We start from the raw sequence: 110,518 nt of genomic DNA on the forward strand, positions 1-110,518 counted from the left end.
GCGCTGAACATGGCGCTGGATAAAGACATCATCGCTGAGAAGGTGATGGGGCAGGGGCAGCGCCCGGCGTGGCTGATTAGCCAGCCGGACATCGGCGGGGTCAAGCTGCAGAATCCGGATTACGCCAGCTGGCCGCTGGACAAGCGTATTGCTGAGGCGAAAAAACTGCTCAACGAGGCCGGGTATAACGAAAGCCATCCTCTGAGCTTCAACCTGCTCTATAACACCTCTGAATCGCACCAGCGCATCGCGATTGCGGCCAGCTCTATGTGGAAGAAAAACCTCGGCGTAGACGCGAAGCTGCAAAATCAGGAGTGGAAAACCATGCTGGATACCATGCACACCCACAACTTTGACGCGGTGCGCTACGCCTGGATTGCCGACTACGACGACGCGGCGACCTTCCTGAACAACTTCCGTACCGGCGACAGTGAAAACACCAGCCAGTACAGCAACCCGGACTACGATCAAGCCTTGATCAACGCCGCAAAGGCCAAAACGCCGGCAGAGCGGGGTAAATTCTACCAGCAGGCAGAGGATCTGCTTGGGCGTGATGTGCCTGCCATTCCGGTTTATCACTACGTCCGTACGCACCTGGTGAAACCGTGGGTGGGCGGCTTTACGCCGGATAAGCTGGGGTACTATTTCACAAAAGATATGTACATCAAAAAGCACTAAGCGAGAGGGCTGGATTTTATGCTGAGAAAATCGCCGATGTGTTGTCTGTTCAACCGATTAAGCACATTTTGGCTAATTTTAAAGCGAACGATTGCAGCCACTCTTTACAGCATGCGGTGAGGTGTTTATAGTTCGCCTCACTCAGGAAGTGTGGCCGAGCGGTTGAAGGCACCGGTCTTGAAAACCGGCGACCCGAAAGGGTTCCAGAGTTCGAATCTCTGCGCTTCCGCCAGATATAAACCCCAGCTTACTCGTTAAGCTGGGGTTTTTCTTTTTGCGCGTATCTGTAAACCTGACGTCTATGAGCGGATAAAGGCCAGAATATCCGCGTTAATGGTATCCGCGTGGGTGGTATGCATCCCGTGCGGGAAGCCCGGATAGATTTTCAGCACGCTATTCGCCAGCAGCTGGTCCTGCAGAAGGGCGGCATTCTTATAAGGCACGACCTGATCGTCATCCCCCTGCATCACCAGAACGGGAACCGTGATGGTTTTTAAATCTTCCGTCTGGTCGGTTTCTGAAAACGCCTTAATTCCCTCATAGTGGGCCCTGGCGCTGCCGATCATGCCCTGACGCCACCAGTTCTGAATGGTGCCCTCTGAAACCTCAGCCCCCGCCCGGTTAAACCCATAAAAAGGACCGCTGGCGACGTCGAGGTAAAACTGGGCGCGATTCGCGGCCAGCGCTTTACGAAAGCCGTCGAAAACCTCTACAGGTGTCCCGCCAGGATTGTTTTCTGTTTTCACCATCAACGGTGGAACGGCGCTCACGAGCACCGCTTTGGCAACGCGCCCCTGCGGCTGGCCGTACTTCGCAACATAGCGGGCCACCTGGCCACCGCCGGTTGAGTGGCCGACGTGCACCGCATTGTGCAGATCCAGGCTTTCAACCACGGCCGACGCGTCAGCCGCATAATGATCCATATCGTGCCCTTCGCTGACCTGGTCCGAACGCCCGTGACCACGGCGGTCGATTGCGATAACGCGATAGCCTTCCGCAAGGAAGAAGAGCATCTGGTTATCCCAGTCATCGGCACTCAATGGCCAGCCGTGATGGAAAACAATGGGCTGAGCCTCTTTCGGACCCCAGTCTTTGTAGTAAATATTGACGCCGTCTTTCGTTGTTACGAATGCCATACCGCAGACTCCTCTGTTAAAGACGCAACGATCGCTGGCTGAGCGCAGAGCGAACCATTATTGTCTTCATGATGTTGGCTTGTTTTGTTTCCCGTACCGACAGTACCCCTAAAGTGTAGGAGAAATAGTAAAACCGGTGGGTTTCATTCGTGTGAATGGTATCCAGAAGGGGAAAGCGAATGATGGGCTCTGGAGTGAGTCCCAGAGCCATCAGAGGAGGGGGCGTTAACGGTTCTCTTCAATATAACGGGCGAGATCGGCCGGGGTTTTCAGCACCGTCGCCACGTCGGTAGGCGGGATCATACAGCCGTAAACGTCCTGCACCTCCAGCACCATGTCGACTGCCAGAATGGAGTCGAGAATGTCGGATTCAATCAGCTCATCGTGAAAGCCAACCTTGCGGGATAACACTTTTTCAAACAGGGCGAGAATATCGTGTTCCATCATTTTTCCTGGGATAATTAATGTGTGCGGGCGTAAGCGTCCAGCAGCTTGCGGTCAATTTTGCCGTTAGGATTCAGCGGCAAAGCGTCTTTTACGATAATTTGTGAAGGCACCATGTAGTGGGGCACCACGTTTGCCAGCGAGGTTTTGATTGCATCCGGTGCCAGCTCCGTCACGCAGAACGCGGCGATGCGCAGCACGCTGCCGCAGGGTTTCATCAGCGGCATCACCACCGCTTCGCTGATGCCGGACATGGCCAGCAGGCGGTTTTCAATCTCGCCGATCTCGATGCGGTAGCCATTCAGCTTGACCTGGCTGTCGTTGCGGCCCTGGCAGTAGATGAGCCCGTCTTCATAACCCAGATCGCCGGTCCGGTAGCCGCGGAACGCATCATTTTCCCGACGCAGCAGTTTTGCCGCGTTCTCCTGCGGCAGGCCTAAATAGCCGCGCATGACGTTTTTGCCCCAGATAATCAGCTCGCCCTCGGCGGAAATTTCCATTCTGCTGTCCGGCATCATCACGCCCACCGGCAGCACCGCGCTGTCGCTGTTAAGGATCTCATCCGTGATCTCAACCACGGTTGTCGCAATGGTCGCTTCCGTTGGGCCATAGGAGTTGATGATTTTGGCCTGCGGGAAACGGCGGCGGAGTTGTTTCACCAGCGCTTTATTGAGCACTTCACCAATGAAGATAAAGACGCTGAGTGCAGGCAAATACTCGCTGTTAAAGTGCGGAGAAAGCAGTTGCTGGTAGGCAAAAGAGGGGGTGGAAACCCAGGCGGAGACCGCGTTGCTTTGCAGTCGCTCGAGCCAGTTCTCTTTCTGGATATCCTCTTTGGCATTCAGCACGATGTGGCCTCCCATCGCCAGGTTCGCCAGCAGAGGGATCAGGGAGAGGTCAAAGCTGAACACCGCGTGGTTCATCAGCACCGGTTTTTCCGGCAGCGAAAAGTCCTGGCTGACCCACTTCATGAAGTGCCATACGCTTTCACGTCCAATCTGCACGCCTTTCGGTTTTCCGGTGCTGCCTGAGGTAAACATGATATAGGCCAGATCCTGCTCCTCCAGCACCTTGCCCGCCTCGCCGGTGGCGATGAACTGCCGCGTCGCCACGTCGTAGTAGTAAGGGGCGCCGGTCAGGTTGCAGATCTCGCGAAGCCGCTCCTGAGGGTAGATGCAGTCCACCGGGATGTACGGAATGTTGTGCAGCAGGCAGCTATATATGGCCACGGCGAACTCGGCCTGCTGATGGCCGTACAGCACGATCGGCGTACCGTCTGCGGGCTGGCAGCGTCGATAACGCTCTGCCCAGTTCGTCACGGCAGAGGAAAGCTGGAGCCAGCTTAAGGTTTCGTCGCTGCCGCTGATGGCCAGCTGCTGCGGGGAGGCGGGATCGCGCAGTGCCGCACGCAAGAAATCCTGCAGTTCCTGAAGATCGGAGTGATTTTTCATAGAGATGACATTCCACTGAAGATGTAAAGGGATCCTGCGGCGCTTCCCAGCGTCAGAATTCGTCCCAAAAACGCAACGGCCGGATACTGCAATCCGCGGTGTAACGTTGGGTTGCGTTTGGCTGACCACAGCAGCATGTTGTGCGCGACGGAAATCGCGCCAAACAGCGCGCCGCTGATGACGTAATGGCGTTCCAGGCCATTCCACGCCCCCATGCAGAACAGGGTGCAAAAAATACCGATATTTTGCGCCAGCGTTTTGTTCTGGCGGAAAAAGTTAAACTTCATCAGGTTCATATAGACGGGCATAAAGACCACGTCGCGCAGCCATTCGGACAGGCTGATGTGGAAGCGGCGCCAGAAATCCTGCGGGTTCTTCGCAAGAAGCGGCATGTTGAAGTTTGCCGGAATATTCAGCCCAAACAGCCGGCCCGCGCCGATGGCCATATTGCTGTAGCCCGCAAAATCGAAGTACAGATAGGCGCTGTAGGCAATCGACATCACCACGCCCACGGTCAGGGTAAACGGCTTATGGCTCCAGGGCTGCACGACGAGCGAATCGATCAGCATGGCAAACAGGAACTTCTGAATGATGCCGGTAATAATTTGCTCAAGCGCCGTTAAAAACTGTTCGCGGTTAAGGACAAATGCCGGCTTATTCACATCGCTCATCCATGTCCGCCAGCGATACATCGGGCCGGCCAGAATAATAAAGGGCATAAAGAGATAGCAGAAATAGTGAAGGAAATTCTGGCCCTCTTTTTTACTGCGATACAGCAGTACATCCACAGCGCGGAAGGTCATAAAAGAGAGACCGATTGTGCCGAGGTGATAATTAAAATGTAATTTCACCAGAACCAGAGGCAGCAGCGTTAAAACGACCGCCTGCCAGGTTTTTAATCTGCCTTTTTCTTTTAACGTGGCGACAAGATAAAACCAGCAAAAGACGGCCACGGGAACACTGTAATTGCCCTGAAAAATATAACCCCAGCCTAATGCTGTCACCACGGATAAGGAAACTAGCCAGGTCAGACGGTGGCGTAAAACACGATTAACCATCGCAAACACCAGCGCGGATGAAAATAAACAGACAAAAAACATTCCTGAGCTGTACATCATTTCGCCTCAGAATTTTTGATATTCAAAATGCAGCTGCATACTCATGCTGTCATCGACAGCGGTCCATGCAACGACGGTGATCGCCAGCAGTAAATAAAGGCAAAAAAGACGGATCGCGATTTTCATTATTTAAAACTCTGTGCAATAAAGCGAAGCATTGGCACCCAGGCCAGTTCGGTAGGGTGCAGACGATCCCAGTTCCAGCCGTTCTGATACGGCATGGCGTACATATCCAAATACGGGATCTGGTTCTCTTTCAGAATGGTTTGAATCTGCTTATCGAACGGGCGGAAGGTGTCGGTATTGTAAAGCGCCCAGGGGTTAACCGGGTCGACGATAGCAATCACCTGCACGTGATGCGCTTTCAAAAGCTGAACGGTTTTCCTGAACGCGGCGAACTGCCCCGGCACCACCGGCGTGTCATCCCACTGCTGCGGCTTACCGTCCTCGTCGTAAATCGTTTTGTCCATCCACAGCGTGGCCGCGCTCTGATGGCGCTTTTTATTCAACTCGCGGGCATTCGCCAGCGCTTTATCCCAGTCAGGGGAAAGACGGGCGGTTGGCTGCTGAGGCCAGGGCTGCGCCGTCTGTGGCCTGATGTTGAGCAGCGACAGCCAGTCGTTTTTAATCAGGGTGCAGAAGTTTGCAAACTGAAAACTCAGCTCGTTCCACATCAGCGCCGGATGCCAGCCATACACACGCATTTGCCCGAAGGTTAAATGGCTTATCTCTTTCGCATCAATATGCTTCAGGTAATTAACCAGGAACGGGCGCGCCTGCGGATCCTTCATCAGGGGATTAAAAATCGAGCCCGGAAAATTATCCGCATAGATAGCGGGCGGCAGGCCTTTTGAATAAAAGCCGTCAGGCGCCAGAAGCAGCACCACTTTGCTGTTTGCGTTAAGGCTATCTTTAAAACGCGAGAGAAGTAAAAATTGCGTTTCGTCATCGACAAACGCATCGCCATAGGCCACGACGGGCTGGTGCAATTGCTTATTAAAATAATTAAATACGGCGTAATGTTCCTCTTCTGAGGTGGCGACCTCAGACGCACCAAGGAAGAAAATAGCATTCCCTTCTAAAGCATGGGAAATTGTGGCTATTTTTTCCGCCTGTTCTTTTGTCGTCCCTGCCATGGACTTGATCAGCGGCTGGAATTTAAGCGGCGGATCAAAGCTTGTCACCAGCGGGTGAAAACTCAGGACTAAAATGGCCAAAACGGCCATCAGGATATGTAAGCAAAACGTATTTTTGATTTTCATCATCAACCAGTAAGGCGCTATGACAGTAATGCGTTAAAACCCGCATTACCCGGATTTATTACCATTACAAAACACATGGCCGTCTATTTTTTTTGGCATTCTATACCACGGTGATTTAAAAGGATGAGCGTTGCTGTGTAACGGTATGTACAAGGGGGGAAGGGGGGAGGGCAGGAAAGCGTCCGGGTGACTTTTTGCGCAGTCAAACGCCTGCAGGCAAAAATAGAAAAATTCCTGCTTTACAAGGCGCTAATAGATGTTTATAGTGCGCCTCACTTTGGAAGCGTGGCCGAGCGGTTGAAGGCACCGGTCTTGAAAACCGGCGACCCGAAAGGGTTCTAGAGTTCGAATCTCTACGCTTCCGCCAAATTCGAAAACCCTGCGATAGCAATATCGCAGGGTTTTTTCGTTTTACAGCGCAATTACCAGCTCCCCGGAGTGACTCCGCGAACAGCAGAGCGCCACCTGCTGGTCAGCCGCGCTTTTTTCTGCCTCCGACTGCACGCTATCCCTGTGGTCCACCACGCCGTCAATCACCGGCGTCAGGCAGGCGCCGCAGATCCCCATTTCGCAGGACAGCGGCACGTCCACGCCGTTTTCCTGTAATACCTGAGCGATGGTCTTATCCGCAGGCACCGGCCAGCGCTCGCCGGTAGAGGCAAGCTTGACCGTAAAGATCTCGCCTGCGACGCCGCTTGTGACAGGGGGAGCGGGCTGAAACGCCTCGCTGTGGATATGGGCGTCATTCCATCCCTTCGCCGCCGCCACATCGCGCGCTTTCTCCATAAACCCCGCAGGTCCGCACACCCACGCGTGCAGCCCCGCTTCAGGTGCGGGGAAATGCTCCGCCAGCGTGGTTCGTGGGGTGGTGGTATGGATATTGCAGTTACCGCACTGCGAGAGCTCGCGCGCAAACGCCGCGCTTTCCCGGTTTCTGACGTAATAGTGCAGCGTAAACGGCGTTCCGGTCGCTTTCAGCTGCAATGCCATCGCATACAGCGGCGTAATGCCAATCCCTGCTGCCAGCAGCAATACCCGCTCAGCCTGATGCAGCGGAAACAGATTGCGCGGGGCCGAGATTGAAAGCCTCTGGCCCGGACGCAGCGTTTCGTGAACGTAGCGCGACCCGCCGCGCGAGGCGGCTTCTCGCCCCACGCAGATAAGATAGCTCTCGTCGCCACATGCCCCGGTCAGAGAGTACTGGCGGACCACGCCGCAGGGCAGGTGGACATCAATGTGCGCGCCGGGTTGCCACGCCGGTAGCGCGTCGCCGTTTTCGGCCACCAGCCTGACGGCGAGGCTTTTATCCCCCTCGCGCCACAGCCCGTCAACGATCACGTTCAGCATATTGGCCTCCGTCATACCAGGAAAAATTCGCCAAAGCCCATTTTTTTCAGTCCACGGCGGTAGGCAATCGAACTCTTATCTGCCGGAATATGGGCTTCCAGAGTGAGATCCAGCGGCAGACTTTCCGGGCGCTGGGTTTCGACCATCAGGCGATCCTCTTCAAAAATGCGCAGGTTAAAGGCATGCACGTCCTCCACCGGAATATGCAGATCAAAGTTGCGCGCGATGGGCGCGAACATGCGGGTCACCCGTGACGAGACGGGCGAGGCGGCGTTCATAATCACCAGCCGCGATTCACCCGGAAAATGAATCGTCAGGGTGGCGGTAAACGGCAGATGCATTTCAAAATGGCGCAGCCACTGGAACCCTTCTGGCGCCTGCACGGGTGAACTGGCGGGATAGTTGCTCACGGAACTCCAGTAATCGGCCACGAAACCGAAGGGTGTCTCCTGCGGCTGATAGCTAGGGACAAGCTGATTATTGGGATCGGCAAAGGTATCGGTATGGATCCACGCAAAGTGGGCAACATCCAGAAACCCTTCCACCTGGCGCCCGGCGAAGCCGTTCACCTCAAACGCCGGGCAGTTGATCTGCTGAAATCCGTCGTCGCTCCAGTGCGGCATGGTGGGCAGCGGCACGGGATTGTCCGGGTCAAACGCCAGGCAGGTCCAGATCAGGCCGAAGCGCTCTTCCACCGCGTAGTTAATCAGGTTCAGCTTCGCCGGAACGGGCTGGTCGGGGCTGGACGGAATGCGGTTGCAGCGGCCGTCTTCACCAAAGCGTAAGCCGTGGTAGGGGCAGATAATCCCGTGCTCGTCGTGAAAGCCGAGCGTCAGCGGCACGCCGCGGTGCGGACACACGTCCCGGGCAACCACGACCTGGTCGTTAATTCGGTAAATCACCAGCTGTTCATCCAGCAGGGTGGCCTTGACGGGGGCCGGGCCGACGTCGCAGGCGCGCGCAACCGGATGCCAGCATTTCGCCAGGCGCAGCCAGTCCTCTGGCTCAAACGTGCAGTGGGCGGGTGGTGTCGGTTCTCTTTTCATCGTTGTCCCTCTTGTTCAGCCTAACGGGCCGCCCTGAATGGTCTCGCACAGACCGTTGATAATGCGTTCCCCGGTCTCCTCTTTGAGTTCCTGATACCAGGCCTGCGTCAACGCCATATCTTTCCCGTGGGTGACGTCGCAGCGTTTACGCGCTTTCAGCACCAGGTCACGCACCCGGTCGCAGCGCAGGGCTTCGTACTGCCGCAGCGCCAGCGTAATGTTGTGGTTTTCACGCAGGCATTCGCCCAGCACCACGGCGTCCTCCATGGCCGCGCAGCCGCCCTGGCCGATATCCGGCGTGGTGCTGTGCCCGGCATCGCCGAGCAGCGCGACGTTGCCGCGTACCAGGCTGTCGAACGGCTCGATGTCATGGATTTCAATGCGGTTGGTGGTATCGGGATCCAGCGCGGCGATAAGCTTCTGTACCGGCGCCGCCCAGCCGCGGAAGTAGCCCGTGAGATCGGCGCGCAGGGTGGTGCGATCCTCCGCCAGGCCCGCGGGCAGCGGCACGTCAAAAAAGAAGTAGAAACGACCGCCGGAGACGGGCATCAGCGACACGCGTTTACCCTCGCCAACGAAGGTGGTCCACTGGTGCGCCGGGGCAATCTCTTCATCAATCTTCACCAGCCCGTTCCAGTTCACGTATCCGGCGTAGCGGCGCTCCGGGGTATAGCCCAGCACGTACGGACGAACCGCCGAGTGGCTGCCGTCGGCGGCAATCAGAAAATCGCCTGTTGCCGTGGTGCCATCGGTAAAGGTCACGCTTACGCCCGCGTCGTCTTCGTGGACGTGTTCCACGCGCTTGCCGAACTGCACCTTGTCGCGCCCCCAGAAGTCCAGCATTTCGCGCTGGAGTTCAGCGCGCGAGACGGGGCAGGGGCGCCCGCCGGTACGCTCAACCAGCGGGGCGAGGCTGAAGCGGGTCAGGGTGTCGCCGCGCCGGTAATCCTTGTAGGCCATAAAACGCATCGGACCGCCGTAGGTTTCGATAATGTCGCCCATGCCGAGGTGCTGCATACACTTCACGCCGTTAGGCCAGATGGAGATGGCCGCCCCGACGGGCCGGATCTCTTTTACGGCTTCGAACACGGTACAGTCGATGCCCGCTTTCTTTAGCGCGACGGCAGCGCTCAGGCCGCCAATACCCGCGCCAATGACGATTGCTTTCATGCTTCTCTCCTTTTGCAGGGTGTAAAAACATTCAGCAATTTGCGTACCAGGCTGCAGAGTGGCGAAAACGGCGTTGTGGGTGGTGAGTTTGCACTGCTAAGGTGCGCAAACACGGTGAATATGCCTTTTTATGAATCAATAATTTCCTGTCCAGCCATACAGAATCGACTGTTTCACATCGGCGACAAGAGTGGCGTGGTTTGTGCAACAACCCGGAGGAGGACAATAAAGGAGACACTATGATCGCACTGCACGACTTCAATCATCTTCCTGAGAAAGAGGCTCTCGCGCTGCTCACCCCCTGCGTGGCGCTACCCGGCTGGGCTGAGGCGCTGGTTTGTGGACGGCCTTACCCGAGCCGGAGTGAATTGACGATCGCGGCGCAGGCGCTGATGCAGCGCTGGGACGAAGCGGCGTTAGCGCAAGCCCTGAGCGCGCACCCGCGCATCGGGGAAAAGCCCGCGGGTGCACAGGTGGAGGCGGCGCTGTCGCGTCAGGAGCAGGGCGCGGTGAATGACCGTGACGCGGCGCTTGCGCAGGCGCTGCGCGAGGGTAACGCCCGCTACGAGGCCCGCTTCGGCCGGGTGTTTCTGATCCGCGCGAAGGGCCGGAGCGGCGAGGACATTTTACAGATACTGAATGCGCGGCTGAAGAACAGCGACGCGCAGGAAGTTCAGGCGGCGCTGGAACAGCTGCGGGAAATTACGCTGCTGCGGCTGGAAGGAGTGATTAGCGAATGAGCACGCTCAGCACCCATATTCTCGATATTTCAACGGGCAAACCCGCCGCGGGCGTGACGGTCCATCTCGAACGGGAGGGCGAAATCATGGCGACGGGCGTGACCAACGTTAATGGTCGCATCACCGAATTTGTCCCTTTCCTGCCCGCAGGCCGCTATCGGCTGGTGGCGGAGATAGGCGGGTGGTTTCGCGCAACCGGCCGGGAGACGATCTACCCCTGCGCGCAAATTGATTTTGTGACGGGAGAAGCGGCAGACGAGCACTTCCATCTGCCGTTTGTGATTGCGCCAGGCGGGTGGTCAACCTACCGGGGCAGTTGACCACACCCGCTCGCCGTTGACCCAGGTCTCACTGATGTTGCGCTCGTCGCCCAGGGTCATCAGCACAAATAGCTGCTCGTAGATATCCTGACAGCGGCGATTGCGCAGGCGCTGCAGCGGCGTCTCGTCAGGATCGATAACCACGAAATCCGCCTCTTTGCCGGGGGCGAAGTTGCCAATCTTATCGTCCAGCCTGAGGGCGTGCGCGCCGCCCAGCGTGGCGTGATAAAACGCCTCGCTGGCGCGCAGGCGGTAGCTCTGAAGCTGGCCGACCTTGTAGGCTTCTCCCAGGGTGCGCAGCATACTGAAGGTGGTGCCCGCGCCGACGTCGGTGCCGATGCCCATCCGCACCTTGTGCTGCCAGCAGGCGGGCAGGCGAAACAGCCCGCTGCCGAGAAACAGGTTCGAGGTGGGGCAAAACGCCACCGCCGAACCGGTGTCGTGCAGGCACTGCCACTCGCTGTGGTGCAGATGAATCGCGTGGGCAAACACGCTGCGCTCGCCGGTCAGGCCGTAGTGGTGATATACGTCCAGATAGCGCTCGTGCTCCGGCCAGAGATCGTTCACCCAGGCCACTTCGTTGGGGTTTTCGCTGAGATGGGTCTGCAGCCAGGTATCCGGGAACTCCTCTCTGAGCAGGCTGACCGCGGCGAGCAGCTCGGGTGAGGACGTTGGGGCAAAGCGCGGCGTAATGGCATACCCCAGCCGCCCCCGGTGGTGCCAGCGCTGGATCAGCTCCCGCGTCTGCCGGTAGCTCTGCTTTGCATCTTCGCTCAGGTAGTCCGGCGCGTGCCGGTCCATCATCACCTTTCCGGCGATAAGGCGCATGTTCAGGCGCAGGGCTTCGGTAAACAGCGCTTCGACCGATTGCGGATGCAGCGTGCAAAACACCAGCGCGGTGGTGGTGCCGTTGCTCACCAGTTGGTTAATGAAAAATTCGGCGATCTCTTTCGCGTAGGCTTCATCGGCAAACTGGCTCTCCACCGGGAAGGTGTAGGTGGTTAGCCACTCCAGCAGCTGTTCGCCAAAGGCGCCGATCATCTCCGTTTGTGGATAATGAACGTGGGTGTCGACAAAACCGGGCAGCAGCAGCCTGCCGCGCAGGTCCGTGTAGCCTTTGTGGGGGGCGAGATACTGCTCGCCCTCCTGCCACGCCATGTGCGCCAGAATTTTTCCGTTCTGGATAAACAGCAGCCCGTCCTCAAGGTAGCGGGCGTGTTGGGCAATCGCGTCTGCGCTGTCGCAGACCTGGGCGATATCGAAAAATGCACCGCGTATCGCAGTCTGGTATTCCATCGTGGGTCCTGCCTTAGTGTTTGCGTAGCGGGGTGAAAAAGCTCAGCAAGAACGATGCCAGAATGAACGGGCCGCAGATAAACTGCGGCCGGAGGGAGGGGTTACTCTTTTTGCGTCGCCACGCGGGAGCTGAACGAGGCCGCGCCTGCCGTCTCGCGCTCTTCCCGCGCCAGCCAGCGGTAGGTCACGCCGCCGAGGAAGACGCCGATAAACCAGCTGAAGTTTGCCACTTCATGCAGGGCCGGGATAAAGCCAATCACCAGACCTACAGCAACGGATGGGATCAGCGCGCCAATGGCCTTCGGGTTAAAGCCGTTGCGGTACCAGTATTTGCCCTTTGGCGTGTCGTCGAACAGATCGTCTACCGACACCTTGCCGCGCTTAATCAGGTAGAAATCGGCAATCAGAATGCCGAACAGCGGGCCGATAAACGCCCCGAGCACGTCCAGGGTGTAATGGATGAGCTCCGGCGAGTTGAACAGGTTCCACGGGGTGAGCAGGATCGAGCCGACGGCGGCAATCATCCCCCCGGTGCGGAAGCTGATCTTCTGCGGCGAGCAGTTAGAGAAATCAAACGCCGGTGAGACAAAGTTCGCGACGATGTTGATCCCGATGGTGGCGGTGATCATCGTCAGCAGGCCAATTGCCACGGCCAGATCGTTACCTACGCGACTGACGGTTTCGATCGGGTCGGTGATCATGCGGCCAAACAGCGACTGGGTGCCGGAGACAATCACCACAGTGACGATGGAGAACAGCAGGAAGTTAAACGGTAGCCCCCAGCGGTTGCCGCGGCGGATCTCACCCATGCTTTTGCCGTAGCGGGAGAAGTCGCCAAAGTTAAGCAGCGGGCCGGAGAAGTAGGAGACCACCAGCGCGGTCGCGGTGATCATCTGCCAGGTCTGCTCGCCCGCGCTCAGGGATTTGCTGGCGAGGGTGAAAGAGATCCCGTCAAAACCGGTCTTGTATACAATCCAGCCCGCGAGGGCCAGCATCACCACATAGACCGCCGGACCGGCGATATCAATAAAGCGCTTAATGGCGCTCATGCCGTGCCAGAAGACCATCGCCTGGAGAACCCACATGATGGCAAAGCAGATCCAGCCCAGCGGCGACAGGCCCAGGAAGGCACCGGTGGTAAGGCTCGCCAGAGAAGGCCAGAACTTCAGCACCACCAGCATCAGCGCGTTGGCGGCAAGCCAGGTCTGGATGCCGTACCACGCAAAGGCGATAAGCCCGCGGATCACCGCCGGAATATTGGCCCCGAAGACGCCAAACGCCTGACGGCTGATCACCGCATAGGGCACGCCCGCCATCTGGCTCGGTTTGGCTACAAGGTTGGCGCACAGCTGCACAATGCAGATCCCCACCAGCAGGCAGAGCAGTACCTGCCAGCTTGCCAGCCCGAGCGTAAAGAAGCTCGCGGCAACAACGTAACCCCCCATGCTGTGAACGTCGGACATCCAGAAAGAAAAGATGTTGTACCAGCTCCAGTTCTGGTCACGCGTCGGTGCCAGATCCTCATTGCAAAGACGTGGGCTGTAAACCGCACCGGAATCAGCGGCCGTACTCTGCTGTGCGTTTTGACTGTTTGGCATGAAACCTGCTCCTGTGAATGAAAACCCGTTGAGTGGGAGTGCAAACGGTGTTGCAGGATTCAGGCCAAAATAATAAATCTTGTATGCAATATTTTATTTTTATGTATACGATTCGATAACGGAAAGTAAAATTCGGAGTGGTGAATGAACAATATAAACGCCCTGCAGACCGCGCCAGACCTGCATGACAAAGACGAAACCATCTTCCAGGCGCTGATGACTGCGATTGTGGAACATCAGCTGCTGCCGGGGAGCAAATTGCCGGAAGAGGCGCTGGCCGAGGTGTTTGGCGTGAGCCGCACGGGCATCCGCAAGGTGCTTCAACGACTCGCCGCTGTGCAAATGGTCACCCTGACGCCCAAACGTGGTGCACACGTCGCCAGCCCGACGGTGGAAGAGGCGCGGCACATCTTCCGCACCCGCGCGCTGCTGGAGGTCGCTAACCTGCCGGACGTGCTGGCGCACTGTCAGCCGCCGCACCTTGCCGCGCTGGAGGCCATTATTCGTCAGGAACAGCAGGCGCACGAGGCGTACGACGGCCCGGCGGCAATCCGACATTCCGCCAGTTTCCACATACAACTGCAGGCCATCTCCGGTAACCAGGTGCTGACGGAGATGGTGACAAGCCTGAGCCAGCGCTCCTCGCTGGTGATTGCTACCTGGGGCGCGCCGTGGCGCCAGGGCTGTCGCTGCAACGACCACGAACAGCTGGTGGATCTGTTGCGTCAGAAGGCGCTGCAGCCGCTAAGCGATGCCCTCATGCACCATTTTGAACACATCGTTGCCAGCCTTTGCTTTGAGCGGGCGGGCGAGTGCCTGCCTGATTTTGCCCGGCTATTTGCCGGCCACAAGGAGTCGTAATGTCATCTGTCTGTATACAAGTGATCAACCCCAACACCAGCCTCGCGATGACGGAAACCATCGGCGCGGCGGCCCGAGCGGTGGCGGCGCCGGGAACGGAGATCCTCGCGGTCTGTCCGGGCGCGGGCGTGCCGTCTATCGAGGGCCACTTTGATGAGGCCATCGCCGCCGTTGGTGTCCTGGAACAGATCAAAAAAGGCAGGGAGCAGGGCGTGGACGGTCACGTGATTGCCTGCTTTGGCGATCCGGGACTGCTGGCGGCGCGCGAGCTGGCGCAGGGGCCGGTTATCGGCATTGCCGAAGCCGCTATGCATATGGCGACGCTGGTGGCGACGCGCTTTTCGGTGGTTACCACGCTGCCGCGCACGCTGATTATTGCCCGCCATCTGTTGCACCAGTATGGCTTTCAGGACCACTGCGCAGCGCTGCACGCCATCGACCTTCCGGTGCTGGCGCTGGAGGACGGCAGCGGTCTGGCGCAGGAGAAGGTGCGCGCGCGCTGTATACAGGCGCTGAAAGAGGATGGCTGCGGCGCCATCGTGCTGGGCTGCGGCGGCATGGCGACCCTTGCGCAGGAGCTGACCCGCGAGCTGCGCGTGCCGGTGATAGACGGCGTCAGCGCGGCGGTGAAGTTGGTGGAATCGCTGGTGGCGCTGGGGCTCTCGACCAGCAAGCATGGGGATCTGGCCTTCCCGGAGAACAAACCGTTAAGCGGGCATTTTCAGGCATTGAATCCATTTTAACTTTTGGGGGTGGTATGGGGCTTTTCGAACAGGATTATCCGCGGGATCTGCGCGGCTACGCGGGCAACCTGCCGCACGCGCGGTGGCCGAATGAGGCGCGCATCGCGGTGCAGTTTGTGCTCAATTATGAAGAAGGGGCGGAAAACCACGTTCTGCACGGCGATGCCGGGTCCGAGCAGTTCCTGTCGGACATCATCGGCGCGGCCAGCTACCCGGACAAACACATGTCGATGGACTCCCTCTACGAATACGGCAGCCGCGCCGGGTTCTGGCGGATCCACAATGAATTTCAAAAACGCGGCCTGCCGCTGACGGTCTTTGGCGTGGCGATGGCGCTGGCGCGTCACCCGGAGATTGTTGAGGCGATCAAAGCCGCGGATTACGACGTGGTCAGCCACGGCTGGCGCTGGATCCACTATCAGAACATGGACATCAGCCAGGAGCGCGACCACCTGCATAAGGCGGTGCAGGTTCTTACCGACCTGTTCGGCAAGCCGCCAACCGGCTGGTACACCGGGCGCGACAGCCCCAACACCCGCCAGCTGGTGGTGGAGCACGGCGGCTTCGACTACGACAGCGACTACTACGGCGACGACCTGCCCTTCTGGACGGAAGTGGCCTGCGGCGACGGCACCCAAAAACCGCACCTGATTGTGCCGTATACGCTGGATGCGAACGACATGCGCTTTGCGACCGCGCAGGGGTTTAACACCGCCGAGCAGTTTTATACGTATCTGAAGGACAGTTTTGACGTGCTGTATGAAGAGGGGGAAAGCGCGCCGAAGATGATGTCTATCGGCATGCACTGCCGCCTGCTGGGGCGGCCGGGGCGCTTCCGCGCGCTGCAGCGGTTCCTGGATTACGTTCAGCAGCACGATCGGGTGTGGGTCTGTACCCGCCAGCAGATTGCTGACCACTGGCGGGAAGTGCATCCGTTTCAGAAGTAATTGTGCGATGTTTTGCCGGGTGGCGGTTGCGCCTTACCCGGCCTACGGCTACGACATCAAACTCACCTGCGCCGCCACGATCCGCCACCCGCAGGCAAACCTTGCCCACGTCTGCTGCTGGCGGCCAATCCGCTCCGTACCTTCACGGGTAAACTCGGTGCTGCACACGGCATAATCCTCCCCGAAGGTGGTAATCACGGTGTGGCGCAGCGTCCGCTGAAGCCCAGCAGACGGGCGCGCCGCCCTAAAGGCGCGGATTTCATCGATCCCGTACAGGTTTTCACCCGCCCCCAGACGCACCGTGTTTTTGTCGTGCCAGAACAGCTCGTCCAGCACGGCAATGTTGTTACTCACCAGCGCGTCTTCATAGCGATAAAACGCGGCGGTCACCTCGGCAACCACCCACGGCAGGTTAATGTCATCGTGATTGATCATGCTGCAACCTCCGCCGGGCGGGCATCGGTGATGCCGCTCTCTTCCAGCACGCGAGCGACGCGCAGGCAGGCCTGCTCGTTAAACGGCGCGGCAATCAGCTGCAGGCCAATCGGCGCGCCATGTGCGGTGCGCAGCGGAACGGTGGTCACGGGCAAGCCCAAAAATGAAATCGGCTGGGTCAGCATCCCCATGCTGGCGCGGATGGGGAGCGGCTGACCGTTAATCTCCATGGTTTGCTCGCCGATCCGCGTGGCGCTGCGTGGCGTCGCGGGGGCGATCAGCACGTCGGCCTGGGCAAACAGCGCGTGAAACGCCTGCCGCGCCTGCGCACGGAACCGCTGGGCCTGAATATACCAGGCGGAGGGGATCATCGCGCCTGCCAGCAGTCGCTCCCGGGAGTGCGGCTCAAAGCGCTCGGGCTCGCGGCGAAGCGCGGGCAGGTACTGATTTCCCCCTTCGGCGGCGCTGATGATAAACGCCGCGGAGCGCGCCAGCTCGGCGTCCGGAAACTGCAGCTCATCCTGCACGTCGAGCGCCTTCGCCACCCGCGCCACGGCGTCTCTGGCCTGTGCGTCGCACCAGGTGGTGAAGTAGCCGCCGAGCACCGCGCAGCGCAGGCCGTCAAGCCCGCGGTCTAGCAGGGGGCGCGTCTGCTCGCGCGAGCTCTCTGCCTGAAAACGGTCGCTGCTGTCCCGGCCCTGCAGCGCGTCGTACACGGACGCCAGGTCGCACACGCGGCGGGCGAAGGGGCCGATATGATCCAGGCTCGCGACAAACGGATGGCTGCCGGATCGTGACAGGCGGCCAAAGGTGGGCTTGAGACCATAGATGCCGCACAGCGAGGCCGGAACGCGAATCGACCCGTTGGTGTCGGTGCCGAGCGAAAAGTGCACCAGCCCGGCGGCTACGGTGGCGGCTGAACCGCCAGAGGACCCGCCCGCAATGCGCGTCAGGTCGTGCGGGTTACGCGTCGCGCCGTAGTGGCTGTTCTCGGTGGTAAAGCCGTAGGCGTAGGCGTCCATATTCACCATCCCGGACAGCAGCCCGCCCGCGCTGCGCAGCTGGCGCACGGCGAAGCTGTCAGCGGCCGCAGCGGGGCGCTGGCTGAACAGCTCGGCGCCCGCGAGGGTGGTGTGTCCGGCAACGTCGAACAGGTTTTTCACCGCGTAGGGCACGCCCGCCAGCGGCGGCAGGGGGCGCTTTTCGCGGCGCAGGGTGTCGATGTTCTCGGCCTCGGCGAGCATGCGTGCTTCCGTCACGGTGGTCCAGGCATTGATCTGCGGATTAACGCGCCCAATCGCCTCCAGCGTCTGGCGGGCAATCTCATGGGCGCTCAGCTCGCCCGCGCTCAGCGCCTGTTGAATGTCGCTGATACTCATCTCGTGTAGCGTCATGCTTTATACACTCCTGCGATCTCCAGACGGTCGTCGAGCGGCAGCGCCATCAGCGGGGCGGCCATGCTGGCAATGCGGCTGAACTGCAACTGCAGCTCGGCGCGGCGGGCATCGTCCAGCGTCACGCCGAGCACGGACTCCATTTGCGCAAGATACGCCTGCCAGTCGGGTTGTTGTGTCGTCATTGTTTTCTCCTCAGTATCCGGCGGCCGCGCCGTTGCTGCGCGGGTCAAACGCCCCTTCATACAGCCCGTTGGGGTGGCGGACAATCGCGCCCGCGTGGCCCATCGCTTCACTGAAGTCAGGGAATATTTCTACCTCATGTCCGAGTACCTGAAGCCGTGAGACCGTCTCTGCGGTAAAGCGTCCTTCCAGCTTTAACGTGTCTGAGGTTTGTCCCCAGGTGCGCCCCAGCAGCCAGCGCGGGCGGGAAATGCTTTCCTGCAAGGGCACGCCCTGAACCACGTAGCGGGTAAAGAGCGCGGCCTGGGTTTGCGGCTGTCCGTCACCGCCCATCGATCCGTAGACCATTACGCGCCCGTCCTTAAGACGCGCCGCCGCCGGGTTCAGGGTATGGAAAGGCTGTTTGCCCGGCGCGAGGGCCAGAAGATGAGCGGGGTCGAGGCTGAACGACGCCCCCCGGTTCTGCCAGACGATGCCGGTATCGGGCAGCACCACGCCGCTGCCGAACTCGTGATAAATACTCTGGATAAACGACACGGCAAGCCCGCTGTTATCCATCACCCCCATCCACACCGTATCGCCGGGCCCTTTTCCGGTTCCCCACGGCGCAGCGTGGCCGTCGTCAACCCTGTCGGCAAGCACCTGCAGGGCGGCGGGATCCAGTAGTTCCTGAATCTCGGTTTTCAGTTCACGCGGGTCGGTAATGTGGGCATCGCGCAGGCCAAAGGCCAGCTTGGTGGCTTCAACGATGCGGTGAATGGTGTCCGCGTCGTCGGCCTCCGCCATTTTCAGGCGGTCGGTGATGCCGAGTATCGCCAGCGAGACCAGCCCCTGCGTCGGCGGGGCGTGGTTAAAGATCTCCCCCTGCTGATGCTGCAGCTTCAGCGGCGCGGTGCGCCGGGCAACGTGCGCGTTAAGATCGGCCAGCGTCACGGGCATGCCCAGCGTCTCCATACCGTGCGCCAGCACGTCCGCCAGCGGGCCGCGATAAAAGCTGTCCAGACCGTCCTCTACGAGGCGCGTCAGGGTTGAGGCCATGGCGGGCTGGTAAAAACGGCTCCCGACCTGGGGCGGCTTACCGTTCACCAGCCACGTTTCCGCGAAGCCGGGGATGGCCTTCAGTTCGTCGAATTTACTGGCCGTGGCATGGGCCTGTGAGGCCGTGACCGGGGTGCCGTTCTGCGCATAGTCAATGGCGTCGGCCAGCAGGCGGGCCAGCGGCAGCGACTTGCCGGTCATCTCGCGGGAAACTTTCAGCGCCTCGTCCCAGCCGCTCACCGTGCCGGCGACGGTCAGCGCCGCCTGCGGTCCGCGATGAGGAATGTGCGTGTGCCCGTCGTAGGCGGCAAGCGTCGCGCGCGATCCCGCCGCGCCGCTGGCATCAATGGCGATGGGGTCGCCTTCTGGCGGCACGATAAGCCAGAAGCCATCGCCGCCCAGCCCGTTCATGTGGGGGTAAACCACGGCGATGGTGGCCGCCGCCGCGACCATCGCTTCAATCGCGCTGCCGCCTTCGCGCAACACCGCCAGCGCGCTCTGGCTGGCAAGATGGTGGGGCGCAACGGCCATGCCGTGCGTGGAGACGTTGCTTTGCATGAGAAGTCCTCGTAACACTGAAAGTCACAAGGCGCTGCAAAAGCTGTTCCAGTTCTGAAAGAAAAGTTTCAGTAAGCTGGCACGTATAATGAATACGTATAAAGAAAGGTATAATGTGATGAAACAAAAGTTACAGAGGTGCTATGGAACAACTGGATGAACGTCTGAAAGCACAATACCCGTCGCTGTCGCCGCAGGAGCAGCGGGTGGCAGACTTTATATTCGACCATTTTGACGACCTGATCAGCTACAACAGCGCCGAGCTGGCGCAGCTGAGCGGGGTGTCGAAAGCCACGGTCAGCCGCCTGTTTAAGCGTCTGGGCTATGAGAAATATAAGGATATGCGCGACGAGCTGCGCACCCTGCGCCAGAGCGGGATGCCGCTCACCGATAACCGCGATGCGGTGCAGGGCAACACGCTGCTGGCGCGCCACTACAAGCAGGAGATGGCGAACCTGACCCAGTGGGTCAATGCCCTTGACGCGCAGCAGTTTGCCGACGCCATGGCCTGCATGGTCAAGGCGCGGCGCATTGTGATTATCGGCATGCGTAACGCCTATCCGGCGGCGCTGCACCTGCGCCAGCAGCTGCTGCAGGCGCGCGGTCAGGTGCTGGTCCTGCCGCAGCCGGGGCAGAGCCTGAGCGAGGAACTGGTGGACCTAACGCCGGACGATCTGGTGGTGGTGATGGCTTTCCGCCGCCGCCCGCGCATCATTCGTCCGCTGATGCAGCAGCTTCAGAGTAGCGGTATTCCGGTGCTGCTGATGTGCGAGCCGCAGGCCCACAGCCTGTTTCCACTGGCGAGCTGGCAGCTCTGCGCCCCGCTGGACAGCGTCTCCGCCTATGACAGCTACTCCTCCGTCAACAGCCTGATCAACCTGCTGGCGAACGCCTTCCTGCATGACATTCTCGATAAAGGCCGTCCGCGCATTCACGAGATTGCCTCCCTCTACCAGCAGCTGGACGAACTCGAACAACGATAATGGGGCATCAGACTGGTGCTTTGCATTGAAATGGTGCAAATGAACGGGGCGAAAATAGAGAGTATTTTCGCCCCGCCCGCGTTTTATAAGGGTTTAAGAGAAAATTCCCCGCTTCGCCTTATCTGGCACATTAGTTGCAAAATCACATTCAAAGAATCTTTTGTTTCATGTTAACGTTACGGGGAAGCACCATGAAAAAACTGTTTATTGCACTGGCCGGGGCCGCATGTCTCTTCACTCAGCTGCCCGCAAAGGCTGACCAGCTTCAGGATATCGAGAAGCGCGGCACCATTCGCATTGCCGTTCCGCAGGATTTCCCGCCGTTTGGCTCGGTAGGGACCGATCTGCAGCCGCAGGGCTACGACATAGACATGGCGCGCTATCTGGCGAAACAGATGAAGCTCAAGCTGCAGCTGGTGCCGGTGACCAGCGCCAACCGCGTGCCGTACCTGCAAACCGATAAGGTGGACCTGGTCATTTCCAGCCTCGGTAAAAACCCGGAACGCGAGAAGGTGATCGACTTCAGCCGCGCCTACGCGCCGTTCTTCCTCGGCGTGTTTGGCCCGAAAGGGGCCGAGCTAAAGGACGCCGCCGCGCTGAGCGGAAAAACCATCGGCGTGACGCGCGGGGCGGTGGAGGATATGGTGCTGACCGGCCTGGCACCGAAAGACGCCAACGTGAAACGCTACGAAGACAACAACACCACGCTTTCGGCCTACCTCTCCGGCCAGGTGCAGTACGTGGCGACCGGCAACCTCGTGGTGGCGGCCATTTCGCGGCAGAACGCGGAGAAAGCCCCGGTGCCGAGTTTTATGCTGAAAGACTCACCGTGCTTTATCGGCCTGAAGAAGAACGAACCGGCCCTGAAGGCAAAAGTGGATGCGCTGATTGAGCAGGGCATCAAGGACGGCACGCTGAACGGCCTGTCCGAGCAATGGCTGAAGGCCCCGCTGCCGGCAAACCTTGGCGCCTGAGCCGATGACGGAGCAACTTGATTTTTCAGCCCTCTGGCCGCACTGGCCGGAGCTGCTGGCGGGGCTGTGGGTCACCATTCAGCTGACGGTAATGGCAACCGTCGGTGGGCTGGCAATCGGGATTTTCGGCGCGGCGATCCGCAGCGGACGCACCACCTGGTACAGCCGGATCTGGGGCGGCTACGTGGAGATCATCCGCAACACGCCGTTTGTGGTGCAGCTGTTTTTCATCGTCTTCGGCCTGCCGAATCTTGGCCTGAAGATGACGGCGGGGGAGGCGGCGCTGCTGGCAATGGTGGTGAACCTGGGCGCGTACAGCACCGAAATTATCCGCGCGGGCATTCAGGTCACGCCGAAAGGACAGTGGGAGGCCGGGCGCGTGCTGGGGCTAACCCGTCTGCAGACGTTTATTCGCGTGGTGCTGCCGCCCGCGCTGCAGCGCATTTATCCGGCGCTGGTGAGCCAGTGCATCATCGTGATGCTCGGCTCGTCGGTGGTGTCGCAGGTCTCGTATGAAGAGCTGACCTTCGCCGCTAACCTCATCCAGTCCAGAACGTTTTTGAGCTTTGAGGTCTATCTGGTGACAACCGGGATTTACTTAGCGCTGTCGATTACCCTGCGCCAGCTGATGATGGCGGCAGGACGCAAATGGCTGGGGGTGCAGGCATGATGACCACCTTTACCGACTGGGACATTATTCGCAACCTGCTGCTGGCCGGACGCTGGACGGTACTGCTGTCGCTGGTGGCGTTTGTTGGCGGGGCAGTGGTAACGCTGCCGCTCCTGCTGCTGCGCCTGACGGGCGGGCGCACGGTGAAGCGCATTATCCGCGGCTATATCGAGCTGTTTCAGGGCACCCCGCTGCTGATGCAGCTGTTCCTGGCCTTCTTCGGCGTGGCGCTGTTCGGCATCGACGTCTCGCCGTGGACCGCCGCCTCGCTGGCGTTAACCTTCTACACCAGCGCATTTCTGCTCGATATCTGGTACGGCAGCATTCGCGCCCTGCCGAAGGGGCAGTGGGAAGCCTCGCGCTGCCTGGGCCTGACCTTCGGCCAGACCCTGTTTCGCGTGGTCGCTCCGCAGGCGCTGCGCATCGGCATCGCCCCGACGGTGGGCTTTGCGGTGCAGGTGATCAAAGGCACCGCGCTGGCGTCGATTATCGGCTTCATCGAGCTGACCAAGGCCGGGACCATGCTGACCAACGTGACCTATCAGCCATTTAAGGTCTTTGCGCTGGTGGCGCTGGGCTACTTTATTCTGTGTTATCCGCTGTCGCGCTACAGCCGCTATCTGGAGACCAAATTCAATGCCTCTCATCACCATTAATCAGGTGCAGAAGTACTACGGCGATAACCACGTGCTCAAGGGCGTCGATCTGGATATCGATATGGGCCAGGTGATCTCCATTATCGGGCGCAGCGGATCGGGCAAAAGCACGCTGCTGCGCTGCATCAACGGCCTGGAAGGGTATCAGGACGGAAGCATCAAGCTGGGCGGCATGACCATTACCGACCGGGATTCTCAGGCGCGTGAAATCAGCCGCTCGGTCGGGATGGTGTTCCAGAGCTTTAACCTGTTCCCGCACATGACGGCGCTGGAGAACGTGATGCTCGCCCCGCGTCGGGTGCTGAAGAAAAGCGCCGCCGAATGCCGCGAACTGGCCCAGCGCATGCTGGAGAAAGTGGGGCTTGGCGATCGTCTGGATTACTACCCGTCGAGCCTCTCCGGCGGCCAGCAGCAGCGCGTGGCGATTGCCCGCGCGCTGGCGATGTCGCCTAAAGTTTTACTCTGCGACGAGATCACCTCCGCGCTCGACCCGGAGCTGGTGGGCGAAGTGCTCAAGGTGCTGGAGCAGCTTGCGGCCGAGGGGATGACCCTGATTCTCGTGACCCATGAAATGAATTTTGCCCGCGAAGTGGGCGACCGCGTGGTGTTTATGCACCAGGGGAAAGTCTGGGAGCAGGGCGACAGCAAAACGCTGTTCGCCAACCCGCAGACCACGGAACTGAAGCAGTTCATCTCCTCCGTGCGCGGCCTCAACTGATAAGGACTTAACAATGGATATCGCACACTTTCCGCAAATCAACCCGCCCCAGCGCCTGCTGATGGGGCCGGGGCCGATCAACGCCGACCCGCGCGTGCTGCGCGCCATGTCGAGCCAGCTGATTGGCCAGTACGATCCGGCCATGACCCACTACATGAACGAGGTGATGGCGCTCTATCGCGGTGTGTTTCGCACCGAGAACCGCTGGACGATGCTGGTGGACGGCACCTCCCGGGCGGGGATTGAAGCCATTCTGGTCTCCGCCATCCGCCCCGGAGATAAAGTGCTGGTGCCGGTCTTTGGCCGCTTTGGCCACCTGCTGTGCGAAATTGCCCGCCGCTGCCGCGCGGAGGTGCATACCATCGAGGTGCCGTGGGGCGAGGTGTTCACCCCGGACCAGGTGGAGGATGCGATTAAGCGTATTCGTCCGCGCCTGCTGCTAACCGTGCAGGGCGACACCTCCACCACCATGCTGCAGCCGCTCGCGGAGCTCGGCGCCATCTGCCGCCGCTACGACGTGCTGTTTTACACCGATGCCACCGCGTCGCTCGGCGGCAACGCGCTGGAGACCGACGCATGGGGGCTGGACGCCGTCTCGGCCGGGATGCAGAAGTGCCTCGGCGGCCCGTCGGGCACGTCGCCGATTACCCTGAGCGCGCGCATGGAGGAGGCGATCCGCCGCCGCAAATGCGTTGAGGAGGGCATTCGCACCGACGCCCACCGAGACGGCGATGAGGAGATGATCTACTCCAACTATTTCGATCTCGGCATGGTGATGGACTACTGGGGGCCGGAGCGCCTCAACCACCACACCGAAGCGACCACCGCGCTGTTTGGCGCCCGTGAGTGCGCGCGTTTGATCCTGCAGGAAGGGCTGGATAACGGCATCGCCCGCCACAGGCTGCACGGCGATGCGCTGCTGAAGGGCATTCAGGCGATGGGGCTGGAGACCTTTGGCGATCTGAAGCACAAGATGAACAACGTGCTGGGCGTGGTTATTCCACAGGGCATCAACGGCGACCAGGTGCGTAAGCTGATGCTGGAGGATTTCGGGATTGAAATCGGCACCTCGTTTGGCCCGCTGCACGGCAAGGTGTGGCGCATCGGCACCATGGGCTACAACGCGCGCAAGGACTGCGTGATGACCACCCTGAGCGCGCTGGAGTCGGTGCTGAACTACCTGAAATTCACCACCACGCAGGGCGCGGCGATGCAGGCCGCGTGGGACCACTATCGCCGCGAGACGCCGCAATGAGCCCGGCGGCAGAACGGGTGATGGCCCGCGCCGACGCGCTGGCCGCCATCAGCGAAACCCCGGATGCGCTGACACGGGTCTATCTCTCGGTGCAGCATCTGCAGGCCAACCAGCTGGTGGGGCAGTGGATGAGCCAGGCGGGCATGACCGTCTGGCAGGACAGCGTGGGCAACATCTGTGGACGCTATGAGGGGGCGCAGGAAGGGGCGCAGGCGGTGCTGCTTGGATCGCATCTGGATACCGTGCGCAACGCGGGACGCTACGACGGCATGCTCGGGGTGCTCACGGCCATTGAAGTGGTGGACAGCCTGCATCAGCAGGGTGTGCATCTGGCGCAGGCCATCGAGATTGTCGGCTTTTGCGATGAAGAGGGCACCCGCTTCGGTATTACGCTGTTAGGCAGCCGGGGGCTGACGGGCACCTGGCCGCAGGGCTGGCTGGAAAAAACTGACGCCAGCGGCATCAGCGTGGCGCAGGCGATGACCCAGACGGGGCTCGATCCTGCCAGCGTGTCGCATGCCGCAAGGCGTCAGGAAGATTTCAGCGCCTATCTCGAGCTGCATATTGAGCAGGGGCCGTGCCTTGAGCAGGAGGCGCTCGCGCTTGGCGTGGTGGAAGCCATTAACGGCGCCCGTCGCCTGAACTGTCGCTTCACCGGCGAGGCCGGACATGCGGGAACCGTGCCGATGCTCCACCGCAGAGACGCGCTGGCCGCCGCCGCCGAGTGGATGGTTATTATTGAAAACGCTACCCGACAGCAGGGCGGCAATCTGGTGGCGACGGTCGGGGAATTGCGCTGTCTGCCGGGAGCGGTGAACGTGATCCCCGGTGAGGTTCAGCTCTCGCTCGATATTCGCGGCCCGCAGGATGCACCGCTGGACAGGTTGCTCAACGAGCTGCTGGAACATGCCCGGGCGATCGCATCGCGCCGCGGGCTGGCATTTAGCGCCGAGGAGTTTTACCGCATTGCCGCCACGCCGTGCGATCTGCACCTGCAGAACGTGCTGGGGGAGACCGTCAAATCGGTACAGGGACGCTCGCTGTCGCTGCCCAGCGGCGCGGGCCACGATGCGATTGCCATCGCGGAACGCTGGCCGGTGGGCATGCTGTTCGTGCGCTGCAGGGGCGGAGTCAGCCACCACCCGGCGGAATCGGTGATGGCTGAGGATGTTGCGCTGGCGATTGAGGCGTTTTCGCGTGCGGTGATTCAGCTGGCGGATCGCGTTACTCCAGCCCCAGCGTATACTGCGCGATCTTAAAGTAGATAATCAGCCCGGTACCGTCGATAAGCGTCGCGATAAACGGCGCGGAGACGACCGCCGGGTCAATGCCGCAGCGCTTGAGCACCATCGGGATCACTGACGACACAATCGCGCTCCAGAGCGTAATGCATACCAGCGTCAGGCTGACGATAAGCGTGATTTCCAGCCCGATACCCATCATCCAGGCGCGGATGCACCCGGCAATACCGAGCGTCACGGCAATCATCAGCGAGGTGGTCATCTCTTTGCGCAGCACGCGGCCTACGTCGCGCAGATGCACTTCACCCAGCGCCATGGCGCGCACCAGCGTGGAGGTGATCTGCGTTCCGCTGTTGCCACCCGTGCCGATCAGCAGCGGAATAAAGAACGCCAGCGCGATGGCAGACTCCAGCGCCTCTTCGAAGTGCTGGATCACCGAGCTGGTGTAGGCTTCCGCGACAAACAGCAGCAGCAGCCATACGGAGCGTTTCTTCCACAGGCTGAAGGCGCTGGTTTCCAGATAGGGCTTCTCCAGCGGCAGCGTCGCCCCCTGAAGCTGGGCGTCTTCGGTGACGTCATCTTCCAGCAGATGGGCGATTTCGCGCTCGGTCAGGCAGCCGACGAGCTTGCCGTGGGTCACCACCGGCACGACGTCCGCGTCGCCGTGGGCCAGAAGTCCGGCGACATCGGCTCGTTCATCTTCCGGTTTGACCTGCAAAAACTGTGAAATCATCAGGCTTTTAATTGGCTGCACGGTATCCGTGACCTGCAATAATTTGCGTACCGCAATCATGCCCGCCAGGCGTCCATGGTCTTCAATAAAAATATGCGACGGAATATCGTCGTCTTTTAATTTTTCGAAGAATTGCTCGCGCGCCAGCGCCACGCATAATGAAACGTCGAGGACAATAAAATCGGTATTCATATATTGCGCGACCGCGCTGTCATTGAATGCCAGGTTGTGGTTGTGAATAGCGTAAGACATAGTGAATTCCCTTTGAATAATAAAATCTCTCAGGGGCGAGCAAGACAGGGCATGTCGGAAAGGAGATCCCCACGTCCTGGGTTCAGCACTGTACACCGTATCCCGCAAGGGAAGTTATACTGACAAAGCCTTGATTCGACAGTGCCTGTTTTACCCTGTGCCGGTTCTCTCGAACCCACCAGAGCGATAACGTGTATTTGTACAGGAGCCTCGCCATAACGAGATCGTTGTAAAGCGTGAGGAATAATACGCTTGTTTAAATTTATCGCTCAGGAAATTAAATAATGTTTAAGGAAGGTTTAGGTAAATCTTATTAATAAAATGTTGAGGGTTTATTTAAGGTTATTCCTTTTAAATGGAGGATTAATTAACGGGGGAAGGAAAATGGCGTGGTTTGATAATCTGCTGAATCATTTTGCGCTTTATCCGGCACATCTGTTCGCGCTGTTATTCATAATGGCGCTGAGCAAGTCCACGGTGCTGATCTCCTCCGTGCTGCCGCCCGCCTCGGTGATGCTGCTGGCGGGCATCGGCGTCAGCCAGGGGAGCATGCACCCGGCGCTGGCGTGGCTCGCCGTGGTGCTGGGGGCAACGGCGGGATCGGTGCTGAACTACCATATCGGCCAGCTGATGGGGCACACCCGGCTTGTCGCGCGCTTTACGGCGAAGCATGCCGCTACGTTTTTACGGGTTCAGCATCAGCTGCAAAAAAACGGTGTCATCGTACTGTTTACGTCGCGCTTTCTGGCGGTGTTGCGTTATGTCGTGCCGCTGGCGGCAGGGATGCTCAGGCTGAACGCCGTCAAATTTTACGCCGTCAGCCTGCTTTCCGCCTGTGCATGGGCGGCGCTGTATGTCGGCGCGGTCACCGGCATCAGCGCCTTTTGAGTTACAGACTCCCCATTCCGCCGTCCACCAGCAGCTCCGTTCCTACCGTGTAGCTCGACTCGTCGGACGCCAGATAGAGCGCGGCTTTTGCCAGCTCCGTCGTCGAGCCCATTCTGCCGAGCGGCACCAGCTTGATGATCTCCGCCATCATCGCGTTAAGCGTCTCTTCGCTTAAGCCCGTCTTCGTAAATGCCGGCGTTTCCACCGGACCGGGGCTCAACCCGTTGACGCGGATCCCGCGCGGCAGCAGCTCCGCCGACAGCGTACGCGCCAGCGACAGGAGGGCGGCCTTGCTTGCGGCATACACGCTGCTGGTGGGCAGGCCGATGCGTGCGCTCACGGAGCCGCAGAGGATCACCGACGACGGGTTATTCAGCAGCGGCAGCAGCGCCTGAATTAAAAAGAACGGTCCCTTCAGGTTGATGCCCATCAGGCGGTCCCACGCATCCTCCTGCCAGGCTTCCAGCGGCGCGTGCGTTACGTCGCCAGCGTTGAGAAACACCGCGTCCAGGCGTGGCCAGCGAGCGGCGAGAGTTTCCGCCAGCGCTTTTTGCGACGCGATATCGCCTGCGTCGGTTGGGATCACCCAGGCCTTATCGCCCAGAATGCGCTCTGCTTCGGCGAGGGTGTCCGGGTTGCGTCCGGTCACGGCGACGCGCGCCCCTTCGGCGATAAACGCCTGCGCGGTGGCAAGACCAATGCCGCTGGTGCCGCCGGTAATCAGCGTATATTTATCGGTTAAACGACCCATGTTCTTCTCCTGAAATGTCACTGGAGAAAGCACTATAGAAACGTTAGTATCGAAAGGAAACCAGGTACCAAATGGATACTAACGAGGCAAGAGGTGTGCTATGGCAGAAATGCTGGAGGTGTGCTGCGAAAAAAAATCTGAGGCGTATACCTGCCCGATGACGCAGTTTGTCAACCTGATATCCGGTAAGTGGGCGATCCCCATTCTCTATCGCCTGATTGTGTTCAACACGCCCGTACGCTTTGGCGATCTGCTGCGTGCCGCTGCCCCCATCACGCAGAAAGAGCTGACGAAGCAGCTCCGCCTGTTTGAGCAGCGCGGGCTGGTGACGCGGACGGTCTACCCGGAGATCCCCCCGCGCGTGGAGTATCAAATTACCGAGCTGGGGTTAACCCTGCAGGACGCACTTTCGCCGCTGGCCGCCTGGATGAGCGAGTACGGCGACCAGCTTGAGCGTTAGGCTACTGTTTCACGTAGCGCGGTGCCGGAACCCCGGTGCGCGCGCTGTTAAACAGCTCAAGGCGCGCCGCTTCGTAGCGATCCCACAGGGCGGCGTCATGCATCGGCGGAATAGTGATCTGTTCGCCCTGATCCAGACCCGCCAGTGACGCATCGACCATATCGTCGGTGGTCATCACCGACCCTTCCGGCAGATCGTTCACCGTAACCCCTGAATGGCTCCAGATCTCCGTCGCCGTCGCGGCGGGCAGCACGGCCTGAATGCGCACGCTGCTATCGGCAAATTCTTCCTGCAGTCCGCGGGTAAAGCTCAGTACCCAGGCTTTGGTGGCGCTGTACAGCGCGCTGCCCGCACGGACATGGAGCGATAACACCGAGGCGATATTGATCAGCGTCCCGCGATTGTTCTGCGCCAGGCGGGGCAGGATAGCGTAGGTCAGACGCATCAGCGCCGTGGTGTTGAGGGTGTTGATGGCCTGATGCTGCGCCACATCGCCCGCGAGGAACGGGGCCATCTGCGCGGTGCCCGCGTTGTTTACCAGCGTATCGATGGCGGTATTGTGGCGCAGTTCATTTTCCACGGCGCGGATCCCGGCTTCATCGCTGAGATCGGCCACCAGTATAGCGACGGCCACGCCATAGCGCGCGCGCAGGTCGGCGGCGAGGGTTTTTAGGCGATCCTCGCGGCGGGCGACCAGGACCAGGTTAGCGCCGCGCGCGGCCAGGCGATCGGCATAGACGGCCCCGATCCCGGAAGAGGCGCCGGTAATTAAGGCGGTGGTGATTTGCGTAGTCATTGTGTGTTACCTCAAAGCAAAGTGGGTTATCTGGTTTCAATATGAAACTGAATTAACTCTCTGCTATTTGGTTTTATAATGCAACCATTTTGCCGGGCATTTTGTGCTTTTGCCGTTGGGAACGATCAGGAGGGGAGTTTAGCCACGATCTCTTCTGGCGTCAGCTCGCGCCCATCGTCGGCGATAAGCGCCAGTTTACGCAGGGGTTTGCGCTGTTCGCTATCGACGAGAACGGTGCCGCATTCGTTTTCCGCGAACAAAAATTCATTGCCCCACTGGGAGAGAGCAACCAGCACCGTCTGGAGCGCGCGTCCCTTGTCGGTCAGAACGTATTCCTGCCAGGCGCTGCCGTCGGAGGCGGGCTGAAGCCGGAGGATGCCTTCATCGACCAGCAGCTTCAGCCGCGAGGTGAGCATGTTTTTCGCGATACCGAGGCTTTTCTGAAACTCACCGAAGCGTTTAATCCCGCGCAGCGCGTCGCGAACGATCAGCAGCGACCACCAGTCGCCAATGATATCCAGCGAACGGGCGACGGGGCAGGTGCTCTCTTCAAGGCGGGTGCGTTTCACGGTCAGGTCTCCGGTGGGGTATGGTTTTATTATAAAACTAATTAGCGCCCACCGTAAGCACGTTAATCATCAGTTTGAGAAATGCTTCCCGAAAAAACTGTCACGAATCTGTCACACTCACTGGAATATTAAAAAAACGTGAGGAACGAGGGATGAGAAAAGCACTACTCGCAGTGGCCGTGGCAGGTACCCTTTCAATGACCTTTGGCGCACAGGCGCAGGAGACGCCGAAAGGCTATCAGCTGGAGCAGGTGTTAATCATGAGCCGTCACAACCTGCGCGCGCCGCTCGCCAACAACGGCAGCGTGCTGGAGCAGTCCACGCCGAAGCAGTGGCCGGAGTGGGACGTGCCGGGCGGTCAGCTCACCACCAAAGGCGGCGTGCTGGAAGTCTATATGGGCCATTACATGCGCGAGTGGCTGGCGCAGCAGGGGATGGTGAAGACGGGAGAGTGCCCGCCAGCAGATAGCGTGTATGCTTACGCCAACAGCCTGCAGCGTACCGTCGCGACCGCGCAGTTCTTCATTACCGGTGCGTTCCCGGGCTGCGACGTCCCCGTGCATCATCAGGAAAAAATGGGCACTATGGACCCGACCTTTAATCCGGTGATTACCGACAACTCGCCGGAATTCCGCGAAAAAGCGCTGAAGGCGATGGAGACCGAGCGGCAGAAAATGCAGCTTGGCGAAAGCTATAAGCTGCTGGAGCAGATGACAAATTACGCCGATTCCCCGTCCTGCAAAGAGAAAAAAGTCTGCTCGCTGGCAGACGCGAAAGATACCTTCAGCGCCGACTATGAAAAAGAGCCTGGCGTATCCGGGCCGCTGAAGGTGGGTAACTCGCTGGTGGACGCGTTCACGCTGCAGTATTACGAAGGTTTCCCGGCCGACCAGGTGGCCTGGGGTGAAATCAAGACCGACCAGCAGTGGCGCGTGCTGTCGAAGCTGAAGAACGGCTATCAGGACTCGCTGTTTACCTCCACCGAGGTGGCGCAAAACGTGGCGAAGCCGCTGGTGAAATATATCGATAAAACGCTGGTCACCGAACAGGCGAAAGCGCCTAAGATTACTCTGCTGGTAGGGCACGATTCGAACATCGCTTCACTGCTCACCGCGCTGGATTTCAAGCCGTATCAGCTGCATGACCAGCAGGAACGGACCCCGATTGGCGGCAAGATTGTCTTCCAGCGTTGGCACGACAAAAACAGCAATCAGGAGCTGATGAAAATTGAGTATGTCTACCAGAGCGCGGAGCAGCTGCGCAACGCCAGCGTGCTGTCATTGCAGTCACCCGCGCAGCGCGTGACGCTGGAGCTGAAGGGCTGTCCGGTGGACGCGAACGGCTTCTGTCCGGTTGATAAATTCAATGCGGTCATGAATAACGCGGCGAAGTAAAAGAGAACCCCCCGCTGCGGCGGGGGGAAACGCTTAGACGTTTTTACGTTCGATGGTTTGCTCGCCCCAGAAGAGCGAGTCTTTGTCCGTTTTTTCGAAGGCGCGAATCAGCACTTCATCGTTGCCTTCTTCCCAAATCTGCTCGGCCAGCTTTTCGTCGTAGTTCGCGACTTCAAAGATGGCTTCGGCAATCTCCGGAGAGGTGTTGCGTAAACTTGCCCATTCGCCCACGTGGTGAGCTTTGGATTCCTGTGTTGGCATACTTTTCCTCCTGTTGGGTTAGCCGTTCAGTTTTTTAGCGAGACCCGCGACGTATTCACCCTGATAGCGGGCGATAGAGAGTTCTTCATTGCTTGGCTGACGTGAGCCATCCCCACCGGCAATGGTGGTTGCGCCGTACGGCGTCCCGCCGCGCACCTGAGAAACGTCAAACAGCTCCTGCGCGCCGTAGCCAATTGGCACAATCACCATTCCATGATGAGCAAGGGTAGTCCAGGTTGAGGTAATCGTCTGCTCCTGTCCGCCGCCGGTGCCGGTAGAGCTGAATACGCTGGCGAGTTTGCCGTACAGCGCCCCGGATGCCCAGAGCCCGCCGGTTTGATCGAGGAAGGTACGCATCTGGCCTGACATATTGCCGAAGCGGGTCGGGGTGCCGAAGATAATGGCATCATACTCCGCCAGCTCCTGCGGGGTGGCGACCGGGGCATTTTGTGTTTTTCCCCCGGCTTTGGCGAACGCTTCCGCCTGCATGGTTTCCGGTACGCGTTTTACCACAACCTCAACGCCGTCCACTCTGTTTGCACCTTCTGCTACCGCGTGAGCCATGGTTTCAATGTGTCCATACATGGAATAATAGAGCACCAGAACTTTTGCCATTTTGCATCACTCCTCGTTGGTTTTTCTGACAGCGGATCGCTGCGTTCATATAAAGATATGACATCACGGCCAGACTGCAAAAATGAACGGCATTTCTTTGATTTATAACAACATGGTTACAATAAGGGGCTGTAGCAAAATGAAACAACTTTCTGGTCGTCGAATTTTAAAATGATAAGAAAGGCTTATAGATTTCCGTCGCGTTATCTGACCCGAAAGGCGGATATCATGTTGCAGAATATTACCCGTGGCTTGCCGGATAGCCTCAGTCCACTAAGCTTAGTTTCACGCGGCACAGATAAAGGCCCTGTCCTTTAGCCGCGAGGTGAAAGAATCCTCTTTTACTGAATGCAATATGATGTCTAATGTTTCACACTCTGGAGGTTAGAGATGGCAAACCATCGTGGTGGTTCAGGTAATTTCGCTGAAGACCGTGAAAGAGCATCAGAAGCAGGTCGTAAAGGTGGCCAGTCTAGCGGGGGTAACTTCAAGAACGACCCTCAGCGCGCATCAGAGGCTGGTAAAAAAGGGGGTAAAAATAGCCACGGCAGCAATAAGTAGTACGCCGGGTTGACTCCCTGCCGCCGGGTTTCCCGGCGGTTTTTTTATGTCTGCAACATTGAACTGTAACCAAAGGCAACGCACACTACAGAATTGATCTCACTTGTTGGTGTCGCATGTCCGTCTCACGCTTTAAATTCTCCATAAAACCGCAGGAAGCCATCCTTATTCTCATCACCATGTTCTGGGGCGGGACCTTTCTTGCCGTCCAGTACGCGGTGACCCTCAGCGATCCGTTCTTTTTTGTCGGCCTGCGCTTTGCGACGGCGGCGATAGCCGTGGGGCTGATCTCCCTTAAAACGCTGCGGGGTCTGACGCTGAAGGAACTCAAGGCCGGCGTGGCGATTGGGGTTGCGATAGCGATGGGCTACAGCCTGCAGACGTGGGGATTGCAGACCATCTCCAGCAGCAAATCCGCTTTTATTACCGCCATGTACGTGCCGCTGGTGCCGCTGCTGCAATGGTTATGCCTCGGGCGGCTACCGGGGCTGATGTCCTGCATTGGCATCGTGCTGGCGTTTATCGGCCTGATTTTATTAGCCGGGCCGGAAAATAACCTGCTGGCGCTGGGGCCGGGCGAGATCATTACCCTCGTCGGGGCCATTGCCATCGCGGCGGAAATTATTCTGATCAGCGCCTGGGCTGGGAAAGTGGACGTCAAGCGCGTGACGGTGGTGCAGCTCGCGACGGCGTCGCTGGTGGCCTTCGCGACGATGGTGCCAGCCGGGGAATCCGTGCCGCCGATGTCCACGGGGCTGGTGGTGGTCGCGCTGGGGCTTGGCATCTTCAGCGCCATTATCCAGGTGACCATGAACTGGGCGCAGCGCAGCGTATCGCCAACGCGGGCGACGGTGATCTACACCGGTGAACCGGTCTGGGCGGGGATTTTCGGACGACTGGCCGGCGAGCGTTTACCGCTGCTGGCGCTGGTGGGCGCGGCGTTTATTGTCGCCGGGGTGCTGGTGAGCGAACTAAAGTTCAGAAAGCGGGGGCGTGAAGCGAGTCATTTGACTGCTGAAAAAGGTTTAGATTGAAAAAAAGCGCAACGTTACTTAGGATATGTACGGATTAAAACCGTACACGGTGATGTAAACCATGCCAGCACTTAAAAAACAGCGTATCGATCTTCGCTTAACGGACGAAGACAAAACAATGATTGAAGAAGCGGCGGCGATGACGAATCAAACGATCACCCAGTTTATGGTGAACAGTGCGTCAGAGCGTGCTGCAGAGGTCATCGAGCAGCACCGTCGTCTCGTGTTAAACGAAGCCTCCTGGAATGCGGTGATGGATGCTATCGACAATCCGCCAGAGCCAAATGAACGCCTCAAGCGAGCGGCAAAACGTCTTCGAAACATGGAGTGAAGCGTCTTGGCAAATCTCACGATTGAAATGTTTTCAGAGGGAACCGACTATGATTTCGGGGATTTTGATTGTGGTGAACCCTCGCTAAATGCCTTCCTGAGAGAACACCTGGTACGCCAGCACAATGGACGTATTCTACGAGCCTACCTGCTTAAAGAGCGCGACCATCCGCGCGTGCTGGGCTATTACACGCTATCGGGAAGTTGCTTTGAGAGAGCGATGCTTCCTTCTAAGACTCAGCAGCGTCGGATCCCTTATCTCAACGTACCCAGCGTGACGCTGGGACGTCTGGCTATTCATAAAGAACTACAGGGAAACGAGTGGGGAACAACGCTTGTTGCACACGCTATGCGGGTGGTTTACCTGGCGTCGCAGGCTGTGGGAGTACACGGAATATTTGTTGATGCCCTTAGCGAGCAGGCTAAACGATTTTATCTGAAGCTGGGGTTCATCCCGCTGGCAGGCGAAAACAGCCATTCTTTGTTCTTCCCGACAAAAGCTATCGAACGACTGTTTGAGCAGGCGTGATCGCTCTTAAGGAGCATGCAGGTCGGGTAAGGCGTAGCCGTCACCCGACATATCGATTTCACGAATCCTGATGCGCCGCGGCGGCCTGCGGCGCGGCAACCATCCGGCGGCTCAGCAGGGCGTTAAGCAGGATCGCGCCGAAGGTCGCCGTACCAATCCCACCGATCGTAAACCCGCCCAGCGTCAGGGCAAAATCGCCCGCGCCCAGCACCAGCGTGACGGCCACCATGATCAGGTTGCTGTTCTGGCTGAGGTCAACCCGATGCTGCACCCAAATGCGTGCCCCGGCCACGGCGATCAGCCCGAACACCACAATCGACGCGCCGCCGATGACCGGTGACGGAATGGTGTGGATCAGCGCGCCGAACTTTGGTGAGAAACCAAGAAGGATCGCCATTACCGCCGCCGCCACGAAGACCAGCGTTGAGTAGACCTTGGTCACCGCCATCACGCCGATGTTTTCCGCATAGGTGGTCACGCCGCTGCCGCCCACGGAGCCTGAGAGCATGGTCGCCAGCCCGTCGCCGACGAACGCGCGGCCCATGTACGGATCCATGCTGCGCCCGGTCATTCCCGCCACCGCCTTCAGGTGCCCTAAGTTTTCCGCCACCAGGATCACCGCCACCGGGGCGATAAGCATCATCGCCTGCGTGTTAAAGGTGGGCGAGGTCACCTGCGGCAGACCGAACCAGGCGGCCTGATGAAGCAGGGTAAAATCGACCGGCTTGCCCATGCCGAACACGTTCGCCAGCAGGGCGTAGATCAGACAGGCGACAATCAGCCCGACCAGGATCAGCAGACGCTGGATCATCCCGCGCGTAAAGACTGCCACCAGGCCGATGCACAGCACCGTGATCACCGCCATCCAGCTTTCAAACGGCGAAGCGGAGACGCTTTTCACCGCAATCGGCGCGAGGTTCAGGCCTATCGCCATCACCACCGCGCCGGTGACGACGGGGGGCATCATCCGTTCGATCCAGCGCGTGCCGATCTTCATCACAACGAGACCAATCAGGGTATAGACCAGCCCGCAGGCGATGATGCCGCCGAGGGCCACGCTCAGGTTGGGGTTGATCCCCTGGCCGTTAAAACCGGTAGTGGCGATCACCACGCCGACAAAGGCGGCGCTGGAGCCCAGGTAACTGGGCACGCGCCCGCCGGTAACAAAAAAGAACAACAGGGTGCCGATTCCCGACATCAGAATAGACAGGTTGGGATCGAGCCCCATCAGCATCGGCATCAATACCGTCGCGCCAAACATCGCGACTGCATGCTGGACGCCCATCACCATGGTTTGCCCGAGCGGGAGGCGTTCATCCGGCGCGACCACGCCTGCTTCAGTGGAGGTCGATTTCAACTGCCAGTGGGGAAATCCGAACATGGTCTGTCTCCTTAAAGCGCCTTAGCAGGCGGGTCGCATAAGCGCGTGGTAGCTGCGGTCAAACCACACCAGACCTTGCGGTGCGGGGTGGCGAATAATCGATACGATGTCGCAAAACAGAATGTCGTGAGTACCGACGCTGACCACCTGGCTGATGCGGCAGTCAAACGAGGCCAGCGCATCCTCCAGACGCGGGCAGCCCGTGTCGCCCGTCTGCCAGCGGGCGGCGGTAAAGCGTTCCGCCATCGGCGTTTTGCCGCCAAACAGATTGGATAAAGGCTCCTGTCCGGCGCTCAGGGTATTCACACACAGGGTGCGGTTTTCGCTGAACGTGGGCCAGACCGACGCGCCGCGGTTCAGGCACACCAGCAGGGTGGGAGGGGAATCCGTGACGCTGCATACCGCGCTGGCGGTAAAGCCCGCCATCCCCGCCGGGCCGTCGGTGGTGATGATGTTGACCGCCGCGCCAACGCAGGCCATGGCGTCGCGAAAGGTCTGTTTATCGGGTGTCATCACGATCGCTCCTTACGCCAGTCCGCAGGCATCGTCGAAGGTCAGGCGCGGCAGGCGCCCGTAAAGTTTGCGCGTATCGCCATAGCCAATGTTGATCAGCAGGTTGCTTTTAAGCGTTGTGCCGGTGAAAAAGGCCTCGTCGACCTTTTGTCGGTCAAAGCCCGACATCGGGCCGGTGTCCAGGCCGAGTGCGCGGCAGGCGAAAATCAGATACGCGGCCTGCATTGAGCTGTTGCGAAAGGCCGTCTCTTCCGCCAGCGCGGGGCTTGCGGTAAACCAGCTTCTGGCATCGCCGTGCGGGAACAGCTCGGGCAGGCGCTCGTAGAATTCCCCGTCCCAGGCGACAATCGCTGTCACCGGGGCGGTAAGCGTTTTCTCGAGGTTGCCGCTGGAGAGCGCCGGGCGCAGCTTCTCTTTTCCCTCTGCGCTTCGCACAAAGACAATGCGCGCCGGTGAGCAGTTGGCAGACGTTGGGCCCCATTTCATCAGGTCGTACATCTCGCGCAGCGTCTCGTCGCTGACCGGCATATCCAGCCAGCCGTTGTGGGTGCGGGCACTGGTGAACAGCGTTTCCAGCGCGGCGGGGGTAATGGCTTCGCTCATTAAAGCTCCTTATAAAGCGGGTTCAGGGCTGTGCAGCAGGCTGGCAAGCCCGTTCAGCAGCAGGGTGTTAAAGGTGTCCGGTTCGGTGACGTTGCAGGCATGTCCGCCCTGGCGCATGACCGTTTTGTGGGCGTGCGGGAGGGCGGCGTGCAGTTCAGCGGAACAGACGGACGGCACCAGCACGTCGTCGGCGGAACAGATAATGTGCACCGGGCAGCGAATGCGTGCGGACTGGCGGCGGAAGTCGGCTTTTTTCAGGGCGCTGAGCCTGCGCAGCAGGTTGGTTTTACCCTGGAAATGGGCCAGCGCCAGCGCTTCTTCGGCCTCCAGACGCGGCGCGCGGGCGGCCATCCAGTCTGCCGGGTAGAGAAACAGCGGCTGCGCCTCGACCCACGCCTGCGCGCCGCCGGAATGCAGCAGCCGCTCGCGAACGTCAAAACAGCGGCGGGTGTGGGCATTGAGGGTCAGCCAGCCGTTGACGCACACCAGCGCGGTGAGGGCGTCGGGCTTGTCGAGGGCCAGTTGCAGGCCGACCAGCGCGCCGAGCGCGTGCCCGACGACGCTGTAGCGCGCAATGCCTGCGTCAGCCAGCGCCTGGGCGAGCTCGTCTGCCATCTGCGCAAGGCTGTAACCCTCCGGCAGGGTGTCGGGGTTATTGCCCGTTCCCCGCTGGTCATAGCACACCACCTGATACTCCGGCTCCAGCGCGGCCTGCTGGGGCAGCCAGTAGCTGCCGCTGCCGCCGAGACCGGAAATAAAGACCACCACGGGCGCACCCTCGTACGGCGGCGGCGAGACGGAAAGTTTCATGCCTGCCTCACTTCGCGATGTGCGCAACGGTGGCGATCTCAACCAGCGCGTCCGGTTTTACCAGCCCGCACTGAATGCAGAACCGCGCCGGTTTATCGCCGGGGAAGAACTCGGCGTAGATTTCGTTAATCGCGGCGTAGTTTTTCCAGTCGGTGATAAAGATGCTGTTGAAGGTCACGTCCTCCATGGTGCCACCCGCCGTTTCGATCACGGTTTTGATCGTCTCCAGCACGTGGCGGGTTTGCGCCTTTGGGTCGTTGATAAACACCACGTTGTTGTCTTTATCAAACGGCAGCGTGCCCGAGACATACACCACGCTGTCGGCGAGGGTGCCGGGGACGAACGGGGCGATGGGCGTGCTGGTGCCCGGCGGGATGATTACGGATTTCGGCATCGTGTGTCTCCTCAGGCGATACGGGCGAGCGGAGGATTCAGGGCGTCGCAGAAATCTGCAACGTTACTGACCCAGCCAAAAAAGGTTTCGATATTGAACAAAGCTGCCTTTTGGGCGAATTCCGGCCCGGCCTGATGGGTCGCGTCTTCCAGCACCACGCCGAAATACTCGAGGAAAAAGCCGTCGCGCAGGGTCGATTCCACGCACACGTTGGTGGCAATGCCGGTGAACACCAGGTGGCGAATGCCCCGGCTGCGCAGCAGGCTGTCGAGCGGGGTGTTGAAAAAGCCGCTGTAGCGCGGTTTCGGCAGGACGATATCGCCCGCCTGCGGGACCAGCTCGTCCACCAGCTGATAATCCCAGCCGCCTTTGGCCAGCAGCTTGCCCTGCAGTTCGGGCCGCTTGCGCATGGTTTTCAGGGCGTTCGACTTGTGGAAGTTGGGCGAGCCGGGGCCGCCGGCCTCGACGTACTGGTCATCCCAGCCGTTCAGGAACCAGATGATGAGCATTCCCGCCGCGCGCGCGGCGGCGACGGCGGTTTTGATGTTCTCGATCACAGGCCTTGTGGCGGAGACGTCGAACCCCGCCAGATCCAGATAACCGCCCTGGCTGGCATAGGCGTTTTGCATGTCCACCACGATCAGCGCGCTCTGCTGCGGCGCAAAGGTGATGGCTTCCGGGCGAGCGTTTAAGGTCGTCATTACGCCACCTCCTTCGTGACGGCAGGGATATGGGCGCGGCACTGCATCAGCGGCTGGATGCGCTCGCCGAAGGTTTCCACGCCGGTGAGGAAATCATCGAAGGTCAGCAGGACACCCTCCGCGCCGGGTACGGCCGCCACTTCGTCGAGCATCCTGGCAACGCTGGCATACGAGCCGACCAGCGTGCCCATGTTGATATTGACGGCGGAGGTTGGGTCGGCCATCTGACGCACGTTGGTGTCTGCGCCGGAGCGGGTGTCTTTCTGGCTCTGCTCGGTAAGCCAGCTCAGGGCTTCGTCGTCAGCGCCGTCCTTATACCGTTCCCATTTGGCGCGCGCGGCGTCGTCGGTTTCGTCGGCAATGACCATGAACAGCACGTACGAGCCCACGTCGCGCCCGGTTTTGTCGGCGGCCTCCTTCATGCGCGCGGCGGTCGGGGCAAAGGCGGCAGGGGTGTTAACGCCTTTGCCGAAGCAGAAGTTAAAGTCGGCGTATTTCGCGGAGAATTCCATCCCCGCGTCGCTCTGCCCGGCGCAAATCACCTTCATCGGCACCGACGGCTGCGGGCTGACGCGGCAGTCGTTCATGGTAAAGAAGTCGCCTTTGAAGTCGCTTTTGCCGGTGCCCCACAGGTCGCGCAGCACCTGCACGTATTCGGTCAGGTAGTCGTAGCGACGGGAGAAGTAATCGTCGCCCGGCCAGAGTCCCATCTGCTCGTACTCCGGTTTTTGCCAGCCGGTGACCAGGTTAACGCCAAAGCGCCCGCCGGAGATGGAGTCGATGGTGGAGGCCATGCGTGCCACGATCGCGGGCGGAAGGGTGAGGGTGGCCGCGGTGGCGTAGATCTGGATCCGCGAGGTAACCGCTGCCAGCCCGGCCATCAGAGTGAAGGACTCCAGGTTGTGATCCCAGAATTCCGTTTTGCCGCCAAAGCCGCGCAGCTTGATCATCGAAAGCGCAAAGTCGAAATGGTAGTGCTCCGCTTTCTGCACGATGGCTTTGTTCAGCTCAAAGGTCGGCATGTACTGCGGTGCAGTGGTCGAGATAAGCCAGCCGTTGTTGCCGATGGGTACAAATACGCCAATTTTCATCACGAACCTCTCTTCATTACGTCGCAGGTGTAACGGTGGTTTTGCAAAGGCAATGCCAGTTTTGAAAACGCTTGTGTTATTAATGTGTTAATGGGAGGTTGGGGAATTGATGCCGCTAAATGTGGACTAAATGGTCAAAAACATTGCACAGAAAACAGGCACTCATGCGCGATGGGAGTGCAGAAGGTCGTGGCGAGGCGGGGGTTTTGCTATGCTGAGCGCAGGAAAGAAAATGGAGAGCGGAAATGACACAAGGCGCAGTGAAAACACCCGGAAAACGTTCGCAGGCGGTGAGCGCCAAAAAGCAGGCGATCCTCAGCGCCGCGCTGGAGACCTTTTCACAGTTTGGCATTCACGGCACGCGCCTGGAGCAGGTGGCGGAGCAGTCCGGGGTGTCTAAAACCAATCTGCTCTACTATTACCCGTCGAAAGAGGCGCTGTATGTGGCGGTGATGCAGCAGATCCTCGATATCTGGCTGGCGCCGCTCAAGGCATTTCGCGAAGAGCTGGCCCCGCTGGTGGCTATCGAGGAGTACATTCGCCTGAAGCTCGAGGTGTCGCGCGATTACCCGCAGGCGTCAAGGCTGTTTTGTCTTGAGATGCTGCAGGGCGCGCCGCTGCTGCAGGCGGAGCTGACGGGGGATTTAAAGCAGCTGGTGGACGATAAGTCGGCGATTATCGCCGGATGGGTTGCCAGCGGAAAGCTGGCCCCGGTCGACCCGCAGCACCTGATCTTTATGATCTGGGCCGCTACCCAGCACTACGCTGACTTTGCGGCCCAGGTTGAGGCGGTGACCGGTAAAACGCTCCAGGACGAGGCGTTTTTCCAGAGCACCCTCGAAAACGTGCAGCGGATGATTATCGAAGGGATCCGCGTGCGTTAATTGCCCGGCGGGAGAGGGCAGCTTAAGTCGCCCTCTTCACACTGCATCAGCGAGGCCAGAAACGCCTCGCGCTCCACGGTTTTTTCCGCCAGGCACTGGTTAACAATCATTGGCTGGACGCTCCCGCCTTCCGTCCCCGAACCGATAAACGCGCAGTCCGCGTCGCGTAGGGTAATCCACGCCTGTTGCGCTTTTTTCAGCAGGTCGCGCTGGGGGGCCGCCGCGCGTTTGATGGCGGCCTGATAGGTCTGGTTGAGTTTTTTATCGGCTGCCTGGTACTGCTGCGCGCTACAGGTATTCAGTTCAAGCTGCGTAGTGGCGTTGTCGCACTCGTTGGCCAGCGCGCTGGTGCTGAGCAGCAGTGCTGCGCCTGCGATAAGATATCGTTTCATATACTCCCCAATAAAATAAGGCTCCGTCTTCGGAGCCTTATTAGCACAGCGTTAGCCGATTGTCATCAGGCTGGCGTTACCGCCCGCCGCTGCGGTGTTGACGCTGAGCGAGCGCTCCACGTACAGACGCTCCAGCAGCAGGTTGGTTTCCCCGCGGGCGAAGCCCTGCACGGAAACAATCGCCCCGCTGCGGGCCGCCACCTGCTCGCACAGCTCGCGCAGCTGGTCGGAATCACCGTGGTAGATCACCGCGTCAAACGGCTGGGTCAGCAGGGCATCGGCCTTCGCAAAGCGAATGCGGGCCGAGACCGCTTTCGGCAGTTGTTTGGCGAGATCGCGATGCAGCGCATCGTCCGGCCACAGCACTTCACACCCGGTGGCCATCGCGGCTGCCAGCTGTACCAGCGCGTCCTGCTCGTTATCCGCCACGCACAGTACGCGCTCGCGCGGCATCAGCGTCCAGGTGTTGCGCTCGCCGGTTGGCCCCGGCAGCAGACGCTGGGTACCGGCCTGCGCCAGCTCGCCGTACTGCTGCGCAATCGCACGCAGTTCAGGACGGTTATCAGCCCACTTAATCAGCGCCTCCAGCGGCTGGGTCAGCACGGCTTTCACCTGCGCGTCCACCGGATATTCAGCGTCCTGACGCGCCAGCGTCACGCCCAGCGCATTTTCCGGACGGTTCGCCAGCAGACGGTACAGGTAGAGCGGGCCGCCCGCTTTCGGACCCGTACCGGAGAGGCCTTCGCCGCCGAACGGCTGCACGCCCACGACCGCGCCAACCATGTTGCGGTTGACGTACAGGTTGCCGACTTTGGCCGTGCCGGTGACCTGCGCAATGGTCTCGTCGATACGGGTATGCACGCCGAGCGTCAGGCCGTAGCCGGAGGCGTTGATCTGGTCGATAAGCGCGTTGAGGTTGTTACGGTTGTAACGCACCACGTGCAGCACCGGGCCGAAGACCTCTTTTTTCAGCTCGTCGAAGCTTGCCAGCTCAATCAGCGTAGGCGGCACGAAGGTGCCAGTCTGCCACTCGCGGGCATCTTCGCTGTTCTCGCGCACCGCCTGGAACACCGGACGGCCTTTGGCGCGCATGGCCTGAATATGGTTTTCAATGTTGGCTTTGGCTTCCGCGTCGATCACCGGCCCGATGTCGGTGGTGAGACGGCCCGGGTTGCCCATGCGGCATTCCGCCATCGCGCCGCGCAGCATCTTCAGCGTGTGGTCAGCCACGTCATCCTGTAAGCACAGCACGCGCAGGGCGGAGCAGCGCTGACCGGCGCTGTCGAAGGCGGAGGCCAGCACGTCAACCACCACCTGCTCGGTGAGGGCGGAGGAGTCAACAATCATGGCGTTCATGCCGCCAGTTTCGGCGATAAGCGGGGTAGGACGACCCTGCGCATCCAGACGGGTGGCGATGTTGCGTTGCAGCAGGGAGGCCACTTCGGTCGAACCGGTAAACATCACGCCGCGCACGCGGTTATCGGAGGTGAGTTTGGCGCCCACCGTTTCACCGCGCCCTGGCAGCAGTTGCACCACGCCCGCCGGAACGCCTGCTTCCAGAAGAATGTTGATGCCCTGGGCGGCAATCAGCGGGGTTTGCTCTGCCGGTTTCGCCAGCACGCTGTTGCCTGCGGCAAGGGCGGCGGCAATCTGGCCGGTGAAGATCGCCAGCGGGAAGTTCCACGGGCTGATACAGACCACCGGACCGAGCGGACGGTGCGTCTCGTTGTCGAAATCATCACGCACCTGACCGGCGTAGTAGTGCAGGAAGTCGACCGCCTCACGCACTTCGGCGATGGCGTTGCTGAAGGTTTTCCCCGCCTCACGCACCAGAATGCCGATGAGCGACTGCATCTGATCTTCCATCAGCACCGCGGCGCGTTCCAGAATGGCGGCACGCTCCTGCGGCGGGGTGGCGAACCAGATTGGCGCGTTGTTCACCGCGCTCTCCAGCGCCTGTTCCACTTCCGCTTCGGTTGCTTCACGCGCGTAGCCGACGATGTCCTTCGGCTCTGCCGGGTTGATCACCGGCTGCATTTCACCGTCCTCGACGGCCTGCTCAAGGATCGGTTTGGCCTGCCATTTCTGCAATGCGCTGTTGAGCAGAGCAGAGGAGAGCGACGCCAGACGGTGTTCGTTCGCCAGATCCAGGCCCGCTGAGTTGACGCGGCCCGCGCCGTACAGCTCGCGCGGCAGGGCAATTTTCGGATGCGGCAGACCAATCTGGCCTTCCTGCGCCGCCAGCTTCTCAACGGCCTGCACCGGATCGGCCACCAGCTCGTCAAGCGGCAGGGTGGTGTCGGCGATGCGGTTAACGAAGGAGGTGTTCGCCCCGTTCTCCAGCAGACGACGCACCAGGTACGCCAGCAGGGTTTCATGGGTGCCCACCGGGGCATAGATGCGGCACGGGCGGTTCAGCTTGCCGTCCGCCACTTTACCGGTGACCTGCTCGTACAGCGGTTCGCCCATGCCGTGCAGGCACTGGAACTCGTACTGGCCCGGATAGTAGTTCTGCCCGGCCAGGCTATAGATCGCCGCCAGGGTATGGGCATTGTGGGTCGCGAACTGCGGATAAATCAGGTTCGGCACGCCGAGCAGTTTTTTCGCGCACGCGAGGTAAGAGACATCGGTGTAGACTTTGCGGGTATAGACCGGATAGCCTTCCAGACCTTCCATCTGGGCGCGTTTGATTTCGCTGTCCCAGTAGGCGCCTTTCACCAGGCGGATCATCAGGCGGCGACGGCTGCGGCTGGCCAGGTCAATCAGGTAATCAATGACGAACGGACAGCGTTTCTGGTAGGCCTGAATAACGAAACCAATCCCGTTCCAGCCCGCCAGCTCCGGTTCGAAGCACAATTTTTCCAGCAGATCGAGGGAGATCTCCAGACGGTCAGCCTCTTCGGCGTCGATGTTGATGCCGATGTCATACTGGCGCGCCAGCAGGGTCAGGGACTTCAGGCGCGGATAGAGCTCTTCCATCACCCGGTCATACTGCGCGCGGCTGTAGCGCGGGTGCAGGGCAGAGAGCTTAATAGAGATGCCCGGACCTTCATAAATACCGCGACCGTTGGACGCTTTACCGATGGCGTGGATCGCCTGCTGGTAAGAGACCATGTAGGCCTGCGCGTCGGCGGCGGTGAGCGCCGCTTCACCCAGCATGTCGTAGGAGTAGCGGAAACCTTTATCTTCCAGCTTGCGGGCATTCGCCAGCGCTTCGGCAATGGTTTCCCCGGTGACGAACTGCTCGCCCATCAGGCGCATCGCCATGTCCACGCCTTTGCGGATCAGCGGCTCGCCGCTCTTGCCGATAATGCGGTTCAGAGAGCGTGACAGGTTGGCTTCGTTATGGGTGGAGACCAGCTTGCCGGTAAACAGCAGACCCCAGGTGGCGGCGTTGACGAACAGCGACGGGCTGCGGCCAATGTGGGAGTGCCAGTTGCCGTTGCTGATCTTGTCGCGGATCAGCGCGTCGCGGGTAGCTTTATCCGGAATACGCAGCAGCGCTTCCGCCAGGCACATCAGCGCCACGCCTTCCTGTGAGGAGAGTGAGAACTCCTGCAACAGGCCCTGCACCATCCCGGCGCGGCCGGTGGCGGTTTTCTGGTTGCGCAGCTTGTCGGCTAACTGATACGCCAGGCTGTGCGCCTGGGCGGCAATGGCTTCCGGCAGGCGGGCCTGCTCCAGCAGCATTGGCACGGCGTCGGTTTCGGCGCGGCGGTAAGCCCCGGTAATGGCGGCGCGGCTGACGGACTGCGGCAGGATCTGCTCGGCAAATTCGAGGAACGGCTGGTGGTTTTCTTCCACCGCCGTCGCGGCGTCTTCGCTTTCGTTCGCTGCGCCCGCCAGCAGGGCAGGCAGCTCAGGCAGGCCGTCTTCACTCTCCAGCCTTTCCAGATAGTTAAAAATCGCCTGCTTGATTAACCAGTGCGGTGTGCGATCAATGCGGGTTGCTGCGGTCTTAATCCGTTCGCGGGTCGCGTCATCCAGCTTAACCCCCATGGTGGTCATCCCCATGCCAAAACTCCTGTTGTTCTGTAATAGCGTTCTGTTGATAGCGTGAAATATCCACCATGTTGCAACTTTGTGCAACCGTGTTAAATGTGACCTGGTTTGCAAGCTGGAAAATGAATGGATTGTTAACGAATAGTTAGCTGGAAAAAAGCGCTAGCTTCTGCATGCGAAGCCTGTTTTTATGCGGTGCTTAACACTTTTCAAAGGTGCAACCCGTATAAATGTGAGCGAGTGCAACCTATAGGAAAGACGTATAAAACCAGGGATGAAATTCATGTAAATGCAGTGTTAAATCGTTTGTCAGTGGGAAGCGTATACGGCAGGATAGCGCGCCCAACGGAAACACATACACACATCACTACGTTCCGGTGATGACATAACAAGGCAACCCGGACGGTTGTCGCTCGACATTTTGGAGAATTTGAATGGCTATTAGCACACCGATGCTGGTGACATTTCTCGTTTATATTTTTGGCATGATCCTGATAGGGTTTTTGGCATGGCGTTCCACTAAAAACTTTGACGACTACATCCTTGGCGGGCGCAGCTTAGGCCCAATGGTCACCGCGCTCTCTGCGGGCGCATCCGACATGAGCGGCTGGCTGCTGATGGGGCTGCCGGGCGCGATTTTCATCTCTGGTATTTCCGAAAGCTGGATCGCCATCGGCCTGACCGTCGGCGCGTGGATCAACTGGAAGCTGGTGGCAGGCCGTCTGCGCGTGCATACCGAAGCCAACAATAACGCCCTGACGCTGCCGGATTACTTCACCGGACGTTTTGAAGATAACAGCCGCATTCTGCGCATTATCTCCGCGGTGGTGATCCTGCTGTTCTTCACCATCTACTGCGCCTCCGGCATCGTGGCGGGTGCGCGACTGTTCGAAAGCACCTTCGGCATGAGCTATGAAACCGCCCTGTGGGCCGGTGCCGCGGCAACCATCCTCTATACCTTCGTGGGCGGGTTCCTGGCAGTAAGCTGGACCGACACCGTGCAGGCGAGCCTGATGATCTTCGCCCTGATCCTGACCCCGGTGATTGTGATTTTCACCGTCGGCGGCTTTGGCGAATCGCTGGAAGTGATCAAGCAGAAGAGCATTGAAAACGTCGATATGCTGAAAGGGCTGAACTTCGTTGCCATCGTTTCCCTGATGGGCTGGGGCCTGGGCTACTTCGGTCAGCCGCACATTCTGGCGCGCTTTATGGCGGCGGATTCTCACCACACCATCGTTCACGCGCGTCGCATCAGTATGACGTGGATGATTCTGTGTCTGGCGGGCGCGTGTGCGGTCGGCTTCTTCGGTATCGCCTACTTCAGCAATAACCCGGCGCAGGCGGGTGCGGTGAACCAGAACGCCGAGCGCGTGTTCATCGAGCTGGCGCAGATTCTGTTTAACCCGTGGATTGCCGGTATTCTGCTCTCCGCGATCCTGGCGGCGGTGATGTCCACCCTGAGCTGTCAGCTGCTGGTTTGCTCCAGTGCAATCACCGAAGACCTCTACAAGGCCTTCCTGCGTAAAAATGCGAGCCAGAAAGAGCTGGTGTGGGTAGGGCGCTTTATGGTGCTGGTGGTGGCGCTGGTAGCCATTGCGCTGGCAGCCAACCCGGAAAACCGCGTGCTGGGTCTCGTGAGCTACGCGTGGGCGGGCTTCGGTGCCGCGTTTGGGCCGGTGGTGCTGTTCTCCGTCATGTGGTCACGCATGACCCGCAACGGCGCGCTGGCGGGGATGATCATCGGTGCGGTGACCGTCATCGTCTGGAAGCAGTTCGCGTGGCTGGGCCTGTACGAAATCATTCCGGGCTTCATCTTCGGCAGCATCGGTATTGTGGTGTTCAGCCTGCTGGGTAAAGCGCCGTCTGCCTCTATGCAGAAGCGCTTTGCGGAAGCGGATGCGCACTACCACACTGCGCCGCCGACTAAGCTTCAGGCAGAATAATTTTCCCCTCACCCTAACCCTCTCCCAAAATGGGAGAGGGGACAGACCGTTCACCAGTTCGAGATGATAAATGATGATTAAAACAGGGTTAATGGTGGCAGCATTTATGCTGCTGGCGGGTTGTAACGCACCCTCGCAGCGTGCGGCGGTGGAGACCTGCAAAGCGGATAACCAGATGCAGCAGACCACGCTCTATTTTGGCTTGAATCGCCCGGCAGGGGCGCAGATTACCGGCAGCGAATGGCAGCAGTTTGTTGATCAGGACGTGACGCCGCGTTTTCGCGATGGCTTAACGGTGTTTGATGCGCGCGGGCAGTGGCTGGGGAACGACGGGAAAGTGGCGCGTGAATCCAGCAAAGCGTTAATGCTTATCCACGGTAAAGATGCGCAGAGCGAGAAGAACATCGAAGCATTGCGCGGGATCTATAAGTCTCGTTTCGCGCAGGAATCGGTGATGCGGGTCGACCAGCCGGTGTGCGTACAGTTTTAATAAAAAACGGCGGGATAACCCGCCGTTGTTGTTTTGTAGCAAAGCTATTTACAGCACTAATCCCGCAAAGCTCGCCGACAGCAGGCTCACCAGCGTCGCACCGTATACCAGGCGCAGACCAAACCGCGACACCACGTTGCCCTGCTGCTCGTTCAGCCCCTTAATCGCCCCGGCGACGATGCCGATGGAGGCGAAGTTGGCAAACGACACCAGGAAGACGGACAAAATACCCAGCCCGCGCGGTGACATTTCATGAGCAATTTTTTGCAGCTCAATCATCGCTACAAATTCATTCGCCACCAGCTTGGTTGCCATAATGCTGCCCGCGTTTAACGCATCGCTGAGCGGAATCCCGATAAGCCACGCCAGCGGATAAAACACATAGCCCAGGATCTGCTGGAAGCTCATGCCGAATACGCTGGAGAAGAGGGCGTTAACGGCGCTGATGAGGGCGATAAACCCAATCAGCATCGCCAGAATAATCATCGCCACCTTAAAACCGGCCAGAATATACTCGCCCAGCATTTCAAAGAAGCTCTGGGATTCGTGCAGTTTTTCCAGCTTGATATCCGGCTCGGCTTCCGGACGTACCGGGTTAATGACCGAGAGAATAATAAAGGTGCTGAACATATTCAGGATCAGCGCGGCAACGACAAATTTGGCGTCGAGCATGGTCATATAGGCACCGACAATCGACAGGGAGACCGTCGACATGGCCGTGGCCGCCATGGTGAACAGACGACGCGAGGAAAGATCCCCCAGCACGCCTTTATAGGCAATGAAGTTTTCCGACTGGCCGAGGATCAGCGAGCTCACCGCGTTGAACGATTCCAGCTTGCCCATGCCGTTCAGCTTTGACAGCAGCGTCCCGATGATTCGAATAAAAATCGGCAGGATCCGCCAGTGCTGGAGAATACCAATCAGTGCGGAAATAAAAATAATCGGACACAGCACGCCGAGGAAAATAAACGCCAGCCCTTTTTCTCCCATTCCGCCAAAGACGAAATTCGTCCCTTCCGAGGCAAATTTAAGCAGTGACTCAAAGAAGCCGGAAACGTATTTAATCAGGAATAGCCCGCTTTCGGCGTGCAGGAAAAAGAACGCCAGGGCAATTTCAATAACAATCAGCTGGAAAACATAACGAATGCGAATTTTTCGGCGGTCGAAACTCACCAGCCAGGCAAGCGCAAGAATAATCACCAGCGCCAACAGGAAATGGACAATCTTAAACATGGGATATTTTCGGTTGGTTTTTGAGGCGGATATTTAGCCACAGCACTGGTTAACCGTAAATGGGCATTTTTATTATAACTTATAAACTTAACGGTAACGGCGGCAACTATTAACAGGCTTTGCGTTTACAACTCGTCATCAAATCACCACACATTTCGCTTGTGTTTCTTTTCGCCGTAATGATAATCACTATCACAAGAATTTACCTTTCTTTGCATCAGTTGACCGCGATAAACATTTAAGGTGTCGGCATGTTTGTTCCATTTCTCATTATGTTACGTGAAGGCCTTGAAGCGGCCCTGATTGTCAGCCTTATCGCCAGCTATCTGAAGCGCACCCAGCGTGGGCGCTGGATTGGCGTGATGTGGGTTGGCGTATTCCTTGCCGCGGCGCTCTGCCTGGGCTTAGGTATCCTCATCAATGAAACCACCGGCGAATTCCCGCAGAAAGAGCAGGAGCTGTTTGAAGGTATCGTCGCCGTGATTGCGGTGTTTATCCTGACGTGGATGGTCTTCTGGATGCGCAAAGTTTCCCGCAACGTGAAGGTGCAGCTTGAGCAGGCGGTGGATAACGCCCTGCAGAAGGGGAATCACCATGGCTGGGCGCTGATTATGATGGTCTTTTTCGCCGTGGCGCGCGAGGGTCTGGAATCGGTTTTCTTCCTGCTGGCGGCATTCCAGCAGGATGTGGGCATTTGGCCGCCGCTGGGCGCCATGCTCGGTCTGGCAACGGCGGTGGTGCTGGGCTTTCTGCTCTACTGGGGCGGCATTCGCCTCAACCTGGGCGCCTTCTTTAAGTGGACCAGCCTGTTCATTCTGCTGGTGGCCGCGGGGCTGGCGGCAGGGGCGATCCGCGCCTTCCACGAGGCGGGCCTGTGGAACCACTTCCAGGACGTAGCGTTCGATCTTAGCAACGTTCTCTCCACCCATTCACTGACCGGCACCCTGCTCGAAGGCATCTTCGGCTACCAGGAAACGCCGAGCGTCAGCGAAGTGGCGATGTACTTTATCTATCTGGTTCCGGCGCTGGTGCTGTTCGCGATGCCGCCGCGTACCGGTTCGCAGGCGTCGCGCGTTGCGCCGTAATTATTGTTTTAGTTACAACATACTTTTTAAGGGAAGAGTCATGGCAATTCAGTTTCGTCGTAGTGCATTGTGCGCAGGCATTGCCGCGCTGTTCGCTTCTGCATTCGCTGCGCAGGCTGCGGATATTCCGCAGGTAAAAGTCACCGTTAACGATAAGCAGTGCGAGCCGATGACCATCACGGTTAACAGCGGTAAAACCCAGTTTATCATTCAGAACCACAGCCAGAAGGCGCTGGAGTGGGAGATCCTCAAAGGCGTGATGGTGGTGGAAGAGCGCGAGAACATCGCGCCGGGCTTCAGCCAGAAGATGACCGCCAACCTGCAGCCGGGTGAATACGACATGACCTGCGGCCTGCTGACCAACCCTAAAGGCAAGCTGATCGTCAAAGGTGCAGCGACGGCGGACGCGGCCAAAGGCACGGCCCTGCTGAGCCTGGGCGACGCCATCACCGCCTATAAAGCCTACGTCACCAAAGAGACGGCGGACCTGGTCACGGGTACCAAAGCCTTCACCGACGCCGTGAAAGCGGGCGATATCGAAAAAGCGAAATCCCTGTACGCGCCAACCCGTCAGCACTACGAGCGCATCGAGCCGATTGCCGAGCTGTTCTCTGACCTCGACGGCAGCATTGATGCCCGCGAAGATGACTACGAGCAGAAGGCCGCCGATCCGAAATTCACCGGCTTCCACCGTCTGGAAAAAGCCCTGTTTGGCGATAACTCCACCAAAGGAATGGAGAAATACGCCGGGCAGCTGAACACCGACGTGCTGGAGCTGCAAAAGCGCATCAGCGAGCTGGCCTTCCCGCCGTCGAAGGTGGTGGGCGGCGCGGCCGGTCTGATTGAAGAAGTGGCCGCGAGCAAAATCAGCGGTGAAGAAGATCGCTACAGCCACACCGACCTGTGGGACTTCCAGGCCAACGTCGACGGTGCGCAGAAGATTGTCGAGCTGCTGCGTCCTCAGCTGCAGAAAGAGAACGGCGAACTGCTGGCGAAAGTAGATGCCAACTTCAAAAAGGTCGATACCATCCTGGCGAAGTACCGTACCAAAGACGGGTTCGAAACCTACGACAAGCTGACCGACGCCGACCGTAACGCGCTGAAAGGCCCGATTACGACGCTGGCGGAAGATCTCTCCCTGCTGCGCGGCGTACTGGGTCTGGACTAAGCACGATGAACAAGCACGAAGAATTCGACGTGGCGGAACCTTCACGGCGTCGTTTGTTAAAAGGGGTAGGGGCGCTGGGCGGTGCGTTTGCCCTGGCGGGAGGTTGCCCGGTGGCGCATGCGGCGAAATCGCAAAGCGCGCCCGGTACGCTCTCGCCGGATGCCCGCATGGAGACCCAGCCGTTTTATGGCGCGCACCAGGCGGGTATTCTCACGCCGCAGCAGGCTTCCATGATGCTGGTGGCCTTTGATTCGCTGGCCAGCGATAAGGCGGATCTGGAGCGTCTGTTCCGCCTGCTGACGGCGCGCATCGCGTTTCTTACCGCGGGCGGGCCGGCACCGGATACGCCGAACCCGCGCCTGCCGCCGATGGATTCCGGTATCCTCGGGGCGTTTATCGCGCCGGATAACCTGACCATTACCGTGTCGGTAGGGGAGTCGCTGTTTGACGGCCGCTACGGCCTGGCAAAACAGAAGCCTAACGCGCTGCAGAAGATGACGCGCTTCCCGAATGACTCCCTCGACGCGGCGCTGTGCCACGGCGATCTGCTCCTGCAGATTTGTGCCAATACCCAGGACACGGTGATCCACGCCCTGCGCGATATCATCAAGCACACGCCGGATCTGCTGAGCGTGCGCTGGAAGCGGGAAGGGTTTATCTCTGACCACGCCGCCCGCAGCAAAGGCAAAGAGACGCCGGTAAACCTGCTGGGCTTTAAGGACGGCACGGCCAACCCGGACAGCAGCGATGCGGCGCTGATGAAAGACGTGGTGTGGGTGACGGCAGATCAGGGGGAACCCGCATGGGCGGTGGGCGGCAGCTACCAGGCTGTGCGTATTATTCAGTTCCACGTGGAGTTCTGGGACCGCACGCCGTTAAAAGAGCAGCAGACGATTTTTGGCCGCGACAAGCAGAGCGGGGCGCCGCTGGGCATGAAGCACGAGCATGATGTGCCGGACTACGCGAACGACCCGGATGGCGACGTTATCGCGCTCGACAGCCATATTCGCCTTGCCAACCCGCGCACCAAAGAGACGCAGTCCAGCCTGATGATGCGCCGTGGCTACAGCTATTCGCTGGGCGTGACCAATTCCGGCCAGCTTGATATGGGGCTGCTGTTCGTCTGCTATCAGCACGATCTGGAGAAAGGCTTCCTGACCGTGCAGAAGCGGTTAAACGGCGAAGCGCTGGAAGAGTACATTAAGCCCATCGGCGGCGGCTATTTCTTTGCCCTGCCCGGCGCGCGCGATGCTGGCGCGTATCTCGCACAAGGTCTGATGGAAGCCTGATAATTGTCCCTGCGATAGTTCGCGGGGACATTATTTTTTCATATGACTATCTTATTGTTATATTTCTGTAATATTCATATATAAGACTGATTCCGCTGCAGGAACAGTCTTAAAAGTTGCATTCAGGTAAAATAAATGTTGCATTTATGATAACTCCTGATGTACTTAAGATAAGACAGCGGTAGTTCCCGGCAGTGATGCTGAATCACTATGGAGATCGCGAATGGTTGCGTCCTGTACTGGACAAGGTAAACATAACAACCGCAGCACCCGGCGCGGAGGCTCAGACTCCGGCAGCGATTTCCTCACCACTAAATTCTCCCCCACACCTCAAGAATCTGATTCGACCGACGTGCAGACCGGTGCGCGTAGCCGCTCTGTATCGTCATCTGATAAAGCAAGCAATGGCTTACAAGGAAGCCAACCCTCTGATGTTCGTGCGCATAATCGTGCCGAAGCTGGCGCGTGTGATGAATACCAACAACTCAAGGTGCTATCCATGGGAAGACAAAAAGCAGTGATCAAAGCTCGTCGCGAAGCAAAACGTGTGCTGAGACGGGACTCACGTAGCCATAAACAGCGTGAAGAAGAATCGGTCACCTCGCTTGTGCAGATGAGTGGCGTAGAAGCAATTGGCATGGCCAGAGACAGCCGTGATAATTCTCCAATTGTGGCGCGCAATGAGGCTCAGGCGCACTACCTGAATGCTATCGAGAGTAAACAGCTCATCTTTGCAACCGGTGAAGCCGGATGCGGGAAAACCTGGATCAGTGCAGCCAAAGCAGCGGAAGCGCTGATCCATAAGGACGTGGAGCGCATTATTGTTACCCGTCCTGTACTGCAAGCTGATGAAGATCTCGGCTTCCTGCCCGGCGATATTTCGGAGAAGTTTGCTCCGTACTTCAGGCCCGTCTATGACGTGCTGGTGAAGCGACTGGGTGCATCCTTTATGCAGTACTGCCTGCGACCAGAGATTGGCAAGGTGGAAATCGCGCCGTTCGCCTATATGCGCGGACGTACATTTGAAAATGCGGTCGTTATTCTCGACGAGGCTCAGAACGTGACCGCTGCGCAAATGAAGATGTTTTTAACGCGCCTCGGGGAGAACGTGACGGTTATCGTCAACGGCGATATTACCCAGTGTGACCTGCCGTCGGGCGTGAAGTCCGGCCTCAGCGACGCCATGTCACGTTTTGAGGAAGATGAGATGATTGGGGTGGTACGCTTCACCAAAGAGGACTGCGTGCGCTCGGCGCTCTGTCAGCGCACGCTGCAAGCGTATTACTGAGTTTGCTGTTGCGTTCAAGGCCCGGGAAACCGGGCTTTGTTTTATGTGCATTTTATTCCCTCTCCCCTGGGGAGAGGGTTAGGGTGAGGGTCTCAGGCCGCACCGAGCTGAATATAGCTACGGGGGGGATTGACTCGCTTCGCTCGCCCTGCGGGCAGCCTGTTCGCTTTGCTCACAGTCTGTCCAACTGGCTGCGCCAGTTGTCGAACCCCGGTCGGGGGTTCTCATCCCCCCACAGGCGTGCAATATGCGAAAAAAAAAGCCCGCATTTTCATGCGAGCTCTTCTTAAAATATGGCGGTGAGGGGGGGATTGACTCGCTTCGCTCGCCCTTCGGGCAGCCTGTTCGCTTCGCTCTCAGTCTGTCCAACTGGCTGCGCCAGTTGTCGAACCCCGGTCGGGGGGTCTCATCCCCCCCACAGGCGTGCAATATGCGAAAAAAAAAGCCCGCATTTTCATGCGAGCTCTTCTTCAAATATGGCGGTGAGGGGGGGATTCGAACCCCCGATACGTTGCCGTATACACACTTTCCAGGCGTGCTCCTTCAGCCACTCGGACACCTCACCATATTGTTTTGCTGCCTGACCGCTTGGGGGGCAACGGGGCGCTACTATAGGGAGTTGCGCGAAAGCGGTCAAGCAGATTTTCTGCATTCGTGCTTGTTCGGTTAAGCCTTAATCAGCTTATGACGCACAGCGCAGAATTAACGCTGCGAATCGAGCACTTCGCTGTTTTTCACCACCTCCTGCGCTTTGCCGTAGCTTTCGATCAGCAGCTGGTAGGCCGGGAAGATGTGGGTGTATACCTCAGCCCATTCAGCCGCATCTTCACGGTTCCAGGTTCGCTGGATCTCAGAGGCCACAGCGGCGGTATCCATCGGCACCACGCCTGCCTGGACCACGCGGGCCAGGGTGATCTCCTGCGCCATTTTGCTGTAGGTGCCGGAGGCATCAATCACCGCAAACACTTTATATCCGTCCGCCACCGCGCTGATGGACGGGAAGGCCATGCAGACGCTGGTGATCGTGCCTGCAATAATTAACGTCTTGCGACCGGTAGCTTTTACCGCCGCCACGAATTCCGGGTTATCCCAGGCGTTGATCTCACCTTTGCGGGCCACATACTGCGCATGCGGCGCGTTGGCGTGGATCTCCGGGATAAGCGGGCCGTTCGGTCCCTGTGGAACGGAGGCGGTGGTGATCACCGGGATCTTCGCCAGCGTGGCGATCTTTGCCAGCGCCGCCGCACGGGCGCGCAGCTCCGGCATGGGCATGTCGCCGACGGTCTGGAACAGCCCGCTCTGGTGGTCGATAAGCAGCATGACGGCATCATTTACGTCAATGACGGGACGTGCACCGTTGAAGTTTGCAGGGGTAGACATATTGCGCTCCTTAATTACGTTCAGATCTGGCCAAAGCGGCCGGAGTTGAAATCACGAATGGCTTCCGCGATCTCGGTTTTACTGTTCATCACAAACGGGCCGTAGCCCACAATCGGTTCATTCAGCGGCTCACCGGCCATCAGCAGCAATTTCGCGTCGCTGTTCGCTTCCAGATGCAGCTTTTCACCGCTCTGACTTAGCACAATCAGCTGCGCTTCACCCGCTGGCGTGGTGCCGTTCACCGTTACGCTGCCCTCAAGTACCACCAGCGCCGTGCTCCAGCCTTCGGGCTGGTTGAGCGTCAGATGGCTGCCCTGGTTAAGCGCGATGTCCCAGACGTTCAGCGGTGAGAAGGTATGGGCCGGGCCCGTCACGTCCTCATGGCGACCGGCGATGACCCGCAGCGTGCCGCTGTTATCCGGCAGCGTGACCACCGGGATATCCGCTTTGGTGATGCTCTGGTAGCCGGGCGTCGCCATTTTGTCTTTGGCGGGCAGGTTGACCCATAGCTGCATCATTTTTAGTTCACCGCCTTTCTGCGCGAAGGCGCTGGAGTGGAACTCCTCGTGCAGGATGCCTGCGCCCGCCGTCATCCACTGCACGTCGCCGGGGCCAATAACGCCGCCTCTGCCGGTGGAGTCGCGATGCTCCACTTCGCCGGCGTAAACGATGGTCACCGTTTCAAAGCCGCGATGAGGATGCTCGCCCACGCCGCGTTTCGCGCCGTCCGCCGGGAAGGTGTACGGTCCGGCATAGTCCAGCAGCAGAAACGGGCTCAGCGGCTCGCCGTGCGTCTGGTAAGAAAACATTGAACGAACCGGGAAACCGTCACCGACCCAGTGCGGACGAGGTGCGGTATAAACGCCTGTTACGTTTTTCATGATGTACTCCTGATGTGCTATTGATGTAATTAGCTTATATTCAGGGTTAATATCCCGGTAGATAGTGAAAATGACATTCACTGTTCTGAATATGGAACGATGAGGGCGTATGCAGGATCTCAATGATTTCGCGTGGTTTGTGAAGGTGGTGGACCATGGTGGATTTGCGGCGGCGGGTCGGGCGCTCGATCAGCCCAAGTCAAAACTGAGCCGCCGGATTGCCCAGCTGGAAGAGCGCCTTGGCGTGCGGTTGATCCAGCGCACCACCCGGCAGTTTACGGTGACGGAAGTGGGGCAGACGTTCTATCAGCACTGTAAAGCCATGCTGGTAGAGGCCGAAGCTGCGGAAGAGGCGGTGGCGGCGTTGCAGGCCGAGCCACGCGGCGTGGTCAGGATCACCTGTCCGGTCACCTTGCTGCACGTGCATGTGGGTCCCATGCTGGCACGGTTTATGGCGCGCTATCCGGGGATCAATCTTCAGCTTGAGGCCACCAACCGACGGGTCGATCTGGTGGGCGAGGGTATTGACGTGGCGATCCGCGTTCGTCCACGTCCGTTTGATGACAGCGACCTGGTGTTAAGAGTGCTGGCAGACAGGGGACACTGCCTGGTGGCGAGCCCTGCGCTGATTGAGCGGATGGGTCACCCTGCCGTGCCCTCTGAGCTGAGCGAGTGGCCGGGTTTGAGCATGGGGGTGGGAAAGCAGCTGCACAGATGGGAGCTGAGCGGGCCGGAGGGAGCGAAAGCCGCGATTCATTACACGCCGCGCTTTATTACCACCGACATGCTGGCGCTGCGTGAAGCGGCGATGGCGGGGGTGGGCGTGGTGCAGCTGCCGATTTTGATGGTCAAGGATCAGCTGGCATCCGGGGAACTGGTAAGGGTGCTGGACGCATGGGAACCCCGACGGGAAGTGATTCACGCTGTTTATCCTTCCAGGCGAGGTTTGCTGCCGTCCGTCAGAACGCTGGTGGATTTTCTTACTGAAGAGTATGCGCGGATGGTGGAGGAGTAACGATCCCCCCGCCCTTCGGGCAGATTCCTCGCAGGTTCGTCATCTGTCCAACTGGCTGCGCCAGTTGTCGAGCCCCGGTCGGGGGTTCTCATCCCCCCCTTACGGAGAATATAAAAGAAAAAAGCCCGTACTTTCGTACGAGCTCTCATCTTGAATATGGCGGTGAGGGGGGGATTCGAACCCCCGATACGTTGCCGTATACACACTTTCCAGGCGTGCTCCTTCAGCCACTCGGACACCTCACCATATTGTCATCCCGTTGTTGCTGGGACGGGCGCTAATGTAAGGAAAAGCCGAACTGCCGTCAACCCACTTTTTCAGTAATTTAGCGCGTTTAGACAAACTTCAGGCAACATGATTCTTAAATGTGCTGAAAGCGTCTTTTTTATCAACAACACGATCACGCAATAAATTTGCTATGCTGACCGTCCAGTTAAAAAGCAAAATAAATCAGCGCAATAAAAGGCAGGATTGACTATGGATATACTCTTCTATCACCCCACTTTTGATACGGCTTACTGGATTAAGGCACTTTCTGCGGCACTGCCGGGCGCTCGCGTTCGTGAGTGGAAGCGGGGCGATAACGAACATGCTGACTACGCGCTGGTCTGGCATCCGCCGGTAGAAATGCTCCAGGGCCGTAAGCTAAAGGCCGTGTTCGCGCTCGGAGCCGGCGTGGATTCCATTCTGAGCAAGCTGAAAGCACACCCTGAAATGTTGCCGGAAGATATTCCTCTGTTCCGCCTGGAAGATACCGGTATGGGCCAGCAAATGCAGGAATATGCCGTCAGCCAGGTGCTGCACTGGTTCCGCCGCTTTGATGACTATCAGGCGCTTAAGCAGCAATCCCGCTGGGAGCCGCTGCCTGAATATCCGCGCGAAGCGTTTACCGTTGGTATCCTCGGCGCGGGCGTGCTGGGTTCGAAAGTGGCTGAAGCGCTCGCGCCGTGGGGCTTCCCGCTGCGCTGCTGGAGCCGCAGCCGTAAAGACTATCCGGGCGTTGAGAGCTTTGCCGGAACGGATGAGCTTCCGGCCTTCCTGAACGGCACGCGTGTGCTGATTAACCTGCTGCCCAATACGGCGGAAACGGTGGGGATTATCAATGAAGGCCTGCTCAACCAGCTGGACGACCAGAGCTACCTGATGAACCTGGCGCGCGGCGTGCATCTGGTCGAGCCGGATCTGCTGAAGGCGCTGGATAGCGGGAAGCTTAAAGGCGCCATGCTGGATGTCTACAGCCGTGAGCCGCTGCCGGAGGAAAGCCCGCTGTGGCGACACCCGCGCGTGGCAATGACTCCGCACGTTGCCGCCGTGACGCGACCTGCCGAGGCAGTGGCCTATATCTCGCACACGATCGGTGAAATAGAGAAGGGTAACCCGGTCACCGGACAGGTCGACCGACAGCGCGGCTACTGAGAGAAACCCGGCGTTCGCCGGGTTTTTGCTAATATTCGCCGCTGATAACTGCTATCCTTTGGAAAAAACGCAGAGGAGAGAAAGATGTATCCCGTTGACCTGCATATGCACACCGTCGCCAGCACCCACGCGTATAGCAACCTCCATGATTATATTGCCCAGGCGAAGCTTAAGAGCATCAAGCTGTTCGCGATAACCGATCACGGCCCGGATATGGCGGATGCGCCGCACTACTGGCATTTTGTGAATATGCGTATCTGGCCACGTCTGGTGGACGGCATTGGGATACTGCGCGGCATTGAGGCGAACATCAAAAACACCGACGGTGAAATTGACTGTACCGGCCCGATGCTGACCTCCTTAGATCTGATCCTTGCCGGCTTCCATGAGCCGGTTTTCCCGCCGCAGGATAAAGAGACCAATACCGCGGCGATGATTGCCACTATTGCCAGCGGCAATGTGCACATCATCAGCCATCCAGGCAATCCGAAATACCCGATTGATATTCAGGCCGTGGCGCAGGCCGCGGCGAAACACCGCGTGGCGCTGGAGATTAATAACTCCTCGTTCGTGCACTCGCGTAAAGGCAGTGAAGCCAACTGTCGCGAAGTGGCTGCCGCCGTGCGTGATGCGGGTGGCATGGTGGCGCTGGGCTCTGATTCGCACACGGCCTTCACGCTGGGGGATTTTAGCGAGTGCCTGAAAATATTGCAGGATGTGGATTTCCCGGAAGAACGCATCCTGAACGTCACGCCGCGTCGTATGCTTGATTTCCTCGAGTCGCGCGGCATGGCGCCGATTGATGAATTTGCCGATCTTTAATTGAATAACGGAATAAAACAATGAATGAATTTTCCATCCTTTGCCGCGTGCTGGGCTCCCTGTATTACCGCCAGCCGCAGGACCCGCTGCTGGTGCCGCTGTTTACGCTGATTCGCGAAGGTAAACTGGCGCAGAACTGGCCGCTGGAACAGGATGAGTTACTGGAGCGCCTGCAGAAAAGCTGCGATATGCAGCAGATCTCAACGGACTACAATGCTCTGTTCGTGGGCGAAGAGTGCCGCGTGTCGCCGTATCGTTCCGCCTGGCAGGAAGGAGCGACCGAAGCGGAAGTGCGGGCATTCCTTTCAGAACGCGGGATGCCGCTGAGCGATACCCCAGCCGATCATATCGGTACGCTGCTGCTGGCCGCGTCCTGGATCGAAGACAACGCTGGCGACGATGAAAATGAAGCCATCGGGATCCTTTTCGAAACGTATCTGCTGCCGTGGGTGGGGACCTTCCTGGGTAAAGTGGAAGCCCATGCCACCTCTCCGTTCTGGCGAACGCTGGCCCCGCTGACGCGTGACGCGATTGCAGCAATGTGGGACGAGCTGGAAGAAGAGAGCGAGGAGTGATGTAAATCACAAAAATTCTGCAACGATACATTTCAACTTGCACGTAATGTGCTTCTGATCTCATTTCTATGGCGCGCTTCTGCTAAGATGCGCGCCATGAACATATTACTGTGTATTGCAATCACGACGGGTATCCTCTCCGGTATTTGGGGATGGGTAGCGGTGTCTCTCGGTCTGTTAAGCTGGGCTGGCTTCCTGGGCTGCACGGCCTATTTCGCCTGTCCTCAGGGCGGGCTGAAAGGGCTCTTTATCTCAGGCTGCACGCTGATGAGCGGCGTTATCTGGGCGCTGGTCATCATGAAAGGCAGCGCGCTGGCGCCGCATCTGGAGATGCTGGGGTACGTCATGACGGGTGTCGTCGCCTTCCTGATGTGCATCCAGGCGAAGCATCTGCTGCTGTCGTTTGTGCCGGGAACCTTTATGGGGGCCTGCGCAACCTTTGCCGGGCAGGGGGACTGGAAGCTGGTGGTTCCTTCCCTGGCGCTGGGGCTGCTGTTTGGCTACGCCATGAAGAACAGCGGTCTTTGGCTGGCGGCGCGACGGGAAAAAACGCAAAACATCACCGCGGTGAGTGAATAAAAAAAAGGCGAGATAATCATCTCGCCTTTTTTATGCGCTGCCCGTCAGGATTCCGGAGGCACCGACATATCACGGTATTTCACCAGGATCGGGTTCTGCACCTCCGCTTTGTTTTGCAGATCCCACAGCCCGCGATCGATACCATCGTTGATTAAGAAGATCACACCGGTTTCAATGGCTGACATCAGACACATCATGACCGGTTCGTTAGAGGTGTAGCCAATTTCTCCCTCCAGCAGGCGCTGGTAATCAATAAAGCGGAATACCCCAGCCTGAACTTCATAAGACAATATCGTTTTGCTGGTGTTGACCGAAGAGAGCACTTCACCGGTACTGACGTTCACGACGCGCAGGTTAACCGCAATTTGGTCGAGCTGGTACTGGGTATCTGCGCCGATACCGAAGTAGCGCGCGCCCACGCCACCCGATTTCACGTTGCTCTCGTAACCGATAATCGACCCTTCAATCATCACGTTTGCGGCGGCCAGAGACTGCAGAGGCATCCGGTTATTGTCCGCAACGGTGCCATTCTCCTGCGCGGCACGAATGATTTTTCGTTCATTTAACAGGTTCTGAAGCCCCTGGCGTTCCAACGGAATAAACCAGTGCGAATCTTTAAGTGCAGTCACCAGCATGGCGGTGGCGCTTTGCGGCACCGCGGTGGAGAAGTTACTTGCCGGATAAGGCTTAAATTGTCCGGTTTCATCCTGAATGTTGTATACCGAGACAAATATCTTGCCCGTAGGTGAAGGCAAATGGGTTAAATCACGGTAACTTTGGGCCCGCGGCATTAATGTGGGTTTTGCAGCTTCTTTAGGCGGAGCAGTTAAACAACCGCTCAATAAGCACACTGCAACAAATATCAGGAAGCGCTGCATGGTCGTTGTCCTTATTTAGCTATTGTTTAAAAGTCAGTTGAATTATTTTGCAGGCCGGAAACCTCTATGGTGGAAGTTTTTCCGGTTTTACGATCGGTCACATTCAACTGGAGCTGTCCGTCCCTGTTGGCGATGTCGACGATAAAGTCGTTGGTCATCATTCGGCCGGGTTTGCCGGTATTAATGTTGGTCAGCAATCCCCCTAAAATCTGCGACTGGATAGCCTGGGTGAAGTTATCCAGTGCGGAAGGGGTATCAACGGTAAAATCCTGAAAGCTCGGATCTTTATAGGAGTTTTGTGCCTGAGCTTGATTCAGCAGAAAGGCACCGTTGTTGGGGTTACCGCCAAAGTTAGGGTTACGGAACTGGAAGGTCATATTTCCGGCCCAGCTCAGGGGAGCAATAAGCATGATCGAAACAACTGCATATGCAATACGCATGACAGCCTCCGCATATCGGTTCGCTAGAACTCATCTTTTGCTAAATCGCTGGTGCTTAATAGGGCTTTATCTATTTGCAGGCGATTAATAGCGTCTTCAGTTTGAGCCAGTGCTAAGGCTACGTTTTTTTCGAAGTCTGTTTTCGAGGGGAATAAAAACGTTTGATAAATAACGTCCTGATTGGCCGTTATGGTTATCCAGCTTCCCCATCGTGCACTGGGCCGCTCGTTGATTGTTAAATTACCCGTGTAGGGACTGTCCCATTTATCGCTGAAGGCCCGGTAAAAACTGTGCCCGATCGATGAGACAGTGTGGTCAGTTAACAATCCGGGAACTTCGACCTCAACGGCCTGCAGGTTCCCTGCAGCGAGCAGGAGACTCGCTGCGGCGATCCAACTCAACGTGCGCTTCATGTGATTAACGCCTGAGGTTATCGTTTGCCCATGAAACCGCCTGAGTTCGGTTTTTAACAGCTATCTTCTTGAAAAGATTATAAAGGTGCGTCTTTACCGTATTTTCGCTGATAAATAACGAACGGGCGATTTCAATATTTGAAGCACCAATGCGTAATTTGTTCAGGATCTCTTTCTCACGGTGGGTGAGCAGCGCTGATTCCGAACTGTTATAGCGGTAATTTCCGGAGTGCGTGATGAGGTAGCTGGCCAGCTTTTGCGAGAAATAGCATTCGCCGCGCAATATGCCTTGCAGACCATCTACCACCCGAACCTCTTCTTCAGTGACGTAGAACACGCCATTGATATGCGGCCAGCTTTCAATATCTCTGAAAGGATATTCATCAGGCGTATTCAATAATAACACGCGGATATTATTGTTTTTCCTGCTTAAGTTATCTTGCCAGTAATGGATAAGCTTTTTATCGGCTTCCATCATATCAAACAGAATGATGCTGCCAGGCGCAATATCATCAAAAGAACGTTGAATATTATGCAATTTCCCGTTCAGTGATAGAGATTGCTTTAAATGTTGTAATAAAGCTGTCGCTTGCAGAGAAGGTTTTGTGATCAACAGTAATGTATGACCATGTAAACTATGGACTTCATTATACATGATGAAACCCCACTTATTTTTGGCACCTGACAGCCGCCCTCTCTGTAAAGAAGAGGGCACCAGAAGTACTGACAGATGTTGCACTGCTGTGTGTAGAATCAGAACATAACCTCCACAGGGAGGTAAATATAAAACCAATTTCGTACATCTAATTTCAATCTAGCTTTTACGAATTTTAAAGCAAGTGTTAATCATGTAACAAGATGTAAAAATCAATATTAATTTGTGAAAATTGCAGATTTTGAATGTTGCTATTTGATATGAAAGTTGTACATGGAAATAGTAGTGCATAGATTTTAAAAATCATACAAATATAATTAACCAGTTAATATTTATAAGTATTTATTATTTTGTTTAGTTTGTACCCAGGTATGAGTAACTGATACTTTCTAAGTCATGCCGTTCTGGTTTTTCTGGCTTAAGAAAGCTCGCCTTGTGTCACGCCCTGAAGAAAATGTCATCCTGGCGTTACGCTTAAACAACGCGGGAAGGGGCATGGACGGCTCTCTCGCCGTTGTACAACATGTCGCGCATAAATATTTCATAAAAAATAAAAACGGCCTGTGTCATGCTTTTTATGGTGCAAATTACAACTTTGTGGTGACCTGAAAAATAAAAATAAGCCGCGCGGGTGAGATATTTAAAATGTTTCAGCGGACATACTCTTCACCGTAACGACGCGTTAACAAAAACGAGTCGTTTAATACGAAATACGATCAGGGTGTTTTCAGGTAGCCGGGTCCAGGGTGACAACATGAAAAACACATCGTTATTTTTGATGTTTACATTACTGGGTGCGCCTGGATTTGTAACCGCCGCGAATTCAGATTTAGCAAATGCTGAATATAATTTTGCGGTTAATGAATTAAGTTATTCATCATTAAATCAGGCAGCCATTATTGGTCAACAGGGCGTATTTAATGACGCTCAGCTTCGCCAGGAAGGATCGAAACTCTTGTCCGTCATTTCTCAGGATGGGGCAGGCAACAGAGCGAGAGTTGATCAATCAGGGACTTACAATATTGCCTGGATCGATCAGAGCGGTAACGGGAACGATGCAGGTATTACGCAGGATGGATATGGTAATAGTGCGAAAATTATCCAGAAAGGGTCGGGTAATAGAGCAAATATTACGCAGTACGGTACGCAGAAAACCGCAGTTGTAGTGCAGAAACAGTCGCAGATGGCAATTCGCGTTATTCAGCGCTAGCTATTTCGCGACGACGTTAATCAATCCGATGGGGGTTTACCATGAAATTTATCAAAGTGGCAGCACTTGCAGCAATCGTCGTTTCTGGTAGTGCTATGGCTGGTATGATTAATCAGGGCGGATGGGGTCATGGACACGGTCATGGCGGAAACAGTGGTCCAAATTCAACCCTGAATATTTATCAGAACGGTGGCGGTAACTCCGCGCTGGCGTTGCAGACAGATGCCAGAAATTCCGTTCTTAATATTAGCCAGACCGGTGGCGGTAACGGGGCTGATGTCGGTCAGGGTTCTGACGACAGCAAAATCAACCTGACCCAGAACGGCTTTGGCAACAGTGCGACACTCGATCAGTGGAACAGCAAAAAATCCGTTATGAATGTTAGCCAGTACGGCGGCCTTAACGGTGCGCTCGTAGACCAGACGGCGTCTAACTCCACCGTCAACGTTACCCAGATCGGCTTTGGTAACCACGCGACAGCGCATCAGTACTGATACTGAAATCTGTACTACAAAAAAACAGGGCCGATGCCCTGTTTTTTTTCGGGAGTTCCTCATGAATACCTTCATTCTCCTTGCCGCGCTTTCCGGGCAGATAACCTTTCAAACGTCACAGCAGGGAAATATGACGACCATTATTCCGCAGGTCATTTTGACGGAACCGTGTGATTGTCAGGTTCAGATCCTCTCTTTGAAGGAAGGGCAGAGTGGGCAAAGTGCTTCGCGACAGCAAAATACCCTTTTTATTCCCGCTAATCAGCCGATTGATTTAACGCGGTTGAGTTTAACTATTTCTGCGGAAGACACGATCAACATCGTTGTCACCGTCACGGATGGAAAAGCGCTTCATTTATCACAGCAGTGGTCGCCAGCCGGGGGTGCGCTGTAAATATTCATGAAATCAATGCATTGTGAATATTTGCCGTTGAACTAAGCTGTTATCAGGAACTGCGTTGTTAGGTTCCGTAACGTCAGCCTTCGTTTGCATAATGAAGCGCGTTTGCCCCTCATGGACGATTTTCATTGAGGAGTACATATCGTGACCCACTCTTTTGCACATCTTATTTCAGGTCTGGGCCTGCTTGTTTCGGCATTTATCGCTCCAGCTTATTCGGCCACGCTCGCGCAGGGCGGCGTTATTCACTTTCGCGGCGCAATCGTTGCTGACCCTTGCGAAGTTACCCAGCAGCAGCGGCAGCTGGCGGTGTCGTGTCCGGAAAAAAATCGTATGCAAACGCGTATGGTGAGTTACGGCGACGCGCTGAACGGCAAGGCGACGGCTTCCGGCCTGGCGACAGTGAATATGACGTACCTGAATCCTGAAAAAACGCTCGCGGTTGTTCAGATCCAGTACCGTTAATACCCGTGCGCGCCCGTCGGCGGGGGCGGTTTTACGCCTATCGTTTTTCTCAATAACCCCTCTGCGATACACTTATAAAAAAGGCGGGCAGCAGAGGGGCTTTATGAAACCGCAAATTGAAATTATTCATGGCGATATTACGACAGTTCATGTCGACGTCATCGTCAATGCGGCCAATCCTTCCCTGATGGGGGGAGGAGGCGTAGACGGCGCTATTCACCGGGCTGCCGGACCGCAGTTACTGGAAGCCTGTAAAATGGTGCGTCAGCAACAGGGTGAATGCCCACCGGGCCATGCGGTGATTACGCTGGCGGGCAACCTTCCTGCCAAAGCGGTGATTCATGCTGTCGGGCCCGTGTGGCACGGCGGAGACCAGCATGAAGCGAGCCTTCTGGAGGAGGCATACCGAAACTGTCTGCGGCTTGCCGCCGACAACGGCTATAAAACGATGGCGTTCCCGGCCATCAGCACCGGCGTTTATGGATATCCTAAGGCGGCAGCGGCGACCATCGCCGTCGAAACGGTTTACCGCTATTTGTCGCTTAAACCGCTGCCAGAGAAGGTGATTTTTGTCTGCTTCGATGAAGACACCACGCATCTTTATCAGCGGCTTCTGACTCAGCGCAGACAAGAGCTGGAGAGCTGAAGCGAAGGCGGCGCACCGTGAGTGCGCCGCGCTGCTCAGGCGGCTTTCGGCTGAGGTTTTCCTGAAAACAGGAAGCGCAGAAGAGGGATCCGCAGATGGATCTCGTAGAGTACGACGGCAATCCCCACCACAAACACCAGCCCGGTAAAGAAGCCCAGCGTGTTGGATGCGATATGCGGCGTGATGTATGCCCCGAAGAACAGCGTCAACGGGTGGTGCACCAGATAGATAAACAGTGAGGCATTGACGAAGTAGGTCACGCGGCTGGACTTAAAATTCAGCAAACGGTGGCCGAGCGCGAACACCACGTTCACCATCCACAAGCCCAACAGCATGGTGATCACGCTTTCCGTTTCATACATCCAGGCGTCGCCGCTCCCGTAGCGCTGGTTCAGCAGGTAGGCCACGAAGGCAATGGCCGCACCCACTGCGCACCACGGTGACGGGGTGGTAAACAGCGCTTTAAGCCTCGGATGAATAAAGGCCAGCGCGCCAATTAAAAAGAACGGAATGTAGAACAGCGACTGCATCACCACAAAATTGAACAGGCCGTCGCTCAGTATTGGTGGATAGACGATAAACAACGTGCGTCTCACCGCGGCATAAGCGATCCCCAGCAGTAAAAAGAGCACCGACAGTTTGCCCAGCGTGATGTTGGCGAAGAAAGAGTCTGCTGTCGTGCTGAGATGACGGCGCAGGCGGCTGAAAATCACCAGACTGACCGTGGTCAGCACCACCAGAACCAGCAGGAACCAGAGGTGAGACACCAGCTCCCAGACCAGCGTGTTGTACTTTTCATACAGCGAGAGATTAGGCCAGTTCTCCGCCTTGCCTTTAACGTATTGCAGCATAATGAACTGCGGCAGCGTCAGCAGCGGTATGGCGGTTAACATGGGAATACCTACGCGCTCCACGCGTACTTTCCACCAGCGCTTAAGCGGATAGCGTAAAAAAAGCATGTACGAGAAATAGCCGGAGATGACAAAAAACACCTGCATGCGGAAGGCGTGAATAAAGTCATTAAACAGCGTCAGCCACCAGGAGGGCATCTGGCTATTAACATGCCACGTGTGGCTGGAGTAAATCAGTGAAATATGAAAGGGGATCCCCAATAGCATCAGCCATGCCCGGATCGAGTCGAGGAAATATTCCCGTTGTATCGGTGTTGTGCTCATATAACGTTGTGCATTCTCAGACTTTTCGCCTTATCCCTAAGGCTCATAATGGTTACATTCGACGCCAACCCTACACCAAGACCGACACACTGTCTCCAGGATAAGCACGCAAAGTGAATAACGGGTTCTTTCATTTGCTTAATCCATGAGCCAGCAGCTGAACAAAGCAGTGATTATGTTGTCGGATTGCCTGAGTTTCCATTAAAATGGATCGGATCGATATAAGCACACAAAGGGGGAAGTGCTTACTTATTATGAAACATAAACCACAGATGATGAAAATGCGTTGGTTGGGTGTTGCGGTGGTGTTATCACTGTATACCTCATCGGCACTGGCCTTTAACATCGACGATGTCGCAAAACAGGCAAAATCGATGGCAGGCAAGAGCTACGAAGCGCCGAAAAGTAACCTGCCCTCCGTTTTCCGCGACATGAAGTATGCGGACTATCAGCAGATCCAGTTCAACCACGATAAAGCGTACTGGAACAACGTTAAAACCCCGTTCAAGCTTGAATTTTATCATCAGGGTATGTACTTCGACACGCCTGTTGCCATCAATGAAGTGACGGCGACCGCGGTACGTAAGATCAAGTACAGCCCGGATTACTTCAATTTTGGCAATGTGCAGCACGACAAAGATACGGTGAAAGACCTGGGCTTCGCAGGCTTCAAGGTGCTTTACCCGATCAACAGCAAAGATAAAAACGACGAAATCGTTAGCATGCTTGGCGCCAGCTACTTCCGCGTGATTGGCGCGGGGCAGGTGTACGGGCTTTCTGCGCGCGGTCTGGCTATTGATACCGCGCTGCCATCAGGTGAAGAGTTCCCGCGTTTCCGCGAGTTCTGGATTGAGCGTCCAAAACCAACGGACAAACGTCTGACTATTTATGCGCTGCTGGATTCCCCACGCGCAACCGGTGCCTATCGCTTTGTGATTATGCCAGGTCGTGACACGGTCGTTGACGTGCAATCTAAGGTTTACCTGCGTGACAAAGTGGGCAAACTGGGCGTTGCTCCGCTGACCAGTATGTTCCTGTTTGGGCCGAACCAGCCGTCACCGGCAACCAACTTCCGCCCGGAACTGCATGACTCCAACGGTCTGTCTATTCATGCTGGTAACGGTGAGTGGATCTGGCGTCCGCTGAATAACCCGAAACATCTGGCGGTCAGCAGCTTTGCGATGGAAAACCCGCAGGGCTTTGGCCTGCTGCAACGTGGCCGTCAGTTCTCTCGCTTTGAAGATCTCGACGACCGCTATGACCTGCGTCCAAGCGCCTGGGTTACGCCGAAAGGCGACTGGGGTAAAGGCAAGGTAGAGCTGGTTGAAATCCCAACCAACGACGAAACCAACGACAACATCGTCGCATACTGGACGCCGGATCAGCTGCCGGAAGCCGGTAAAGAGATGAACTTCAAGTACACCATTACCTTCAGCCGCGACGAAGATAAGCTGCATGCGCCGGATAACGCGTATGTGACGCAGACTCGCCGCTCTACGGGTGACGTGAAGCAGTCTAACCTGATCCGTCAGCCTGACGGTACGGTAGCGTTTGTTGTGGACTTCACCGGCCAGGATATGAAGAAACTGTCTCCTGATACTGCGGTGTCGGCCCAGGCCAGCATCGGTGACAACGGTGAAATCGTAGAGAACACCGTGCGTTACAACCCGGTAACCAAAGGCTGGCGTCTGACCCTGCGCGTGAAAGTGAAAGATCCGAAACAGACCACTGAAATGCGTGCTGCGCTGGTCAGTGAAGATCAGCCGCTGAGTGAAACCTGGAGCTACCAGCTACCTGCCAATGAATAATACATCTGAATATATTGATGCCATGCCGCTGACGGATATCGAAAAAGCGGCGCTGCCTAAGAGCGACATCCGCGCGGTTCATACCGCGCTGGATGGCGAACATCGTCAGTTTTCCCGTGATGATGATACGCCGCTGGGGTCAGTCAAGGCGCGTCTGGAGCAGGCCTGGCCGGACTCGCTGGCAGAAGGGCAGTTGATTAAAGACGACGAAGGACGCGATCAGCTTCAGGCGATGCCGAAAGCGACGCGTTCCTCAATGTTCCCCGATCCATGGCGCACCAACCCGGTTGGCCGCTTCTGGGATCGCCTGCGCGGGCGTGACGTCACGCCGCGCTATCTGTCGCGCCTGACGAAAGAAGAGCAGGCCTCCGAACAGAAATGGCGTACCGTGGGGACAATTCGCCGTTATATCCTGCTGCTTCTGACGCTGGCGCAGACGGTTGTCGCGACCTGGTATATGAAAACCATTCTGCCTTACCAGGGCTGGGCGTTTATCAACCCGACGGACATGATGGGCCAGGATCTCTGGGTCTCCTTCATGCAGCTGCTACCGTATATCCTGCAGAGCGGCATTCTCCTGCTGTTCGCGGTCCTCTTCTGCTGGGTCTCGGCCGGTTTCTGGACCGCGCTGATGGGCTTCCTGCAGCTGCTGATGGGACGGGACAAGTACAGCATTTCGGCGTCAACGGTCGGGGATGAACCCCTCAATCCCGAGCACCGTACCGCACTGATTATGCCTATCTGTAACGAAGACGTTGACCGCGTATTTGCGGGGCTGCGTGCAACCTGGGAGTCCGTAAAGGCAACCGGTAATGCGGCGCATTTTGACGTTTACATCCTGAGTGACAGTTACAACCCGGATATCTGCGTTGCAGAACAAAAAGCCTGGATGGAGCTGATTGCAGAAGTGCAGGGCGAAGGACAGATCTTCTACCGCCGCCGCCGCCGTCGCGTGAAGCGTAAAAGCGGCAACATCGATGACTTCTGCCGCCGCTGGGGTAACCAGTACAGCTACATGGTCGTGCTGGATGCTGACTCCGTCATGAGCGGTGACTGCCTGAGCGGTCTGGTGCGTCTGATGGAAGCCAACCCGAACGCGGGGATCATTCAGTCTTCGCCAAAAGCATCCGGCATGGACACCCTGTACGCGCGCTGCCAGCAGTTCGCCACCCGTGTTTACGGCCCGCTGTTTACCGCCGGTCTGCACTTCTGGCAGTTGGGTGAGTCGCACTACTGGGGCCACAACGCCATTATCCGCGTGAAGCCGTTCATCGAACACTGTGCGCTGGCGCCGCTGCCGGGCGAGGGTTCGTTTGCCGGTTCGATTCTGTCGCATGACTTCGTGGAAGCGGCGCTGATGCGTCGTGCGGGCTGGGGCGTCTGGATTGCCTACGACCTGCCGGGATCGTACGAAGAGCTGCCGCCGAACCTGCTGGACGAGCTCAAGCGCGACCGCCGCTGGTGTCACGGTAACCTGATGAACTTCCGCCTGTTCCTCGTAAAAGGGATGCACCCGGTTCACCGTGCGGTGTTCCTGACGGGCGTAATGTCTTATCTTTCCGCACCGCTGTGGTTTATGTTCCTCGCGCTCTCCACTGCGCTGCAGGTCGTCCATGCCCTGACGGAGCCGCAATACTTCCTGCAACCGCGCCAGCTGTTCCCGGTGTGGCCGCAGTGGCGTCCGGAGCTGGCGATTGCGCTGTTTGCTTCCACCATGGTGCTACTGTTCCTGCCTAAGCTGCTCAGTATCATCCTGATCTGGTGCAAAGGCTCGAAAGAGTACGGCGGATTCTTCCGCGTCACCCTTTCGCTGCTGCTGGAAGTGCTGTTCTCCGTGCTGCTTGCGCCGGTGCGTATGCTGTTCCACACCGTGTTTGTGGTCAGCGCGTTCCTGGGCTGGGAAGTGGTCTGGAACTCACCGCAGCGTGATGACGACTCCACGCCGTGGAGTGAAGCCTTCATGCGTCACGGGTCTCAGCTGCTGCTGGGCCTGGTGTGGGCGGCCGGGATGGCCTGGCTGGATCTGCGCTTCCTGTTCTGGCTGGCGCCGATTGTCTTCTCGCTGATCCTGTCGCCGTTTGTGTCCGTGATCTCCAGCCGTTCAACGGTAGGGCTGCGTACCAAACGCTGGAAACTGTTCCTGATCCCGGAAGAGTATTCCCCGCCGCAGGTGCTGGTGGATACCGATACCTATCTGGAGCAGAACCGCAACCGCACGCTGGACGATGGTTTTATGCACGCCGTGTTTAATCCGTCATTCAACGCTCTGGCGACGGCAATGGCCACCGCGCGCCACCGCGCAAGCCAGGTGCTGGAGATTGCCCGCGATCGTCACGTTGAGCAGGCGCTTAACGAGACTCCGGAAAAACTCAATCGCGACCGTCGTCTGGTGCTGCTGAGCGATCCGGTCACGATGGCAAGACTTCACTATCGCGTATGGTCCGCTCCGGAGAAGTACTCTTCGTGGGTGAACTACTACAAAGAGCTGAAGCTGAACCCGCTGGCGCTGAAGGCGAAGTAAGCGGTTAAGCAAGGCGGGTAAGCAAAGCGCCACCCGTCAGATAAAATACCGGCTGTGAGGCCGGTATTTTTTTAGAGGTTACTGATGAAAATAATCATCGTCGTCATGATGGCATGCCTGCTGAGCGGCTGCGGCAGCATCATCAGCCGCACTATTCCAGGTCAGGGCCATGGCAACCAGTACTACCCGGGCGTAAAATGGGATGTCCGTGATTCCGCATGGCGTTACCTGACGGTGCTCGATCTGCCGTTCTCGCTGATTTTCGACACGCTGTTGCTGCCCATCGATGCCAGCCACGGCCCGTACGAGTAGCGTAAATTAACGCTCGTCCCATTCATCGGCTGCGGTTTGACCTTCTTCCGTATCCAGCGGTGGCTCGAGCTGAAATTCGCCCTCATCCCACTCGTGCAGCGTATTCTCCTCCAGCCATTCCTGGCGTAACTCGATTTCATCATAGTCGCCATCAAACACGGCCTGCGCACCTGCACCGCTCAGGACCGGCAAACATTCTCCTTCTTCGCCTTCATCGGCAAAGAATTCGGCCTGCCACATAATATCCCCATCCTGCAGAACATATTTTTGGATATTAAGTTGTTGCACGTCAGCATCTTCTTCCTCAACGCCGGGATTATCGGCAAGGAACTCTTCACGAGCGGCATCAATAGCTTCTTCCAGCGTGGCGTACATGGTCATTGGTGTCTCCCTGTTTTCCAGAAGGTTTCAGGGAAAGAATAGCTGAATATCAGATTCTGCAAGTATGAATGCGAAAATAAGCCGTCAGGCGTTCTTCTTATTCCGTCACCGGCCGTAACGCGCGGGATAAACTGAACCACGAGTAAATCGCGTTGAACAGCACCACGCCTGCCGTCACGATAAAGACGGCGCGAAAACCGAAGCTGGCGGAAATACCCGCCCCGAGAAGCGGCCCGGTGACGTTACCGATATCGCGAAACGACTGGTTATAGCTAAAGATACGCCCGGCAATCTGGTTCGTGGAGTTGTAGACCAGCAGAGTCTGTACGGCGGGCAGCAACGCCCCGTCGGCGGCGCCCAGCAAAAAGCGAAGCACACCCAGCTGCCACGGAGAGTGCACCATCGACATGGGGATAAGCAGCAGAACGGAAATGATCAGTGCGCAGATCAGGATCTTTTCCGGGCCGACCCGGTCACCCAATTTCCCCAGTCTCGGTGCGCTAACCAGCGCCGCTACGCCGGGCACAGAGGCAATCAGTCCGCTGATAAACGCAATATTGCTGACGTTACCCGCCAGGTCGCGAACGTATAGGGTGAGAATAGGAGCGATCGATCCGGTTGCCACCTGAATGATCAATGTCGTTACGAACAGACTCAGCACCAGTCTGGGATTTTTAAGCGAGGTCAGCACGTCTCTGGCGTGAAGCATCTCTTTTTTGGCGACGGGCGTAAATTTTTCACGGATGCAGACCAGGGTGACGATAAAGCACAGGAACAACACGCTGGCGGTGATGAAAAAGACCGGGCGCAGGCCGTAGTTATCCGCCAGTAATCCCCCCGCCAGCGGCCCAAGCAGGGCGCCGCTCACGCCACCGGTTGAGAGCGTGCCAAGCGCCCAGCCGCTCTTATGGCGAGGAATTTGCGTGGCGATCAGGGCGTTCGCGTTGGGAATAAATCCGCCCAATAAGCCCAGCAATGCGCGCAATATCAGGAACTGCCAGACGTTCTGCGCCACGCCCATCAGCGCCATGATTATCGCCATCCCCAGCGCTGAACGCAGCAGCATGATTTTACGTCCCTTGCGGTCGGCAAGGCCGCCCCAGAAGGGCGAGGCGATGGCGGAAAAGAGAAACGTGATGCTGAATACCAGGCCAGACCACATGTTGAGTGCGCTATGGCCCGTCACGCCCAGCTGTTCGACGTAGAGCGGCAGGAAAGGCATGACTAGGCTAAACGCCGCGCCGGTAAGAAAACAGCCAAGCCACGCAACCGTGAGGTTACGCTTCCAGTTTATGGGGGCATCTGAGGGTGTCATAACAATCCGCATAGTGAGGTGCAGAGCACCTGAGGCATGAAGTAATAAGCCTGCTAATTATGCGCCTGGGTTATGATTGCCGCAATGAGGGGGAGCTTTTAAAGCTAAAATAGCATGCGGCCCTGAGGGCCGCATGAGGATCAATAGCGGGAAGGCGTGGCTTCTGGTCGCGTTTTAAAGCGTCGATGCAGCCACATGTACTGCTCGGGTGCCAGCATGATGCACTTCTCCACAACGCCGTTCATCCAGCGCGCGGTGGTTTCCGCATCTTCCAGCGGCGGCGCGAGTTCCGGCTCAAGCATCATCAGCTCGTAGCCTGAGCCATCCGGCATACGGCGGGGAACAAAGGGAACGATGGCGGCTTTGGACATCCGCGCCAGCATCCAGGTGCCGGTCGTGGTGGCGGCCTCATCAACGGCGAAGAAGGGGACAAAGACGCTGGCCTGGGGGCCATAGTCGTGATCGGGGGCATACCAGACCACTTCACCGGACTTCAGCGCGCGGATCATGCCCTTCAGATCCTTACGGTCGATCATGCTTTTGTTGGAGCGCATGCGGCCGTTGGTCTGGATGAGATCGATAACCGGGTTGTCGTTAGGACGGTAAACCCCGATGCCGGGCGCCTGCATGCCAAACATACGCGCCCCGATTTCGAGCGTCAGGAAATGGACGCCGATCAGCAACACGCCGGTCTGATTGGCCTGAAGCGTATGCACCGGCTCCATGCCGGTGCCTGTAACCTTGCTCCAGCGGGCCATACGTTTGTCCGACCAGAACCACGCCATGCCGGTCTCCATGAGACCCATGCCGACGGATTCGAAATTCTTCGAGACCATATCATGGCGCTCTGCCTCGCTCATCTGCGGAAAGCACAGCTCAAGGTTACGATACGCGATGCGGGCGCGGCGCTTCATAAGCGTTTGCGCGAGTCGGCCTAATGATGTACCTAACCGGAAGATAACAGGGTAGGGAAGCTGTACCAGTAGCCATAAAAAGCCAATGCCAAGCCAGGTCATCCAATAGCGGGGGTGCAAAAGGGCGACGGTAAATTTTGGTAACTGGGTCATGTCTTTCCTGTGTTCAAACGTCCTGTTTCGCTATTGTCGCATTTTTTGAGACGTAGCCAAAATATCTGCCGTCGAAACCTGCACGACGACGGCGATTGTTAAGCCTGATTCATCAGGGTGTGTGAAATGTAGCGTAAATTGTGTGGATGTAAATTGGTTTTGTTTGCTATATGATGCCGACCGATTTTGATTCTCTCTGACGATTGCAGGACTTGTACACCATGCCAGTGTTACACAACCGCGTTTCGAATGAGATGTTAAAGGCGCGCATGTTGGCTGAAACCGAACCGCGCACGACCATCTCCTTCTACAAATACTTCACCATCGACGATCCGCAGGCGACCCGCGATGCGCTTTATCAGGCCTTCACGGCACTGAACGTTTTCGGGCGCGTCTACCTTGCCCGCGAAGGCATTAACGCGCAGATTAGCGTGCCGGAAAGCAAAGTGGATGCGTTCCGCGACGCGCTTTATAGCTTCGATCCGGCCCTCAACGGCTTACGCCTGAACATTGCCCTGGATGACGATGGAAAATCGTTCTGGGTGCTGCGCATGAAGGTGCGTGAACGCATCGTGGCGGACGGTATTGACGATCCTGAGTTTAACCCGGCGGACGTCGGCGAATATCTGAAGGCCGCGGAAGTGAATGCGATGCTGGACGATCCGGATGCCGTGTTCATTGATATGCGTAACCACTACGAGTACGAAGTGGGGCATTTCGAAAACGCGATGGAGATTCCGGCCGATACCTTCCGCGAGCAACTGCCTAAAGCGGTGGAGATGATGCAGGAGCATAAGGATAAAAAAATCGTTATGTACTGCACCGGCGGTATCCGCTGCGAGAAGGCCAGCGCGTGGATGAAGCACAATGGGTTCAACAAGGTCTGGCACATTGAAGGCGGTATTATTGAGTACGCCCGCCGCGCCCGTGAGCAGGGCTTACCGGTACGCTTTATCGGTAAAAACTTCGTCTTTGACGAGCGCATGGGCGAGCGCATTTCAGAAGATGTGATTGCCCAGTGCCACCAGTGCGGCGCGCCGTGCGATACCCACACCAACTGCAAAAACGACGGTTGCCACCTGCTGTTTATTCAGTGCCCGGCCTGTGCCGAGAAGTTTAACGGCTGCTGTAGCGAGCTGTGCAGCGAAGAGAGCGTCCTGCCGGAAGAAGAGCAGCGTCGTCGTCGCGCGGGACGTGAAAACGGTAATAAGATTTTTAATAAATCACGCGGCCGTCTGAATACCAAACTGGGTATTCCTGACCCGGAATGATAATAACGCCCGGCACGGCGAAAGCCTGCCGGGCGAATCTATTACGACTTCTGCTGCACACCTTCAACGGAAATAACCAGCTCAACGTCCTGCGACGCCGGGCCTAAATCCGTTGTGATATTAAAATCTTTCAGGTGAATTTTACCCGCCGCTTCAAAACCTGCGCGTTTTCCGCCCCACGGATCGTCGCCCTGACCGATCAATTTCGCATCCAGAGTCACGGGTTTAGTTACGCCATTCAGCGTCAGATTCCCGGTAATAGCCAATTTATCACCGTCTTTCTTAACTTCCGTGGAGGTGAAGGTGGCCTGTGGGAATTTTGTGACGTTGAGGAACTCTGCGCTGCGCAGGTGTTTATCGCGCTCAGCATGGTTCGTGTCGACGCTGTTCGTATTAATGGTCACATTGACTTTATCTGCCGCAGGATTTTTCTCGTCAAAAGTAAATGTGCCGTCGAAATCTTTAAAGGTGCCGTACAGCCAGCTGTATCCCAGGTGCTGAATGCGGAAATTGACGAAAGCGTGCTGGCCCTCTTTATCAATTTTATAGTCAGCCGCTACGGCAGAACCGGTGGTGAATAACAGAGAACCGAGGGCAATACCCAGCAGGTGTTTTTTCATTTTATGCTCCAGAGTCAACTGACGAGCGGCCAAGCATGCGCTTAAGCGTATCGTCTTTATCAATAAAATGGTGTTTAAGGGCGGCGAGCCCGTGCAGTACGGACAGGATCACCACGCTCCAGGCAAGCCAGAGGTGAACGACGCCCGCCGTATCGGCCTGAGCCCCGGCATCGCTGAGCGTTGCCGGAACCTCGAACAAGCCAAAAACGCTAATCGGTTTGCCGTCTGCCGTTGAAATGAGATAGCCGCTGATCAGAATGGCGAAGAGCAGCGCGTAGAGCGCAATATGCGCGGCAACGGCGCTGACGCGGGTTATTTTTCCGTATGTCTTTAGTGGCGCGGGCGGTGGGGAAATATGTCGCCAGATGGCGCGAAATACCAGCCCCAGCATCAGCAGAACCCCGATGCTTTTATGCAGCTCGGGTGCCTGATGATACCAGCCATCGTAATAGCTGAGCGTGACCATCCAGAGTCCAAGTCCGAACATACCGTAGACGGCAATGGCAAATATCCAGTGCAAACTTATGGATATTATTCCGTAGCGCCGGGAGGAGTTACGCAATTGCATCAGAATGTCCATTTTCAAATTAACCGAAAGGTAAAAATGAACGGGAAGACGCGATATTGCAACTGAAATAATTGACTATTGATTTTTATTTTATTTATTTCAGCGATTTTGAAAAGAAACAGCAAAATTAATTCAATGGCTTCGTGCAAGACGTATTTAGCAGAAGAAAAAACCTTAAATAAACATAAAGTAACGTCAGTTAACGTCAGTTAACGTCAATTGTCACTTTCAATAAAACACAATGTATATAACATCAACGATAGCGAGCAGTGCCCACAATAAGATATAGAGCATAAAGTGTTCGCGAATGTTATTGATGAGGAAATCCACAATCCTGCGCATAACGCCCCACAATTGAGTACGAAGAAAACGGGCCCCGATGCCGCCGGAGCCCGTGGCCGATTATCCGTTAAAACGCGAGAGTGAGAACGGCGTCAGATCAAACTGTGGCGTGATACCCTGGGCAAACTGCGCGGCGATTTCACCCAACACCGAAGCGAACTTAAAGCCGTGGCCACTCAGCCCGGTAATCAGCAGGGTGTTGTCATGTCCCGGCAGCGTATCAATAATAAAGTCTTCATCCGGCGTGTTGTCATAGGTGCAGGCCGCGCCATAAAGCAGGCCACCGACGCCCGGGAGAATATTGCGCAGGAACGAGAAGGCTTCTGAGCCGTCCTGCGGGCAGGCGCCAAACGGCTTGCGCTCCTCAGGTGAGGAGATGACCTGCCCGCCGTTGTGTTTTCCAATCTTGAGAGCGTCCTTCTCGGAAGGGAAACCGTAGAACTGATCGCCGTTGGGTAACTCGCCGGTAAACGCCGGGAATTTATTTTGCGCGCTGTAACGCCCGTCCGACTGGAACCAGGAGAAGACCTTGCGTACCGGCTGGATCGGCAGGTCCGGGAGCAGGCGGGTAACCCAGGTTCCTGCGCTAATAAGCAGGCGGGAAGCCGAATATTCCCCGTCTACGGTTTTCACCGTAACGCCGTTTGCATCATGCGTGATGGCCTCTACGGGGCAATTGAACAGCTGCGCACAGCCCGCTTTGGCGGCAAGATCGACCCAGGTTTTGATCGCCGTTTCACAGTGCAGCACACCGGAGTTGGCTTCAAAGAGACCAATATAATCCTCCGGGACGGTAATTTCAGGCCAGCGCGCGCTAATGCCCGTCGCGTCCAGCTTTTCAACGTCCAGATTGTAGGCTTTCGCGCTGCGTTCGACGCCGGCGAGAAATTCAGAGTGGGCCGGGCCCAGATTGATAACGCCGGTACGTTCGAAAATGCGATCTTCAGTCTGTTTCGCCAGTTCATCCCACAGCGTCTGGGCGCGAAGCACCAGCGGGACATAGCGCTCGCCTTCGCCATACGCATGGCGGATAAGGCGGGTATCGCCATGATGGCTGCCCTCCGCATGAGGCGGAAGATGGCTATCGATCATCAGGACCTTCAGCCCTGCCTGCGTTGCGTAATAACCGGCGGCCGATCCAACGGAGCCGCTACCAATAATGATTAAGTCGTATCTCATATGCATCTCGTAAACTTACGGTTTGTTAGCAGAGTAATTAACAACGCGGGCGTAAACAAGCGGGAAATAAATAAGGCACCGCGAGGGTGCCTGTTGAGTGAAAAGTGGGCATAAGGTTAGTGCCGTTTATACTCATTTTCCTGATAGTCGCCAGATTCTATTTTTGCAATGCCTGCCTCTAAAATAGAAATAAACTGACGGGCGACGTCTGTTGTTAGCCACAGCGTCTGTCCAACTTCCGCTTCGTCACGGTTGAGTTGATTTGGGGTCTGGTAGTGCAAACGCAGCATCAGTGCATCGTAGCTATCTACGGTACTGATATCCCAGCCTACAAGCGGATGGGTCTGGATCACTTCGTTATTCTTTTCCATTATAACCCCCTTAATGCGTGTTAGAAGACAACGGCTCTGAGGTTCAATGCATGTTTTTCTGAAAGCTTCTTCAGTATACCAAGTAATAAGGGTTCCAACGGGAAAAATAAACAGGTAGCAACACATTTTTCTGCTTTTTAGGATTGTTCGAACAATAAAACACCATCTCGTTCACGATTTTTTAAGAACACGCTGAATTAATTTGAACTTTCGAAATTACAGGCAAAAAAAAGCCGGGGCGACCCGGCAAAAAACACAATGAGGGAGCAGTGTTAATCGGTAATGAACCAGTCGTCTGCGCTTTCCCACGTTTCCTGCAGGATTTCGCTGATGCGATCTTTATCTTCTTTTGCGGCACCCATGACGGAGAGGTTGTTCGCTGCGGCGTAACGCACCGTTACGGCGCCCGCGTTGTCGGGAAAGGTGTTGTTAATACGACGGGATAATTCGCCTGCCAGAGCGTCAAGCGCGCCGGCAGGCAGAACGGTAGTTTTGGCTATGGTGACTTCAATACGCATAAATGCCCCCTGTGTAATATACTGTTTATTTATACAGGCATATTATCGGTTTGACAACAAGGGGCGTTGATTTTTTAGCGTTTTACCGTCCAGCTTACGGTTTCACCTGCCAGGAAGGGGATCAGCGTGTCATCCGTCAGCGCGATAGACTCCTCAACCTGGCTCGCTTTGCGCTCCAGCTCAATGAAGGTGTCATTGACCGGCAGGCCGTAGAAGCGCGGGCCGTTGAGGGAGCAGAACGCTTCGAAATGTTCCAGCGCGTTCATCTCTTCAAATACGGTTGCGTAGCTGGCAAGCGCCGTTGGGGCGTTGAAACAGCCCGCGCAGCCGCAGCTTGCCTCTTTGCGATGGCGGGCGTGAGGCGCGGAGTCTGTGCCCAGGAACGCACGGGTGAATCCGCTGGCGACCAGCTCGCGCAGCGCCTGCTGGTGGACGTTGCGCTTGAGGATCGGCAGGCAGTACAGGTGAGGGCGCACCCCGCCCACCAGCATATGGTTACGGTTAAACATCAGATGCTGTGGGGTGATGGTCGCAGCGATCAGCTCGTTACCGTCGCGAACATACTCTGCCGCGTCTTTGGTGGTGATATGCTCAAAGACCACCTTAAGCGCCGGCAGGCGCTGGCGCAGGGGCTCCATCACGGTTTCGATAAAACGGGCTTCACGGTCGAAGATGTCAATCTCCGCATGCGTTACTTCACCGTGTACCAGCAGCGGCATGCCCAGTTTCTGCATGCGCTCCAGCACCGGCATGATGGCATCAATACTGGTGACGCCGTGGCTGGAGTTGGTGGTGGCGTTCGCCGGGTAGAGTTTCGCCGCCGTAAATACGCCTTCGTTGAACCCGCGTTCCACTTCATTCGGATCCAGTGAATCGGTCAGGTAGCAGGTCATCAACGGGGTGAAATCATGTCCCGCCGGAACGGCATCCAGAATGCGCTGACGGTAGGCAATGGCGGCATCGACGGTGGTGACTGGCGGAACCAGGTTTGGCATGACAATCGCGCGGCCATAAATTTCACTGGTATAGGGCACGACGGTTTTCAGCATATCGCCATCGCGCAGATGGATATGCCAGTCGTCTGGGCGGCGGATTTTAAGAACCAGGGGTTGTGCAGTCATGGAAGCTCCGGCTTGTCAGGAATCAGTCATAAGGATGGCTGTTTTTGCCGGACACAAATCATAAGCGGAAACGTTTTCGTTTGCACACTTTTCCGTAAAAAAAAGGGCGCCGCAGCGCCCTTCAGGTTAATCGGTGAAAGGAATAACGATCTCTCCCGGTTTCACCTCTATCCCTTTTGCATATTTCTTCGCGAGAGCTTCACCCTTGCTGTTGTCTTCGCTTAAGACGTACGCCGGCTGCTGGTTAAAGTAGTTTCGCAGAGACTGGTTCAGATAGGGCATCAGGGTTTGCAGTACCGGCGCCATTTTGTCCGGCGAAACCTGCGCATCGACCACTTCCATCTCCTGCAGGAATATCGCCCCTTTCTCTTTGTTGAAAACGGGGAGCGCCTTCAGCTTGAGCTTGATGTTGGCTTTCTGATTGCCAAAAAGAGACGTCATATCAAGCGCGGCATCGCCTGCGAGAGTGACTTTATTCGGCTCTTCGCGGCCAATCTGGCTGGTGAGATTGGTGAGCACGATGTGGGCATCGGCCAGCCCCGGCACGCCAATGTCTTTAGAGAAATTGTTATGTTTTTCCAGCGCCTGATTAATTTCCTGCTCACTGACGGTATATTGCGTAAGCTGGTTACAGCCCACCAGCAGACCGCTGACAACGAATGCCGCGGCTAAGACAATTTTCTTCATAGTGCTCCTCAACGAAAAATCGGCGCTTCTGTCCTGTTACGCCAGTATGTCAGCGTGAATGGGCAGAAACCAGCAGAAAAAACTGAGAAGTGGGGCGGGAGAGGCTCCCGCCCGAGGGAAAGGCTACGCGCCAGGCTCCAGCATGCCGCTCGCGCTGCGCTTCTGGCTGAACTGCCACCACAGGGCGAGAAGCGTCATGACGCCCACCACGCCGAGCATCATCCAGGGGAGTTCCGGCTGGTTCAGCGCTTTGCCGGCATCGAACAGCCAGCCGCCGCCGGCGTAACCCAGCGCACCGCCAAAGGCCAGACCCAGGCGGCTGAAGCCCATATAGCTGCCGCGCGCACGCGCATCCGCAAGCGAGGCGCTAAGCGTTTCGCGGGCGGGCTCGGCGATGATGGAGCCGATATAGAAGGTGCAGATCAGCGTAAAAAGCTGCTGAAACGTGTTTACCAGACCGATCGGCATCATGCTCAGCGTCATCAGAAACAGCCCTGCCATCAGGCGATGCTCCAGGCGAAAACGCCGTTCACTCCAGCGGGCAATCGGATAAAGCAGCGTTAATGACAGGCAGGCTTCGATGGCGTACATCCATTTTACGGCAGCAGGCGTGCCCGCAATATCGTTCACCATGATTGGCAGCATCAGCATCACCTGTACGGCGAGCATGTAATAGCCTGTCAGGGTCAACACGTAGGTGACAAAACGCCTGTCGCGCAGGACGCGTCCTAGCCCCTCCCGCACCGGGGCTTTTACCGTCGACAGCTTCCAGGCCGGAAGGTAGAGGCCGTTAAACAGGGCGCACAGAATAAACAGCACCGCCCCGGCCGCGCAAACCAGACGGAAATCGTACTGCAGCAGCCAGCTGCCCAGCAGGGCGCCAACAACCGCCCCGGCGCTGTCCTGCATCATCAGAATGGAGAAGAAACGGCCGCGGTGCTGAGGACGAATCAGCTTTACCACCAGCGCGGTGCGTGGCGGGTCAAACAGGGTGCCCCCGATGCCGGAGAGAAAGCAGGAGAACCACAGCAGCCAGGGCTCGTGGGCGATCGCCATCGTGGCAAAGCCTGCCGCGCGGAGCAGCATACCGGTAACGATCATCGGTTTAGCGCCAAAGCGGTCAGCGATCGCGCCGCCAAAGACGCCCAGCCCCTGCTGGACAAACTGGCGTAACCCCAGGGCAATCCCAACCATTAATGCCGCCCAGCCCATTTGATCAACAAAGCGGATCGAGATGAGGGGGAACACGACAAAAAAGCCGAGCACGACCAGCATGTTATCGACGAGCAGGAAATATTTACCCAGGCTCCTGGCCTGTGATACGCGGGACATTTTCCCTCCAGGGAAAATAAGAAGGTGAGCACGCTAACATTCTGCGGTGTCGCCGCGTTTTTTCCCACCCCCGGGCGCGACAATATTTTTTTATCAAAACGGTGCTTTGATAGAGAGTTCTCATCGAAAAATGTGAAAAGAGGTCAAAATGGTATGTCACTGTTTTCACAGACGGCACGGGCGCAGGTATAGTAAAGCTAATGGGTAAGCTGAAGTGACGGGAAGGAGTGGTATTGATGTTTGGCTATCGCAGTAATGTGCCAAAAGTGCGTCTGACAACGGACAGGCTGGTCGTTCGTCTTGTGCATGAGCGTGATGCCTGGCGTCTGGCGGATTATTACGCCGAGAATCGCCAGTTTTTAAAACCCTGGGAACCCGTTCGGGATGAGAGCCATTGTTACCCCTCCGGCTGGCAGGCACGCCTCAGCATGATCGCTGAATTTCATAAGCAGGGCAGCGCGTTTTATTTCGCGCTGCTGGATCCAGAAGAGAAAGAGATTATCGGGATCGCCAATTTTTCAAACGTGGTGCGGGGATCGTTTCACGCCTGCTACCTTGGCTATTCCATCGGCCAGAAATGGCAGGGGCAGGGACTGATGTACGAGGCGTTAACGGTAGCCATCCGCTATATGCAACGCACGCAGCATATCCATCGCATTATGGCGAACTACATGCCGCATAATCAGCGCAGCGGGAATTTGCTGGCGCGTTTAGGGTTTGAGAAAGAGGGTTATGCCAAAGACTATCTGCTGATAGACGGAGAGTGGCGCGACCACGTTCTGACGGCATTAACCACCCGTGACTGGACCGCAGGTCGTTAAGGAGAAAAGATGAAGTATCAGCTAAACGGTACGGAAGCGCGCGTGATTGGGTGCTTACTCGAAAAACAGGTCACCACGCCGGAGCAGTATCCGCTCTCTGTTAACGCCGTGACCATGGCCTGCAACCAGAAGACCAACCGCGAGCCGGTGATGAATCTCAGCGAGCATGAGGTTCAGGACGTGCTGGATGCGCTGGTGAAGCGCCACTATCTGCGCACCGTCAGCGGCTTCGGCAACCGCGTGACCAAATACGAGCAGCGCTTCTGTAACTCCGAATTTGGCGATCTGAAACTGAGCAGCGCGGAAGTGGCGGTTATTACCACGCTGCTGCTGCGCGGGGCGCAAACGCCGGGGGAACTGCGAACGCGCGCTTCCCGAATGCATGAGTTCAGTGACATGCAGGAAGTCGAGCAGACCCTGGAAGGGCTGGCCGCGCGTGAGGATGGCCCTTACGTGGTGCGCCTGGCGCGCGAGCCGGGTAAACGCGAGAGCCGCTACATGCATCTCTTCAGCGGCGACGTTGACGCCGCAAGCGTGGCGACGGAATCGAGCCCTGCAACCCGTGACGACCTTGCCGCGCGCGTAGAGGCGCTGGAAGACGAGGTGGCTGGGCTGAAACAGCGTCTGGATGCACTGCTGGCACATTTGGGAGACTAACGGTGAAAAAATTACGCATTGGCGTGGTGGGGCTGGGCGGTATTGCGCAGAAAGCCTGGCTGCCCGTATTGGGCGCTGCGTCTGACTGGACGCTGCAAGGGGCATGGTCACCCACCCGAGAAAAGGCAGAACGTATCTGTGAAACCTGGCGTATCCCGTATGCGGCATCGCTCCAGGATCTGGCCCGCGAGTGCGATGCGGTCTTTGTGCATACCTCAACGGCAACCCACTATCAGGTGGTGAGCGAGTTGCTCAATGCGGGGGTTCACGTCTGCGTGGATAAACCGCTGGCGGAAAATGTTCAGGACGCTGAACGGCTGATTGAGCTGGCGGCACGTAAAAAACTGACGCTGATGGTCGGTTTCAACCGCCGCTTCGCGCCGCTTTACCAGCAGCTGAAGGCGCAGTCCGGCAATATGGCCTCGCTGCGCATGGATAAGCACCGCACCGACAGCGTGGGACCAAACGATCTGCGCTTTACCCTTCTCGATGACTACCTCCACGTGGTGGACACCGCGCTGTGGCTGACTAACGGCGAAGCGCTGCTGAAAAGCGGCACTCTAGTCACCAACGAACAGGGGCAGATGGTCTATGCGGAACACCATTTTGCCGTTGAGCATCTTCAGGTCACCACCAGCATGCACCGCCGCGCGGGCAGCCAGCGGGAATCCGTGCAGGCGGTAACCGACGGCGCGCTGTACGACGTTACCGACATGCGTGAATGGCGGGAAGAGAAGGGCGGCGGCGTAGTGATGCAGCCGGTCCCCGGCTGGCAAAGCACTCTGGAGCAACGAGGTTTCGCAGGATGTGCCCGCCACTTTATCACCTGCGTGCAAAATCAGACGGTTCCTGAAACGTCCGGCGAGCAGGCCATTCTGGCTCAGCGCATTGTGGAACGGCTCTGGCGCGAGGCCATGAGTGAATAACTCGCTGTAACATCTGCGGATAGTAATTCGTTGAAATCCGGTTAGACTAAGCGCCGCTTGTTGGCTTTGCCGGGTGGCGCTTGTGCGTTCCCGGTCTATAAATCCGTATGGTTCTGGAAATTCACGTTAATGAACTTATTAAAATCGCTGGCGGCCGTCAGCTCGATGACCATGTTCTCTCGCGTTCTCGGTTTTGCGCGCGATGCCATTGTGGCAAGGGTCTTTGGTGCAGGGATGGCAACGGACGCCTTTTTCGTGGCGTTCAAGCTGCCGAACCTGCTGCGTCGCATTTTTGCTGAAGGGGCGTTCTCCCAGGCGTTTGTGCCCATTCTGGCGGAATATAAAAGCAAGCAGGGTGAAGACGCGACGCGCGTGTTTGTCTCTTATGTCTCCGGGTTGCTGACGCTGGCGCTGGCCGTGGTGACGGTAGTCGGTATGCTGGCCGCGCCCTGGGTCATTATGGTGACCGCGCCCGGCTTTGCCGACACGGCGGATAAATTTGCCCTGACCTCGCAGCTTCTGCGCATTACCTTCCCCTATATTCTGCTGATCTCGCTGGCCTCGCTGGTGGGGGCGATCCTGAACACCTGGAACCGCTTCTCCGTTCCGGCGTTTGCGCCGACGTTTCTCAACGTCAGCATGATCGGTTTTGCGCTGTTCGCCGCGCCGCACTTCAACCCGCCGGTGCTGGCCCTGGCCTGGGCGGTCACCGTGGGCGGCGTGCTGCAGCTGGCGTACCAGCTGCCGCATCTGAAGAAAATCGGCATGCTGGTGCTGCCGCGCATCAACCTGAAAGATGCCGGGGCGATGCGCGTTATCAAGCAGATGGGGCCCGCCATTCTTGGCGTCTCCGTCAGCCAGATCTCGCTGATTATCAACACCATCTTTGCCTCTTTCCTGGTGTCGGGTTCCGTCTCGTGGATGTACTACGCTGACCGCCTGATGGAGTTCCCGTCCGGCGTGCTGGGCGTGGCGCTGGGGACCATTCTGCTGCCGTCGCTGTCGAAAAGCTTTGCCAGCGGCAACCATGACGAATACTGCCGCCTGATGGACTGGGGCCTGCGTCTTTGCTTCCTGCTGGCCCTGCCAAGCGCGGTAGCGCTGGGGATCCTCGCCAAGCCGCTGACGGTGTCGCTGTTCCAGTACGGGAAATTCACCGCGTTTGACGCCGCGATGACCCAGCGCGCGCTGGTCGCTTACTCGGTGGGATTGATGGGGCTGATTGTCGTCAAAGTGCTGGCACCGGGGTTCTATTCACGTCAGGACATTAAAACGCCGGTGAAAATTGCCATTGTAACGCTGATTATGACGCAGCTGATGAACCTGGCATTTATCGGCCCGCTGAAGCATGCCGGCCTGTCGCTGTCTATTGGTCTGGCGGCCTGTCTGAATGCCGGGCTGCTTTACTGGCAGCTGCGCAAGCAGGATATCTTTACGCCGCAGCCGGGGTGGGCAAGTTTCCTCGTGCGTTTGGTCGTGGCGGTGCTGGTGATGTCTGCGGCACTCATCGGGATGATGTACGTCATGCCGGAGTGGTCTCTGGGCACGATGCCTTATCGTCTGATGCGGCTGATGGCCGTGGTGGGCGTTGGGGTGGTAGCGTATTTTGCCACGCTCGCTGTGCTGGGCTTCAAAGTGAAAGAGTTTACCCGCCGGACGGCATAAACGCCAAAAGGGGAGTTCACCTCAGGGTGCTCCCCACTGCAAGATTTGTCGCTTACGCGTCAAATCGAAATCTTTTTTACACCCGCAATACGTGCCGTCGCCGTCTGACCATCCGCGCCGTACAGTCCGGTTTCTTTATGCGGCTTCAGCACCTCAAGCGCCTGCTGATTACGCTCTATCTGGCCTTCAAGCAGCCAGCCGTTATGCTGGTTGAGATCGCGCAGATGCTGGGTTTTTTCGGTAATGGTCTGCCAGCGCTCGGCAATATCGTCATTGGCGCTGCGCTTCGAGTCCTGCTCGGCGCGGCGCTGCTGCTCCAGATAATCCAGCGTGGCCAGCAGCGAACTCTTATCTTCAGTAATACGCTGCAGCGCGCTGCCGTTAATGTGACCGGAAGAGAGATGCTGTTGTTCAGCATCCATTACCGTTTTCAGGTCGTTCAGGACAACCGTCATTTGATCCAGTATTTCTGACAGTCGACTCATACGGTTAGTTACTCTGTAAGAAACTCTGTGCTTCCTGAATCAGGGCATCAGCGATTTTGCTGGTGTCCATTTTCAGCTCACCGTTGCGAATAGCCGTTTTCAGCGCTTCAACACGTTCCATATTGATATCGTTGCTGCCTGGCTGCATCAGTTTTGCCTGGGCATCGCTCAGGGTCACGCTGGTGCTGTTAGACGTTGACGGTTTTTCCAGACGCGTTTTCTGAGGGGTAGCGTCGTTCGTTTCGCGAGGCTGTACAGCGCTTACCGGCTTCAGGGCTGATGTACGATCAATGCTCATAGTGTTGTCCTCATCGAGGGTTCGCGGCGTTTGCGCCTGACATCATCATTAGTGGAATATTTATCGGCACGCGCCGCGAAATCTTTAAAAAGATTATAGGTTAATCAGAATATTCCCATCAGAATCGACGGTTCCGCTCACCACCTGGCCTGAGGACATTCTGACGCGGGCGTTTTGCGCTACCGCGGCATTGTTCAACGCTTTCCCTTCACTGTTGATGCTAAAGCCGTCTCCGTTGGCAACGACCATCACCTGCTGTCCCGCTTTGACACGCCACGCCTGGCGCAGCATGGAGAGCTGAATCGGCTGGCCCGGCGCGACATCGCGCAGGCTGACGGCGTCCTGTGCCTGGTTAATGTCCAGCATTGTCCGCGGCGGGAGCTGATCCAGACGCCCGCGCTTTAACGTCACGCTGTTTGCCTGCAGCGCGCTGCCACGCACAATGGGTACGGCGGCGACAACATAATTGCCCGTCGCCTGAACTGCAACCTGTAAATAGCGTTTTTCGTTGGCGCAGCGTGCCAGGACGTTCACATTGCCCCACAGCTTCGTGGTCCCCGTCACGCTGAATGACGGTTGCTCGCAGGTCGGATACAGATTCGGCGGCGTGCGGATGGTCACGTTAACGTCATCGCTAAAGCCCGCCAGCTTCTGGGCAAAAAAATTCGTCAGCGCATCCTGTAAATCCCCGGCATTCACCAGAGGGCTAAACAGCAAGAAGGTTGCCATCAGGCCACGTTTTAACGTTTGCATCGCAAGTTCCACCGTTTCCAGAGTTGGATGAATTCTACCTGCAGTGGTTTTGCATCAACGGAATAAATAGCGACGCATTTTGTGCTTATTCCGTCGATAGGGGAGACCGGGTGAGATTTAAGCTGTGAACTGAAATTTTGCCATCAGCGGAGGAGACATGCTCGATAAACTCGACGCCGCGTTACGTTTTCAGCAGGAAGCGCTCAATTTACGCGCCCAGCGGCAGGAGATTTTAGCCGCCAACATCGCTAACGCCGATACGCCCGGGTATCAGGCGCGCGATATTGATTTTTCCAGTGAGCTCAAAAAGGTGATGGAGCGTGGACGTGCCGAAGGAACCGGTGTTGCACTCGCCATGACATCCTCTCGCCATATTCCCGCTCAGGCGATGACCGCGCCAGCGACCGATTTACTTTATCGCATCCCTGACCAGCCTTCACTCGACGGTAACACCGTGGATATGGACCGGGAGCGTACGCAGTTTGCCGATAACAGCCTGAAATACCAGACGGGCCTGACCGTACTCGGCGGACAAATCAAAGGCATGATGAACGTCCTGCAGGGGGGCAACTGATAAATGGCCTTGCTGAATATTTTTGATATCGCCGGCTCGGCGTTAACCGCCCAGTCCAAACGTCTGAACGTGGCCGCCAGTAACCTGGCGAACGCCGACAGCGTGACCGGACCTGACGGACAGCCTTATCGTGCCAAACAGGTTGTGTTTCAGGTCGACGCTGCGCCAGGCGCGGCGACGGGCGGCGTGAAGGTGTCTGACGTGGTTGAGAGCCAGGCGCCGGACAAGCTGGTGTATGAGCCCGGTAACCCGCTCGCGGACGCTAACGGATACGTGAAGATGCCAAACGTGGATGTGGTAGGCGAGATGGTGAACTCCATGTCGGCGTCCCGTAGCTACCAGGCGAACGTCGAAGTGCTTAATACCGTGAAGAGCATGATGCTCAAAACACTCACTCTCGGCCAGTAAAGGAGACATGCATGTCCATCGCCGTAAATGTGAATGATCCGACGAACACGGGTGTTAACAACACCAAAAGTTCGACAAGCTCCAGCTCCCTGACGGGAAGCAATGCCTCCGATTTGCAGAGCAGTTTTCTGACGCTGCTGGTGGCGCAGCTTAAGAACCAGGATCCGACTAACCCAATGCAGAACAACGAACTGACCACGCAGCTTGCGCAGATCAGTACCGTGAGTGGCATTGAGAAACTGAACACCACCCTCGGTTCCGTCTCCGGTCAGATTAACAGCGCTCAGTCCCTGCAGGCGGCAAGCCTGATTGGTCACGGCGTGATGATCCCGGGGACCACGATCCTGGCGGGCACCAGCACCACCGACGGTACATCGACCACCACCACTACGCCGTTCGGCGTTGAATTGCAGCAGGCGGCTGACAAAGTGACGGCGACGATCACCGACTCAACCGGCGCCGTGGTTCGCACCATCGACATCGGCGAGCTGAAAGCGGGCGTTCACACCTTTACCTGGGACGGCAGCCTGACCGACGGCACGAAAGCACCAAATGGCTCCTACAAAGTCGCGATTAGCGCCAGCAACGGGACGACCCAGCTGGTGGCGCAGCCGCTGCAGTTTGCGCTGGTTCAGGGCGTGATTAAAGGGGGCGACGGCAACAAACTGGATTTGGGTACTTCCGGTACCACCACACTCGACGAAGTTCGGCAGATTATCTAAGCCTTAACACTTATCAGGAGTAAGTCATGGCCTTTTCTCAAGCGGTCAGCGGCCTGAATGCTGCGGCCACCAACCTGGACGTCATTGGCAACAACATCGCCAACTCCGCGACCTATGGTTTCAAATCCGGTTCTGCGTCTTTTGCAGATATGTTTGCCGGTTCCAAAGTGGGTCTGGGCGTAAAAGTTGCGGGCATCACTCAGGACTTTACCGACGGTACCACCACCAACACCGGTCGTGGCCTGGACGTTGCCATCAGCCAGAACGGTTTCTTCCGTATGGTCGATGCAAACGGCTCGGTGTTCTATAGCCGTAACGGCCAGTTCAAGCTGGACGAAAACCGTAACCTGGTTAACATGCAGGGGATGCAATTAACGGGGTATCCGGTTGCCGGAACGCCATCAACGGTTCAGACCGGTGCGAATCCACAGGCGATTAATATCCCAACCACGCTGATGGCCGCGAAGTCCACCACCACGGCTTCCCAGCAGATTAACCTCAATTCCACCGATGCCGCACCAACCGCCGCCTTCGATCCAGCCAACCCGGATACCTACAACAAAAAAGGTACGGTAACCGTCTTTGATAGCCAGGGTAATGCGCACAACATGAACCTGTTTTACGTCAAAGATGCGACCCCGGCGAACTCCTGGAAAGTGTATGCCCAGGACGGCAGCGTGGCAGGCAGCGCGGCGGCAGTGGCCACGACCTTGACCTTCGATAATAACGGTACGTTGATCGGGGGTGGAAACATCAACATCACTACCGCGACTATCCCAGGTGCGGACCCGGCGACCTTCGCGATGAGTTTTGCTAACTCCATGCAGCAGAACACCGGTGCAAACAATATCGTGGCGACCAACCAGAACGGCTTCAAGCCGGGCGACCTGGTCAGCTATCAGATTAACGATGACGGCACCGTCGTCGGGAACTACTCCAACGAGCAGACTCAGGTGCTGGGCCAGATCGTGCTGGCAAACTTCGCCAACAACGAAGGCCTGAAGTCCGAAGGGGATAACGTCTGGTCTGCCACGCAGTCTTCCGGTGTTGCCCTGCTGGGCACCGCGGGCTCCGGTAACTTCGGCACGCTGACCAACGGCGCGCTGGAAGCCTCTAACGTGGACCTGAGTAAAGAACTGGTGAACATGATTGTCGCGCAGCGTAACTATCAGTCGAATGCGCAGACCATCAAGACCCAGGATCAGATCCTCAACACGCTGGTTAACCTGCGTTAAGCGGCTAACAGGAAAGCGCAATGGATCACGCAATATATACCGCGATGGGCGCGGCAAGTCAGACGCTCAGCCAGCAGGCCGTTACCGCCAGCAACCTGGCAAACGCCTCTACGCCGGGCTTTCGCGCGCAGCTGAATGCGCTGCGCGCGGTGCCGGTGGAAGGGCTCTCCCTGCCGACCCGTACGCTGGTGGCGGCATCCACCCCGGGCGCAGACATGACGCCAGGGCAGATGGATTACACCTCACGCCCGCTGGACGTTGCTCTGCAGCAGGACGGCTGGCTGGCGGTGCAAACGGCGGACGGTGGCGAAGGCTATACCCGTAACGGGAATATCCAGGTCAGCGCGACCGGCCAGCTGACGATTCAGGGGCATCCGGTGATGGGTGAAGCGGGCCCGCTGACCGTGCCGGAAGGCTCTGAGCTGACCATCGCCGCGGACGGCACCATCTCGGCGCTGAACCCGGGCGATCCGGCCAACACCGTTGCCCCCGTCGGGCGTCTGAAGCTGGTCAAAGCGGAAGGCAAAGAGGTGCAGCGCGGCGACGACGGCATGTTCCGTCTGACCCAGGCAGCTCAGGCTACCCGTGGTGCCACATTACAGGCCGATCCGAGCATCCGCGTGATGTCCGGCGTTCTGGAAGGCAGCAACGTTAAGCCGGTAGCCGCTATGAGCGACATGATCGCCAGCGCCCGTCGTTTTGAAATGCAGATGAAAATTATCAGCAGCGTGGACGAAAACGCGGGCAAGGCTAACCAACTTCTGTCGATGAGTTAACAGGACTCTTTATGATCAGTTCTTTATGGATCGCGAAAACTGGCCTGGACGCGCAGCAAACCAACATGGATGTGATTGCCAACAACCTGGCAAACGTGAGCACCAATGGTTTCAAGCGTCAGCGCGCCGTTTTCGAAGATTTGCTTTATCAAACCATCCGCCAGCCGGGCGCGCAGTCTTCTGAACAGACGACGCTGCCGTCAGGCCTGCAGATCGGTACCGGCGTTCGCCCGGTGGCGACCGAGCGTCTGCACAGCCAGGGCAACCTGTCTCAGACCAACAACAGCAAAGACGTGGCGATCAAAGGCCAGGGCTTCTTCCAGGTGCAGCTGCCTGACGGGACCTCTGCCTACACCCGTGACGGTTCCTTCCAGGTCGATCAGAACGGTCAGCTGGTGACGGCGGGCGGTTTCCAGGTTCAGCCTGCGATCACCATTCCGGCGAACGCCCTGAGTATTACCATCGGCCGCGACGGCATCGTGAGCGTGACCCAGCAGGGGCAGGCCGCGCCGGTCCAGGTCGGCCAGCTCAACCTGACCACCTTCATGAACGATACCGGTCTGGAAAGCATTGGTGAGAACCTCTACACCGAAACGCAATCCTCCGGCACGCCAAATGAAAGTACGCCAGGCCTGAACGGTGCCGGTCTGCTGTATCAGGGGTATGTCGAAACCTCCAACGTGAACGTGGCGGAAGAGCTGGTGAATATGATCCAGGTCCAGCGCGCGTATGAAATTAACAGTAAAGCAGTCTCGACGACCGATCAGATGCTGCAGAAACTGACGCAACTCTAAGGTGTAGCCCGGTGCGGTAAACCCCGCACCGGCTCCCTGTTTTCGAAGATGAAGGCAATGCAAAAAAACGCGGCGTTTCGTTATCCGATACTGACTGTTCTGGCCGTCACCCTCAGCGGGTGCGCTTTGATCCCGTCTAAACCATTGGTCCAGGGTGCGACGACTGCCCAACCCGTTCCTGGCCCTGCGCCAGTTGTAAACGGCTCCATTTTCCAGACCGCGCAGCCGATTAACTACGGCTATCAGCCGCTGTTTGAAGATCGCCGCCCGCGTAATGTCGGCGATACATTGACCATTGTGCTGCAGGAAAACGTCAGCGCGAGCAAGAGCTCGTCGGCGAACGCCAGCCGCGATGGCAAAACCAATTTTGGCTTTGACACCGTTCCACGCTATCTGCAGGGCCTGTTCGGCAATGCCCGTGCGGATGTTGAGGCCTCCGGCGGCAACACCTTTAACGGTAAAGGTGGCGCGAACGCCAGCAACACCTTCAGCGGTACGCTGACGGTCACGGTTGACCAGGTGCTGGTTAACGGCAATTTACACGTCGTGGGTGAAAAGCAGATCGCCATTAACCAGGGCACTGAATTCATTCGCTTCTCGGGCGTGGTGAATCCACGCACCATCAGCGGCACCAACACCGTTCCGTCCACCCAGGTGGCGGATGCGCGCATTGAGTACGTCGGTAACGGCTACATTAATGAAGCGCAGAATATGGGTTGGCTGCAGCGCTTCTTCCTTAATTTATCGCCGATGTAAGCGAGGTGACCCATGTTTAAATCGATCTTCGCCGCGGCGCTGGTTCTTGTCGCAACGTTTGCCCAGGCCGACCGCATTCGCGATCTCACCAGCGTTCAGGGCGTCCGCGGGAACTCGCTGATTGGCTATGGCCTGGTGGTGGGGCTGGACGGTACCGGTGACCAGACGACCCAGACGCCGTTTACCACCCAAAGCTTAAACAACATGCTTTCCCAGCTCGGCATTACCGTGCCAGCGGGAACTAACATGCAGCTGAAAAACGTGGCCGCGGTTATGGTCACTGCCTCCTACCCGGCGTTTGCGCGCCAGGGGCAGACCATTGACGTGGTGGTCTCCTCAATGGGTAACGCCAAAAGCCTGCGCGGCGGTACGCTGCTGATGACCCCGCTGAAAGGCGTCGACAGCCAGGTCTACGCGCTGGCGCAGGGGAACATCCTGGTCGGCGGGGCAGGCGCATCCGCTGGCGGAAGCAGCGTCCAGGTGAACCAGTTGAACGGCGGGCGCATCACCAACGGTGCGATCATCGAGCGTGAACTGCCGACCCAGTTTGGCGCGGGCAACACCATCAACCTGCAGCTGAATAATGAAGACTTCACGATGGCGCAGCAGATTGCCGACACCATCAACCGCAGCTATGGCAATGCCACGGCACTGGATGCGCGTACCGTGCAGATCCGCACCTCCACCGGCAGCAGCAACCAGGTGCGCATGCTGGCGGATATCCAGAATCTGGAAGTGAACGTGCCGGTGCAGGATGCCAAAGTGATCATCAACTCCCGTACGGGCTCCGTGGTGATGAACCGGGAAGTGTCGCTGGATAGCTGTGCCGTGGCGCAGGGTAACCTGTCGGTGACGGTTAACCGTTCCGCCAACGTCAGCCAGCCGGATACACCATTTGGTGGCGGCCAGACGGTAGTGACGCCGCAAACGCAGATTGATTTACGCCAGAGCGGCGGTTCCCTGCAGAGCGTGCGCTCCAGCGCCAACCTGAACAGCGTGGTGCGTGCCCTGAACGCCCTGGGCGCGACGCCGATGGATCTGATGTCCATTCTGCAATCGATGCAAAGCGCGGGCTGCCTGCGCGCCAAACTGGAAATCATCTGATGCTGACCGATAGCAAACTGTTGACCAGTGCCGCCTGGGACGCCCAGTCGCTCAACGAACTGAAAGCCAAAGCAGGTAAAGACCCGGCGGCGAATATCCGCCCGGTCGCCCGCCAGGTGGAAGGGATGTTTGTACAGATGATGCTGAAAAGCATGCGTGAAACCCTGCCGAAAGACGGGATGTTCAGCAGCGATTCAACGCGTCTTTATACCAGCATGTACGACCAGCAGATTGCGCAGCAGATGACCGCCGGTAAAGGCCTCGGTCTGGCTGACATGATTGTCAAACAGACCGCTGCCGCACAGGGTGTTCAGCCAGAAGAGCAGCCGCCGCAGGTGCCGATGAAGTTCGACCTCGAAACGGTGACCAGTTATCAGAACCAGGCGCTGACGCAGATGGTGCGTAAAGCGATACCGAAGGCAACGGGCAGCGGCGACGAGGCGCTCTCCGGTGACAGCAAAGACTTCCTGGCGCAGCTTTCTCTGCCAGCACGGCTTGCCAGTGAACAGAGCGGCGTGCCTCACCACCTGATTCTGGCCCAGGCCGCGCTGGAGTCAGGCTGGGGCCAACGCCAGATCCGCAAGGAAAACGGCGACCCGAGCTTCAACATCTTCGGCGTGAAGGCCACCTCCAGCTGGAAGGGGCCGACCACCGAGATCACGACTACGGAATACGAGAACGGCGCGGCGGTGAAGGTGAAAGCCAAATTCCGCGTCTACAGCTCGTATCTGGAAGCCTTATCCGATTATGTAGGCCTGCTGAGCCGAAATCCGCGTTATACCGCCGTTACGCAGGCGGCAACGGCGGAGCAGGGCGCTCAGGCCCTGCAAAACGCGGGCTACGCGACCGACCCGAACTACGCGCGCAAGCTTACCAGCATGATCCAGCAGCTGAAATCCATGGGCGAGAAGGTCAGCAAAGCCTATAGCACAGATATCGAAAATCTGTTCTGAAAGTTCTCAAGTCCCGGTGGAGGTTGCCGATAACCTTCATCAGGACTCGTGTCTGAACGTATAAAAGGAACCCCCATGTCCAGTTTGATTAACAGCGCCATGAGTGGCCTCAGTGCCGCACAGTCGGCACTCAATACCGTCAGTAATAATATTTCAAGCTATAACGTGGCAGGTTACACCCGCCAGACGACGGTGCTGGGTGCATCTAACAGCACGCTGACCGGCGGTGGCTGGGTGGGTAACGGGGTGTATGTCTCCGGTGTCCAGCGTGAATATGACGCTTTCATCACCAACCAGCTGCGCGCCGCGCAGACCCAGAGCAGCGGCCTGACCACGCGCTATCAGCAGATGTCAAAAATTGACGATGTGCTCTCCGATACCACCAACTCGCTTTCCACCACCCTGCAGGATTTCTTTAAGAGCCTGCAAACGCTGGTGAGCAACGCGGAAGACCCGGCTGCGCGTCAGACGGTGCTGGGAAAAGCGAGCGGCCTGGTCAATCAGTTCAAAACCAACGATCAGTATCTCCGCGATCAGGATTCGCAGGTGAATACCGCGATCGGGACCAGCGTTTCGCAAATCAACAACTATGCCAAACAGATTGCCAATCTGAACGATCAGATTTCCCGCCTCACCGGCGTCGGCGCGGGCGCATCGCCTAACGATCTGCTCGACCAGCGCGATCAGCTCGTCAACGAGCTGAACAAAATCGTGGGTGTGGAAGTTTCGGTTCAGGATAGCGGCACGTTTAACATCTCTTTCGGCAACGGCTACAGCCTGGTGCAGGGCAGCAAAGCTAACCAGCTGGCTGCCGTGAAGTCCAGCGCCGATCCTTCCCGCACCACTATCGCCTACGTCGATGAAGTTGCGGGTAATGTCGAGATCCCGGAAAAGATGATCACTACCGGTTCGTTAGGCGGTTTGCTGACCTTCCGCGCGGAAGATCTGGATAAGGCTCGTAATAACCTGAACCAGATGGCGCTGGCGTTTGCTGACGCGATGAACAAGCAGCATGAGGCCGGCTTTGATGCCAACGGCGATGCGGGCGGCAAGCTGTTCGGCTTCGGTTCTCCGGCTGTGCTTTCCAACAGCAAAAATAGCGGCACGGCGGTCGTCAATGCCACCGTTGCGGACAGCACCAAAGTTCAGGCAACGGACTATAAGCTGCAGTTTAACGGCACCGACTGGACCATCACCCGTACGTCGGACAAGACCAGCTTTACCATGAGCCCGGATGCCAGCGGCAATCTGTCGTTTGACGGTCTTAACGTGAACGTTAGCGGTTCGGCCAACGCCAAAGACAGCTTTACCGTGAAGCCCGTCTCTGACGTCATCATGAACATGGAACTGTCCATCAGTGACGAATCCAAACTGGCCATGGCCGCGGTGCAGAACGGCGGTGAGAGCGACAACCGCAACGGGCAGAAAATGCTCGATCTGCAAAACAGCAAAGTGGTTGGCGGGAACAAAACCTTTAACGATGCCTATGCCTCACTGGTGAGCACCGTAGGGAGCACCACCGCTTCACTGAAAGTCAGTAGCCAGACGAAAGCCAATGTGGAAACGCAGTTAATTAAGCAGCAGCAGACCATCTCTGGGGTAAACCTCGACGAAGAGTATGGCAACCTGCAGCGTTATCAGCAGTATTACCTCGCCAACGCGCAGGTGCTTCAGACTGCCAGTACGCTCTTCGATGCAATTATCAACATTCGTTAAGGTTGAGGTGAAAAATGCGTATTAGCACCCAGATGATGTACGAACAGAACATGCGCGGGATCACCGATTCCCAGAGCAGATGGCTGAGCTACGGTGAACAAATGTCCACCGGCAAGCGCGTTAACCGTCCGTCGGACGATCCTATCGCGGCTTCGCAGTCTATTGTGCTGTCACAGTCTCAGTCTCAAAACAGCCAGTTCGCGTTAGCGCGCACCTTTGCCACGCAAAAAGTGTCGCTGGAAGATAACGTGCTGACCCAGGTGAACACCGCTTTATCAAGCGTGCGTGAGAAGCTGGTCTACGCGTCAAACGGCACCTTAAGCGATGACGACCGTCTCTCTCTGGCGACCGATATCCAGGGGATCCGCGACCAGCTGATGAACCTGGCTAACACGACGGATGGCAATGGTCGCTTTATCTTTGCGGGATACAAAACCGAGAGTGCACCGTTTGATGCCGGAACCGGCACCTACAATGGTGGTACTGAGGCGATCACTCAGCAGGTCGATACGGCGCGAAACATGGCGATCAGTCATACCGGCCAGCAGATCTTTGAGAGCATTACCAGCAATGCACAAGAGTTGCCGGGCGGTGGGTATGGCGATACCAACATGTTTAAAATCCTTGATTCCGCCATTGCTTCGTTGAAAACGCCGATTGAGAACGATCCGGCCGCAGCCGCCGCGCAAGGTCAGGTGATTTCCAACGCGCAGATCGGTATTAAAAACGCTCAAAACAACGTCCTGACGGTCGTTGCGGATGTGGGTACTAAACTGAACGAACTGGAAAAACTCGATACCCTGGGTGACGACCGCGCGCTGGGTCAGACTAAGCAGATGAGCGACCTGGTGGACGTGGACTGGAACGAAGCGATTTCCTCTTACACCATGCAGCAGGCGGCCCTGCAGGCCTCTTATAAAGCGTTTAGCGATATGCAGGGCATGTCTCTGTTCCAGCTGAACAAATAACATCTTGACCTCTTGGAACATGTCTTGAAACTGGGCATGTTTTACTGCCCAATCCGTCTGGATTGGGCATTTTTTTTATGCCATTTCTGCTGGTGCCGAGGCGACCCGCGCGCTTTCAATCATACGGATTGCCAGCGCAATGATGCCGCAGACCGTTGCCAGCGCAACTACGCCCGTCCAGCCAGCCAGCGTGTAAATATTGCTGCCTAACGCGGAACCCAACGCCATGCCGATGAAGATCACGGTAAAGAGCAGGGCGTTCAGACGACCCCGTGCCTGTGGCTCAAGGCTGTAAACCAGATTCTGGTGCGCGACCAGGCTGGACTGCAGGCCCAGATCGAACCCGATAGCAGAGACGGCAATCAGAATCAGCTGTCCGTGAACTCCCAGGGCGGGCATCAGGAACATCAGGGCAAACGAGACGGTCACAAGGACGGCACCAAGCTGCGTGACTTTCCCGGCACCCAGTTTATCCGCCAGGCCGCCCGCCAGCGGGGCTGCCAACGCACCGGCTGCACCTGCGATACCAAAACCACCTGCGACGGCACTCCCGAGGTGATAGCGTTCCAGCAGCATGACCGCAAGCGTAGACCAGAAGGCGCTAAAGGCTATCGACAGAAAACCCTGGGCCAGCGCGGCACGGCGCAGAGCGGGATAGCGACGCCACAGATGTTCCATCGAGCGCAGCAGAGCGGGATAGCTCAGCGTGGAGTGAACGGCGAAACGAGGGAGTACGGCCCACATCACCACGCCGATAAACGCAATACTTCCCGCAGCCAGCTGATACATCACGCGCCAGCCAAACGCTTCGCCCACCACGCCGCTGACGGTTCGGGAGAGCAAAATGCCCAGCAGCAGACCGGTCATCACCGTACCCACGGTTTTCCCCTGTTTGCCTTCCGGCGCAAGGATTGCCGCAGCCGGGACAATATCCTGCGCCATGGTGGCGGCCATGCCGATGAGCAGGCTTGCCAGCAGCAGGGAGTGGATCTGTCCGGTCAGGCTACAGCCCAGCAGGAACAGCGCCAGGGCTGCGCTCTTTATCAGGATTAACGTTCTGCGGTCGTGGCGATCGCCGAGCGGCAGCAGGAACAGGATCCCTAAGGCATATCCCGCCTGGGTGAGGGTCGGGACCAGGCCCATTCCTTCGATACTCAGGTGAAGGTCGGCGCCCATCAGAGGCAGCAGAGGCTGGGCATAATAAATGGATGCCACGCTGAAGCCTGCACCGAGCGCCAGCATTAAGATTACCCAGCGGCTTACGGCATGGGCGGCGGTTGTTGTGTTCATAAGACGTTCCTCATTCATCGTGTGAGGCTATTTTTCATCAGTACGCCTTGCGGCGGTAGCGGGCGCGGTGGTAAAACGCTTATACGTTAAACGTATAGATGAAAAGTAAATGAAAAGAGTTGAGCGTATAGACAGGGTAGAGCTGATGCGGACGTTTGTCCGCATTGTGGAGGCGGGTTCCCTTTCTGCGGCGGCACGGCAGCTGGACACCACCCAGGCCACGGTGAGCCGGCGGCTGCAGTCGCTTGAGACAATGCTGGGCGTGCGTCTGATGTTGCGCACCACCCACACGACGCGGCTGACGGATGACGGGGAGCGCTGCTATCAGCATGCCCGTCGGGTAATTGACAGCTGGCTGGCGCTGGAAGATGAGGTGGGGCAGACGGAAGATGAACCTGTAGGCGTGCTGCGGGTGCGGGCACCGCATGCGTTTGGTCAGGATCAGCTCCTGAAACCACTAACCGAATTTCTACAGCGTTATCCGCAGCTTTCTATTGAGTGGATGCTCAACGATCGGTCGGCTGATTTTCTGGGCGACAACCTTGACTGCGCTATTCGGGTGGGAATGGAAGTCGACCCGGCGACCGTGTCCGTGCTGCTGGCCGAAGTGCCGCGCTCGGTGGTGGCTTCTCCGGCATTGCTGGACCGCTTTCCGACGGTTAACGCCCCGGAGGATCTGCAGCAGCTTCCCTGGATTGCCATCAGCTCTTTCTACCAGCGCCATGTGGAGCTTTTTCACGAGGCATCATCCGCCACCGCGCGCGTGATAATTACCCCACGCCTGAGCACCGACAGTCTGTATGTCGCACGCAATACGGCACTCACTGGTCTTGGCGTGGCGGTAGTATCAAGCTGGACGGTACAGGATGATATCCGGGAAGGTCGGCTGGTACATTTGCTGCCAGAGTGGCAGCCGGCGGCGTTACCGGTACATCTGGTTTACCCCTGGTCCCGGTATTATCCTGCGCGCTTGCGGCGATTTCTGGATCTAATGCGGCAGATCATGCCGGAGGTCACCGGGATGAGAAAGCCCGTGCAGCAGCCATAAAAAAGCCGACCCGAAGGTCGGCTTTTTACTTTCTGCGTCGTTATTCGACAGACTGCGGACGCGTCGCTGGTGCAGTCGCCTGATGCGTTGCACTGTGGCCGCCTGCAGCGCCTTTACCGTCAAAGCTGAACGCCGGGCGAACCCAGTCGCTGTGACGCGGTGCTTCAGGCACATACTCTGGTGCCGGAGCGCGCGTCATCGGCGCTGTCGCAACGTGAGCAGGCGCAGGAGCGGCAACAACCTTAACCGGCTCTGGCTCCACTTCAGGCGCTTTCGCTTCTTCAACAACCGGTTCAACCTGAATCTCAACGTCCTGAACGATTTCTTCAGTGGTGGTTTCTACGACGGTTTCAGCGGCTTCTTCCACTGCGGCTACAGGTTCAGCCTCTTCAGCGACTTCCTCAGCCACCACGACATCTTCTTCGGCGATAATCTGCGGTGCGGCATCAACCGGCGCGGCAATCACTTCAGGATGGGTGGTTTCGACGTCCACTGCGTGTGGTTCTGCCGCTTCAACAACCTGAGGTTCAACCACGGTTGCTGCTTCGGTCACAGCATCTTCAACCACGGCTACAGGAGCAATCACCTCTTCGGTCACAGCCTGCTCTTCAACAGCCTGCTCCAGGCGAGCGACCGGATAACGGATCCAGACTTTGCCGGATGCCATTTCTGGTGACGCGCACGCCACGGTCAACGGCATTGGAGACTGAGTCGGATAACGCTCGTCACGGTAGCGACGACGGCGCTGGCCACTCACGCGCAGATGACGCGGAGAACGGCGGGAGCGACGCGGCATACCTGCGTTGTCACGGTTTTCACCGTTTTCATCCTGCTCAACGTTATTGTCCACGACGGCTGGCAGGTCAACTTTTGCAACCTGCGTGCCTGTTGCGGTTTCTGCCGCTTCAGCCGCAACTACGGTAGTTTCTTCTACCGGAGCCGCACCAACGCGCACTTTCTGTGACAGCTGGCGCTGCTTACGACGAGGCATCACCTGAGTACGTTCTTCCTGCTCGCCGTCCTGCTGCTCAGCGGGTTCTTCGCGGTTCAGGTTTTTAACTTCCTGCTGCGCCTGACGCTTCTCGTCGTTACGACGACGGTTGCGTTCGCGGCGTGGCTGCTGCTCGTCGCGCTGTTTGCTCTTCTCGGACTCATCGCCCGCCTGCTGGCGAATTTCACGATCTTCAACATTCTGCTGCTGTTTCTCGCGACGGTTGCGACGGTTGTCTTCGCGCTGCTCACGGCCTTCGTTATTGTCTGAACGGCTGTCACGACGCTCGTTACGGTCGCTGCGGTCGTTACGATCGCGGCGGTTGTTCTGACGCTTGCGACGGTCCTGCTGACGTTCAGGTTTGGCTGCTTTAGGTTCTTCTTTCGGCTGCTCTGGCTGAACTTCTTCACCCGCAAACATCTTCTTCAGCGCGCCGAAGAAGCGGCTCAGCAGACCCGGTTGCGCCGGCTGGGCTTTCACTGCCGCGGCTTCTGGTTTCTGCGCCGCCGGTTTGGCTGCAGGTTTTTCCAGCGCCGCTTCCGGTGGTGCTTCAGGCATAATGAAGGTCGCTAACGCAGGCTGCTCTGGCAGTTTGCGCTCGGCAGGTTCTTCATCGGAAGGCAGCGCCATCTCTTCTTCATGCAGCTTCGGCAGCAGGTAGCTGAGGGTGCTGGTCTCTTCGCCCTTACGGACACGCAGCACGTGATAGTGCGGGGTTTCCATCTGGTCGTTTGGCACGATGATGCAGCGAACGCCGCCCTGACGCGCTTCGATTGCGCTGACCGCTGCACGTTTTTCGTTCAGCAGGTAGGAGGCAATCGGCACAGGCACAATGGCGTGAACCTCTTTGGTGTTCTCTTTCAGCGCTTCTTCTTCAATCAGACGCAGGATAGAGAGAGACAGAGATTCGTTATCACGCACGGTACCGGTGCCGGAGCAGCGCGGGCAGACGTGATGGCTGGACTCACCCAGCGACGGGCTCAGACGCTGGCGGGACATCTCCAGCAGGCCGAAGCGCGAGATGTGGCTAATCTGGATACGCGCGCGATCCTGACGCACCGCTTCACGCAGGCGGTTTTCAACCGCGCGCTGGTGGCGAACAGGGGTCATGTCGATGAAGTCGATAACAATCAGACCGCCCAGGTCGCGCAGGCGGAGCTGGCGGGCGATTTCATCAGCGGCTTCAAGGTTGGTGTTGAAGGCCGTCTCTTCGATGTCCCCGCCGCGGGTTGCACGCGCGGAGTTGATGTCGATAGCGGTCAGCGCTTCGGTGGTATCGATAACGATAGAACCGCCGGACGGCAGGCGCACTTCACGCTGGAAGGCGGACTCGATCTGGGATTCGATCTGATAATGGCTGAACAGCGGGATTTCACCGGTGTACAGTTTAATTTTGCTGGTGAAATCCGGACGACCCAGCGCGGCGATGTGCTGGCGAGCCAGCTCAAGCACTTTCGGGTTATCGATCAGAATCTCACCGATGTCCTGACGCAGGTAATCACGGAAGGCACGCACGATAACGTTGCTTTCCTGGTGGATCAGGAACGGAGCAGGGCGGCTTTCTGCGGCTTTCTGGATAGCTTCCCAGTGCTTCAGACGGAAGCTCAGGTCCCACTGCAGCGCTTCGGCAGATTTGCCCACGCCCGCGGTACGCACGATAAGCCCCATGCCATCCGGCAGCTCAAGGCTTGCCAGCGCTTCTTTCAGCTCGGTACGGTCATCACCTTCGATACGGCGAGAGATGCCCCCCGCGCGCGGGTTGTTTGGCATCAGCACCAGATAGCTCCCCGCCAGGCTGATAAAGGTGGTCAGTGCGGCACCCTTGTTGCCGCGCTCTTCTTTATCAATCTGAACGATAACTTCCTGACCTTCACGCAGAACATCTTTGATGTTTGGGCGGCCATGGGCGTTGTAGTTTGCAGGGAAATATTCGCGGGCGATTTCTTTCAGAGGGAGGAAACCATGACGCTCAGCACCGTAATCGACAAATGCAGCTTCAAGGCTTGGTTCAATGCGGGTGATTTTACCTTTGTAAATGTTCGCTTTTTTCTGTTCGTGTCCAGGACTTTCGATATCCAGATCGTACAGGCGCTGCCCATCCACAAGGGCGACACGCAACTCTTCTTGCTGAGTTGCGTTGATTAACATTCTTTTCATCGTAACTTACTCGTTATTCTTACATTGACGACAAAGCTGCGGGCAAGGTGACGCTTTCCGGGGTATGAACCGATGGCCTCGTGTCTGTTCACGTCGCCAACCTCACGGTTGTCGCTCGCTTAAGAGGCGCAGAGTGTCGGTTGCCTGTATTTCATACGGAAACACAGCGCAATTATCAGGGGAATTGCCTGGGTAGAACTCTCCAGAGAACAATCCTTATACCGGGAAGTACTGCAACCCGCAGCCCGCTAACTGCCTGAAAGATCAATACGTCTTACGCCATTGCTGCGTGGATGATCGGTCAGACAAAATTGGTCATTCCGTCGACATCCTTACAAAACCCGGATTTAACGCGGAAAACAGCCCCATTATTCCACTGCTCGCCGGGTTATAGCAAGATGACTTTTACCAATTATCACCCGGTTACTCACAGTTTCTTCACCTCAAGGTGGTGATTGGTTTAATAACCACCAAATCGATTGCGTGAAACGGGGCGCAGGCCGGATAAAAGTAAATATAAGCATAGAAAAATGAGTGGCGCTAATGGCTGACGATATTTAGAATCGCCAACCATGAAAACAGAGACTCCAGCCGTAAAAATGGTTGCTATCGCGGATGACTACGCGGGGCAACGCATCGATAACTTCTTGCGCACCCAACTGAAGGGCGTGCCAAAGAGTATGATTTACCGCATCCTGCGTAAGGGCGAGGTGCGGGTGAATAAAAAACGCGTGAAGCCTGAGTATAAGCTCGAAGCCGGTGATGAAGTGCGTATTCCACCGGTTCGCGTGGCTGAACGTGAAGAAGAGGTGGTGTCGCCGAAGCTGCAAAAAGTCGCGGCCCTGAGCGATGTCATCCTTTATGAGGACGATCATATTCTGGTGCTGAATAAGCCATCGGGTACCGCGGTCCACGGTGGTAGCGGTCTGAGCTTCGGCGTGATTGAAGGGTTACGTGCGCTGCGTCCGGAAGCCCGTTTCCTCGAACTGGTTCACCGCCTGGACCGTGATACCTCAGGCGTGCTGCTGGTAGCGAAAAAGCGTTCAGCGCTGCGTTCCCTGCACGAGCAGCTGCGTGAAAAGGGCATGCAGAAAGATTATCTGGCGCTGGTGCGAGGTCAGTGGCAGTCCCACGTGAAGGTGGTGCAGGCCCCGCTGCTGAAGAACATTCTGCAAAGCGGCGAGCGCATTGTGCGCGTGAGCCAGGAAGGGAAACCGTCGGAGACGCGCTTTAAGGTTGAAGAGCGCTATGAGTTTGCCACGCTGGTGCGCTGCAGCCCGGTGACGGGGCGTACCCATCAGATTCGCGTGCATACCCAGTTTGCGGGCCATCCGATTGCGTTTGATGACCGCTACGGCGACCGGGAATTTGATAAACAGCTGGCGGGCACGGGCCTGTCGCGTCTGTTCCTGCATGCGGCAGCGTTGAAGTTTACCCATCCTAATACCGGGGAAGTTATCCGTATTGAAGCGCCGCTGGATGAGCAGTTGAAACGCTGCCTGAAGGTTCTGCGCGGCTGATTATGTGCCGGGTGGCGCTGCGCTTACCCGGCCTACGAAACCCGTAGGCCCATGCAAGCGAAGCGCCGCTGGGCATAACTTACACGATCAGCGGATTACACTCTTCTCGCCGTAACATCTGGCACAAGGCAATCAGCGGCAATCCCACCAGTGTGTTCGGATCCCGCCCATCCAGCTTGTCGAACAGCGCAATCCCCAGTCCTTCACTCTTAAAGCTTCCTGCGCAGTTCAGCGGACGTTCCCGGCGCACGTAGTCCATAATCTCCTGCTCGCTAAGATGGCGGAAGTGCACGTCGAACGGCTCGCATTCGGTTTGCAGATGGCCGGAGGCGGAGTTATAGAGCGCCAGGCCCGTGTAAAAGGTCACGATAGTGCCCCGCGCACGCAGAAGTTGCCGGCAGGCGTTCTCCTCCGTATGGGGCTTGCCGGTGATTTCGCCGTCCAGCACGCAAACCTGATCGGAGCCTATAATCAAATGTGCAGGATAACGTGCGGCCAGCGATTGCGCTTTCTCCTTAGCGAGACGCGTTACCAGGTGGCGCGGTGATTCACCCGGCTGCGGCGTCTCATCAACGTCCGGCGCGGCGCATTCAAACGGGATCCCGAGCTTTTCCAGCAGCGTTCGACGGTAGGGAGAAGTGGAAGCAAGGACGAGATTTGGCATATTTTTATCACCAGATATAGCGTATCGATGCCAGCCATTTTAAACTACAGGCCGCAATGTGTGCGAATAATTGGCAAAAGGCAGCTCTGGTTGCCTTTTTCTTTGACTCTATGACGTTACAAAGTTAATATGCGCGCCCTATGCAAAAGGTAAAATTACCCCTGACTCTTGATCCGGTTCGTACGGCTCAAAAACGCCTCGATTACGAAGGTATCTATACTTCCGATCAGGCCGAGCGTATTGCCGAATCTGTAGTCAGTGTGGACAGTGATGTAGAATGCTCCATGTCGTTCGCTATCGACAACCAGCGTCTCGCCGTTTTAACCGGTGATGCAAAGGTAACGGTAACGCTCGAGTGTCAGCGTTGCGGGAAACCGTTTGTACAGCATGTTCACACAACGTATTGTTTCAGTCCGGTTCGTTCTGACGAACAGGCTGAAGCACTCCCGGAAGCGTATGAGCCGATTGAGGTTAACGAATTCGGTGAAATCGATCTTCTGGCTCTGGTTGAAGATGAAATCATCCTCTCCTTGCCAGTCGTTCCGGTGCATGATTCTGAACACTGTGAAGTGTCCGAGGCGGACATGGTCTTTGGGGAACTGCCTGATGAAGCGCAAAAACCAAACCCATTTGCCGTATTAGCCAGCTTAAAGCGTAAGTAATTGAGGAGTAAGGTCCATGGCCGTACAACAGAATAAACCAACCCGTTCCAAACGTGGCATGCGTCGTTCCCATGACGCGCTGACTGCAGTTACCAGCCTGTCTGTAGACAAGACTTCTGGTGAGAAACACCTGCGTCACCACATCACCGCTGACGGTTTCTACCGCGGCCGCAAGGTTATCACTAAGTAATCGCGCGAAAGCGTGATTAGGCTTAGTGAGGATTTCCCCGTGCAAACGGGGAAGTTACCGAACCAGGCTGCGACGATACCTTGACACGTCTAACCCTGGCGTTAGATGTCATGGGGGGAGATTTTGGCCCTTCCGTGACAGTGCCTGCAGCATTGCAGGCACTGAATTCTAATTCGCAACTCACACTTCTTTTAGTCGGCAATCCCGACACAATCACGCCATTACTTGCAAAAGCTGACTTTGAACAACGTTCGCGTCTGCAGATTATTCCTGCGCAGTCAGTTATTGCCAGTGATGCACGCCCCTCACAGGCGATTCGTAATAGCCGTGGCAGCTCTATGCGCATGGCGCTGGAGCTGGTAAAAGAAGGACGAGCGCAGGCTTGCGTCAGCGCCGGCAATACCGGCGCGCTGATGGGGCTGTCGAAATTACTGCTCAAGCCGATTGAGGGCATTGAGCGCCCGGCGCTGGTGACGGTGTTACCGCATCAGCAGAAGGGGAAAACGGTGGTGCTCGATTTGGGCGCTAACGTGGATTGTGATAGTACCATGCTGGCTCAGTTCGCCGTGATGGGGTCGGTGCTGGCAGAAGACGTGGTCGGGATCAACAATCCCCGCGTTGCGTTATTGAATATTGGTGAAGAAGAGACCAAAGGCCTGGACAGCATTCGCGACGCTGCTGAAATGCTCAAACAGGTTCCCTCCATCAACTATATTGGTTATCTCGAAGCCAATGAGTTGCTGACGGGAAAAACGGATGTTCTGGTGTGCGATGGCTTCACCGGAAACGTAACGTTGAAGACCATGGAAGGGGTCGTGCGCATGTTCCTTTCTCTGCTGAAATCTCAGGGAGAAGGCAAAAAAAGCGCCTGGTGGTTGATTTTATTGAAGCGTTGGTTACAAAAGAGCCTGACGCGGCGATTCAGTCACCTCAACCCCGACCAGTATAATGGCGCCTGTCTGTTAGGATTGCGCGGCATCGTGATTAAGAGTCATGGCGCCGCCAATCAGCGAGCATTTTCTGTCGCCATTGAACAGGCAGTGCAGGCGGTGCAGCGACAAGTCCCTCAGCGGATTGCCGCTCGCCTGGAATCTGTATTAGCTAAAAGTGACTGAGCGTACATGTATACGAAGATTTTAGGTACCGGCAGCTACCTGCCAAAACAAGTGCGTACCAACGCCGATCTGGAAAAAATGGTAGATACGTCTGACGAGTGGATTGTCACGCGCACAGGTATCCGTGAACGTCGTATCGCCGCGCCAGACGAAACCGTGTCCACCATGGGTTACGAAGCCGCACAGCGCGCTATCGAAATGGCGGGTATCGATAAAGAAGAGATTGGCTTGATCGTGGTTGCCACGACCTCTGCCACGCATGCTTTCCCAAGCGCGGCGTGTCAGGTGCAGAACATGCTCGGTATTAAAGGCTGCCCGGCGTTTGACGTTGCCGCCGCGTGCGCAGGTTTCACCTACGCGCTGAGCATTGCCGATCAGTATGTTAAATCTGGCTCCGTCAAATATGCGCTGGTTATCGGTGCTGACGTTTTGGCGCGTACCTGCGATCCAACCGATCGCGGAACGATCATTATTTTCGGTGATGGTGCCGGTGCGGTGCTGCTGGGGCAGTCCGAAGAGCCGGGTATCATCTCCACGCATCTGCATGCCGATGGCCGCTACGGCGAGCTGTTAACGCTGCCTAACGCCGATCGCGTTAATCCGGACAGCTCCATCTACCTGACCATGGCGGGTAACGAGGTGTTCAAGGTGGCGGTGACCGAGCTTGCGCACATTGTCGATGAGACGCTGGAAGCAAATAACCTTGAACGCACCGCGCTCGATTGGCTGGTGCCGCATCAGGCGAACCTGCGTATCATCAGCGCCACCGCTAAAAAGCTGGGTATGTCGATGGATAACGTTGTGGTGACGCTGGATCGTCACGGCAACACCTCTGCGGCGTCGGTACCGTGCGCATTTGATGAAGCGGTACGCGACGGACGAATCAAACGGGGCCAGCTGGTCTTGCTTGAAGCCTTCGGTGGCGGGTTCACCTGGGGTTCCGCGCTGGTTCGTTTCTAGTATAAGGAATAAAAAATGACGCAATTTGCTTTTGTGTTCCCGGGCCAGGGTTCTCAAACCGTTGGGATGTTGTCTGAAATGGCAGCAAACTACCCGGTCATTGAAGAGACTTTTCGTGAAGCTTCTGATGCGCTGGGTTATGATCTGTGGGCGCTGACCCAACAGGGTCCGGCCGAAGAGCTGAACAAAACCTGGCAAACTCAGCCAGCGTTGCTGACTGCGTCCGTTGCGCTGTGGCGCGTATGGCAGCAGCAGGGCGGTAAAGCGCCAGCGCTGCTCGCGGGCCATAGCCTGGGTGAATACTCTGCGCTGGTGTGCGCCGGTGTGATTGCGTTTGCTGACGCGGTGCGCCTGGTAGAACTGCGCGGTAAATTCATGCAGGAAGCGGTGCCAGAAGGAACAGGTGGCATGTCTGCCATTATTGGTCTGGATGATGCCGCGATTGCAAAAGCGTGTGAAGAATCTGCTGAAGGGCAGGTGGTTTCTCCGGTTAACTTCAACTCGCCGGGCCAGGTTGTTATTGCTGGTCATAAAGAGGCCGTTGAACGTGCCGGTGCTGCCTGTAAAGCCGCGGGCGCCAAACGCGCACTGCCGCTGCCGGTCAGCGTACCGTCGCACTGCGCACTGATGAAGCCCGCAGCCGAGAAACTGGCGGCTGAGCTGGAAAAAATTACCTTTAACGCACCGACGATTTCCGTTGTGAACAACGTCGATGTGAAATGCGAAACCGCGCCTGAGGCTATCCGTGACG

Annotated in this window: 117 protein-coding genes, 4 tRNA genes, 1 other RNA gene, 1 pseudogene and 1 riboswitch (2 of these 124 running past the window's edge); of the genes and pseudogenes, 65 read left to right on the top strand and 58 right to left on the bottom strand. The window is 57.3% G+C overall.

Annotation, left to right across the window (positions count from 1 at the left end; genetic code table 11):
- Nucleotides 1-678, top strand: partial view of an ABC transporter substrate-binding protein gene (locus IM294_RS12745; RefSeq protein WP_028012619.1) — the final stretch only. The gene continues 951 nt to the left of window position 1, outside the view; 678 of the gene's 1,629 nt are visible here — the last part of the coding sequence; its start codon lies off the left edge, out of view; the stop codon is at nt 676-678.
- A 144-nt stretch (nt 679-822) separates the two neighbouring features.
- Nucleotides 823-910 (top strand) — tRNA-Ser (locus tag IM294_RS12750).
- A 67-nt stretch (nt 911-977) separates the two neighbouring features.
- On the opposite strand, the gene IM294_RS12755 is transcribed toward IM294_RS12750, so the two are convergent.
- The 5 genes from IM294_RS12755 to IM294_RS12775 all read right to left on the bottom strand — a co-directional run bounded on the left by IM294_RS12755 (nt 978) and on the right by IM294_RS12775 (nt 6,089).
- The gene (locus tag IM294_RS12755; RefSeq protein WP_047368239.1) at nt 978-1,814 is read right to left on the bottom strand and encodes an alpha/beta fold hydrolase; all 837 of its coding nucleotides are present in this window, start codon (nt 1,812-1,814) and stop codon (nt 978-980) included.
- Between the two features lie 225 nt (nt 1,815-2,039).
- Nucleotides 2,040-2,258, bottom strand: a complete 219-nt coding sequence (locus IM294_RS12760; protein WP_028012621.1) for an acyl carrier protein — start codon at nt 2,256-2,258, stop codon at nt 2,040-2,042.
- A 17-nt stretch (nt 2,259-2,275) separates the two neighbouring features.
- Nucleotides 2,276-3,709 carry an AMP-binding protein gene (locus IM294_RS12765; protein WP_126817640.1) on the bottom strand — a complete coding sequence of 478 codons (1,434 nt, stop codon included), beginning with the start codon at nt 3,707-3,709 and terminating at the stop codon, nt 2,276-2,278.
- A complete protein-coding gene (locus IM294_RS12770; RefSeq protein WP_193360357.1) occupies nt 3,706-4,824 on the bottom strand; it encodes an MBOAT family O-acyltransferase in 1,119 nt (372 codons plus the stop codon). The genes IM294_RS12765 and IM294_RS12770 overlap by 4 nt, the downstream gene beginning before the upstream one ends.
- A gap of 128 nt (nt 4,825-4,952) precedes the next feature.
- A complete protein-coding gene (locus tag IM294_RS12775; protein ID WP_063437629.1) occupies nt 4,953-6,089 on the bottom strand; it encodes a D-alanyl-lipoteichoic acid biosynthesis protein DltD in 1,137 nt (378 codons plus the stop codon).
- A 279-nt stretch (nt 6,090-6,368) separates the two neighbouring features.
- Between IM294_RS12775 and IM294_RS12780 the strand changes: the two genes are divergently transcribed.
- Nucleotides 6,369-6,456, top strand: a tRNA-Ser gene (locus IM294_RS12780).
- Between the two features lie 44 nt (nt 6,457-6,500).
- Here the strand turns inward: IM294_RS12780 and IM294_RS12785 are convergent.
- The 3 genes from IM294_RS12785 to hpxO are packed head-to-tail and all read right to left on the bottom strand — an operon-like array spanning nt 6,501 to nt 9,652.
- Complete coding sequence (locus IM294_RS12785) at nt 6,501-7,436, bottom strand: PDR/VanB family oxidoreductase (protein WP_126817638.1); 936 nt, start codon at nt 7,434-7,436, stop codon at nt 6,501-6,503.
- An 11-nt stretch (nt 7,437-7,447) separates the two neighbouring features.
- Nucleotides 7,448-8,482, bottom strand: a complete 1,035-nt coding sequence (hpxD, locus tag IM294_RS12790) for a molybdenum cofactor-independent xanthine hydroxylase subunit HpxD (RefSeq protein ID WP_126817635.1) — start codon at nt 8,480-8,482, stop codon at nt 7,448-7,450.
- A gap of 15 nt (nt 8,483-8,497) precedes the next feature.
- Nucleotides 8,498-9,652, bottom strand: coding sequence for an FAD-dependent urate hydroxylase HpxO (hpxO, locus tag IM294_RS12795; RefSeq protein WP_126817632.1), 1,155 nt, complete (start codon nt 9,650-9,652; stop codon nt 8,498-8,500).
- Between the two features lie 239 nt (nt 9,653-9,891).
- Between hpxO and uraD the strand changes: the two genes are divergently transcribed.
- Both uraD and uraH read left to right on the top strand, forming a co-directional pair.
- Complete coding sequence (gene uraD, locus IM294_RS12800; RefSeq protein ID WP_126817629.1) at nt 9,892-10,392, top strand: 2-oxo-4-hydroxy-4-carboxy-5-ureidoimidazoline decarboxylase; 501 nt, start codon at nt 9,892-9,894, stop codon at nt 10,390-10,392.
- Nucleotides 10,389-10,712, top strand: a complete 324-nt coding sequence (gene uraH, locus IM294_RS12805) for a hydroxyisourate hydrolase (protein ID WP_047368245.1) — start codon at nt 10,389-10,391, stop codon at nt 10,710-10,712. The genes uraD and uraH overlap by 4 nt, the downstream gene beginning before the upstream one ends.
- Here uraH and guaD read toward each other — a convergent pair.
- Complete coding sequence (gene guaD / locus IM294_RS12810; RefSeq protein ID WP_126817627.1) at nt 10,692-12,008, bottom strand: guanine deaminase; 1,317 nt, start codon at nt 12,006-12,008, stop codon at nt 10,692-10,694. The genes uraH and guaD overlap by 21 nt on opposite strands.
- 101 nt (nt 12,009-12,109) lie before the next feature.
- Nucleotides 12,110-13,606 carry an NCS1 family nucleobase:cation symporter-1 gene (locus IM294_RS12815; RefSeq protein WP_047364244.1) on the bottom strand — a complete coding sequence of 499 codons (1,497 nt, stop codon included), beginning with the start codon at nt 13,604-13,606 and terminating at the stop codon, nt 12,110-12,112.
- 144 nt (nt 13,607-13,750) lie between these two features.
- On the opposite strand from IM294_RS12815, the gene IM294_RS12820 reads away from it, so the two are divergent.
- The 3 genes and pseudogenes from IM294_RS12820 (at nt 13,751) to puuE (ending at nt 16,157) form a co-directional block, all read left to right on the top strand.
- Nucleotides 13,751-14,467 carry a GntR family transcriptional regulator gene (locus IM294_RS12820; RefSeq protein WP_045630054.1) on the top strand — a complete coding sequence of 239 codons (717 nt, stop codon included), beginning with the start codon at nt 13,751-13,753 and terminating at the stop codon, nt 14,465-14,467.
- Nucleotides 14,467-15,304 (top strand): annotated as a pseudogene (hpxA, locus tag IM294_RS12825) (allantoin racemase). Before IM294_RS12820 ends, hpxA begins: the two are co-directional and overlap by 1 nt.
- Nucleotides 15,279-16,157, top strand: coding sequence for an allantoinase PuuE (gene puuE, locus IM294_RS12830; protein ID WP_370552608.1), 879 nt, complete (start codon nt 15,279-15,281; stop codon nt 16,155-16,157). Before hpxA ends, puuE begins: the two are co-directional and overlap by 26 nt.
- 48 nt (nt 16,158-16,205) lie before the next feature.
- Here the strand turns inward: puuE and hpxZ are convergent, their stop codons facing one another.
- Genes hpxZ through hpxW form a run of 4 tightly spaced genes read right to left on the bottom strand, consistent with a single transcriptional unit; the run spans nt 16,206 to nt 19,765 of the window.
- Nucleotides 16,206-16,592 carry an oxalurate catabolism protein HpxZ gene (hpxZ, locus tag IM294_RS12835; protein WP_126817621.1) on the bottom strand — a complete coding sequence of 129 codons (387 nt, stop codon included), beginning with the start codon at nt 16,590-16,592 and terminating at the stop codon, nt 16,206-16,208.
- On the bottom strand, nt 16,589-17,986 hold the full coding sequence (locus IM294_RS12840) for an AtzE family amidohydrolase (protein WP_126817619.1): 1,398 nt from the start codon (nt 17,984-17,986) through the stop codon (nt 16,589-16,591). The genes hpxZ and IM294_RS12840 overlap by 4 nt, the downstream gene beginning before the upstream one ends.
- A complete protein-coding gene (gene hpxX / locus IM294_RS12845) occupies nt 17,983-18,171 on the bottom strand; it encodes an oxalurate catabolism protein HpxX (RefSeq protein ID WP_028012637.1) in 189 nt (62 codons plus the stop codon). Before hpxX ends, IM294_RS12840 begins: the two co-directional genes overlap by 4 nt.
- A 10-nt stretch (nt 18,172-18,181) precedes the next feature.
- On the bottom strand, nt 18,182-19,765 hold the full coding sequence (gene hpxW, locus IM294_RS12850; protein WP_126817617.1) for an oxamate amidohydrolase: 1,584 nt from the start codon (nt 19,763-19,765) through the stop codon (nt 18,182-18,184).
- 143 nt (nt 19,766-19,908) lie between these two features.
- Here hpxW and hpxU point away from each other — a divergent pair, with 143 nt between their 5' ends.
- From hpxU to hpxK, 7 genes are all read left to right on the top strand, one after another.
- Nucleotides 19,909-20,748: a MurR/RpiR family transcriptional regulator HpxU gene (gene hpxU, locus IM294_RS12855; protein ID WP_126817615.1), complete on the top strand. Its 840-nt coding sequence runs from the start codon at nt 19,909-19,911 to the stop codon at nt 20,746-20,748.
- Between the two features lie 191 nt (nt 20,749-20,939).
- Nucleotides 20,940-21,722 (top strand): transporter substrate-binding domain-containing protein, encoded by a 783-nt coding sequence (locus tag IM294_RS12860; protein ID WP_126817612.1) that lies wholly within the window; start codon nt 20,940-20,942, stop codon nt 21,720-21,722.
- A gap of 4 nt (nt 21,723-21,726) precedes the next feature.
- Nucleotides 21,727-22,392 carry an amino acid ABC transporter permease gene (locus IM294_RS12865; RefSeq protein WP_041912033.1) on the top strand — a complete coding sequence of 222 codons (666 nt, stop codon included), beginning with the start codon at nt 21,727-21,729 and terminating at the stop codon, nt 22,390-22,392.
- Nucleotides 22,392-23,048: an amino acid ABC transporter permease gene (locus IM294_RS12870; protein WP_014883296.1), complete on the top strand. Its 657-nt coding sequence runs from the start codon at nt 22,392-22,394 to the stop codon at nt 23,046-23,048. Before IM294_RS12865 ends, IM294_RS12870 begins: the two co-directional genes overlap by 1 nt.
- The gene (locus IM294_RS12875) at nt 23,029-23,766 is read left to right on the top strand and encodes an amino acid ABC transporter ATP-binding protein (protein WP_008499843.1); all 738 of its coding nucleotides are present in this window, start codon (nt 23,029-23,031) and stop codon (nt 23,764-23,766) included. Before IM294_RS12870 ends, IM294_RS12875 begins: the two co-directional genes overlap by 20 nt.
- 13 nt (nt 23,767-23,779) lie before the next feature.
- Nucleotides 23,780-25,021: an alanine--glyoxylate aminotransferase family protein gene (locus tag IM294_RS12880; RefSeq protein ID WP_032651243.1), complete on the top strand. Its 1,242-nt coding sequence runs from the start codon at nt 23,780-23,782 to the stop codon at nt 25,019-25,021.
- Nucleotides 25,018-26,280: an allantoate amidohydrolase gene (hpxK, locus tag IM294_RS12885; RefSeq protein WP_126817610.1), complete on the top strand. Its 1,263-nt coding sequence runs from the start codon at nt 25,018-25,020 to the stop codon at nt 26,278-26,280. The genes IM294_RS12880 and hpxK overlap by 4 nt, the downstream gene beginning before the upstream one ends.
- Here hpxK and IM294_RS12890 read toward each other — a convergent pair.
- A complete protein-coding gene (locus IM294_RS12890) occupies nt 26,246-27,247 on the bottom strand; it encodes a magnesium transporter (RefSeq protein WP_045630063.1) in 1,002 nt (333 codons plus the stop codon). The genes hpxK and IM294_RS12890 overlap by 35 nt on opposite strands.
- Nucleotides 27,248-27,307: 60 nt before the next feature.
- Nucleotides 27,308-27,477: riboswitch (M-box (ykoK) riboswitch) on the bottom strand.
- A 154-nt stretch (nt 27,478-27,631) separates the two neighbouring features.
- On the opposite strand from IM294_RS12890, the gene IM294_RS12895 reads away from it, so the two are divergent.
- Complete coding sequence (locus IM294_RS12895; RefSeq protein ID WP_126817608.1) at nt 27,632-28,135, top strand: DedA family protein; 504 nt, start codon at nt 27,632-27,634, stop codon at nt 28,133-28,135.
- Nucleotide 28,136: 1 nt separating this feature from the next.
- Here the strand turns inward: IM294_RS12895 and IM294_RS12900 are convergent, their stop codons facing one another.
- Nucleotides 28,137-28,886, bottom strand: coding sequence for an SDR family oxidoreductase (locus IM294_RS12900; protein ID WP_028012645.1), 750 nt, complete (start codon nt 28,884-28,886; stop codon nt 28,137-28,139).
- 100 nt (nt 28,887-28,986) lie between these two features.
- Between IM294_RS12900 and IM294_RS12905 the strand changes: the two genes are divergently transcribed.
- Complete coding sequence (locus tag IM294_RS12905) at nt 28,987-29,346, top strand: helix-turn-helix domain-containing protein (RefSeq protein ID WP_023335206.1); 360 nt, start codon at nt 28,987-28,989, stop codon at nt 29,344-29,346.
- 1 nt (nt 29,347) lies between these two features.
- Here IM294_RS12905 and IM294_RS12910 read toward each other — a convergent pair whose 3' ends face one another.
- A complete protein-coding gene (locus IM294_RS12910) occupies nt 29,348-30,142 on the bottom strand; it encodes an SDR family oxidoreductase (protein ID WP_028012646.1) in 795 nt (264 codons plus the stop codon).
- A 125-nt stretch (nt 30,143-30,267) separates the two neighbouring features.
- Complete coding sequence (locus tag IM294_RS12915; protein ID WP_028012647.1) at nt 30,268-30,711, bottom strand: helix-turn-helix domain-containing protein; 444 nt, start codon at nt 30,709-30,711, stop codon at nt 30,268-30,270.
- A gap of 152 nt (nt 30,712-30,863) precedes the next feature.
- On the opposite strand from IM294_RS12915, the gene agp reads away from it, so the two are divergent.
- Nucleotides 30,864-32,105, top strand: a complete 1,242-nt coding sequence (agp, locus tag IM294_RS12920; RefSeq protein WP_126817606.1) for a bifunctional glucose-1-phosphatase/inositol phosphatase — start codon at nt 30,864-30,866, stop codon at nt 32,103-32,105.
- Between the two features lie 33 nt (nt 32,106-32,138).
- Here the strand turns inward: agp and IM294_RS12925 are convergent, their stop codons facing one another.
- Both IM294_RS12925 and wrbA read right to left on the bottom strand, forming a co-directional pair.
- Nucleotides 32,139-32,366: a YccJ family protein gene (locus IM294_RS12925; protein WP_028012649.1), complete on the bottom strand. Its 228-nt coding sequence runs from the start codon at nt 32,364-32,366 to the stop codon at nt 32,139-32,141.
- Nucleotides 32,367-32,384: 18 nt separating this feature from the next.
- Entirely contained in the window at nt 32,385-32,981 is a 597-nt protein-coding gene (gene wrbA / locus IM294_RS12930; protein WP_041910554.1) for an NAD(P)H:quinone oxidoreductase, read from the bottom strand.
- Between the two features lie 390 nt (nt 32,982-33,371).
- On the opposite strand from wrbA, the gene IM294_RS12935 reads away from it, so the two are divergent.
- The 4 genes from IM294_RS12935 to IM294_RS12950 all read left to right on the top strand — a co-directional run bounded on the left by IM294_RS12935 (nt 33,372) and on the right by IM294_RS12950 (nt 35,435).
- On the top strand, nt 33,372-33,542 hold the full coding sequence (locus tag IM294_RS12935; protein ID WP_001273664.1) for a general stress protein: 171 nt from the start codon (nt 33,372-33,374) through the stop codon (nt 33,540-33,542).
- 116 nt (nt 33,543-33,658) lie between these two features.
- The gene (locus IM294_RS12940) at nt 33,659-34,576 is read left to right on the top strand and encodes a DMT family transporter (protein ID WP_059356845.1); all 918 of its coding nucleotides are present in this window, start codon (nt 33,659-33,661) and stop codon (nt 34,574-34,576) included.
- A gap of 61 nt (nt 34,577-34,637) precedes the next feature.
- Nucleotides 34,638-34,907 (top strand): DUF1778 domain-containing protein, encoded by a 270-nt coding sequence (locus IM294_RS12945; RefSeq protein WP_008499829.1) that lies wholly within the window; start codon nt 34,638-34,640, stop codon nt 34,905-34,907.
- A gap of 27 nt (nt 34,908-34,934) precedes the next feature.
- Nucleotides 34,935-35,435 (top strand): GNAT family N-acetyltransferase, encoded by a 501-nt coding sequence (locus IM294_RS12950; RefSeq protein ID WP_172616463.1) that lies wholly within the window; start codon nt 34,935-34,937, stop codon nt 35,433-35,435.
- A gap of 58 nt (nt 35,436-35,493) precedes the next feature.
- Here the strand turns inward: IM294_RS12950 and rutG are convergent, their stop codons facing one another.
- The 7 genes from rutG to rutA are packed head-to-tail and all read right to left on the bottom strand — an operon-like array spanning nt 35,494 to nt 40,928.
- Nucleotides 35,494-36,816, bottom strand: a complete 1,323-nt coding sequence (gene rutG / locus IM294_RS12955) for a pyrimidine utilization transport protein G (protein WP_063437640.1) — start codon at nt 36,814-36,816, stop codon at nt 35,494-35,496.
- Nucleotides 36,817-36,837: 21 nt separating this feature from the next.
- On the bottom strand, nt 36,838-37,329 hold the full coding sequence (rutF, locus tag IM294_RS12960) for an NADH-dependent FMN reductase RutF (RefSeq protein ID WP_032644856.1): 492 nt from the start codon (nt 37,327-37,329) through the stop codon (nt 36,838-36,840).
- Between the two features lie 12 nt (nt 37,330-37,341).
- Nucleotides 37,342-37,932 carry a malonic semialdehyde reductase gene (locus tag IM294_RS12965; RefSeq protein ID WP_126817604.1) on the bottom strand — a complete coding sequence of 197 codons (591 nt, stop codon included), beginning with the start codon at nt 37,930-37,932 and terminating at the stop codon, nt 37,342-37,344.
- Nucleotides 37,933-37,941: 9 nt separating this feature from the next.
- The gene (gene rutD / locus IM294_RS12970; RefSeq protein WP_063437643.1) at nt 37,942-38,742 is read right to left on the bottom strand and encodes a pyrimidine utilization protein D; all 801 of its coding nucleotides are present in this window, start codon (nt 38,740-38,742) and stop codon (nt 37,942-37,944) included.
- 7 nt (nt 38,743-38,749) lie between these two features.
- Nucleotides 38,750-39,136: a pyrimidine utilization protein C gene (gene rutC / locus IM294_RS12975; protein ID WP_126817602.1), complete on the bottom strand. Its 387-nt coding sequence runs from the start codon at nt 39,134-39,136 to the stop codon at nt 38,750-38,752.
- A gap of 11 nt (nt 39,137-39,147) precedes the next feature.
- Nucleotides 39,148-39,837 carry a pyrimidine utilization protein B gene (gene rutB, locus IM294_RS12980; RefSeq protein WP_126817600.1) on the bottom strand — a complete coding sequence of 230 codons (690 nt, stop codon included), beginning with the start codon at nt 39,835-39,837 and terminating at the stop codon, nt 39,148-39,150.
- A complete protein-coding gene (gene rutA, locus IM294_RS12985) occupies nt 39,837-40,928 on the bottom strand; it encodes a pyrimidine utilization protein A (protein WP_041910549.1) in 1,092 nt (363 codons plus the stop codon). The genes rutB and rutA overlap by 1 nt, the downstream gene beginning before the upstream one ends.
- A gap of 245 nt (nt 40,929-41,173) precedes the next feature.
- Between rutA and rutR the strand changes: the two genes are divergently transcribed.
- A complete protein-coding gene (gene rutR / locus IM294_RS12990) occupies nt 41,174-41,812 on the top strand; it encodes an HTH-type transcriptional regulator RutR (RefSeq protein WP_028012659.1) in 639 nt (212 codons plus the stop codon).
- On the opposite strand, the gene IM294_RS12995 is transcribed toward rutR, so the two are convergent.
- The gene (locus IM294_RS12995) at nt 41,809-42,204 is read right to left on the bottom strand and encodes a lysozyme inhibitor LprI family protein (RefSeq protein WP_041910548.1); all 396 of its coding nucleotides are present in this window, start codon (nt 42,202-42,204) and stop codon (nt 41,809-41,811) included. The two genes, rutR and IM294_RS12995, sit on opposite strands and share 4 nt — an antisense overlap.
- A gap of 51 nt (nt 42,205-42,255) precedes the next feature.
- Nucleotides 42,256-46,218, bottom strand: coding sequence for a trifunctional transcriptional regulator/proline dehydrogenase/L-glutamate gamma-semialdehyde dehydrogenase (gene putA, locus IM294_RS13000; RefSeq protein WP_126817596.1), 3,963 nt, complete (start codon nt 46,216-46,218; stop codon nt 42,256-42,258).
- Between the two features lie 422 nt (nt 46,219-46,640).
- Here putA and putP point away from each other — a divergent pair, with 422 nt between their 5' ends.
- Together putP and IM294_RS13010 are read left to right on the top strand one after the other, a co-directional pair.
- The gene (gene putP, locus IM294_RS13005; protein WP_041910546.1) at nt 46,641-48,149 is read left to right on the top strand and encodes a sodium/proline symporter PutP; all 1,509 of its coding nucleotides are present in this window, start codon (nt 46,641-46,643) and stop codon (nt 48,147-48,149) included.
- 70 nt (nt 48,150-48,219) lie between these two features.
- Nucleotides 48,220-48,639 (top strand): DUF3574 domain-containing protein, encoded by a 420-nt coding sequence (locus tag IM294_RS13010; RefSeq protein ID WP_069732498.1) that lies wholly within the window; start codon nt 48,220-48,222, stop codon nt 48,637-48,639.
- A gap of 48 nt (nt 48,640-48,687) precedes the next feature.
- On the opposite strand, the gene IM294_RS13015 is transcribed toward IM294_RS13010, so the two are convergent.
- On the bottom strand, nt 48,688-49,872 hold the full coding sequence (locus IM294_RS13015) for a NupC/NupG family nucleoside CNT transporter (protein ID WP_045261666.1): 1,185 nt from the start codon (nt 49,870-49,872) through the stop codon (nt 48,688-48,690).
- A gap of 251 nt (nt 49,873-50,123) precedes the next feature.
- Here IM294_RS13015 and efeU point away from each other — a divergent pair, with 251 nt between their 5' ends.
- The 4 genes from efeU (at nt 50,124) to phoH (ending at nt 54,702) form a co-directional block, all read left to right on the top strand.
- Entirely contained in the window at nt 50,124-50,957 is an 834-nt protein-coding gene (gene efeU / locus IM294_RS13020) for an iron uptake transporter permease EfeU (protein ID WP_028012665.1), read from the top strand.
- A 40-nt stretch (nt 50,958-50,997) separates the two neighbouring features.
- Nucleotides 50,998-52,125, top strand: coding sequence for an iron uptake system protein EfeO (gene efeO, locus IM294_RS13025; RefSeq protein WP_028012666.1), 1,128 nt, complete (start codon nt 50,998-51,000; stop codon nt 52,123-52,125).
- 5 nt (nt 52,126-52,130) lie between these two features.
- Complete coding sequence (gene efeB, locus IM294_RS13030) at nt 52,131-53,414, top strand: iron uptake transporter deferrochelatase/peroxidase subunit (RefSeq protein WP_047368267.1); 1,284 nt, start codon at nt 52,131-52,133, stop codon at nt 53,412-53,414.
- Between the two features lie 499 nt (nt 53,415-53,913).
- A complete protein-coding gene (gene phoH / locus IM294_RS13035) occupies nt 53,914-54,702 on the top strand; it encodes a phosphate starvation-inducible protein PhoH (RefSeq protein ID WP_024908976.1) in 789 nt (262 codons plus the stop codon).
- Nucleotides 54,703-54,996: 294 nt separating this feature from the next.
- Here phoH and IM294_RS13040 read toward each other — a convergent pair.
- From IM294_RS13040 to IM294_RS13055, 4 genes are all read right to left on the bottom strand, one after another.
- Nucleotides 54,997-55,132: non-coding RNA, RtT sRNA (locus IM294_RS13040), on the bottom strand.
- A 47-nt stretch (nt 55,133-55,179) separates the two neighbouring features.
- Nucleotides 55,180-55,267, bottom strand: a tRNA-Ser gene (locus IM294_RS13045).
- Nucleotides 55,268-55,404: 137 nt separating this feature from the next.
- Nucleotides 55,405-56,082 (bottom strand): isochorismatase family protein, encoded by a 678-nt coding sequence (locus IM294_RS13050; RefSeq protein ID WP_025755865.1) that lies wholly within the window; start codon nt 56,080-56,082, stop codon nt 55,405-55,407.
- A gap of 20 nt (nt 56,083-56,102) precedes the next feature.
- Nucleotides 56,103-56,963, bottom strand: coding sequence for a pirin family protein (locus tag IM294_RS13055; RefSeq protein ID WP_126817594.1), 861 nt, complete (start codon nt 56,961-56,963; stop codon nt 56,103-56,105).
- Nucleotides 56,964-57,072: 109 nt separating this feature from the next.
- On the opposite strand from IM294_RS13055, the gene IM294_RS13060 reads away from it, so the two are divergent.
- Nucleotides 57,073-57,978 carry a LysR family transcriptional regulator gene (locus IM294_RS13060; protein WP_028012669.1) on the top strand — a complete coding sequence of 302 codons (906 nt, stop codon included), beginning with the start codon at nt 57,073-57,075 and terminating at the stop codon, nt 57,976-57,978.
- 157 nt (nt 57,979-58,135) lie between these two features.
- Here IM294_RS13060 and IM294_RS13065 read toward each other — a convergent pair.
- A tRNA-Ser gene (locus IM294_RS13065) sits at nt 58,136-58,223 on the bottom strand.
- Between the two features lie 232 nt (nt 58,224-58,455).
- On the opposite strand from IM294_RS13065, the gene ghrA reads away from it, so the two are divergent.
- From ghrA to IM294_RS13085, 4 genes are all read left to right on the top strand, one after another.
- Nucleotides 58,456-59,394, top strand: coding sequence for a glyoxylate/hydroxypyruvate reductase GhrA (ghrA, locus tag IM294_RS13070; protein ID WP_028012670.1), 939 nt, complete (start codon nt 58,456-58,458; stop codon nt 59,392-59,394).
- 84 nt (nt 59,395-59,478) lie between these two features.
- Nucleotides 59,479-60,216: a phosphatase gene (locus IM294_RS13075; RefSeq protein ID WP_126817593.1), complete on the top strand. Its 738-nt coding sequence runs from the start codon at nt 59,479-59,481 to the stop codon at nt 60,214-60,216.
- 20 nt (nt 60,217-60,236) lie between these two features.
- Nucleotides 60,237-60,791 (top strand): molecular chaperone, encoded by a 555-nt coding sequence (locus tag IM294_RS13080; protein ID WP_028012672.1) that lies wholly within the window; start codon nt 60,237-60,239, stop codon nt 60,789-60,791.
- A gap of 96 nt (nt 60,792-60,887) precedes the next feature.
- Nucleotides 60,888-61,370: a DUF1097 domain-containing protein gene (locus IM294_RS13085; protein ID WP_072201771.1), complete on the top strand. Its 483-nt coding sequence runs from the start codon at nt 60,888-60,890 to the stop codon at nt 61,368-61,370.
- A gap of 44 nt (nt 61,371-61,414) precedes the next feature.
- Here IM294_RS13085 and csgG read toward each other — a convergent pair whose 3' ends face one another.
- The 4 genes from csgG to csgD are packed head-to-tail and all read right to left on the bottom strand — an operon-like array spanning nt 61,415 to nt 63,756.
- Nucleotides 61,415-62,248, bottom strand: a complete 834-nt coding sequence (csgG, locus tag IM294_RS13090; RefSeq protein WP_047368272.1) for a curli production assembly/transport protein CsgG — start codon at nt 62,246-62,248, stop codon at nt 61,415-61,417.
- A gap of 26 nt (nt 62,249-62,274) precedes the next feature.
- The gene (csgF, locus tag IM294_RS13095) at nt 62,275-62,688 is read right to left on the bottom strand and encodes a curli production assembly/transport protein CsgF (RefSeq protein WP_028012675.1); all 414 of its coding nucleotides are present in this window, start codon (nt 62,686-62,688) and stop codon (nt 62,275-62,277) included.
- Nucleotides 62,689-62,711: 23 nt separating this feature from the next.
- Nucleotides 62,712-63,101 (bottom strand): curli production assembly/transport protein CsgE, encoded by a 390-nt coding sequence (gene csgE, locus IM294_RS13100; RefSeq protein ID WP_028012676.1) that lies wholly within the window; start codon nt 63,099-63,101, stop codon nt 62,712-62,714.
- A 4-nt stretch (nt 63,102-63,105) separates the two neighbouring features.
- A complete protein-coding gene (csgD, locus tag IM294_RS13105; protein ID WP_028012677.1) occupies nt 63,106-63,756 on the bottom strand; it encodes a biofilm master transcriptional regulator CsgD in 651 nt (216 codons plus the stop codon).
- A 754-nt stretch (nt 63,757-64,510) separates the two neighbouring features.
- Between csgD and csgB the strand changes: the two genes are divergently transcribed.
- From csgB to ymdB, 5 genes are all read left to right on the top strand, one after another.
- A complete protein-coding gene (gene csgB / locus IM294_RS13110; RefSeq protein WP_028012679.1) occupies nt 64,511-64,966 on the top strand; it encodes a curli minor subunit CsgB in 456 nt (151 codons plus the stop codon).
- A 41-nt stretch (nt 64,967-65,007) separates the two neighbouring features.
- Complete coding sequence (gene csgA / locus IM294_RS13115) at nt 65,008-65,460, top strand: curli major subunit CsgA (protein WP_047368274.1); 453 nt, start codon at nt 65,008-65,010, stop codon at nt 65,458-65,460.
- Between the two features lie 61 nt (nt 65,461-65,521).
- Nucleotides 65,522-65,854 carry a curli assembly chaperone CsgC gene (gene csgC / locus IM294_RS13120; protein ID WP_041910536.1) on the top strand — a complete coding sequence of 111 codons (333 nt, stop codon included), beginning with the start codon at nt 65,522-65,524 and terminating at the stop codon, nt 65,852-65,854.
- Between the two features lie 150 nt (nt 65,855-66,004).
- On the top strand, nt 66,005-66,325 hold the full coding sequence (locus IM294_RS13125) for a type 1 fimbrial protein (protein WP_045261657.1): 321 nt from the start codon (nt 66,005-66,007) through the stop codon (nt 66,323-66,325).
- Between the two features lie 103 nt (nt 66,326-66,428).
- A complete protein-coding gene (gene ymdB / locus IM294_RS13130) occupies nt 66,429-66,971 on the top strand; it encodes an O-acetyl-ADP-ribose deacetylase (RefSeq protein WP_063153822.1) in 543 nt (180 codons plus the stop codon).
- A gap of 35 nt (nt 66,972-67,006) precedes the next feature.
- On the opposite strand, the gene mdoC is transcribed toward ymdB, so the two are convergent.
- Nucleotides 67,007-68,146 (bottom strand): glucans biosynthesis protein MdoC, encoded by a 1,140-nt coding sequence (mdoC, locus tag IM294_RS13135; RefSeq protein WP_126817591.1) that lies wholly within the window; start codon nt 68,144-68,146, stop codon nt 67,007-67,009.
- Between the two features lie 254 nt (nt 68,147-68,400).
- Between mdoC and mdoG the strand changes: the two genes are divergently transcribed.
- From mdoG to IM294_RS13150, 3 genes are all read left to right on the top strand, one after another.
- On the top strand, nt 68,401-69,954 hold the full coding sequence (mdoG, locus tag IM294_RS13140) for a glucans biosynthesis protein MdoG (protein ID WP_028012685.1): 1,554 nt from the start codon (nt 68,401-68,403) through the stop codon (nt 69,952-69,954).
- The gene (gene mdoH, locus IM294_RS13145; protein WP_041910533.1) at nt 69,947-72,475 is read left to right on the top strand and encodes a glucans biosynthesis glucosyltransferase MdoH; all 2,529 of its coding nucleotides are present in this window, start codon (nt 69,947-69,949) and stop codon (nt 72,473-72,475) included. Before mdoG ends, mdoH begins: the two co-directional genes overlap by 8 nt.
- Nucleotides 72,476-72,559: 84 nt before the next feature.
- Nucleotides 72,560-72,787 carry a YceK/YidQ family lipoprotein gene (locus IM294_RS13150; protein ID WP_013097162.1) on the top strand — a complete coding sequence of 76 codons (228 nt, stop codon included), beginning with the start codon at nt 72,560-72,562 and terminating at the stop codon, nt 72,785-72,787.
- Nucleotides 72,788-72,793: 6 nt separating this feature from the next.
- Here IM294_RS13150 and IM294_RS13155 read toward each other — a convergent pair whose 3' ends face one another.
- The 3 genes from IM294_RS13155 to IM294_RS13165 all read right to left on the bottom strand — a co-directional run bounded on the left by IM294_RS13155 (nt 72,794) and on the right by IM294_RS13165 (nt 75,550).
- Nucleotides 72,794-73,168, bottom strand: a complete 375-nt coding sequence (locus IM294_RS13155; protein ID WP_028012687.1) for a MysB family protein — start codon at nt 73,166-73,168, stop codon at nt 72,794-72,796.
- A gap of 97 nt (nt 73,169-73,265) precedes the next feature.
- Entirely contained in the window at nt 73,266-74,483 is a 1,218-nt protein-coding gene (mdtG, locus tag IM294_RS13160; protein WP_045630082.1) for a multidrug efflux MFS transporter MdtG, read from the bottom strand.
- Nucleotides 74,484-74,623: 140 nt separating this feature from the next.
- Nucleotides 74,624-75,550 carry a Kdo(2)-lipid IV(A) acyltransferase gene (locus IM294_RS13165; protein WP_193360354.1) on the bottom strand — a complete coding sequence of 309 codons (927 nt, stop codon included), beginning with the start codon at nt 75,548-75,550 and terminating at the stop codon, nt 74,624-74,626.
- Nucleotides 75,551-75,771: 221 nt separating this feature from the next.
- Here IM294_RS13165 and IM294_RS13170 point away from each other — a divergent pair, with 221 nt between their 5' ends.
- Entirely contained in the window at nt 75,772-76,821 is a 1,050-nt protein-coding gene (locus IM294_RS13170) for a rhodanese-related sulfurtransferase (RefSeq protein ID WP_048956746.1), read from the top strand.
- A 41-nt stretch (nt 76,822-76,862) separates the two neighbouring features.
- Here the strand turns inward: IM294_RS13170 and IM294_RS13175 are convergent, their stop codons facing one another.
- The 9 genes from IM294_RS13175 to mdtH form a co-directional block, all read right to left on the bottom strand.
- A complete protein-coding gene (locus tag IM294_RS13175; RefSeq protein ID WP_028012691.1) occupies nt 76,863-77,441 on the bottom strand; it encodes a YceI family protein in 579 nt (192 codons plus the stop codon).
- A gap of 1 nt (nt 77,442) precedes the next feature.
- Nucleotides 77,443-78,009, bottom strand: coding sequence for a cytochrome b (locus IM294_RS13180; protein ID WP_028012692.1), 567 nt, complete (start codon nt 78,007-78,009; stop codon nt 77,443-77,445).
- Between the two features lie 228 nt (nt 78,010-78,237).
- A complete protein-coding gene (locus tag IM294_RS13185) occupies nt 78,238-78,351 on the bottom strand; it encodes a YceO family protein (RefSeq protein WP_032644857.1) in 114 nt (37 codons plus the stop codon).
- 60 nt (nt 78,352-78,411) lie between these two features.
- Entirely contained in the window at nt 78,412-79,530 is a 1,119-nt protein-coding gene (gene solA, locus IM294_RS13190) for an N-methyl-L-tryptophan oxidase (protein WP_126817589.1), read from the bottom strand.
- A 116-nt stretch (nt 79,531-79,646) separates the two neighbouring features.
- Nucleotides 79,647-79,901, bottom strand: coding sequence for a biofilm formation regulator BssS (bssS, locus tag IM294_RS13195; RefSeq protein ID WP_023299782.1), 255 nt, complete (start codon nt 79,899-79,901; stop codon nt 79,647-79,649).
- Between the two features lie 272 nt (nt 79,902-80,173).
- The gene (dinI, locus tag IM294_RS13200; RefSeq protein WP_028012694.1) at nt 80,174-80,419 is read right to left on the bottom strand and encodes a DNA damage-inducible protein I; all 246 of its coding nucleotides are present in this window, start codon (nt 80,417-80,419) and stop codon (nt 80,174-80,176) included.
- 74 nt (nt 80,420-80,493) lie between these two features.
- Nucleotides 80,494-81,540, bottom strand: coding sequence for a dihydroorotase (gene pyrC, locus IM294_RS13205; RefSeq protein ID WP_126817587.1), 1,047 nt, complete (start codon nt 81,538-81,540; stop codon nt 80,494-80,496).
- Between the two features lie 126 nt (nt 81,541-81,666).
- The gene (locus IM294_RS13210; RefSeq protein ID WP_028012696.1) at nt 81,667-82,227 is read right to left on the bottom strand and encodes a lipoprotein; all 561 of its coding nucleotides are present in this window, start codon (nt 82,225-82,227) and stop codon (nt 81,667-81,669) included.
- A 123-nt stretch (nt 82,228-82,350) separates the two neighbouring features.
- Nucleotides 82,351-83,559 carry a multidrug efflux MFS transporter MdtH gene (gene mdtH / locus IM294_RS13215; protein ID WP_193360355.1) on the bottom strand — a complete coding sequence of 403 codons (1,209 nt, stop codon included), beginning with the start codon at nt 83,557-83,559 and terminating at the stop codon, nt 82,351-82,353.
- 236 nt (nt 83,560-83,795) lie between these two features.
- Between mdtH and rimJ the strand changes: the two genes are divergently transcribed.
- From rimJ to murJ, 4 genes are all read left to right on the top strand, one after another.
- Nucleotides 83,796-84,380 (top strand): ribosomal protein S5-alanine N-acetyltransferase, encoded by a 585-nt coding sequence (rimJ, locus tag IM294_RS13220; protein ID WP_013097146.1) that lies wholly within the window; start codon nt 83,796-83,798, stop codon nt 84,378-84,380.
- 9 nt (nt 84,381-84,389) lie between these two features.
- The gene (locus tag IM294_RS13225; protein WP_126817583.1) at nt 84,390-85,037 is read left to right on the top strand and encodes a YceH family protein; all 648 of its coding nucleotides are present in this window, start codon (nt 84,390-84,392) and stop codon (nt 85,035-85,037) included.
- Between the two features lie 2 nt (nt 85,038-85,039).
- The gene (locus tag IM294_RS13230) at nt 85,040-85,963 is read left to right on the top strand and encodes a Gfo/Idh/MocA family protein (protein ID WP_047368281.1); all 924 of its coding nucleotides are present in this window, start codon (nt 85,040-85,042) and stop codon (nt 85,961-85,963) included.
- A gap of 129 nt (nt 85,964-86,092) precedes the next feature.
- Nucleotides 86,093-87,628, top strand: a complete 1,536-nt coding sequence (murJ, locus tag IM294_RS13235) for a murein biosynthesis integral membrane protein MurJ (RefSeq protein WP_028012700.1) — start codon at nt 86,093-86,095, stop codon at nt 87,626-87,628.
- Between the two features lie 59 nt (nt 87,629-87,687).
- On the opposite strand, the gene flgN is transcribed toward murJ, so the two are convergent.
- From flgN to flgA, 3 genes are all read right to left on the bottom strand, one after another.
- On the bottom strand, nt 87,688-88,113 hold the full coding sequence (flgN, locus tag IM294_RS13240; protein ID WP_028012701.1) for a flagella biosynthesis chaperone FlgN: 426 nt from the start codon (nt 88,111-88,113) through the stop codon (nt 87,688-87,690).
- A gap of 4 nt (nt 88,114-88,117) precedes the next feature.
- Nucleotides 88,118-88,411 carry a flagellar biosynthesis anti-sigma factor FlgM gene (gene flgM, locus IM294_RS13245; RefSeq protein WP_014883360.1) on the bottom strand — a complete coding sequence of 98 codons (294 nt, stop codon included), beginning with the start codon at nt 88,409-88,411 and terminating at the stop codon, nt 88,118-88,120.
- A 93-nt stretch (nt 88,412-88,504) separates the two neighbouring features.
- Nucleotides 88,505-89,164, bottom strand: a complete 660-nt coding sequence (gene flgA / locus IM294_RS13250) for a flagellar basal body P-ring formation chaperone FlgA (protein ID WP_028012702.1) — start codon at nt 89,162-89,164, stop codon at nt 88,505-88,507.
- A gap of 157 nt (nt 89,165-89,321) precedes the next feature.
- Here flgA and flgB point away from each other — a divergent pair, with 157 nt between their 5' ends.
- From flgB to flgL, 11 genes are all read left to right on the top strand, one after another.
- Entirely contained in the window at nt 89,322-89,738 is a 417-nt protein-coding gene (gene flgB / locus IM294_RS13255; protein WP_008500815.1) for a flagellar basal body rod protein FlgB, read from the top strand.
- Between the two features lie 3 nt (nt 89,739-89,741).
- A complete protein-coding gene (flgC, locus tag IM294_RS13260) occupies nt 89,742-90,146 on the top strand; it encodes a flagellar basal body rod protein FlgC (RefSeq protein WP_013097138.1) in 405 nt (134 codons plus the stop codon).
- Nucleotides 90,147-90,157: 11 nt separating this feature from the next.
- On the top strand, nt 90,158-90,868 hold the full coding sequence (gene flgD / locus IM294_RS13265; protein ID WP_041910524.1) for a flagellar hook assembly protein FlgD: 711 nt from the start codon (nt 90,158-90,160) through the stop codon (nt 90,866-90,868).
- Nucleotides 90,869-90,894: 26 nt separating this feature from the next.
- On the top strand, nt 90,895-92,103 hold the full coding sequence (gene flgE / locus IM294_RS13270) for a flagellar hook protein FlgE (protein WP_041910523.1): 1,209 nt from the start codon (nt 90,895-90,897) through the stop codon (nt 92,101-92,103).
- Between the two features lie 20 nt (nt 92,104-92,123).
- A complete protein-coding gene (locus IM294_RS13275; RefSeq protein WP_028012705.1) occupies nt 92,124-92,879 on the top strand; it encodes a flagellar basal body rod protein FlgF in 756 nt (251 codons plus the stop codon).
- An 11-nt stretch (nt 92,880-92,890) separates the two neighbouring features.
- The gene (gene flgG / locus IM294_RS13280; RefSeq protein WP_000625853.1) at nt 92,891-93,673 is read left to right on the top strand and encodes a flagellar basal-body rod protein FlgG; all 783 of its coding nucleotides are present in this window, start codon (nt 92,891-92,893) and stop codon (nt 93,671-93,673) included.
- Nucleotides 93,674-93,730: 57 nt separating this feature from the next.
- Nucleotides 93,731-94,429 carry a flagellar basal body L-ring protein FlgH gene (gene flgH, locus IM294_RS13285; protein ID WP_023311139.1) on the top strand — a complete coding sequence of 233 codons (699 nt, stop codon included), beginning with the start codon at nt 93,731-93,733 and terminating at the stop codon, nt 94,427-94,429.
- A gap of 12 nt (nt 94,430-94,441) precedes the next feature.
- Complete coding sequence (locus IM294_RS13290) at nt 94,442-95,533, top strand: flagellar basal body P-ring protein FlgI (protein WP_028012706.1); 1,092 nt, start codon at nt 94,442-94,444, stop codon at nt 95,531-95,533.
- Nucleotides 95,533-96,486 (top strand): flagellar assembly peptidoglycan hydrolase FlgJ, encoded by a 954-nt coding sequence (gene flgJ, locus IM294_RS13295; protein ID WP_041910522.1) that lies wholly within the window; start codon nt 95,533-95,535, stop codon nt 96,484-96,486. The genes IM294_RS13290 and flgJ overlap by 1 nt, the downstream gene beginning before the upstream one ends.
- A gap of 75 nt (nt 96,487-96,561) precedes the next feature.
- Nucleotides 96,562-98,202, top strand: a complete 1,641-nt coding sequence (gene flgK, locus IM294_RS13300) for a flagellar hook-associated protein FlgK (RefSeq protein ID WP_126817581.1) — start codon at nt 96,562-96,564, stop codon at nt 98,200-98,202.
- Between the two features lie 14 nt (nt 98,203-98,216).
- A complete protein-coding gene (gene flgL, locus IM294_RS13305; protein WP_126817579.1) occupies nt 98,217-99,170 on the top strand; it encodes a flagellar hook-associated protein FlgL in 954 nt (317 codons plus the stop codon).
- A gap of 75 nt (nt 99,171-99,245) precedes the next feature.
- Here flgL and IM294_RS13310 read toward each other — a convergent pair whose 3' ends face one another.
- Nucleotides 99,246-100,460 carry an MFS transporter gene (locus tag IM294_RS13310; RefSeq protein WP_048960925.1) on the bottom strand — a complete coding sequence of 405 codons (1,215 nt, stop codon included), beginning with the start codon at nt 100,458-100,460 and terminating at the stop codon, nt 99,246-99,248.
- Nucleotides 100,461-100,569: 109 nt separating this feature from the next.
- Here IM294_RS13310 and IM294_RS13315 point away from each other — a divergent pair, with 109 nt between their 5' ends.
- Nucleotides 100,570-101,508: a LysR family transcriptional regulator gene (locus IM294_RS13315; protein ID WP_126817577.1), complete on the top strand. Its 939-nt coding sequence runs from the start codon at nt 100,570-100,572 to the stop codon at nt 101,506-101,508.
- 40 nt (nt 101,509-101,548) lie between these two features.
- Here the strand turns inward: IM294_RS13315 and rne are convergent, their stop codons facing one another.
- A complete protein-coding gene (gene rne / locus IM294_RS13320) occupies nt 101,549-104,656 on the bottom strand; it encodes a ribonuclease E (protein WP_126817575.1) in 3,108 nt (1,035 codons plus the stop codon).
- A gap of 572 nt (nt 104,657-105,228) precedes the next feature.
- Between rne and rluC the strand changes: the two genes are divergently transcribed.
- Nucleotides 105,229-106,176 carry a 23S rRNA pseudouridine(955/2504/2580) synthase RluC gene (gene rluC, locus IM294_RS13325; protein ID WP_028012713.1) on the top strand — a complete coding sequence of 316 codons (948 nt, stop codon included), beginning with the start codon at nt 105,229-105,231 and terminating at the stop codon, nt 106,174-106,176.
- 79 nt (nt 106,177-106,255) lie between these two features.
- On the opposite strand, the gene IM294_RS13330 is transcribed toward rluC, so the two are convergent.
- Complete coding sequence (locus IM294_RS13330; RefSeq protein ID WP_126817573.1) at nt 106,256-106,840, bottom strand: nucleoside triphosphate pyrophosphatase; 585 nt, start codon at nt 106,838-106,840, stop codon at nt 106,256-106,258.
- A 140-nt stretch (nt 106,841-106,980) separates the two neighbouring features.
- Between IM294_RS13330 and yceD the strand changes: the two genes are divergently transcribed.
- The 5 genes from yceD to fabD all read left to right on the top strand — a co-directional run.
- Nucleotides 106,981-107,502, top strand: coding sequence for a 23S rRNA accumulation protein YceD (yceD, locus tag IM294_RS13335; protein ID WP_021240759.1), 522 nt, complete (start codon nt 106,981-106,983; stop codon nt 107,500-107,502).
- Nucleotides 107,503-107,518: 16 nt separating this feature from the next.
- The gene (gene rpmF / locus IM294_RS13340; protein ID WP_003857964.1) at nt 107,519-107,692 is read left to right on the top strand and encodes a 50S ribosomal protein L32; all 174 of its coding nucleotides are present in this window, start codon (nt 107,519-107,521) and stop codon (nt 107,690-107,692) included.
- An 80-nt stretch (nt 107,693-107,772) separates the two neighbouring features.
- Nucleotides 107,773-108,807 carry a phosphate acyltransferase PlsX gene (gene plsX / locus IM294_RS13345; RefSeq protein WP_028012715.1) on the top strand — a complete coding sequence of 345 codons (1,035 nt, stop codon included), beginning with the start codon at nt 107,773-107,775 and terminating at the stop codon, nt 108,805-108,807.
- Between the two features lie 6 nt (nt 108,808-108,813).
- The gene (locus IM294_RS13350) at nt 108,814-109,767 is read left to right on the top strand and encodes a beta-ketoacyl-ACP synthase III (RefSeq protein WP_041910515.1); all 954 of its coding nucleotides are present in this window, start codon (nt 108,814-108,816) and stop codon (nt 109,765-109,767) included.
- Nucleotides 109,768-109,782: 15 nt separating this feature from the next.
- Nucleotides 109,783-110,518 carry the 5' portion of an ACP S-malonyltransferase gene (gene fabD, locus IM294_RS13355; RefSeq protein ID WP_028012717.1) on the top strand. It continues 194 nt past the right edge of the window, so the window shows 736 of its 930 coding nt (coding positions 1-736); its start codon is at nt 109,783-109,785; its stop codon lies off the right edge, out of view.

The organism is Enterobacter cloacae complex sp. P43RS (genome assembly GCF_014930585.1).
In the GTDB taxonomy this organism is placed as follows: domain Bacteria; phylum Pseudomonadota; class Gammaproteobacteria; order Enterobacterales; family Enterobacteriaceae; genus Enterobacter; species Enterobacter bugandensis.

Bases quoted from the DNA above. Each gene is read 5' to 3' on its own strand.
- IM294_RS13080 (WP_028012672.1), top strand. From the start codon at position 60,237: ATGAATGAATTTTCCATCCTTTGCCGCGTGCTGGGCTCCCTGTATTAC.
- flgN (WP_028012701.1), bottom strand. From the start codon at position 88,113: ATGAGTCGACTGTCAGAAATACTGGATCAAATGACGGTTGTCCTGAAC.
- efeO (WP_028012666.1), top strand. From the start codon at position 50,998: ATGGCAATTCAGTTTCGTCGTAGTGCATTGTGCGCAGGCATTGCCGCG.
- IM294_RS12755 (WP_047368239.1), bottom strand. From the start codon at position 1,814: ATGGCATTCGTAACAACGAAAGACGGCGTCAATATTTACTACAAAGAC.
- rutG (WP_063437640.1), bottom strand. From the start codon at position 36,816: ATGTTCGGATTTCCCCACTGGCAGTTGAAATCGACCTCCACTGAAGCA.
- efeB (WP_047368267.1), top strand. From the start codon at position 52,131: ATGAACAAGCACGAAGAATTCGACGTGGCGGAACCTTCACGGCGTCGT.
- hpxW (WP_126817617.1), bottom strand. From the start codon at position 19,765: ATGCAAAGCAACGTCTCCACGCACGGCATGGCCGTTGCGCCCCACCAT.
- IM294_RS12905 (WP_023335206.1), top strand. From the start codon at position 28,987: ATGGCAGAAATGCTGGAGGTGTGCTGCGAAAAAAAATCTGAGGCGTAT.
- IM294_RS12765 (WP_126817640.1), bottom strand. From the start codon at position 3,709: ATGAAAAATCACTCCGATCTTCAGGAACTGCAGGATTTCTTGCGTGCG.
- rutD (WP_063437643.1), bottom strand. From the start codon at position 38,742: ATGAAACTTTCCGTCTCGCCGCCGCCGTACGAGGGTGCGCCCGTGGTG.
- hpxD (WP_126817635.1), bottom strand. From the start codon at position 8,482: ATGAAAAGAGAACCGACACCACCCGCCCACTGCACGTTTGAGCCAGAG.
- ymdB (WP_063153822.1), top strand. From the start codon at position 66,429: ATGAAACCGCAAATTGAAATTATTCATGGCGATATTACGACAGTTCAT.
- IM294_RS13010 (WP_069732498.1), top strand. From the start codon at position 48,220: ATGATGATTAAAACAGGGTTAATGGTGGCAGCATTTATGCTGCTGGCG.
- IM294_RS13275 (WP_028012705.1), top strand. From the start codon at position 92,124: ATGGATCACGCAATATATACCGCGATGGGCGCGGCAAGTCAGACGCTC.
- mdoG (WP_028012685.1), top strand. From the start codon at position 68,401: ATGAAACATAAACCACAGATGATGAAAATGCGTTGGTTGGGTGTTGCG.
- IM294_RS13185 (WP_032644857.1), bottom strand. From the start codon at position 78,351: ATGCGCAGGATTGTGGATTTCCTCATCAATAACATTCGCGAACACTTT.
- IM294_RS13180 (WP_028012692.1), bottom strand. From the start codon at position 78,009: ATGCAATTGCGTAACTCCTCCCGGCGCTACGGAATAATATCCATAAGT.
- IM294_RS12840 (WP_126817619.1), bottom strand. From the start codon at position 17,986: ATGACGCTACACGAGATGAGTATCAGCGACATTCAACAGGCGCTGAGC.
- ghrA (WP_028012670.1), top strand. From the start codon at position 58,456: ATGGATATACTCTTCTATCACCCCACTTTTGATACGGCTTACTGGATT.
- putA (WP_126817596.1), bottom strand. From the start codon at position 46,218: ATGGGGATGACCACCATGGGGGTTAAGCTGGATGACGCGACCCGCGAA.
- IM294_RS12925 (WP_028012649.1), bottom strand. From the start codon at position 32,366: ATGCCAACACAGGAATCCAAAGCTCACCACGTGGGCGAATGGGCAAGT.
- IM294_RS12860 (WP_126817612.1), top strand. From the start codon at position 20,940: ATGAAAAAACTGTTTATTGCACTGGCCGGGGCCGCATGTCTCTTCACT.
- flgM (WP_014883360.1), bottom strand. From the start codon at position 88,411: ATGAGCATTGATCGTACATCAGCCCTGAAGCCGGTAAGCGCTGTACAG.
- IM294_RS12880 (WP_032651243.1), top strand. From the start codon at position 23,780: ATGGATATCGCACACTTTCCGCAAATCAACCCGCCCCAGCGCCTGCTG.
- IM294_RS13165 (WP_193360354.1), bottom strand. From the start codon at position 75,550: ATGACCCAGTTACCAAAATTTACCGTCGCCCTTTTGCACCCCCGCTAT.
- IM294_RS13170 (WP_048956746.1), top strand. From the start codon at position 75,772: ATGCCAGTGTTACACAACCGCGTTTCGAATGAGATGTTAAAGGCGCGC.
- IM294_RS12770 (WP_193360357.1), bottom strand. From the start codon at position 4,824: ATGTACAGCTCAGGAATGTTTTTTGTCTGTTTATTTTCATCCGCGCTG.
- rutA (WP_041910549.1), bottom strand. From the start codon at position 40,928: ATGAAAATTGGCGTATTTGTACCCATCGGCAACAACGGCTGGCTTATC.
- IM294_RS13055 (WP_126817594.1), bottom strand. From the start codon at position 56,963: ATGAAAAACGTAACAGGCGTTTATACCGCACCTCGTCCGCACTGGGTC.
- IM294_RS12870 (WP_014883296.1), top strand. From the start codon at position 22,392: ATGACCACCTTTACCGACTGGGACATTATTCGCAACCTGCTGCTGGCC.
- IM294_RS12940 (WP_059356845.1), top strand. From the start codon at position 33,659: ATGTCCGTCTCACGCTTTAAATTCTCCATAAAACCGCAGGAAGCCATC.
- IM294_RS12865 (WP_041912033.1), top strand. From the start codon at position 21,727: ATGACGGAGCAACTTGATTTTTCAGCCCTCTGGCCGCACTGGCCGGAG.
- rne (WP_126817575.1), bottom strand. From the start codon at position 104,656: ATGAAAAGAATGTTAATCAACGCAACTCAGCAAGAAGAGTTGCGTGTC.
- IM294_RS12935 (WP_001273664.1), top strand. From the start codon at position 33,372: ATGGCAAACCATCGTGGTGGTTCAGGTAATTTCGCTGAAGACCGTGAA.
- csgA (WP_047368274.1), top strand. From the start codon at position 65,008: ATGAAATTTATCAAAGTGGCAGCACTTGCAGCAATCGTCGTTTCTGGT.
- csgC (WP_041910536.1), top strand. From the start codon at position 65,522: ATGAATACCTTCATTCTCCTTGCCGCGCTTTCCGGGCAGATAACCTTT.
- IM294_RS13225 (WP_126817583.1), top strand. From the start codon at position 84,390: ATGAAGTATCAGCTAAACGGTACGGAAGCGCGCGTGATTGGGTGCTTA.
- IM294_RS13050 (WP_025755865.1), bottom strand. From the start codon at position 56,082: ATGTCTACCCCTGCAAACTTCAACGGTGCACGTCCCGTCATTGACGTA.
- IM294_RS13150 (WP_013097162.1), top strand. From the start codon at position 72,560: ATGAAAATAATCATCGTCGTCATGATGGCATGCCTGCTGAGCGGCTGC.
- IM294_RS12785 (WP_126817638.1), bottom strand. From the start codon at position 7,436: ATGCTGAACGTGATCGTTGACGGGCTGTGGCGCGAGGGGGATAAAAGC.
- murJ (WP_028012700.1), top strand. From the start codon at position 86,093: ATGAACTTATTAAAATCGCTGGCGGCCGTCAGCTCGATGACCATGTTC.
- mdoH (WP_041910533.1), top strand. From the start codon at position 69,947: ATGAATAATACATCTGAATATATTGATGCCATGCCGCTGACGGATATC.
- putP (WP_041910546.1), top strand. From the start codon at position 46,641: ATGGCTATTAGCACACCGATGCTGGTGACATTTCTCGTTTATATTTTT.
- IM294_RS13315 (WP_126817577.1), top strand. From the start codon at position 100,570: ATGAAAAGAGTTGAGCGTATAGACAGGGTAGAGCTGATGCGGACGTTT.
- csgF (WP_028012675.1), bottom strand. From the start codon at position 62,688: ATGCGTATTGCATATGCAGTTGTTTCGATCATGCTTATTGCTCCCCTG.
- IM294_RS13060 (WP_028012669.1), top strand. From the start codon at position 57,073: ATGCAGGATCTCAATGATTTCGCGTGGTTTGTGAAGGTGGTGGACCAT.
- yceD (WP_021240759.1), top strand. From the start codon at position 106,981: ATGCAAAAGGTAAAATTACCCCTGACTCTTGATCCGGTTCGTACGGCT.
- IM294_RS13075 (WP_126817593.1), top strand. From the start codon at position 59,479: ATGTATCCCGTTGACCTGCATATGCACACCGTCGCCAGCACCCACGCG.
- IM294_RS12890 (WP_045630063.1), bottom strand. From the start codon at position 27,247: ATGTCTTACGCTATTCACAACCACAACCTGGCATTCAATGACAGCGCG.
- wrbA (WP_041910554.1), bottom strand. From the start codon at position 32,981: ATGGCAAAAGTTCTGGTGCTCTATTATTCCATGTATGGACACATTGAA.
- IM294_RS13310 (WP_048960925.1), bottom strand. From the start codon at position 100,460: ATGAACACAACAACCGCCGCCCATGCCGTAAGCCGCTGGGTAATCTTA.
- rluC (WP_028012713.1), top strand. From the start codon at position 105,229: ATGAAAACAGAGACTCCAGCCGTAAAAATGGTTGCTATCGCGGATGAC.
- IM294_RS12950 (WP_172616463.1), top strand. From the start codon at position 34,935: ATGTTTTCAGAGGGAACCGACTATGATTTCGGGGATTTTGATTGTGGT.
- IM294_RS12945 (WP_008499829.1), top strand. From the start codon at position 34,638: ATGCCAGCACTTAAAAAACAGCGTATCGATCTTCGCTTAACGGACGAA.
- rutB (WP_126817600.1), bottom strand. From the start codon at position 39,837: ATGACGACCTTAAACGCTCGCCCGGAAGCCATCACCTTTGCGCCGCAG.
- IM294_RS12815 (WP_047364244.1), bottom strand. From the start codon at position 13,606: ATGCCAAACAGTCAAAACGCACAGCAGAGTACGGCCGCTGATTCCGGT.
- uraD (WP_126817629.1), top strand. From the start codon at position 9,892: ATGATCGCACTGCACGACTTCAATCATCTTCCTGAGAAAGAGGCTCTC.
- hpxK (WP_126817610.1), top strand. From the start codon at position 25,018: ATGAGCCCGGCGGCAGAACGGGTGATGGCCCGCGCCGACGCGCTGGCC.
- IM294_RS12820 (WP_045630054.1), top strand. From the start codon at position 13,751: ATGAACAATATAAACGCCCTGCAGACCGCGCCAGACCTGCATGACAAA.
- csgD (WP_028012677.1), bottom strand. From the start codon at position 63,756: ATGTATAATGAAGTCCATAGTTTACATGGTCATACATTACTGTTGATC.
- bssS (WP_023299782.1), bottom strand. From the start codon at position 79,901: ATGGAAAAGAATAACGAAGTGATCCAGACCCATCCGCTTGTAGGCTGG.
- uraH (WP_047368245.1), top strand. From the start codon at position 10,389: ATGAGCACGCTCAGCACCCATATTCTCGATATTTCAACGGGCAAACCC.
- mdtH (WP_193360355.1), bottom strand. From the start codon at position 83,559: ATGTCCCGCGTATCACAGGCCAGGAGCCTGGGTAAATATTTCCTGCTC.
- pyrC (WP_126817587.1), bottom strand. From the start codon at position 81,540: ATGACTGCACAACCCCTGGTTCTTAAAATCCGCCGCCCAGACGACTGG.
- IM294_RS12995 (WP_041910548.1), bottom strand. From the start codon at position 42,204: ATGAAACGATATCTTATCGCAGGCGCAGCACTGCTGCTCAGCACCAGC.
- rutC (WP_126817602.1), bottom strand. From the start codon at position 39,136: ATGCCGAAATCCGTAATCATCCCGCCGGGCACCAGCACGCCCATCGCC.
- csgG (WP_047368272.1), bottom strand. From the start codon at position 62,248: ATGCAGCGCTTCCTGATATTTGTTGCAGTGTGCTTATTGAGCGGTTGT.
- IM294_RS12895 (WP_126817608.1), top strand. From the start codon at position 27,632: ATGGCGTGGTTTGATAATCTGCTGAATCATTTTGCGCTTTATCCGGCA.
- flgD (WP_041910524.1), top strand. From the start codon at position 90,158: ATGTCCATCGCCGTAAATGTGAATGATCCGACGAACACGGGTGTTAAC.
- IM294_RS12910 (WP_028012646.1), bottom strand. From the start codon at position 30,142: ATGACTACGCAAATCACCACCGCCTTAATTACCGGCGCCTCTTCCGGG.
- solA (WP_126817589.1), bottom strand. From the start codon at position 79,530: ATGAGATACGACTTAATCATTATTGGTAGCGGCTCCGTTGGATCGGCC.
- mdtG (WP_045630082.1), bottom strand. From the start codon at position 74,483: ATGACACCCTCAGATGCCCCCATAAACTGGAAGCGTAACCTCACGGTT.
- csgB (WP_028012679.1), top strand. From the start codon at position 64,511: ATGAAAAACACATCGTTATTTTTGATGTTTACATTACTGGGTGCGCCT.
- dinI (WP_028012694.1), bottom strand. From the start codon at position 80,419: ATGCGTATTGAAGTCACCATAGCCAAAACTACCGTTCTGCCTGCCGGC.
- rutR (WP_028012659.1), top strand. From the start codon at position 41,174: ATGACACAAGGCGCAGTGAAAACACCCGGAAAACGTTCGCAGGCGGTG.
- csgE (WP_028012676.1), bottom strand. From the start codon at position 63,101: ATGAAGCGCACGTTGAGTTGGATCGCCGCAGCGAGTCTCCTGCTCGCT.
- flgJ (WP_041910522.1), top strand. From the start codon at position 95,533: ATGCTGACCGATAGCAAACTGTTGACCAGTGCCGCCTGGGACGCCCAG.
- IM294_RS12760 (WP_028012621.1), bottom strand. From the start codon at position 2,258: ATGGAACACGATATTCTCGCCCTGTTTGAAAAAGTGTTATCCCGCAAG.
- flgC (WP_013097138.1), top strand. From the start codon at position 89,742: ATGGCCTTGCTGAATATTTTTGATATCGCCGGCTCGGCGTTAACCGCC.
- rutF (WP_032644856.1), bottom strand. From the start codon at position 37,329: ATGACACCCGATAAACAGACCTTTCGCGACGCCATGGCCTGCGTTGGC.
- flgL (WP_126817579.1), top strand. From the start codon at position 98,217: ATGCGTATTAGCACCCAGATGATGTACGAACAGAACATGCGCGGGATC.
- IM294_RS12900 (WP_028012645.1), bottom strand. From the start codon at position 28,886: ATGGGTCGTTTAACCGATAAATATACGCTGATTACCGGCGGCACCAGC.
- IM294_RS13155 (WP_028012687.1), bottom strand. From the start codon at position 73,168: ATGACCATGTACGCCACGCTGGAAGAAGCTATTGATGCCGCTCGTGAA.
- IM294_RS12875 (WP_008499843.1), top strand. From the start codon at position 23,029: ATGCCTCTCATCACCATTAATCAGGTGCAGAAGTACTACGGCGATAAC.
- hpxO (WP_126817632.1), bottom strand. From the start codon at position 9,652: ATGAAAGCAATCGTCATTGGCGCGGGTATTGGCGGCCTGAGCGCTGCC.
- phoH (WP_024908976.1), top strand. From the start codon at position 53,914: ATGGGAAGACAAAAAGCAGTGATCAAAGCTCGTCGCGAAGCAAAACGT.
- flgE (WP_041910523.1), top strand. From the start codon at position 90,895: ATGGCCTTTTCTCAAGCGGTCAGCGGCCTGAATGCTGCGGCCACCAAC.
- IM294_RS13290 (WP_028012706.1), top strand. From the start codon at position 94,442: ATGTTTAAATCGATCTTCGCCGCGGCGCTGGTTCTTGTCGCAACGTTT.
- rimJ (WP_013097146.1), top strand. From the start codon at position 83,796: ATGTTTGGCTATCGCAGTAATGTGCCAAAAGTGCGTCTGACAACGGAC.
- IM294_RS13015 (WP_045261666.1), bottom strand. From the start codon at position 49,872: ATGTTTAAGATTGTCCATTTCCTGTTGGCGCTGGTGATTATTCTTGCG.
- mdoC (WP_126817591.1), bottom strand. From the start codon at position 68,146: ATGAGCACAACACCGATACAACGGGAATATTTCCTCGACTCGATCCGG.
- IM294_RS13085 (WP_072201771.1), top strand. From the start codon at position 60,888: ATGAACATATTACTGTGTATTGCAATCACGACGGGTATCCTCTCCGGT.
- hpxU (WP_126817615.1), top strand. From the start codon at position 19,909: ATGGAACAACTGGATGAACGTCTGAAAGCACAATACCCGTCGCTGTCG.
- flgG (WP_000625853.1), top strand. From the start codon at position 92,891: ATGATCAGTTCTTTATGGATCGCGAAAACTGGCCTGGACGCGCAGCAA.
- flgK (WP_126817581.1), top strand. From the start codon at position 96,562: ATGTCCAGTTTGATTAACAGCGCCATGAGTGGCCTCAGTGCCGCACAG.
- flgA (WP_028012702.1), bottom strand. From the start codon at position 89,164: ATGCAAACGTTAAAACGTGGCCTGATGGCAACCTTCTTGCTGTTTAGC.
- efeU (WP_028012665.1), top strand. From the start codon at position 50,124: ATGTTTGTTCCATTTCTCATTATGTTACGTGAAGGCCTTGAAGCGGCC.
- hpxZ (WP_126817621.1), bottom strand. From the start codon at position 16,592: ATGATCAATCACGATGACATTAACCTGCCGTGGGTGGTTGCCGAGGTG.
- rpmF (WP_003857964.1), top strand. From the start codon at position 107,519: ATGGCCGTACAACAGAATAAACCAACCCGTTCCAAACGTGGCATGCGT.
- IM294_RS12775 (WP_063437629.1), bottom strand. From the start codon at position 6,089: ATGAAAATCAAAAATACGTTTTGCTTACATATCCTGATGGCCGTTTTG.
- flgB (WP_008500815.1), top strand. From the start codon at position 89,322: ATGCTCGATAAACTCGACGCCGCGTTACGTTTTCAGCAGGAAGCGCTC.
- IM294_RS13175 (WP_028012691.1), bottom strand. From the start codon at position 77,441: ATGAAAAAACACCTGCTGGGTATTGCCCTCGGTTCTCTGTTATTCACC.
- agp (WP_126817606.1), top strand. From the start codon at position 30,864: ATGAGAAAAGCACTACTCGCAGTGGCCGTGGCAGGTACCCTTTCAATG.
- guaD (WP_126817627.1), bottom strand. From the start codon at position 12,008: ATGGAATACCAGACTGCGATACGCGGTGCATTTTTCGATATCGCCCAG.
- flgH (WP_023311139.1), top strand. From the start codon at position 93,731: ATGCAAAAAAACGCGGCGTTTCGTTATCCGATACTGACTGTTCTGGCC.
- IM294_RS13210 (WP_028012696.1), bottom strand. From the start codon at position 82,227: ATGAAGAAAATTGTCTTAGCCGCGGCATTCGTTGTCAGCGGTCTGCTG.
- IM294_RS13330 (WP_126817573.1), bottom strand. From the start codon at position 106,840: ATGCCAAATCTCGTCCTTGCTTCCACTTCTCCCTACCGTCGAACGCTG.
- IM294_RS12965 (WP_126817604.1), bottom strand. From the start codon at position 37,932: ATGAGCGAAGCCATTACCCCCGCCGCGCTGGAAACGCTGTTCACCAGT.
- hpxX (WP_028012637.1), bottom strand. From the start codon at position 18,171: ATGACGACACAACAACCCGACTGGCAGGCGTATCTTGCGCAAATGGAG.
- IM294_RS13350 (WP_041910515.1), top strand. From the start codon at position 108,814: ATGTATACGAAGATTTTAGGTACCGGCAGCTACCTGCCAAAACAAGTG.